120 protein-coding genes, 5 tRNA genes and 1 other RNA gene (1 of these 126 only partly in view) are annotated in these 108,834 nt (G+C 60.3%); 43 read left to right on the top strand and 83 right to left on the bottom strand.

All coding sequences use genetic code 11. The annotated features are described in order from the left end of the window. Positions 1–377, top strand: partial view of a heme-copper oxidase subunit III gene (locus tag NKF25_RS18130; protein ID WP_253228055.1) — the final stretch only. 454 nt of this gene lie to the left of the window's left edge; only the last 377 of its 831 coding nucleotides appear in the window; its start codon lies off the left edge, out of view; it ends in the stop codon at positions 375–377. Positions 378–383: 6 nt separating this feature from the next. Here the strand turns inward: NKF25_RS18130 and NKF25_RS18125 are convergent, their stop codons facing one another. The 3 genes from NKF25_RS18125 to NKF25_RS18115 all read right to left on the bottom strand — a co-directional run bounded on the left by NKF25_RS18125 (position 384) and on the right by NKF25_RS18115 (position 3,720). Then, a complete protein-coding gene (locus NKF25_RS18125) occupies positions 384–806 on the bottom strand; it encodes a VOC family protein (RefSeq protein ID WP_253228054.1) in 423 nt (140 codons plus the stop codon). Positions 807–898: 92 nt separating this feature from the next. Then, a complete protein-coding gene (locus tag NKF25_RS18120; RefSeq protein ID WP_253228053.1) occupies positions 899–1,456 on the bottom strand; it encodes a hypothetical protein in 558 nt (185 codons plus the stop codon). Beyond that, positions 1,453–3,720: a DUF6789 family protein gene (locus NKF25_RS18115; protein WP_253228123.1), complete on the bottom strand. Its 2,268-nt coding sequence runs from the start codon at positions 3,718–3,720 to the stop codon at positions 1,453–1,455. The genes NKF25_RS18120 and NKF25_RS18115 overlap by 4 nt, the downstream gene beginning before the upstream one ends. Positions 3,721–3,888: 168 nt before the next feature. On the opposite strand from NKF25_RS18115, the gene coxB reads away from it, so the two are divergent. Beyond that, positions 3,889–4,743, top strand: coding sequence for a cytochrome c oxidase subunit II (coxB, locus tag NKF25_RS18110; protein ID WP_253228052.1), 855 nt, complete (start codon positions 3,889–3,891; stop codon positions 4,741–4,743). An 84-nt stretch (positions 4,744–4,827) separates the two neighbouring features. Here coxB and NKF25_RS18105 read toward each other — a convergent pair whose 3' ends face one another. From NKF25_RS18105 to NKF25_RS18085, 5 genes are all read right to left on the bottom strand, one after another. Then, on the bottom strand, positions 4,828–5,187 hold the full coding sequence (locus NKF25_RS18105; RefSeq protein ID WP_253228051.1) for a hypothetical protein: 360 nt from the start codon (positions 5,185–5,187) through the stop codon (positions 4,828–4,830). 339 nt (positions 5,188–5,526) lie between these two features. Beyond that, positions 5,527–6,558, bottom strand: a complete 1,032-nt coding sequence (locus tag NKF25_RS18100; RefSeq protein ID WP_253228050.1) for a hypothetical protein — start codon at positions 6,556–6,558, stop codon at positions 5,527–5,529. Between the two features lie 32 nt (positions 6,559–6,590). Then, on the bottom strand, positions 6,591–6,755 hold the full coding sequence (locus tag NKF25_RS18095; RefSeq protein WP_253228049.1) for a hypothetical protein: 165 nt from the start codon (positions 6,753–6,755) through the stop codon (positions 6,591–6,593). Between the two features lie 276 nt (positions 6,756–7,031). Beyond that, positions 7,032–7,106, bottom strand: a tRNA-Thr gene (locus NKF25_RS18090). Between the two features lie 149 nt (positions 7,107–7,255). Next, positions 7,256–8,236: a class I SAM-dependent methyltransferase family protein gene (locus tag NKF25_RS18085; RefSeq protein WP_253228048.1), complete on the bottom strand. Its 981-nt coding sequence runs from the start codon at positions 8,234–8,236 to the stop codon at positions 7,256–7,258. Between the two features lie 81 nt (positions 8,237–8,317). Here NKF25_RS18085 and dph5 point away from each other — a divergent pair, with 81 nt between their 5' ends. Next, complete coding sequence (gene dph5 / locus NKF25_RS18080; protein ID WP_253228047.1) at positions 8,318–9,118, top strand: diphthine synthase; 801 nt, start codon at positions 8,318–8,320, stop codon at positions 9,116–9,118. 133 nt (positions 9,119–9,251) lie between these two features. Here the strand turns inward: dph5 and NKF25_RS18075 are convergent, their stop codons facing one another. Together NKF25_RS18075 and NKF25_RS18070 are read right to left on the bottom strand one after the other, a co-directional pair. Continuing rightward, positions 9,252–11,381, bottom strand: a complete 2,130-nt coding sequence (locus tag NKF25_RS18075; RefSeq protein ID WP_253228046.1) for a BGTF surface domain-containing protein — start codon at positions 11,379–11,381, stop codon at positions 9,252–9,254. A gap of 484 nt (positions 11,382–11,865) precedes the next feature. After that, a complete protein-coding gene (locus NKF25_RS18070; RefSeq protein ID WP_253228045.1) occupies positions 11,866–12,621 on the bottom strand; it encodes a VOC family protein in 756 nt (251 codons plus the stop codon). A 246-nt stretch (positions 12,622–12,867) separates the two neighbouring features. Between NKF25_RS18070 and NKF25_RS18065 the strand changes: the two genes are divergently transcribed. Continuing rightward, positions 12,868–15,132 (top strand): immune inhibitor A domain-containing protein, encoded by a 2,265-nt coding sequence (locus NKF25_RS18065; protein ID WP_253228044.1) that lies wholly within the window; start codon positions 12,868–12,870, stop codon positions 15,130–15,132. Between the two features lie 77 nt (positions 15,133–15,209). On the opposite strand, the gene NKF25_RS18060 is transcribed toward NKF25_RS18065, so the two are convergent. The 9 genes from NKF25_RS18060 to NKF25_RS18020 form a co-directional block, all read right to left on the bottom strand. Further along, positions 15,210–16,280: a methionine synthase gene (locus NKF25_RS18060; protein ID WP_253228043.1), complete on the bottom strand. Its 1,071-nt coding sequence runs from the start codon at positions 16,278–16,280 to the stop codon at positions 15,210–15,212. After that, a complete protein-coding gene (locus NKF25_RS18055; protein WP_253228042.1) occupies positions 16,277–17,272 on the bottom strand; it encodes a 5-methyltetrahydropteroyltriglutamate--homocysteine methyltransferase in 996 nt (331 codons plus the stop codon). Before NKF25_RS18055 ends, NKF25_RS18060 begins: the two co-directional genes overlap by 4 nt. Positions 17,273–17,347: 75 nt before the next feature. Then, positions 17,348–17,923, bottom strand: coding sequence for a HemK2/MTQ2 family protein methyltransferase (locus tag NKF25_RS18050; protein ID WP_253228041.1), 576 nt, complete (start codon positions 17,921–17,923; stop codon positions 17,348–17,350). Further along, positions 17,920–19,119, bottom strand: a complete 1,200-nt coding sequence (locus tag NKF25_RS18045) for a mechanosensitive ion channel family protein (protein WP_253228040.1) — start codon at positions 19,117–19,119, stop codon at positions 17,920–17,922. Before NKF25_RS18045 ends, NKF25_RS18050 begins: the two co-directional genes overlap by 4 nt. Further along, positions 19,119–20,003 carry a 16S ribosomal RNA methyltransferase A gene (locus NKF25_RS18040; RefSeq protein WP_253228039.1) on the bottom strand — a complete coding sequence of 295 codons (885 nt, stop codon included), beginning with the start codon at positions 20,001–20,003 and terminating at the stop codon, positions 19,119–19,121. Before NKF25_RS18040 ends, NKF25_RS18045 begins: the two co-directional genes overlap by 1 nt. A 107-nt stretch (positions 20,004–20,110) precedes the next feature. Next, positions 20,111–20,683, bottom strand: coding sequence for a DUF655 domain-containing protein (locus NKF25_RS18035; protein WP_253228038.1), 573 nt, complete (start codon positions 20,681–20,683; stop codon positions 20,111–20,113). 43 nt (positions 20,684–20,726) lie between these two features. Next, a complete protein-coding gene (locus NKF25_RS18030; RefSeq protein ID WP_066142875.1) occupies positions 20,727–21,083 on the bottom strand; it encodes an RNA polymerase Rpb4 family protein in 357 nt (118 codons plus the stop codon). A 3-nt stretch (positions 21,084–21,086) separates the two neighbouring features. Then, on the bottom strand, positions 21,087–21,377 hold the full coding sequence (locus NKF25_RS18025) for a 50S ribosomal protein L21e (protein ID WP_066142872.1): 291 nt from the start codon (positions 21,375–21,377) through the stop codon (positions 21,087–21,089). A 138-nt stretch (positions 21,378–21,515) separates the two neighbouring features. Continuing rightward, entirely contained in the window at positions 21,516–22,505 is a 990-nt protein-coding gene (locus NKF25_RS18020) for an aldo/keto reductase (protein ID WP_253228037.1), read from the bottom strand. Between the two features lie 88 nt (positions 22,506–22,593). Between NKF25_RS18020 and NKF25_RS18015 the strand changes: the two genes are divergently transcribed. Both NKF25_RS18015 and NKF25_RS18010 read left to right on the top strand, forming a co-directional pair. Further along, positions 22,594–23,760: a cystathionine gamma-synthase gene (locus tag NKF25_RS18015; protein WP_253228036.1), complete on the top strand. Its 1,167-nt coding sequence runs from the start codon at positions 22,594–22,596 to the stop codon at positions 23,758–23,760. 157 nt (positions 23,761–23,917) lie between these two features. Beyond that, entirely contained in the window at positions 23,918–24,580 is a 663-nt protein-coding gene (locus tag NKF25_RS18010) for an MBL fold metallo-hydrolase (protein ID WP_253228035.1), read from the top strand. 27 nt (positions 24,581–24,607) lie between these two features. On the opposite strand, the gene NKF25_RS18005 is transcribed toward NKF25_RS18010, so the two are convergent. The 6 genes from NKF25_RS18005 to NKF25_RS17980 form a co-directional block, all read right to left on the bottom strand. Continuing rightward, entirely contained in the window at positions 24,608–24,874 is a 267-nt protein-coding gene (locus NKF25_RS18005) for an elongation factor 1-beta (protein ID WP_066142863.1), read from the bottom strand. Positions 24,875–24,877: 3 nt separating this feature from the next. Further along, entirely contained in the window at positions 24,878–25,054 is a 177-nt protein-coding gene (locus tag NKF25_RS18000; RefSeq protein WP_082837777.1) for an HVO_2753 family zinc finger protein, read from the bottom strand. A 57-nt stretch (positions 25,055–25,111) separates the two neighbouring features. Beyond that, on the bottom strand, positions 25,112–25,504 hold the full coding sequence (locus NKF25_RS17995; protein ID WP_253228034.1) for an OsmC family protein: 393 nt from the start codon (positions 25,502–25,504) through the stop codon (positions 25,112–25,114). 94 nt (positions 25,505–25,598) lie between these two features. Beyond that, the gene (locus NKF25_RS17990; protein ID WP_253228033.1) at positions 25,599–26,147 is read right to left on the bottom strand and encodes a GrpB family protein; all 549 of its coding nucleotides are present in this window, start codon (positions 26,145–26,147) and stop codon (positions 25,599–25,601) included. Between the two features lie 242 nt (positions 26,148–26,389). Then, a complete protein-coding gene (locus NKF25_RS17985) occupies positions 26,390–27,115 on the bottom strand; it encodes a metal-dependent hydrolase (RefSeq protein WP_253228032.1) in 726 nt (241 codons plus the stop codon). A 150-nt stretch (positions 27,116–27,265) separates the two neighbouring features. After that, entirely contained in the window at positions 27,266–29,659 is a 2,394-nt protein-coding gene (locus tag NKF25_RS17980) for an amino acid permease (protein ID WP_253228031.1), read from the bottom strand. A 321-nt stretch (positions 29,660–29,980) separates the two neighbouring features. On the opposite strand from NKF25_RS17980, the gene NKF25_RS17975 reads away from it, so the two are divergent. Beyond that, positions 29,981–30,712, top strand: coding sequence for a fumarylacetoacetate hydrolase family protein (locus NKF25_RS17975; protein ID WP_253228030.1), 732 nt, complete (start codon positions 29,981–29,983; stop codon positions 30,710–30,712). 26 nt (positions 30,713–30,738) lie between these two features. Here NKF25_RS17975 and NKF25_RS17970 read toward each other — a convergent pair whose 3' ends face one another. Then, entirely contained in the window at positions 30,739–31,902 is a 1,164-nt protein-coding gene (locus tag NKF25_RS17970) for an NAD(P)/FAD-dependent oxidoreductase (protein ID WP_253228029.1), read from the bottom strand. Positions 31,903–32,056: 154 nt separating this feature from the next. Here NKF25_RS17970 and NKF25_RS17965 point away from each other — a divergent pair, with 154 nt between their 5' ends. The 3 genes from NKF25_RS17965 to NKF25_RS17955 all read left to right on the top strand — a co-directional run bounded on the left by NKF25_RS17965 (position 32,057) and on the right by NKF25_RS17955 (position 34,146). After that, the gene (locus NKF25_RS17965; RefSeq protein ID WP_253228028.1) at positions 32,057–32,302 is read left to right on the top strand and encodes a YhbY family RNA-binding protein; all 246 of its coding nucleotides are present in this window, start codon (positions 32,057–32,059) and stop codon (positions 32,300–32,302) included. Beyond that, complete coding sequence (locus NKF25_RS17960; protein ID WP_253228027.1) at positions 32,302–33,183, top strand: mechanosensitive ion channel family protein; 882 nt, start codon at positions 32,302–32,304, stop codon at positions 33,181–33,183. The genes NKF25_RS17965 and NKF25_RS17960 overlap by 1 nt, the downstream gene beginning before the upstream one ends. A 72-nt stretch (positions 33,184–33,255) precedes the next feature. After that, positions 33,256–34,146 carry a succinylglutamate desuccinylase/aspartoacylase family protein gene (locus NKF25_RS17955; protein WP_253228026.1) on the top strand — a complete coding sequence of 297 codons (891 nt, stop codon included), beginning with the start codon at positions 33,256–33,258 and terminating at the stop codon, positions 34,144–34,146. A 37-nt stretch (positions 34,147–34,183) separates the two neighbouring features. Here NKF25_RS17955 and ffs read toward each other — a convergent pair. Continuing rightward, positions 34,184–34,495, bottom strand: an RNA gene (gene ffs / locus NKF25_RS17950) — signal recognition particle sRNA. 84 nt (positions 34,496–34,579) lie between these two features. After that, positions 34,580–34,912: a DUF5658 family protein gene (locus tag NKF25_RS17945; protein ID WP_253228025.1), complete on the bottom strand. Its 333-nt coding sequence runs from the start codon at positions 34,910–34,912 to the stop codon at positions 34,580–34,582. A gap of 325 nt (positions 34,913–35,237) precedes the next feature. Here NKF25_RS17945 and NKF25_RS17940 point away from each other — a divergent pair, with 325 nt between their 5' ends. The 4 genes from NKF25_RS17940 (at position 35,238) to NKF25_RS17925 (ending at position 39,473) form a co-directional block, all read left to right on the top strand. Further along, the gene (locus NKF25_RS17940) at positions 35,238–35,546 is read left to right on the top strand and encodes a DUF5798 family protein (protein ID WP_253228024.1); all 309 of its coding nucleotides are present in this window, start codon (positions 35,238–35,240) and stop codon (positions 35,544–35,546) included. A 54-nt stretch (positions 35,547–35,600) separates the two neighbouring features. Further along, positions 35,601–36,581, top strand: a complete 981-nt coding sequence (locus tag NKF25_RS17935) for a PLP-dependent cysteine synthase family protein (protein ID WP_253228023.1) — start codon at positions 35,601–35,603, stop codon at positions 36,579–36,581. Between the two features lie 132 nt (positions 36,582–36,713). Continuing rightward, a complete protein-coding gene (locus NKF25_RS17930; RefSeq protein WP_253228022.1) occupies positions 36,714–37,130 on the top strand; it encodes a hypothetical protein in 417 nt (138 codons plus the stop codon). A gap of 285 nt (positions 37,131–37,415) precedes the next feature. Then, complete coding sequence (locus tag NKF25_RS17925; protein ID WP_253228021.1) at positions 37,416–39,473, top strand: alkaline phosphatase PhoX; 2,058 nt, start codon at positions 37,416–37,418, stop codon at positions 39,471–39,473. Between the two features lie 43 nt (positions 39,474–39,516). On the opposite strand, the gene NKF25_RS17920 is transcribed toward NKF25_RS17925, so the two are convergent. From NKF25_RS17920 to NKF25_RS17910, 3 genes are all read right to left on the bottom strand, one after another. Then, a complete protein-coding gene (locus tag NKF25_RS17920) occupies positions 39,517–39,927 on the bottom strand; it encodes a CoA-binding protein (protein WP_253228020.1) in 411 nt (136 codons plus the stop codon). 41 nt (positions 39,928–39,968) lie between these two features. Further along, the gene (locus tag NKF25_RS17915; protein WP_253228019.1) at positions 39,969–40,604 is read right to left on the bottom strand and encodes a recombinase RecA; all 636 of its coding nucleotides are present in this window, start codon (positions 40,602–40,604) and stop codon (positions 39,969–39,971) included. Positions 40,605–40,761: 157 nt separating this feature from the next. Next, on the bottom strand, positions 40,762–41,643 hold the full coding sequence (locus NKF25_RS17910; RefSeq protein WP_253228018.1) for a geranylgeranylglycerol-phosphate geranylgeranyltransferase: 882 nt from the start codon (positions 41,641–41,643) through the stop codon (positions 40,762–40,764). 101 nt (positions 41,644–41,744) lie between these two features. Between NKF25_RS17910 and NKF25_RS17905 the strand changes: the two genes are divergently transcribed. After that, a tRNA-Arg gene (locus tag NKF25_RS17905) sits at positions 41,745–41,819 on the top strand. 233 nt (positions 41,820–42,052) lie between these two features. On the opposite strand, the gene NKF25_RS17900 is transcribed toward NKF25_RS17905, so the two are convergent. After that, a complete protein-coding gene (locus tag NKF25_RS17900) occupies positions 42,053–42,346 on the bottom strand; it encodes a HalOD1 output domain-containing protein (protein WP_253228017.1) in 294 nt (97 codons plus the stop codon). A gap of 93 nt (positions 42,347–42,439) precedes the next feature. Further along, positions 42,440–43,087: a helix-turn-helix domain-containing protein gene (locus NKF25_RS17895; RefSeq protein WP_253228016.1), complete on the bottom strand. Its 648-nt coding sequence runs from the start codon at positions 43,085–43,087 to the stop codon at positions 42,440–42,442. A 278-nt stretch (positions 43,088–43,365) separates the two neighbouring features. Between NKF25_RS17895 and NKF25_RS17890 the strand changes: the two genes are divergently transcribed. Further along, positions 43,366–44,001, top strand: coding sequence for a helix-turn-helix domain-containing protein (locus NKF25_RS17890; protein WP_253228015.1), 636 nt, complete (start codon positions 43,366–43,368; stop codon positions 43,999–44,001). A gap of 138 nt (positions 44,002–44,139) precedes the next feature. On the opposite strand, the gene NKF25_RS17885 is transcribed toward NKF25_RS17890, so the two are convergent. Together NKF25_RS17885 and NKF25_RS17880 are read right to left on the bottom strand one after the other, a co-directional pair. Beyond that, entirely contained in the window at positions 44,140–44,778 is a 639-nt protein-coding gene (locus NKF25_RS17885; protein WP_253228014.1) for a helix-turn-helix domain-containing protein, read from the bottom strand. Positions 44,779–44,904: 126 nt separating this feature from the next. Next, the gene (locus NKF25_RS17880) at positions 44,905–45,279 is read right to left on the bottom strand and encodes a helix-turn-helix domain-containing protein (protein ID WP_253228013.1); all 375 of its coding nucleotides are present in this window, start codon (positions 45,277–45,279) and stop codon (positions 44,905–44,907) included. 364 nt (positions 45,280–45,643) lie between these two features. Here NKF25_RS17880 and NKF25_RS17875 point away from each other — a divergent pair, with 364 nt between their 5' ends. Together NKF25_RS17875 and NKF25_RS17870 are read left to right on the top strand one after the other, a co-directional pair. Next, entirely contained in the window at positions 45,644–46,609 is a 966-nt protein-coding gene (locus NKF25_RS17875) for an ROK family protein (RefSeq protein WP_253228012.1), read from the top strand. Between the two features lie 833 nt (positions 46,610–47,442). Then, positions 47,443–47,850, top strand: a complete 408-nt coding sequence (locus NKF25_RS17870; protein WP_253228011.1) for an FxLYD domain-containing protein — start codon at positions 47,443–47,445, stop codon at positions 47,848–47,850. A gap of 179 nt (positions 47,851–48,029) precedes the next feature. Here the strand turns inward: NKF25_RS17870 and NKF25_RS17865 are convergent, their stop codons facing one another. Continuing rightward, positions 48,030–48,623: a peroxidase-related enzyme gene (locus tag NKF25_RS17865; RefSeq protein WP_253228010.1), complete on the bottom strand. Its 594-nt coding sequence runs from the start codon at positions 48,621–48,623 to the stop codon at positions 48,030–48,032. A 90-nt stretch (positions 48,624–48,713) separates the two neighbouring features. Next, positions 48,714–49,418, bottom strand: coding sequence for a lamin tail domain-containing protein (locus NKF25_RS17860; RefSeq protein WP_253228009.1), 705 nt, complete (start codon positions 49,416–49,418; stop codon positions 48,714–48,716). Positions 49,419–49,608: 190 nt separating this feature from the next. On the opposite strand from NKF25_RS17860, the gene NKF25_RS17855 reads away from it, so the two are divergent. Further along, the gene (locus NKF25_RS17855) at positions 49,609–50,025 is read left to right on the top strand and encodes an ester cyclase (protein WP_253228008.1); all 417 of its coding nucleotides are present in this window, start codon (positions 49,609–49,611) and stop codon (positions 50,023–50,025) included. Positions 50,026–50,061: 36 nt separating this feature from the next. Here NKF25_RS17855 and NKF25_RS17850 read toward each other — a convergent pair whose 3' ends face one another. The 8 genes from NKF25_RS17850 to NKF25_RS17820 all read right to left on the bottom strand — a co-directional run bounded on the left by NKF25_RS17850 (position 50,062) and on the right by NKF25_RS17820 (position 57,762). Then, positions 50,062–50,361 (bottom strand): hypothetical protein, encoded by a 300-nt coding sequence (locus NKF25_RS17850; protein ID WP_253228007.1) that lies wholly within the window; start codon positions 50,359–50,361, stop codon positions 50,062–50,064. Positions 50,362–50,487: 126 nt separating this feature from the next. Further along, complete coding sequence (locus NKF25_RS24275; protein WP_256490560.1) at positions 50,488–50,622, bottom strand: hypothetical protein; 135 nt, start codon at positions 50,620–50,622, stop codon at positions 50,488–50,490. 118 nt (positions 50,623–50,740) lie between these two features. Continuing rightward, positions 50,741–51,778, bottom strand: coding sequence for a hypothetical protein (locus NKF25_RS17845; protein WP_253228006.1), 1,038 nt, complete (start codon positions 51,776–51,778; stop codon positions 50,741–50,743). After that, complete coding sequence (locus tag NKF25_RS17840; RefSeq protein WP_253228005.1) at positions 51,775–52,794, bottom strand: GNAT family N-acetyltransferase; 1,020 nt, start codon at positions 52,792–52,794, stop codon at positions 51,775–51,777. The genes NKF25_RS17845 and NKF25_RS17840 overlap by 4 nt, the downstream gene beginning before the upstream one ends. 5 nt (positions 52,795–52,799) lie before the next feature. Continuing rightward, positions 52,800–54,482 carry an alkaline phosphatase family protein gene (locus NKF25_RS17835; RefSeq protein ID WP_253228004.1) on the bottom strand — a complete coding sequence of 561 codons (1,683 nt, stop codon included), beginning with the start codon at positions 54,480–54,482 and terminating at the stop codon, positions 52,800–52,802. Continuing rightward, positions 54,479–56,407, bottom strand: coding sequence for an asparagine synthase-related protein (locus tag NKF25_RS17830; RefSeq protein ID WP_253228003.1), 1,929 nt, complete (start codon positions 56,405–56,407; stop codon positions 54,479–54,481). Before NKF25_RS17830 ends, NKF25_RS17835 begins: the two co-directional genes overlap by 4 nt. Positions 56,408–56,803: 396 nt before the next feature. After that, on the bottom strand, positions 56,804–57,259 hold the full coding sequence (locus NKF25_RS17825) for a thiol-disulfide oxidoreductase DCC family protein (protein ID WP_253228002.1): 456 nt from the start codon (positions 57,257–57,259) through the stop codon (positions 56,804–56,806). A gap of 281 nt (positions 57,260–57,540) precedes the next feature. Next, complete coding sequence (locus NKF25_RS17820) at positions 57,541–57,762, bottom strand: hypothetical protein (protein WP_253228001.1); 222 nt, start codon at positions 57,760–57,762, stop codon at positions 57,541–57,543. A 143-nt stretch (positions 57,763–57,905) separates the two neighbouring features. On the opposite strand from NKF25_RS17820, the gene NKF25_RS17815 reads away from it, so the two are divergent. Further along, complete coding sequence (locus tag NKF25_RS17815; RefSeq protein ID WP_253228000.1) at positions 57,906–58,262, top strand: hypothetical protein; 357 nt, start codon at positions 57,906–57,908, stop codon at positions 58,260–58,262. Here NKF25_RS17815 and NKF25_RS17810 read toward each other — a convergent pair. The 3 genes from NKF25_RS17810 to NKF25_RS17800 form a co-directional block, all read right to left on the bottom strand. Continuing rightward, positions 58,259–59,386: an FAD-dependent oxidoreductase gene (locus NKF25_RS17810; protein WP_253227999.1), complete on the bottom strand. Its 1,128-nt coding sequence runs from the start codon at positions 59,384–59,386 to the stop codon at positions 58,259–58,261. The genes NKF25_RS17815 and NKF25_RS17810 overlap by 4 nt on opposite strands. An 80-nt stretch (positions 59,387–59,466) precedes the next feature. Continuing rightward, positions 59,467–60,441 (bottom strand): phosphomevalonate decarboxylase MvaD, encoded by a 975-nt coding sequence (gene mvaD, locus NKF25_RS17805; protein WP_253227998.1) that lies wholly within the window; start codon positions 60,439–60,441, stop codon positions 59,467–59,469. A gap of 66 nt (positions 60,442–60,507) precedes the next feature. Then, positions 60,508–60,729 carry a hypothetical protein gene (locus NKF25_RS17800; protein ID WP_253227997.1) on the bottom strand — a complete coding sequence of 74 codons (222 nt, stop codon included), beginning with the start codon at positions 60,727–60,729 and terminating at the stop codon, positions 60,508–60,510. 71 nt (positions 60,730–60,800) lie between these two features. Between NKF25_RS17800 and nth the strand changes: the two genes are divergently transcribed. Next, a complete protein-coding gene (gene nth / locus NKF25_RS17795; protein ID WP_253227996.1) occupies positions 60,801–61,487 on the top strand; it encodes an endonuclease III in 687 nt (228 codons plus the stop codon). A gap of 122 nt (positions 61,488–61,609) precedes the next feature. On the opposite strand, the gene NKF25_RS17790 is transcribed toward nth, so the two are convergent. Together NKF25_RS17790 and mvk are read right to left on the bottom strand one after the other, a co-directional pair. Beyond that, positions 61,610–62,362 (bottom strand): isopentenyl phosphate kinase, encoded by a 753-nt coding sequence (locus NKF25_RS17790; RefSeq protein ID WP_253227995.1) that lies wholly within the window; start codon positions 62,360–62,362, stop codon positions 61,610–61,612. Then, a complete protein-coding gene (gene mvk / locus NKF25_RS17785; RefSeq protein WP_253227994.1) occupies positions 62,359–63,342 on the bottom strand; it encodes a mevalonate kinase in 984 nt (327 codons plus the stop codon). The genes NKF25_RS17790 and mvk overlap by 4 nt, the downstream gene beginning before the upstream one ends. Positions 63,343–63,546: 204 nt before the next feature. Here mvk and NKF25_RS17780 point away from each other — a divergent pair, with 204 nt between their 5' ends. Beyond that, positions 63,547–64,866 (top strand): methyl-accepting chemotaxis protein, encoded by a 1,320-nt coding sequence (locus NKF25_RS17780; protein WP_253227993.1) that lies wholly within the window; start codon positions 63,547–63,549, stop codon positions 64,864–64,866. Between the two features lie 117 nt (positions 64,867–64,983). Here the strand turns inward: NKF25_RS17780 and rpsB are convergent, their stop codons facing one another. The 16 genes from rpsB to moaA form a co-directional block, all read right to left on the bottom strand. Beyond that, the gene (gene rpsB, locus NKF25_RS17775; RefSeq protein ID WP_066142747.1) at positions 64,984–65,760 is read right to left on the bottom strand and encodes a 30S ribosomal protein S2; all 777 of its coding nucleotides are present in this window, start codon (positions 65,758–65,760) and stop codon (positions 64,984–64,986) included. Further along, entirely contained in the window at positions 65,757–66,968 is a 1,212-nt protein-coding gene (gene eno, locus NKF25_RS17770; protein ID WP_253227992.1) for a phosphopyruvate hydratase, read from the bottom strand. Before eno ends, rpsB begins: the two co-directional genes overlap by 4 nt. After that, the gene (locus tag NKF25_RS17765; RefSeq protein WP_066142743.1) at positions 66,965–67,147 is read right to left on the bottom strand and encodes a DNA-directed RNA polymerase subunit K; all 183 of its coding nucleotides are present in this window, start codon (positions 67,145–67,147) and stop codon (positions 66,965–66,967) included. The genes eno and NKF25_RS17765 overlap by 4 nt, the downstream gene beginning before the upstream one ends. Beyond that, entirely contained in the window at positions 67,147–67,347 is a 201-nt protein-coding gene (locus NKF25_RS17760) for a DNA-directed RNA polymerase subunit N (RefSeq protein WP_018128667.1), read from the bottom strand. The genes NKF25_RS17765 and NKF25_RS17760 overlap by 1 nt, the downstream gene beginning before the upstream one ends. A gap of 12 nt (positions 67,348–67,359) precedes the next feature. Further along, on the bottom strand, positions 67,360–67,755 hold the full coding sequence (locus tag NKF25_RS17755; protein ID WP_253227991.1) for a 30S ribosomal protein S9: 396 nt from the start codon (positions 67,753–67,755) through the stop codon (positions 67,360–67,362). Beyond that, a complete protein-coding gene (locus NKF25_RS17750; protein WP_253227990.1) occupies positions 67,749–68,186 on the bottom strand; it encodes a 50S ribosomal protein L13 in 438 nt (145 codons plus the stop codon). Before NKF25_RS17750 ends, NKF25_RS17755 begins: the two co-directional genes overlap by 7 nt. After that, a complete protein-coding gene (locus NKF25_RS17745) occupies positions 68,183–68,536 on the bottom strand; it encodes a 50S ribosomal protein L18e (protein ID WP_066142734.1) in 354 nt (117 codons plus the stop codon). Before NKF25_RS17745 ends, NKF25_RS17750 begins: the two co-directional genes overlap by 4 nt. A 27-nt stretch (positions 68,537–68,563) precedes the next feature. Then, a tRNA-Leu gene (locus tag NKF25_RS17740) sits at positions 68,564–68,648 on the bottom strand. A gap of 195 nt (positions 68,649–68,843) precedes the next feature. Next, positions 68,844–69,590, bottom strand: a complete 747-nt coding sequence (locus NKF25_RS17735) for a DNA-directed RNA polymerase subunit D (protein WP_253227989.1) — start codon at positions 69,588–69,590, stop codon at positions 68,844–68,846. Positions 69,591–69,593: 3 nt separating this feature from the next. After that, a complete protein-coding gene (locus NKF25_RS17730) occupies positions 69,594–69,980 on the bottom strand; it encodes a 30S ribosomal protein S11 (RefSeq protein WP_066142728.1) in 387 nt (128 codons plus the stop codon). Beyond that, a complete protein-coding gene (locus tag NKF25_RS17725) occupies positions 69,977–70,498 on the bottom strand; it encodes a 30S ribosomal protein S4 (RefSeq protein ID WP_253227988.1) in 522 nt (173 codons plus the stop codon). Before NKF25_RS17725 ends, NKF25_RS17730 begins: the two co-directional genes overlap by 4 nt. Beyond that, positions 70,498–71,004: a 30S ribosomal protein S13 gene (locus NKF25_RS17720; protein ID WP_253227987.1), complete on the bottom strand. Its 507-nt coding sequence runs from the start codon at positions 71,002–71,004 to the stop codon at positions 70,498–70,500. Before NKF25_RS17720 ends, NKF25_RS17725 begins: the two co-directional genes overlap by 1 nt. A gap of 16 nt (positions 71,005–71,020) precedes the next feature. After that, a tRNA-Ser gene (locus tag NKF25_RS17715) sits at positions 71,021–71,105 on the bottom strand. A gap of 82 nt (positions 71,106–71,187) precedes the next feature. Next, positions 71,188–71,487, bottom strand: a complete 300-nt coding sequence (locus NKF25_RS17710; RefSeq protein WP_253227986.1) for a hypothetical protein — start codon at positions 71,485–71,487, stop codon at positions 71,188–71,190. Beyond that, positions 71,484–72,272 carry a succinylglutamate desuccinylase/aspartoacylase family protein gene (locus tag NKF25_RS17705; RefSeq protein ID WP_253227985.1) on the bottom strand — a complete coding sequence of 263 codons (789 nt, stop codon included), beginning with the start codon at positions 72,270–72,272 and terminating at the stop codon, positions 71,484–71,486. Before NKF25_RS17705 ends, NKF25_RS17710 begins: the two co-directional genes overlap by 4 nt. Positions 72,273–72,357: 85 nt before the next feature. Next, a complete protein-coding gene (gene moaA, locus NKF25_RS17700) occupies positions 72,358–73,332 on the bottom strand; it encodes a GTP 3',8-cyclase MoaA (RefSeq protein ID WP_253227984.1) in 975 nt (324 codons plus the stop codon). Positions 73,333–73,521: 189 nt separating this feature from the next. On the opposite strand from moaA, the gene NKF25_RS17695 reads away from it, so the two are divergent. Together NKF25_RS17695 and NKF25_RS17690 are read left to right on the top strand one after the other, a co-directional pair. Next, complete coding sequence (locus tag NKF25_RS17695; RefSeq protein ID WP_253227983.1) at positions 73,522–74,562, top strand: Mrp/NBP35 family ATP-binding protein; 1,041 nt, start codon at positions 73,522–73,524, stop codon at positions 74,560–74,562. A 3-nt stretch (positions 74,563–74,565) separates the two neighbouring features. After that, positions 74,566–74,790 carry a hypothetical protein gene (locus NKF25_RS17690; RefSeq protein WP_253227982.1) on the top strand — a complete coding sequence of 75 codons (225 nt, stop codon included), beginning with the start codon at positions 74,566–74,568 and terminating at the stop codon, positions 74,788–74,790. 18 nt (positions 74,791–74,808) lie between these two features. Here the strand turns inward: NKF25_RS17690 and NKF25_RS17685 are convergent, their stop codons facing one another. Together NKF25_RS17685 and NKF25_RS17680 are read right to left on the bottom strand one after the other, a co-directional pair. Further along, positions 74,809–75,165 (bottom strand): hypothetical protein, encoded by a 357-nt coding sequence (locus tag NKF25_RS17685; RefSeq protein WP_253227981.1) that lies wholly within the window; start codon positions 75,163–75,165, stop codon positions 74,809–74,811. A 625-nt stretch (positions 75,166–75,790) separates the two neighbouring features. After that, positions 75,791–79,168 carry a PKD domain-containing protein gene (locus NKF25_RS17680; protein ID WP_253227980.1) on the bottom strand — a complete coding sequence of 1,126 codons (3,378 nt, stop codon included), beginning with the start codon at positions 79,166–79,168 and terminating at the stop codon, positions 75,791–75,793. Positions 79,169–79,466: 298 nt separating this feature from the next. Here NKF25_RS17680 and NKF25_RS17675 point away from each other — a divergent pair, with 298 nt between their 5' ends. The 3 genes from NKF25_RS17675 (at position 79,467) to lrpA1 (ending at position 82,827) form a co-directional block, all read left to right on the top strand. After that, the gene (locus NKF25_RS17675; protein ID WP_253227979.1) at positions 79,467–81,356 is read left to right on the top strand and encodes a 2-oxoacid:acceptor oxidoreductase subunit alpha; all 1,890 of its coding nucleotides are present in this window, start codon (positions 79,467–79,469) and stop codon (positions 81,354–81,356) included. Positions 81,357–81,358: 2 nt separating this feature from the next. After that, complete coding sequence (locus NKF25_RS17670; protein ID WP_253227978.1) at positions 81,359–82,294, top strand: thiamine pyrophosphate-dependent enzyme; 936 nt, start codon at positions 81,359–81,361, stop codon at positions 82,292–82,294. 104 nt (positions 82,295–82,398) lie between these two features. After that, positions 82,399–82,827 carry an HTH-type transcriptional regulator LrpA1 gene (gene lrpA1, locus NKF25_RS17665; RefSeq protein ID WP_066142702.1) on the top strand — a complete coding sequence of 143 codons (429 nt, stop codon included), beginning with the start codon at positions 82,399–82,401 and terminating at the stop codon, positions 82,825–82,827. 15 nt (positions 82,828–82,842) lie between these two features. Here lrpA1 and NKF25_RS17660 read toward each other — a convergent pair whose 3' ends face one another. Next, positions 82,843–83,448, bottom strand: coding sequence for an arsinothricin resistance N-acetyltransferase ArsN1 family B (locus NKF25_RS17660; RefSeq protein ID WP_253227977.1), 606 nt, complete (start codon positions 83,446–83,448; stop codon positions 82,843–82,845). 105 nt (positions 83,449–83,553) lie between these two features. Here NKF25_RS17660 and NKF25_RS17655 point away from each other — a divergent pair, with 105 nt between their 5' ends. Then, positions 83,554–84,033: an SRPBCC family protein gene (locus NKF25_RS17655; protein WP_253227976.1), complete on the top strand. Its 480-nt coding sequence runs from the start codon at positions 83,554–83,556 to the stop codon at positions 84,031–84,033. A 34-nt stretch (positions 84,034–84,067) separates the two neighbouring features. After that, positions 84,068–84,625 carry an FAD-dependent oxidoreductase gene (locus NKF25_RS17650; RefSeq protein WP_253227975.1) on the top strand — a complete coding sequence of 186 codons (558 nt, stop codon included), beginning with the start codon at positions 84,068–84,070 and terminating at the stop codon, positions 84,623–84,625. Between the two features lie 30 nt (positions 84,626–84,655). Here NKF25_RS17650 and NKF25_RS17645 read toward each other — a convergent pair whose 3' ends face one another. Next, on the bottom strand, positions 84,656–85,705 hold the full coding sequence (locus tag NKF25_RS17645) for a M42 family metallopeptidase (RefSeq protein WP_253227974.1): 1,050 nt from the start codon (positions 85,703–85,705) through the stop codon (positions 84,656–84,658). 112 nt (positions 85,706–85,817) lie between these two features. On the opposite strand from NKF25_RS17645, the gene NKF25_RS17640 reads away from it, so the two are divergent. After that, the gene (locus NKF25_RS17640; protein ID WP_253227973.1) at positions 85,818–86,075 is read left to right on the top strand and encodes an MTH865 family protein; all 258 of its coding nucleotides are present in this window, start codon (positions 85,818–85,820) and stop codon (positions 86,073–86,075) included. On the opposite strand, the gene NKF25_RS17635 is transcribed toward NKF25_RS17640, so the two are convergent. Further along, entirely contained in the window at positions 86,076–86,306 is a 231-nt protein-coding gene (locus tag NKF25_RS17635) for a hypothetical protein (RefSeq protein ID WP_066142688.1), read from the bottom strand. It lies immediately after the preceding gene. 76 nt (positions 86,307–86,382) lie between these two features. Next, on the bottom strand, positions 86,383–87,444 hold the full coding sequence (gene pdhA, locus NKF25_RS17630) for a pyruvate dehydrogenase (acetyl-transferring) E1 component subunit alpha (protein WP_253227972.1): 1,062 nt from the start codon (positions 87,442–87,444) through the stop codon (positions 86,383–86,385). A gap of 211 nt (positions 87,445–87,655) precedes the next feature. Here pdhA and NKF25_RS17625 point away from each other — a divergent pair, with 211 nt between their 5' ends. Beyond that, positions 87,656–88,966 (top strand): M28 family metallopeptidase, encoded by a 1,311-nt coding sequence (locus tag NKF25_RS17625; RefSeq protein WP_253227971.1) that lies wholly within the window; start codon positions 87,656–87,658, stop codon positions 88,964–88,966. Between the two features lie 130 nt (positions 88,967–89,096). After that, positions 89,097–89,834 carry an ATP-NAD kinase gene (locus NKF25_RS17620; RefSeq protein ID WP_253227970.1) on the top strand — a complete coding sequence of 246 codons (738 nt, stop codon included), beginning with the start codon at positions 89,097–89,099 and terminating at the stop codon, positions 89,832–89,834. Between the two features lie 156 nt (positions 89,835–89,990). Here the strand turns inward: NKF25_RS17620 and NKF25_RS17615 are convergent, their stop codons facing one another. Genes NKF25_RS17615 through hisC form a run of 4 tightly spaced genes read right to left on the bottom strand, consistent with a single transcriptional unit; the run spans position 89,991 to position 92,796 of the window. Next, positions 89,991–90,518, bottom strand: coding sequence for a multiprotein bridging factor aMBF1 (locus tag NKF25_RS17615; RefSeq protein ID WP_253227969.1), 528 nt, complete (start codon positions 90,516–90,518; stop codon positions 89,991–89,993). 42 nt (positions 90,519–90,560) lie between these two features. Continuing rightward, entirely contained in the window at positions 90,561–91,163 is a 603-nt protein-coding gene (locus NKF25_RS17610) for a CDP-alcohol phosphatidyltransferase family protein (RefSeq protein ID WP_253227968.1), read from the bottom strand. Continuing rightward, positions 91,163–91,672 carry an AAA family ATPase gene (locus tag NKF25_RS17605; protein WP_253227967.1) on the bottom strand — a complete coding sequence of 170 codons (510 nt, stop codon included), beginning with the start codon at positions 91,670–91,672 and terminating at the stop codon, positions 91,163–91,165. The genes NKF25_RS17610 and NKF25_RS17605 overlap by 1 nt, the downstream gene beginning before the upstream one ends. Further along, positions 91,669–92,796: a histidinol-phosphate transaminase gene (gene hisC, locus NKF25_RS17600; RefSeq protein WP_253227966.1), complete on the bottom strand. Its 1,128-nt coding sequence runs from the start codon at positions 92,794–92,796 to the stop codon at positions 91,669–91,671. The genes NKF25_RS17605 and hisC overlap by 4 nt, the downstream gene beginning before the upstream one ends. Positions 92,797–92,952: 156 nt before the next feature. Between hisC and NKF25_RS17595 the strand changes: the two genes are divergently transcribed. From NKF25_RS17595 to NKF25_RS17585, 3 genes are all read left to right on the top strand, one after another. Then, complete coding sequence (locus NKF25_RS17595) at positions 92,953–93,180, top strand: hypothetical protein (protein WP_253227965.1); 228 nt, start codon at positions 92,953–92,955, stop codon at positions 93,178–93,180. A 5-nt stretch (positions 93,181–93,185) separates the two neighbouring features. Then, a complete protein-coding gene (locus NKF25_RS17590) occupies positions 93,186–93,431 on the top strand; it encodes a hypothetical protein (protein ID WP_253227964.1) in 246 nt (81 codons plus the stop codon). Positions 93,432–93,527: 96 nt separating this feature from the next. Then, positions 93,528–94,481: a TIGR03557 family F420-dependent LLM class oxidoreductase gene (locus NKF25_RS17585; protein WP_253227963.1), complete on the top strand. Its 954-nt coding sequence runs from the start codon at positions 93,528–93,530 to the stop codon at positions 94,479–94,481. A 245-nt stretch (positions 94,482–94,726) separates the two neighbouring features. On the opposite strand, the gene NKF25_RS17580 is transcribed toward NKF25_RS17585, so the two are convergent. Further along, a complete protein-coding gene (locus NKF25_RS17580; protein ID WP_253227962.1) occupies positions 94,727–95,605 on the bottom strand; it encodes a DUF4349 domain-containing protein in 879 nt (292 codons plus the stop codon). Positions 95,606–95,732: 127 nt separating this feature from the next. Between NKF25_RS17580 and tpiA the strand changes: the two genes are divergently transcribed. Continuing rightward, entirely contained in the window at positions 95,733–96,377 is a 645-nt protein-coding gene (tpiA, locus tag NKF25_RS17575) for a triose-phosphate isomerase (RefSeq protein ID WP_253227961.1), read from the top strand. Between the two features lie 5 nt (positions 96,378–96,382). Here the strand turns inward: tpiA and NKF25_RS17570 are convergent, their stop codons facing one another. Continuing rightward, complete coding sequence (locus tag NKF25_RS17570) at positions 96,383–96,658, bottom strand: hypothetical protein (RefSeq protein ID WP_253227960.1); 276 nt, start codon at positions 96,656–96,658, stop codon at positions 96,383–96,385. 50 nt (positions 96,659–96,708) lie between these two features. Continuing rightward, the gene (locus tag NKF25_RS17565) at positions 96,709–98,220 is read right to left on the bottom strand and encodes a DNA polymerase IV (RefSeq protein ID WP_253227959.1); all 1,512 of its coding nucleotides are present in this window, start codon (positions 98,218–98,220) and stop codon (positions 96,709–96,711) included. 181 nt (positions 98,221–98,401) lie between these two features. Here NKF25_RS17565 and NKF25_RS17560 point away from each other — a divergent pair, with 181 nt between their 5' ends. The 4 genes from NKF25_RS17560 to NKF25_RS17545 all read left to right on the top strand — a co-directional run bounded on the left by NKF25_RS17560 (position 98,402) and on the right by NKF25_RS17545 (position 100,448). Continuing rightward, positions 98,402–98,716, top strand: coding sequence for a HalOD1 output domain-containing protein (locus tag NKF25_RS17560; RefSeq protein WP_253227958.1), 315 nt, complete (start codon positions 98,402–98,404; stop codon positions 98,714–98,716). A gap of 146 nt (positions 98,717–98,862) precedes the next feature. Further along, on the top strand, positions 98,863–99,201 hold the full coding sequence (locus NKF25_RS17555) for a HalOD1 output domain-containing protein (RefSeq protein WP_253227957.1): 339 nt from the start codon (positions 98,863–98,865) through the stop codon (positions 99,199–99,201). Positions 99,202–99,424: 223 nt separating this feature from the next. Next, entirely contained in the window at positions 99,425–99,997 is a 573-nt protein-coding gene (locus NKF25_RS17550; protein WP_066142641.1) for a metal-dependent hydrolase, read from the top strand. A 244-nt stretch (positions 99,998–100,241) separates the two neighbouring features. Next, a complete protein-coding gene (locus NKF25_RS17545; RefSeq protein ID WP_253227956.1) occupies positions 100,242–100,448 on the top strand; it encodes a hypothetical protein in 207 nt (68 codons plus the stop codon). Positions 100,449–101,640: 1,192 nt separating this feature from the next. Here NKF25_RS17545 and NKF25_RS17540 read toward each other — a convergent pair. The 3 genes from NKF25_RS17540 to NKF25_RS17530 form a co-directional block, all read right to left on the bottom strand. Next, positions 101,641–101,815: transfer RNA gene (locus NKF25_RS17540), tRNA-Trp, on the bottom strand. A 42-nt stretch (positions 101,816–101,857) separates the two neighbouring features. Continuing rightward, positions 101,858–102,082: a DUF5795 family protein gene (locus tag NKF25_RS17535; RefSeq protein WP_066142630.1), complete on the bottom strand. Its 225-nt coding sequence runs from the start codon at positions 102,080–102,082 to the stop codon at positions 101,858–101,860. 82 nt (positions 102,083–102,164) lie between these two features. Beyond that, positions 102,165–103,157 carry a DUF5794 domain-containing protein gene (locus tag NKF25_RS17530; RefSeq protein ID WP_253227955.1) on the bottom strand — a complete coding sequence of 331 codons (993 nt, stop codon included), beginning with the start codon at positions 103,155–103,157 and terminating at the stop codon, positions 102,165–102,167. A gap of 464 nt (positions 103,158–103,621) precedes the next feature. On the opposite strand from NKF25_RS17530, the gene guaB reads away from it, so the two are divergent. Next, on the top strand, positions 103,622–105,115 hold the full coding sequence (gene guaB, locus NKF25_RS17525; RefSeq protein ID WP_253227954.1) for an IMP dehydrogenase: 1,494 nt from the start codon (positions 103,622–103,624) through the stop codon (positions 105,113–105,115). Positions 105,116–105,171: 56 nt separating this feature from the next. Then, the gene (locus tag NKF25_RS17520) at positions 105,172–105,840 is read left to right on the top strand and encodes a DNA methyltransferase (protein WP_253227953.1); all 669 of its coding nucleotides are present in this window, start codon (positions 105,172–105,174) and stop codon (positions 105,838–105,840) included. Positions 105,841–105,843: 3 nt separating this feature from the next. On the opposite strand, the gene NKF25_RS17515 is transcribed toward NKF25_RS17520, so the two are convergent. Further along, on the bottom strand, positions 105,844–106,470 hold the full coding sequence (locus NKF25_RS17515) for a LysE family translocator (RefSeq protein WP_253227952.1): 627 nt from the start codon (positions 106,468–106,470) through the stop codon (positions 105,844–105,846). A gap of 389 nt (positions 106,471–106,859) precedes the next feature. On the opposite strand from NKF25_RS17515, the gene NKF25_RS17510 reads away from it, so the two are divergent. Beyond that, positions 106,860–108,834: succinylglutamate desuccinylase/aspartoacylase family protein (locus NKF25_RS17510; protein WP_253227951.1), on the top strand; the 1,975-nt coding region annotated here is incomplete at its 3' end.

The following is a 108,834-nucleotide window of genomic DNA, read 5'->3' as shown; positions in this document are numbered from 1 at the left end:
TCCACTTCTCGCATATCGCGTTGGGGAAGGGGAAACGAAAGCGGTTTCTGACCCTCCTCGGCGTTACCGTCCTCCTCGGTGCGGGCTTCGTCGCCGGACAGGCCTACGAGTATTACGACTTCATCTCCCACGAGGGATTCACGTTGACCTCCGGGATGTTCGGGAGCGCGTTCTTCGGTTTGACCGGCCTGCACGGTCTGCACGTCTCGCTCGGCGTGATTCTGCTGTGCATCGTCTTCGTGAGAGCGATACGTGGCCAGTACGGCCCCGACAGGGACTCCTCGGTCAGCACCGTCTCGATGTACTGGCACTTCGTGGACGCCGTCTGGATTTTGCTCGTCGTCGTGCTGTACTTCGGTTCGAGCATTTCCGGATGAGAGGAGTTACGCCGTCCCCCCCGGTTCGACGAACAGGAGTTCGTTGCCCTCCGGGTCGAGCGCGATGACCTCGACGCCGTACTCCCGTTCCTGGGGTTCGGAGACGAACTCGACGCCTCGCTCACGCAGGTCGTCGTACGTCGCGTGACAGTCGTCCACCGCCAACCCTATCATCGGGTTGTGCCCGACGAGATGCGAGAACCTGTCGGCGTCCTTCCCGCCGAACCACGCCGGGGAACGGAGGATGACGTGCACACCGTCCCGTCCGGCGGGAGCGACGGTGAGCCATCTGTCCTCGCCCATCTCGCTGTCCTCTTTCTTCTCGAAGCCGAGCGTTTCGGTGTAGAAGTCGAGCGCTTCCTCCTGATCCTCGACGATCAGCGCGAAGTGGGTAATCCGCGAGATGTGGCCGGTCGATTGCTGTGGCATGGTTTCCCCCGCAGAGATGACGACGGCGAACACGATATACGCGACCCCACGCTGTACGCATATGCGACCCCACGCGGTACACGAGTCGGCTTCTATCCCGCGTTCTCCCCGCTCTCTTCGCGTTCGAGCAATCTTCGGTAGAGCGGCGGTGTGAGGATGCCGCCGATACCGAGCAGGATGGACACGATGCCGAGCGGGAGGAGCAGCGGGTCCACGCCGAGACACGGGTTGGCTGAGGAGATGGTCACGTAGTGGGTTTCACCTCCCGAGGTGACGAGTACCCCCCTCCGGAACGCGGCGCGATGGACGAACCGGCCACGAACGTCACCGGTACTCCGTGGGTTGTCGAGTGCGTACTCGAACGCCCGGCGTTCGGCGGGAGCGAGTTCATCGACGCTGAACTGCTGGAACGGACCACGTTGGGTCGCCGCCGTCAACTGGTTCGTCTCGTCAGGCGAATAGACGTCGATGGTCGCGTGCCCGCACAGATCGAAATGCGTCTGGACGACGGCATAGCCGCCGAGGACGCCGCCCGCGATTCCGATGGCGATGAGGAGCGTTCCGAGGAACGGTGCGCCATAGGTCAACAGCGCATCTCGCACCGATTGTTCCTCCGTGACGGATTCGGGTTGTCGGTCGTTCGAACTCATTCGGTCACCTGCCAGCGTTCCGTGAGATACTCGAACGTGGCGGACAGGCCGAACCCGTAGAACCAGTGGGCGATGAGGACGAAGACGACGTACGCGAGCAGATGGAGTCCGGTCTGTCCGGTGTAGAACGCCAAGGCGAACCCGATGGCGATCACCGTCGCGAACGCCAACCCGGTGATGATACGGGGCTCACCCGGCAGGTACTCGGCCAGCACGGCGAACAGGAGCGCCCACGTCGTCATGCCACCGATGAGGAAGAGGAGGTAGCCGACGACCACGCTCTGCTGTCCGACGAAGCCGGAGAGGTTGACGAACGACGAGAGGCTGAACACGTTCAAAATCGTCGCCGTGAACAACACGCCGGACATGAGGACCGTCCCGACGAGACCGCCGATCGCGGCCGCTGCGACGACTCGTGGAAACGAGACACCGAGCGATCTGACGCCCTGGAAGACGTTCGGACTCCCCTCGCTCGGGACCTCCGTGGCGGCCGCTCGGGTCGTCTCCGGTTCGGTCGGTTCGATGCCGTACTTCGCTTCGAGTCGTCGTTCGAACCATTGCCACTCGCGGGTGAACTGGTTGGTTCGTTTTAGTCCCCACACGTCGGCGTCCGTGACCGGTGAGCCGTTCCAGTACGACCAGAGCATGTTGTAGAGCCACAAAAGAACCGAGAGACCGATGAGGTACGCCCCGATGGTCGAGATGCGTTGGAACGAGGCGAACTCGGGGGGGTAGATGGCGTAGCGGCGAGGGAGGTTCAACAGTCCCAGGATGATCATCGTCCCGAAGGTCACGACCGAACCGACGACGAACAGCAGGGACTGGAACAGTGCGAGTTGCCGGTCGTACATCCGTTCGGTCAGGATCGGGTACCAGTAGTAGCTCGCGGCGATCATCATGAACGGGATGATCCCCATGAGGATCAGATGGAAGTGGCCGACGACGTAGTAGGTGCCGTGGAGGACGATATCGATGGGAATCGCCGCGAGGAACACGCCCGTGACGCCGCCGACGATGAACGTACCGATGCTGCTGATACAGAGCACCATCGGTGCCGTGAGTCGGATTTCCCCGGACCAGATCGTCGTGATCCAGTTGAACGTCTTGATGGCGCTCGGCACCGCGATGGCGACCGAGACGGCCATGAAACTCGCGCGGAGACGTGGGTCCATTCCGGTCACGAACATGTGGTGGGCCCAGACGCCGAACGAGAGCACACCGATAGCCATCGTGGAGTAGACGATGAAGTTGAACCCGAACAGCTTCCGGCCCGCGAACTTCGGGAGGATGAAACTCATCAATCCGGCCGCCGGGAGGAAGATGATGTACACCTCCGGATGGCCGAAGAACCAGAACAGGTTCTGCCACAGCATCGGTCCCCCACCGCCCGCCGCGTAGAACGTCGTCCCGAACACGCGGTCGAGCAGCATCATGATCGCGGCGCTGCCGAGCAGTGGAAACGCGAAGATGATGAGCGCGCTCGTCACGAGCATGTTCCACCCGAAGATGTCGAGCGACCCCATGCCGAGGCCCTCCTCGCGTTCGTAGAAGATGGTGACGATGAAATTGATGGCACCGAGGGTCGTGGCGATGCCGGAGAGGTGCAGGCCGAGGAGGAGGAAGTTCACCTGCGGGTCCGTGCTCTGTGTCGCGAGCGGCGTGTACAGCGTCCATCCAAGCTCCGGATCGTGAAGCGTCCAGAAGAACTGGTACAGCGGTCCGTGAATCCCGACCAGGTCGAGGAACTGGCCGACCACCTGTGAGGGGAGCCCCCCACGGACGAGGAGCAACGAAGGGGGCAACAGCCAGAACCCGATGGCGTTCAGCCGCGGAAACGCCATGTCGTCCGCGCCGATGAGCAACGGGATGAAGTAGTTGGCGATGCCGAAGAAGACCGGCGTGACGAAGAAGAACAGCATCGTCAACCCGTGGGACGTAAACAGCGCGTTGTACGTTTCGGTCGACCAGATACTCGCATTCGGGGTCAACAGCTCCGTCCGCATCATCATCGCCTCGATACCGCCCCAGAGTGCCGCGAACGTCCCGAAGACGATGTACAGCTTCCCGATGTCACGGTGATTCGTGGTCGTCGTCCAGTAGGTTATCGAGTTCCAGATTGAACCGAGGTCGAAATCGAACTCGCGTGGGGACGGATATCCACCGTCCGGTTTCGCCGACCGTTGACGGGCTAAACGAGTGAGCAACCAACATCCGCCGACGAGAAGACCCAAGACGGTGAGTTCGATTAGCGCTCGGTTCGTCATCGGGGCCCCTCCCGGTGGCACCCGCTCGTTCCCCTCCCCCCGTGCATACTCCTTCGTGTCACTGTCGACCACAATAAAGACGGGGGGAAATTCGGAGATAATGATGGATGAAAGACAATTCAACGAACGCACGATAGCTATATCCGCACGTCAGTTGACTCGGGAACGATGCGACGCCGTCGCACTGGAGGGGTTCGGTGGGGGACGATAGCATGCCTTCTCCTCATCGCCGGAATCACCGCCGTCGAACCAGCGGCCGCACAGTCCGTAAACAAACGACTCATCGACTCGCTGAACTACCAGCTCGCTTACGTAGCGTTGCCACTGACGCTCTTCGTCGAGCTCATTTTGGTGTATGCGGTCTTTCGGTTTCGAAACAACGACGACCCGCAACCGACCGCGGAAGACAAGCCGCTCGAAATCACGTGGACCATCGCTACCGCCATCATCCTGCTGTTCGTCGGTGTCGCCGCGTTCACCGTGTTGACGAACCCGTACATCACGCCGACACAACCGAGAAGCGCTGGGACTGCCGGTGGCGCGGGCGGTTCGAGTCTGGGAGGCGCGAGCGGAAGCGGTGCGGGAATGGGCGTTGCCGACGCCGCGAATACATCGAATGCGGTGACAGTTCACACCCTCGCCTATCAGTGGGGGTGGCAGTTCCAGTATCCGGGGACGAACGTCACAACGCACGACAACCTCGTCCTGCCCGCCCACACGGACATCTACATTCGGATGACCTCCGCGGACGTAATCCATTCGCTGTTCATTCCTCAGTTAGGGGTCAAACAGGACGTGTTCCCCAAGCGAACGACGGTCATCCACACTCGTGTCTACAAAACCGGAACGTATCGCGGCTACTGCACCGAGTTCTGCGGGTCGGGACACGCCCGAATGCGGACGAAAGTCCGCGTGCTTCCGAAAAAGCAGTACCGTCAGTGGTTGCGAAACCAGTCGAAAAAGGCGGCATCGACGAACGGTTCGTCGGCGACGCGGAACGCGTCGGCCAAAACGGCCGGGTGACGACGAACGCGTCACCGCTCCGTGTTAGTTCTCAGCACCGTTTTTGGTGTGCTAGATCGTAGCCGCTGACATTTCTAGCTCGATTTAGCTGCTCGATATTTGGACGTTGTTCAGCGTCACACCGATGTTTTTCAGCGTCACGTCGACGTTGCAGATTTCGTATTGGTGCCCGTTGACGGACACGTGGAGGCCATCGATACTCATCGTGGAATCGTCGAGGGTGTAGGTTCGGTGATCGATGGAGACGTCCGGGAATCCCGGCCCGGAGAGATGGGTGTCCGAGACGGTTATCGTGACGTCGCTAATGGTGATGTCCTGCCCACCAAGCTTCGTGACATCGCTGTTCGAGGCGTGTCCGTCGGCGAGTGCGACACCCGCTCCGCCGCTGACAAGGAGGACGGCAACCAGTAGGCTTGCGAGGACTCTCTGCGAGGTTACTCTCATTGCGGCTTTCCCTTCGTCACCCACGAGAAAAAGTGGCGCAGATCGTTGAAATCGTTCGCATCGATTACGAGCGGTTCATTTTGTATCAACACCTCCTCAGAAATCCCTGGGGTCGCCTTGTCATTGTTTTTCGGGGGTTCTCACGCGGTCTTTCATCGAGTAAAAACAGGTGGTGATCCGCGTTGGTCGTTGCAATTTCTCGACCGATTGCAAGGTCATCCTACCGAAAAATATGGACTGCCTACGACTCGGATAGTGACATCGTCCGGTTCGGATCCCCTGGTCGCCGCCCGTCGCGTCGTGCGGATGATCGCTTCGACCGGACCCGTGTTCGACAGATTATTCCCGACTCCACAGCGTGGCGTGCGGGGAACCATCGTTTGTCCGACTCTCCCCGACGATCTGTTCCCGTTCGTTGATACCGTTCGCACGGCTGTAGTCGCCACCGAGCGTGCCGAGGTCACGCATGCCCTCATCCGGCGACCAGATGAACGCGTGAACGGTTCCATCGTCCGTTTGGCTGTTCCCGACCACCTGCCCACGGTCGTTGACGTCGGTGGCCTCGCTATAGTTTCCACCGAGCGTGCCGAGGTCACGCATGCCCTCGTCCGGCGACCAGACGAACGCGTGAACCGTTCCGTCCGCCGTTTGGCTGTTCCCGACCACCTGTCTGCGGTCGTTGATGGCGGTGGCCTCTCCCTCCTGTCCACCGAGGGTACCGAGCGCACGCTCTCCCTCGTCTTCCGACCACATGAACGCATCTCCAGAGACGGGTTCGACGCCGAAACTCGTCCCGACGATCCGACCGTTCGTATCGATATCAGCAGGGACCAAAAAATCGCCGGACGAGGAGCGGGGGGAGCGCCATAATCGGTCGGAACAATCGTCGTCGGCCCACAGGACGAACCCTTCCAACGTGACCTCACCATAGTAGTGGAGAGTTCCGACGATATCTCCTCGATCGTTGATTGCGGTGGCAACACTGTTCTGCCCGCCGCTACTGTAGATATCTTGCATCTCCTCTCCCCTCGACCAACGAATGGCGTGCTCCGGGTATATTTCCGTCCGAGTCCCGGTGTCCCTCTCCCAGATATCGGTCACTCTGCTCGCACCGACGACGTGGCAGTGGCCGTTGATGTCGGTGGCCCTGCTGGTCCTGTCGGTGAGGGTGCCCAGATCTTGCATCCCATCCCGTTCCGACCAGAGAAACGCGTGTGGAACGAGGTCCGCCCGCTGACTGGTCCCGACGACGTATCCACGACGGGTGATGCTCGTCGCGGTGCTCTCAGCACCACCGAGGGTGCCGAGGTCAGTTGCCGAGTACGCTGCAGGCGGTCTCTCCGTCCTCGCCGAGGGGGTTCGAGAACTCATACCGACCACGCTACGATCGGCCCTCCCGTTTTTCAGCCGAGCGAATCCGGACAAACTACTGAGAACTCCGATCCCACCGACGCCGCCGAGAAAACGACGTCGGTCGAACCGTGATCCAGTCCCGTCCGAGGCGGGGACGATAGTCGTTCGTCCATCGTCATCATCCCCGCCGCGGCTTTCGGACTGTTCCGTGTCATCCTTTTCCGAGAACATGGAATGTATTGAGACCATGCGACCCATTCATTCTAACGGCTGATCGGTTACAGAATATGATCCCGTCGATGACTCGCACTGGCTGAATACCATCGCACAGAGGGGAGAGCTTCAGTCGATTTACACACGTCTCGTGGGAGTGTCCATCGTGTGTTCATGCTGCATACTGGCGACGGTACAATGTCGGCACTACCGGTGCAGAGATGAATGGTGAAACCACGACGAAAAACGTCTTTCGCAACTTTGAGTCGAAAGAGGAGAGCCGGTGGAGGGATTTGAACCCTCGGCCTATTCCTTACGAAGGAATCGCTCTAGCCAGTCTGAGCTACACCGGCACGCTTACTGCGTTCGCGTCCCGAGCCCGACCTCACTTCGCTCGGACGGACACCGCATTGGTGTGCTTCGAACTACATTCAATTATAGACCCCACAGGTGGCATAAGGGTTGCGAATTCAGCGTCGAATACGACGTTACTTGTCACGAACTACCGCGTCAACCGCACGTCCAGACAGACGTTGAGCTCGTGGGGAGCGTAGGACCGGACCTCCCGTCGAGTTTCGACCGTCACGTCGTACTCCGGTTCCGCAGCCGACCGAATCGCCTCCTCTCCCGGTCCGAACGGATCGTCCTCGTGCTGGATGTCGTAGTAGTGGATGACACAGTCGTCGCTCGCCAGCGCGACGGCGGTATCGAGGAATTCGTCGGCGCTGTGGGGGAGGTTCATCACGATGCGGTCGGCCCAGTCCTCGTACTCCGTGGCCGTCCCTCGAACGTCGCCGGGAATCGCCGTCACGCGGTCTTCGACCCCGTTCCGGCGTGCGTTCTCTTGGAGGTAGTCGATGGCAACCTCGTTCACGTCCGCACCGACGACGGTCGCACCGCGATTTGCGAACGGGATCACGAACGGCCCGACACCGGCGAACATATCGAACGCATGTTCGTCCTGCGTGACCTGCTCGGTGACACGGTGTCGCTCCGTCGCGAGACGTGGTGAGAAGTACACGCGTGCGACGTCCAAGAGGAACTCACATCCGTACTCGCGGTGGACGGTTTCGGTGCCGTTTCCGGCCAGTACGTCCCAGTCGCGGACGCGGGTCTCGCCTTTCACTTTCGACGCGCGATTGAGCACCGTCTCGACCGGCAACGCCGACGCGATGATGGCGTCCGCGATTTCCCCCGCCAGTTCCGAGTCGTCCTCGTCGATGAGGACGATGTTCCCGAGTCGTTCGTAACTCGGTTCGAAGCCGAGGATGTCGGCGGGCATCCGCTGTGTCGTGCGGGTCGGGAGATCGTGGGAGACGAGTTCGAACTCGGATGGGACCGCGTCGGGGTTGGTGACGGGAATATAGAGCCAGCCGTCTTCGACCACGATTTCCACCTCGTCCACCACCAAATCCGACTCCGCGAGTTCGCGGCGCGCCGCTTCCCCCTGTTCCCGTTCGACGCGCACGCAAGGTACTTCCATACGTCTCCTTGCCGGAAGCGGGCGTTAACGCTGACGCTTCGGGTCGCATCGCTTAAACGTGCATCTTTCCAAACCCTCCTCATGCTCACTTTCATCGGTCTCGGCCTGTACGACGAGCGCTCGATTACCGTCGAGGGCCGCGAAGCGATCGCCGACGCGGACGACGTTTTCGCCGAATTCTACACCAGCAAACTCATCGGGGCGGACGTCGCCGACCTCGAAGCGTTTCACGGGACGGACATCGAAGTTCGTGACCGCCCGGGCGTCGAACAGGATCCCGGGGATATCCTCGACGCCGCCGAATCCGGACACGCCGCCTTTCTCACCGCTGGCGACACCATGATTTCGACAACCCACGTGGACCTCCGCCTTCGTGCCGAAGACCGCGGTATCGACACCCGCGTCATCCACGCACCGACTGCGGAATCCGCGGCCAGCGGTCTCACCGGTCTCCAGAATTATCGGTTCGGCAAAGCGACCACGCTCCCGTTCGAGTACGCCCACGGCGCGGATGGACTTCCGGCGAGCGTGACCAACGTGCTCGACGATAACCGAGAACGGGGACTCCATACGCTCGTCTACCTCGACATCAAAGTCGGTTGGAATCCGCGAAAGGAATCGAAGATCGAAGACGAGTACATGACGGCGAACCACGCGGCCGAATTGCTCGCCGATGGCTACGACGACGTGCTCGCCGTCGTCGTCGCGCGTGCCGGAAGCCCCGACCCGCTCGTCGAAGCCGATCGACTATCAGTACTCGCGGAGCGCGATTTCGGCGACCCGCTCCACCTGCTCGTCGTCCCCGGTGATCTCCATCACATCGAGGCAGACGCCCTCGCGTCGCTCGCGGACGCGCCGAGCGAACTGCTCGACGTCGTGTGAGTCGGTACGTCGTAAAACGGCGGATGGCTTCTTTTCGATTATTTTGACCCGTTCAGTAACGCCGTCGCTGAGGGGTCGAGTACGCGAAAAATGAATTAGTTTTCGTCAGTCGAAATCAGACGCGGTGTCCGATTTAGTTCTCTCGGCGGAGCGCGAGAAGCGCAGCGGCGAGGAGTGCAACGACGGAGACTGCGACGCCGAAACCAGGCTGACCGTCATCGTTCGACGAGGTCGAGGTCGAGGTCGAGGACGAAGTCGAGGACGTCGTCGTCGTGTCCATCGAGGACGTCGTCGTGTCCGTCGAGGACGTCGTCGTCGTGTCCGTCGAGGACGTCGTCGTGGTCGTCGTGGTCGTCGTGGTCGTGGTCGTCGTGCCGTTGTTCATGTCTGCGTTCACGACACCACCGATCTTGGTGTTGTCTTCGTCACTGCTGACGTAGACGGAGAACTCCGTGCCGTTGTCGACGTCGTCGCGGTCGAAGTTGTACTTCGCCGAGAACGTACCGTCGTCGTTAACGGTCACATCTTGTGGGATGTAGAAGATGTTGCTGTCGGCAACAACGCTGAGTTCCGTACCCGGTGCGAGGTTCGTCTTACCGGAGACGGTGGAGTTACCCTTCGGAGCCTGGAAGTCTTCGCCGCCGTTCAGCGAAGTGTCCTGCTCTTCGTACGTGAAGGTGGTGGAGACGGACTGGTCCTCGCCATCGCCGTTGAGGACGTAGTCCTTGTTGACGGTGAACGTCGCTTTCCAGTCGCCGTAGCCGTCCGCGCCGTCCGCGTCTGCGAGTTCGTCTGCCGAGATAACGGCGTAGAACGTGCCGTTGTCACCGTCTTTGACGATGGTGAAGTCGCTCGCGCTGAGCGTGTCTGCCTCGGTGTTCTTCTCGACGTTGTCGCCGGTCTCTTCGAGCGTCAGCGACATGTCTTCGCTGTTGATCGAGCTACCCTGAAGGGCACCGTAGATACCGGTTGCGTCGACCTTGAGGACGACGTTGTCGCTACCTGCGACGGTGCTACGCTGCGTGACGGTGTCCGTCATGTCTGCAACGTCATCGTGGGTGTCAACGCTCTGCGGCTGGATCCACGTGCTGATCGAGTCGGTCGAGCGGTCGCTGATACGGAGCTGCGTCTTGTCCGAGGGACTCTTCGCAACGTCCATTCCGTTGTTGTCGCTCTGGGTTTCCCAGCCAGTCGTGCTGACGGCGAGGTCGTAGTTACCGGAGGCGAGCGGTTCGGAGCTAAGCACCGACGAGTTGTTCCACGTGATTTTCGTTCCTTCTCCTGCACTCACGTACTTCTTGTTCACGTTCGTGTTGAACGTGTTGAGGTTGAGGATCACTTGACCGTCGTCGTCAGAGTCCGTGACGTTGAGGTTCGACTGGAAGTTGGAATCTGCGAAGCTTCCAATCTGAACGTATGCGGTGTCGGTGTTGTCGAGGTTGATCGTGATTTTGGCGATGTCACCGCGAGGGGTGGACTCTTCGTTCACGAAGGTCGCCGTCTTGTCGCCAGCCTTCTTAACGGTGATGTTGTCCGTCACCGAAAGACCGCTGGAGTCGTTGACCGTGTAAGTGAACTCGTAGTTACCGGCGTCGACACCACTGAAGTGGCCAACGGAGTACTCGTTGGTAGCTGCCTCGATGGTGACCGATTCATCGTCTTGGTTGGGAGTTCCGTCGCTGAAAATCTTCTTGAGCGTGTCGAAGCTGACGTCGTCGGACGTGACGTCCACCTTGACACGGCCACGGTTGCTGTTGAAGCCGATCTCGGCGTTAGTGTCGCCGTTATCGTTCATAATGGAGTCGTCCTTGAATTCCGCGCTGAACGTCTGGTCAAGAACGTGGAATTTCGCGTTGTCGAAGGAAGCGTTGCCCTCGGTCACGCCGCTGCTGTCAAGCGAGAAGAACGTGTCGTTCTCCGTATCCTTCAATGCGTAATATCCCGCGTCAAGACCAGAGGTGTCGAGGACACCAGTATGGTCGGTCGTGTTGAGCGCGATGTTTTGCTGGAATTCCGGACCGTCGCTCGTATCTTTGTACAGAGCAACGGTGTTCTTCGCGTTCGTCGATCCATTAGAGCTGTTACCAGTTGCGTCAAACTCTAGCTGCTGGCCGACCCAAACCTGGTCGCCAGAGGTAAGTTTGTCGTCGCTAGAGGTCGCAGCAGCAGCTGAACCTGCGAACGCCATGGTGCCGGCGAAGACCGACAGCACGAGCATCGCGGTCAGGGCGAGGCTGCGAACCTTTGAGTTATTTCCTGTCATGCTTTCTCGTTGATTGTTTCTTTGTCGGCGACAGTTCTTTTCCCACGACCGTATAGACATTTCGTCCAACCCGAACCGGTTCGGGAGGAAGTGGTACTCCATCTGCCACCATGGGTAGGGGTACAGGAAGAAAGTTATTCCCTTATTATAAATGCTTTGTGGTCTGGTAATCTGCCGTTATGCACTTACACGCCTGAATTCAGGCAATAGAGGCGTCAATGGAGATCTCATATAATGGTAATAGATGAGACCAATCGGATGTTCCGGAGCGATCCCGAAGTAGTACAAGGAGACATTAAGTCGGAGATTCACCATTCCAGTCTTTAAGTAGGTGCCGTCAGATACCTCGAAAAAGACACATGAGCTTGAGGCGATTATAAAATAAATAGATGACTGAGGCAAATTTGATAGTTAAGAATTAATGACACAGTTTTGCCGTCAATATTGCCAGATATCTCGGAAAAAGAACCGCCCGTATTCGCGCTCAGTTCTCGATGAGTTCGATCTCGTGTCCGTCCTGATCCTTGGTGAACGCGTACCTGTCGTCGCACGATTCCGGGTCGCGGTAGTCCTCGGCCTCGCGCTCCATCAGCGTATCCCAGTCGTCGCGCAGGTCGTCCACGCGCACCGCGAAGTGACCCCACGCGTCGCCCAGTTCGTAGGAGCGCCCGTCGTAGTTGTACGTCAGTTCCACCGCCATCGCCTCCTCGGCGGCGTCCTCGGGTTTCATGAAGTAGTTGGCGAACGTGTCCGACTCCCATCGCCCCGTGTGCACGTATTCGAACTTACGCGTCCAGAACCCGAGCGCGTCGTCGGCATCTTCGACACGGATCATGGTATGGTCGATGCTCCAGCGAGCACCGTGGTCGCGCTGAACGATTTCGATCTCGTGTCCATCGGGGTCTTTGACGAACGCGTAGCGACCACCGCAGGAATCGGGGTCGCGGTAGTCCTCCACACCGGCGTCCATCAGTTCCTCGTAGGCATCGTACACGTCCTCGACGCGGACCGCGATGTGGCCCCACGCGTCGCCCATCTCGTAGGAACGGTCGTCGTGGTTGTACGTCAGTTCGAGCGTCGCCCCGTCCTCGTGTACGTCTTCGGGACCGAGGTGGACGTTCGTGAACGTATCCGCCTCCCAGCGGCTCTTCTCCTCGTATCCGAGGTGCGTCTGATACCAGTCGAGCGATTCGTCCAAATCCTCTACACGCATCATTACGTGGTCGAATGTCCCGCTCATACGTTCGAAACCATCCCCTCCGAAGCGAAAAGGGTACCGTTCGCGGAAACGCGAGCGCGAAAACGACCGTGAAGGTCCCCCTATGCACCCGAGTGGTCCCGCAGTCACGGTTTTTCCGAGGCTCCCGGAATCGAAAATCGAGATACGACGACTAGAATAGGCATATGGGTTTAGTATTTGATGTGATTAAATAATTCAATCATTTTTGCAAATAACTATGTTGATAGCGTTAACAGTACACGTCGGATGAAAATAAAAGCGGTGGCGTTGAGTTTATTAGTCGTACTGTCCACGTCGGCTCTCTGGGCCGGCGGTACTGTAGCAACACATCCGAACACGAGTGACGACCTTCGTCCGACCGTCCTCGACCCGAAGCACCCCGTGAACAACTCCTCGGACGGCGTCGAATATCGGAAGGGCGAACCCTCACAGGAGTCGCTCGACAAGCCGATAGATTTCGATACCGCTCCCGATAGGTTCACGACGACGGATAGGGAGCGGGCCGGGACGGCATCCATCCTCGCGGATACGGACTCGTCCATCATCATGGATCCGTCCGACGACGCGACCGACCCGGACGGCATCGGAACGACCAAGCAGTACCTCGGCTCCGACAACGATAGCTACTACTTCAAGAACTTCACCCTCCTCTCCGTCGGTGACAACGTCGAAGTGTGGGTCGCCCGCGACATGACGTGGCCGGAAAACGACTCCCGAACCGACCCGACGGTCTCGGAACAGCAGGCCGAAGCACTTCGCACGGCGTTCGACGAGAACATCTACGACACCGAAGCCGACGTGTTCGGTAAACCCGACGCCCGTAACGGGACCGACAGTCAACTGGAGGAAATCGGTGCGGTCCCCGACGACTACTACCACACCGAGAACGGGTCCGGCAAGACCGTCCTGCTGGTGGACAACATCCGGGACGAGAACTACTACAACTCGTCGTACCCCATCTACACGGCCGGGTTCTACTCGCCCCAGGTTCAGCAGTACACCGACCGCAACGTCGTCACGCTCGATGCAGCGGGATGGCAGGAAGTCAACGAGACCAACGACGAGGTCGGTTCCGAGGGAACGCTCGCACACGAGTACCAGCACCTCATCCACAACGACCTCGACAGTGACGAGACGACGTGGGTGAACGAAGGCATGTCCGATTACGCCGAAACCGTCACCGGCTACGGCATTGCCGAAGAACATGTCCACGCTTACGAGGAACTGCCGTCGAACTCCCTCACCAACTGGGAGGACCAAGGGGCTATCAACGTCCTCTCGGACTACGGCATCGCGCTCAGCTTCCAGATGTACTTGAGCGACAGGTACGGAACCGACTTCATCAGCAACCTCGCACACGACGAGAAGAACGGAATCGCGGGCGTCGAGGAAACCCTGAACGAGACAGGTGCGAACACCGACTTCTACCACCTCTATCAGGACTTCTCGACCGCGGCGGTGCTCGACTCCTCGGACCACCACGTCCGGGACGAGTACGACATCGACGGCCTCGATTTGAACCTCAACACGTCGAACGACGTCGGTACCGCCGGCGCGTGGGGAACCAACTACAAGGAGGTCGACACGTCCGACAAAGGGCCGATAACGGGCGTGGAGCTATCGGGAACGGACTACATCGGTACCCAGTGGCAGACCGCAACTGATCCCGTCGATGGCGAGGGGACGGTACTGTACTCCGGGTCCGGAACCCTGCTCGACCGGTACGCCATCATGGATGCCGACCTCTCGAACGGATCGACGCTGTCGTTCGAGACGAACTACGACATCGAGAAGAACTGGGACTACGGCTTCGTGCAGGTCTCGACGGACGGCGGGGAGACGTGGGAGAGTCTGGAATCCAACCGGACTGACGACTCCCCGAACCCGGATGCCCACCCGACGGTCAAGGAAAACGTGCCGGGATACACCGGTACGACCAACGGAACGTGGGTCAACCAGTCGTTCGACCTCTCGAAATACGAGGGCGAGGGTGACGTTCTCGTCGCCTTCCGTTACGTGACCGACTGGGCGACCACCCATCCCGGCATGTACGTCCGGAACGTCGAAGTCGGCGGCGAGCACGTCGCCACGGACTCAACGGACTCGTTCGAGAGTCTCCGCGAGGCGACGGGTGACAAGGTCGAGTACCAGTTCACCTTCATCGGCATCAAGAAGAACGGCCGCGCGAAGGTGAAGCAACTCGACATGCGGACCTTCGACGACGGCGAGAAGCAGGAACTCGAACACTTCCTCCACAACGGCAACTTCGAGAAGGTCATCGCGGCTTCGACGTGGGCGGCCCATCCGGGTGAGGGCGGCCGCGTTCCGGTCAGCGTCGAGTTCGAATACGCGCGCGATGGACACGGTCACCACGGCGGCCATGGACACGGCGGACACCATGGCGGTCACGGACATCACGGTCATGGTGGTCATCACGGCCACCACGGCGGCTACGGTGGCCATGGCGGTCATGGAGGTAACCACGGCGGCCACGGCCACTACGGCAGGTAACGGAGCGAAGACGCGTCGCTCGAACTTTTTTCGGTCGAAAAATAGATGCATACTCGCCTTCAGGACGCCGTCGAGCGTCAGTCGTCGGCGCTGACCGCTTCGCCGCCGATGTCGATCTCACCGGCATCGAGTTCCGCTTCGACTTCGCGCGCGGCTTGCACCATGTTGGCCATCTTGCCGTACGCCACGTCGCGCGGGAGCAATTTCAGACCGCAGTCGGGACTGACGGTCAGTTGCTCGGGCGGGACGATTTCGAGTCCCTTCCGGATGTTCGCTTTGATCTCCTCGACACTCTCGACTTCGGCGGTGTGGGCGTCGGTGACACCGAGCGCGAGGTTCGCGGTGAATTCGGGGTCGCGGAACACGTCCAACTGCTCGAAGTCGCCGTTGGCGAGTTCGAGGTCGAACTCGTCCACCGGGAACTCCAGTATCTCGGGATAGATACGCGAGTAGTCGCCGTAGCAGACGTGCAGACCGAGGTAGACGTCGTCCGGGATGCCGTCCGCGATGCGCTCCAGACAGCCACCGACGATGGCGTGGTCGTCCGGCGTCGTCGCCAGCGCCGGTTCGTCGATCTGGATGTAGCGTGCGCCCGCTTCGACCAGTTTCTCGATCTCCTCGTTCACCAGGTCCGCGAGGTCGTAGGCCAGCGACTCCTCGTCGTCGTAGGCTTCGTTGAAACTCCAACTCGCCAGCGTGTACGGGCCGGTGATGGGAACTTTGACGGGACGTTCTGCCACCTCGCTGGTGAACTCGTACTCGTCCACGAGCCACGTCTCGTCGTACTCGACGTCCGTGACGACGCTCGGTTTGTCGAAGTAGTTGTGTCCCCACACCTTCACCGGGCCGTTGAACTCGTAGCCCGAAATGCGGTGGGCGAAGTACTCGACCATCTCGTTGCGCCGCATCTCGCCGTCCACTACGACGTCCAGTCCGGCGCGCTCGTGTTCGTCCGTGATGAGGCGGGAGGCGTCGTCTTTCGCCTCCTGCCACGCCTTCCCGTCGAAGTCCGCGTCGGGGTCGTTGTAGAGTTCGCGCGAGCGGTCCACCCACTTCGGCTTGGGATAGCTTCCGACGATGGTCGTCAGGATGAAGTGGTCGTTGTCGTGATCCTCCGGACGGAATTGCTCTCGGCTATCTTCAGTCATATTTCCACCTCCTCCAACCGCGCGGCCTCACCGAGCGCGGCCAGTTTCTCCTCGAACTTGTTGTACGGCAGGTAGAACGGCTCCGTGTTCGTGGTGAGATACACTTTCTCGAACTCGTTGACCGGCGTGTTCTCCTCGAACCAATCGACCCGTTCGGCGACCGTCTCGGGCGATTCGACCAGCGTGTTCTGCCCGTCGACCAGTCCGAGCGACACCGAATCCGTCGTCCCGAACTCGTTGATATTGGACAGACAGCCGTCGTGGTCGGTGACGAGGTCGTAGCCGAGCGCGTCGATGTCGGCGTCGAGGACGTGTGCATGGACCTTCTCGGTGAGCGACCCGAAGTACGGTTGCACCACCACGTCGGCGTCCGTCGCGCTCGCGACGACGTCGATTGCCTCGCTTGCGCGGGCGTCCTCGCCGTCCGCGGGCGGGTTCTCCACGAGCGACGGTTCGAGGAGGAACAGCGTCTCGACGCTCGGGAACGCCTCGACTTCCCCGGCGAGGAACTCCGCGACAGCGGCGAGGAACTCCTCGTCGTCACCGTAGTAGTCGTCGGTGGCGAGGTCAGCGAGCGAGTACGGTCCGGGGAGGACGGCCTGCACGTCGTCAGCGAGTTCGGCGGTCGATTCCAGTTCGTTCGCCACGTCGCCGTCGAACGTGAGTTCGTCCACGACCACGGGGTCGCGGTAGAAGTTGTTGTTATCGTAGTAGCGCACGATTCCGCCGGTTTCGACCGAATCGTGTACCGTCAGCGGATGGGCCAGCATGTCGTCCCAGCGCAGTTGCCCCTCAACGACCCGGTCGAGTCCGGCGTCCTGTTGCACCGCGACGACTTCCTTCCGTGCGTCGTCGTACACCGCGGTCAGTTCCGACCCTTCGTCGCCCGAGATGAGGTCGTGTTTCTGGTGGCCCTTCAGATCGGAGAGATCGTCCTTCGCCCAATCGGGGAGCGGAAACAGCCCCGTGGATGTGGCGATTCGTTCAGTCATGTACTCCGGGGTTAGTTATGCTGGTGTTTAATATTTTCCGTTCCTGAAAATGTTTCGCAGTAATGTCAGCGACGATCAACGGACGAGTTTCAGAATCGTCAGCGTCTCGAACGGGAACGACTCGTCGCGGAGCGCGACGGCACTGAAACCGTTCTCGCCCGCCCGCGAGACGACCTCCTCCACGCCCGAGAGACTGCTGACGAGAAGGTACACCCGGCCGTCGGGCGCGAGCACGCGCCCGACGGCGTCCAGAAACGGGTCGATGACTTCCCGTCCGGATTCGCCGCCGGAGAGCGCCTTCTCCATCCAGTCGTCGCGTTCGTCCTCCGGGTCGGTCGGGAGATACGGCGGGTTGAACAGTACGGCATCGAACGCACCGTCCCGGAACGGCGACACCAAATCCGCCCGCACCGCTTCGATCCCTCTCTCGCGTGCGCGCTCGCACGCGTGAGGATTCACGTCCGCTCCCACGACGCGGGCACCCGTCTCGTCGGCCACGTACTCCGAGACGTATCCCGATCCCGTGCCGACCTCCAGAACCAACTCGTCCGCCGTTATCCCCTCGGCCGCGACCGCCGCGAGCAGATGGGAGTCCTCGGCCGGTTGATACACCTGCGTTTCCTCGCCGCGTCGTTCCGCCAGATCAGTCATCGTTCGTCACCATCCTCGTCCACCGAGTCGTTCCCTCCGTCGTCCGCCGCCGTTCCACCGTCGGTCGCCTCGCCGCCGTCCATCGTCGCCCCGAGTTCGCGTTCCCGGCCGCGAGCGACCCGAAAGCCGTTCGTCTCCGCACGCCCCGACAGTTCGCGCTGCGGGTACGGTATCTTGATGTCCTCCTCGTCGAACGCCGCTTTCACCGTGTTGATGACCGTCGTCTTCGCCCGCCACTTTCTGCGCGCGCTGGGCTTGTCGATCCAGAACCGAAGCCCGAGGACGACGGCGGAGTCGCCGAGCGACTTGGTCACGACCTGCGGGGACGGAACCGCCAGCACGTCCTCCGGTTCGTCCATGGCTTCCTCCGCGATTTCGGTGGCCCGCTCGATGTCGCCGTCGTAGTCGATGCCGACGTCCACCTCCAACCGCAGTCGTCCCTTCCGACTCCGGTTGATGATGGTGTTCCCGCCGACGATATCGTTGGGAATCAGGACGTACTCCCCGTCGAACGTCTGTATTCGCGTGTTGAAGATCGAGATGTCCGTGACGATTCCCTCTCGCTCCTCGATCTCCACCCAGTCCCCGATTTCGAACGGTCGAGCGAACATCAGCATGAACCCGGCCAGCACCGCCCCGAGGGTCTGCCGAGCGGCCATCCCGACGACGATTCCGAGGAACCCCGCACCGACGAGGATTCCCGTCAGGTGCTGACCCCAAATTCCGAGGATGGTCGCACCGGCGGTGACGTACACCGTCACCTGCGTGAGACGATGCAGTATTTGGGCTTGGTGGCGCGAGATGGCATCCCGGTGTCTGGTGAGTCGGTCGACGGCCTCCCGGACGACTCCCACGACGACGTAGGCGACGACGAGGGCGGCTATCGAGAGGAGAAGTCGAGCCGCGGTCTTCGAGTTCAGGTACTTCTCCAAGTCCTCACCCGAGAAGAATAATAACGTCGAGTGGACGTAATCCCACGCGAACATCAGCGTCAGCACCGCCAACGCGGCGAAGACGACGAACGATGCGGTTACGATGACGTTGACCAACGCGTTCGGGAGCGTCTTCTGTAGTTCCCGTCGGCCGCGCCACGCCACGACGATTCCGGCGAGTAGCGCGACGAGGACGAACGCCGTGATGAAGATACGTGCGTCTATCCCCACGAAGCCACTGAACCAGTCGATCATCCCCGCCATCAACCACCACTCCGTCCGTACTCGTCTGCCACGCGCGCCATCGCCGCGAACTGGGCGGGCGTGACCTTTCCGGCGCGTTTTCGAAGGATGTCCTCACCTAACACCTCGTCATCCGCCGATTCGAGCGCGTCCACGACGGCGTCCGGGTCGTCAAGCCCCGAGATGTGGGGCGTGTTCCGGATGCCGTTGCGAATCGTCTTCCGACGCTGGGTGAAGACCGCCTTCACGAAGTCGAGGAAGAATGCCTCGTTGTCCACCTCGTACTCCGGGTCCCTGGGTGTCGTCCGAACGATCGCACTCTCGACTTCGGGTTGCGGCGCGAAGGCCTCGCGCGGGACGGTTTCCACGACCTCCACGTCGGCGTAGTGCTGTGCCGTCACCGATAGCCTGCCGTACTCGTCGCTCCCGGCCTCGGCGGCCATGCGCTCGGCGAACTCCTTCTGGAACATGAGGACCATGGGTTTCCCGAGCGGGAGCAATCGAAACGCGATTTCGCTCGAAATCCCGTACGGGAGGTTGGCGATACACGCCGAAAAGTCGGGGAGTTCGACCGACAGCGCGTCGCCCTCCACGACAGTCAGGCGACCCGCGTCACGTTCGTCTCGAAATTCGCGGCGGAGGAAGTCGGCGAATTTCGGGTCGCGTTCCACGACCGTCACGCGGTCGGCGACCGCGAGCAGGCGGTCGGTGAGGACGCCCGGTCCGCCACCGATTTCGAGCACGTGGTCGAGACGCATCTCCTCGGCGTACGTCGGTATTCTATCGACGACTCGGTCGTCCACGAGGAAGTGCTGGTCGCGGTTCGGGTTCCCCCGCGCGCCTGCGCGTCGAATCAGCGCATCGGGGTCTCTCCGTCCGGGTTCCTCGGGTGGCGAGCGTTCCATCGTTGCCCCCTCCTACCGGTGCGAGTGGCGTAAACCCACCGAGTTGCGACTGGGAGTCGTTCCGGAAATGCGCGCGGAAACGATGCGCGGAAGAAACGCAACTCCCGTCAGTCGTGACGGGCGAACGTTCGGTATTTCAGATCGTCCGAGCGGATCTCTTCGAGGATCCGCTCGACGAGGACGTCCTTCGGGCTGTGAAGCCCCGAAACGCGGTCTTCGAGGTCGTCGAAGCTCTCGAACGGCTTCCGCTTTCGCGTTTCGAGCACGTGGTTTCGCAGTTTCTTCCCGATACCGGGAAGCAGGTTCAACTGGTGGAGTCGGAGGGTGATCGGTTGGGCGTCGTTGTAGAAGTCCACGAACCGCCTCTCGTGGCGGTCGACGATGTCCGCGACCGCATGTTCGAGTTCCGACTGTGCGGCGGAGGTGAGGTCCTCGTAGGGAATCTCGCGCACGTTGGTGACGTTTTCGCGCGCCTCCGGGGGTTCGATCGGAATGCTGTCGCCGATACCGACGCTCGCCTCCTGTTCGAGCGTGAGTTCGAGGAGATGGAAATCAGATTCGGTGAGGACGTAGGCGACTGGCTCTTTCTGGTATTGCGGACGGTCGTCTTCTGCCCGACCGTTCGGCAGGAAGTCGAGTACAACAGCCGACGCTTCGCTGTCAGTCTCGGATTCACTCATTGGGCTGGAATACGGCGACGAGCAACTTAAAGAATCGGTGAAGCTACTCGTACTTCGCCACGACGTTCAGTATCTCGTCCAGCTCGTCGCCCGAGAGGGTAAACCGCTCCTGTGCGTACACCGCGCGCAATTCGTCGCGGTCCTGCGGCAGGAGATCGGCGATTTTGTAGCCCGTCTGCTCGTCCACCTTTTCGAGTTCGAGCAGTTCGGCGACCAGTTCGCGGGATTCCTCGGCATCGAGGGCAGCGAACCGGTTGACGTGCTCGATGGCCCGGGAGAGGTTGTACGGCATCTCGCGGGTTTCATCCAGCGCACGTTCGCGCTCGATGTCCGCGAGGAGCTCCTTCGCCTCGGGCGTGGTGAGATACTCCTCGTCGAGCTTTTCCTTGAAGATAGTCATAGCTTACTTCTGTTCGCGGAGGTGTGCGGGCTGGGTGATGAGCGTCTTTTCCTTGCCACCGTCGTTGATGATGACCTTGTATGCTTTACCCTGCTTTCCGACGACTTCGCCCGTGCGACCGTTGAATCGCGGGTGGAAGCGTCCTTTTCGCACGCTCGGGTCGATCTTGAGGTGGACTTTCTGTCCGTTCTCGTACTGCTGGACTGCACGCTGTGGTGGCGAGGTGCCACGGTCGCGGGGGTTGTTCGACAGTTTTTCTCGGGTGGTGTTGTACGGTCCGTTCGAGCTCGGCATAGTCGTATGACGCTCTTGTTCAGTGACGGTTATAAAAGATACGTTCCTCGTCGGGGAAAACCGCTTCCCCGTGCCGATCGTTCACACTCGTTTTCGGCTCGTCGTTTCGGCGTCACAGTTCGGGGTCTCAGTTCGAAGTCACCAGCGATGATGAACCGCGTCGGCCACGTGTGCTTCGTAAATCTCGTTCGTGCGCTCCCGCTCCTCGGCGGTGAGCGGCGGGAGGGATGCGGCGATGACGTTCTCCCGAATGTGGTTCGGACTGGTCGACCCCGGAATGACGGTCGAAACCGCGTCGTGGTCGAGTATCCAGCGGAGCGAGAACTGTGCCATCGTCGCGTCCTCGGGCACCAACCGTTCGAGTTCGTCCACCGCTTCGAGCCCCCGTTCGTACGGAACACCCGCGAACGTCTCTCCGCGGTCGAACGCCTCTCCCTCGCGGTTGAAGTTTCGGTGGTCGTTCTCCGGGAACTCCGTTTCCTTCGAGAGCTGTCCGGTCAGCAGGCCGGACGCAAGGGGCACGCGGACGATTACGCCGATGTCGCGTCGGCGCGCTTCCTCGAAGAACAGCTCCGCCGGGCGCTGACGGAACGGGTTGAAGATTATCTGGACCGTCTCGACATCCGGGTATTCGATGGCTTTCAGACCCTCCTCGACGCGTTCGACGCTGACGCCGTAATGGTCGAGTTTGCCCTCCGCCTTCAGGTCGTCCAGCGCGTCGAACGTTTCCGGTCGATAGTAGACGTCCGTCGGCGGGCAGTGTAGTTGGAGCAGGTCGAGCGAATCCATATCGAGGTTGTCCCGGCTCCGGTCCACGAACTCGCGGAGATTCGATTCCGTGTATCCGGACGCCTCGTGTGGATCGAGTCGTCGCCCGGCCTTCGTCGCCACGACGGGCCGTTCGTCCGTCTCGTACTCCGCGAGCACGTCCGCGATGACGCGTTCACTCCGGCCGTCGCCGTACACGTCGGCCGTATCGAGGAACGTGATTCCAGCGTCCAGGGCGGCGCGAACCGCCTCGTGAGCGGTCTCCTCCGAGACATCCCCCCAGTCCGACCCGATGTTCCACGTTCCCATGCCGATTTCAGTTATCTCATAGCTCGTCGTTCCGAGCCTGCGTTCGTCCATACGGTTCGACACGGCTTCCCCCTACATTGTCTCTTTGTCCCATGCGTGAGACGAAAGGATAACCCTGCTCCGGTTCGTCCGCTCGCATATGACCGACAGCGACGATTTCAGGTTCGAAACGCGCTCCATCCACGCCGGACAGGAACCGGACGAGGAGACGGGTGCGCTGATGACCCCCATCTACGCTAACTCGACGTACGTGCAGGACGGCCCGGGCGACCACCGCGGCTACGAGTACTCGCGCACGGGCAACCCGACGCGCACCGACCTCGAAGACAACCTCGCCAGCCTCGAAGGCGGCGAGTACGGTCGGGCCTTCTCCAGCGGGATGGGTGCCATCAACACCGTCCTCAACCTTCTCTCCTCGGGTGACCACGTCATCGCCAGCGAGGACGTGTACGGCGGTACCCACCGCATCTTCACGCAGGTGTACGCCGACTACGACGTGGAGTTCTCCTTCGTGGACATGACCGACCCGAGCGAAGTGTCCGACGCGATGCGCGAGAACACCGAACTGTTGTGGGTCGAGACGCCGACGAACCCCCTGCTCAACGTCGTGGACATCGCCGCGATGGCCGACATCGCGGAGGACGCGGATGCGCTCTGTGCCGTGGACAACACGTTCGCCACGCCGTACCTCCAGCGCCCGCTGGAACTCGGCGCGGACGTCGTCTCACACTCCCTGACGAAGTACCTCGGCGGCCACTCCGACGTGGTCGGCGGCGCGCTGGTCACGAACGACGAGGCGCTGGACGAGAAGTTCGGCTTCTACCAGAACAGCGTCGGCGCGACCCCCGGTCCGCACGACTGTTTCCTCGTCCTGCGCGGGACGAAGACCCTCGGCGTCCGGATGGACCGCCACTGCGACAACGCCCGCGCCATCGCGGAGTGGTTGGACGACCACGAGGCGGTGGACACGGTGTACTATCCCGGTCTCGAATCGCACCCGAACCACGACCTCGCGGCCGAACAGATGAGCGACTTCGGCGGCATGGTCAGCTTCGAACTCGACGCCTCGCTCGAAGAGGCGGCCGACGTGGTCAGCGAAACCGAGGTGTTCACCCTCGCCGAGAGCCTTGGCGGCGTCGAATCGCTCATCGAGCAACCCGCGACGATGACTCACGCCGCGATCCCGAAGGAAGAGCGCTTGGCGGCCGGACTCACCGACGGCCTCATCCGCGCCAGCATCGGTATCGAACACGTCGACGACCTGAAGGCCGACCTGCAGTCGGCGTTCGACGCGGCGTTGAACTAGAGCTTTCGTCTTTTTCATCCGGAACCGAGTCGTTGAACTAGAGCTTTCGTCTTTTTCATCCGGAACCGAGTCGTTGAACTAGAGCTTTCGTCTTTTTCATCCGGAACCGAGTGCCGGAGCCCAATGATACACCACGTTGGGACCCGTCCCTTCGTGCATGGAACTCACGGATCACGTGTACGCGTTTCCACTGACGTACGACCTCGGCGACCGGGAGATGACGATATTCCCCTCCGGCGTCGAAACCGAAGACGGACTCATCCTCCTCGACGTCGGGCTACCCGGTAAAATCGACACGCTGGCCGACGCGCTCGCCGAGGATGGCTTTTCGCTGGACGACGTGGACACGCTGTTTTTGACCCATCAGGACGGGGACCACGTCGGCGGCGCGGCTGAGTTGCTCGACCGAACCGACGCCAGCGTCGTGGCATCGGTCGGCGACACACCCGCCATCGAGGGCGACGCGGAACTCGTCAAGTCGGACCGATATCCGCCAATCCACGTCGATATCGAAGTCGTGGACGGCGTCACGTTCCGCACCGAGGCCGGACCGATGCGCGTGGTCGAAACGCCGGGGCACACGCCCGGCCATCTCTCTGTCGTCCTGCCCGACGCCGACCTTCTCATCGCGGCCGACGCCACGGTCGCGGACGAAGACGGGCTTCAGGGACCGAACGAAACGTTCACCCCCGAGATGGAGACCGCCGTCGATTCTCTCGGCAAACTCGCCGCGTTCGACACCAGCGGGACGCTGTGCTATCACGGTGGGTTCGTCGAGGACGCCGATGTCGAAGCGACGTACCTGTCGCTCACGGAATAGAAACGAAAAACGAAACGAGACGCGGAATTATATTCGACCGACGTTCTGCACGTCGATGCTCTCGACGCCTTCGACGGACGAGAACGACTCCTCGACGGCTTCCGTGCCACCGGCATCGTCGGGGACGATGACCGTCGGCAGGAGCGCGATGAGGCCGAACGCGACGTCTTCGCGCTCGAAGCCGTTGATTTTCGCACCCTCAGGGAGCGAGTCTTCGAGTTTCTCTTGGAGGTCGTCCAAGTCGATTTCCGGGCTCTGCGGCATCACTTTGACTTTGGCTGCTACTTTTCCCATGGTTTACGGTCCGAGGAATGCACAGTTGGGGCATTCGTAAAGGTTGCTCTGTTTGCGGCACTTCGCACAGCGGTAGATGGTCTGCCCACAGTCAGGACATTTGAACGAGGCAGCGTTCGTGCCGGAAATGTTGATCCCGCACGAGACGCATTTTCGTGCTTGTTTTTGGGTCTGACTCATACCCCCACGTTCCGCCGCGCGACTTTTAACGCTTCCCTTTCGGGGTTCGAGACGGCGTTAGAACGCGCCCGTCTCGACGGTCGTCTCGGCGTGCAGGCTCTCTTTGACGGCGTCGTGAACCTTGCAGAGTTCGAACGCACGGTCGATGACGTCCTGTGCGGTCTCGTCGTCCGTTTCGGTCTCCCACTTGATGTCGAACGCGACGGCTTCGAGTTTGTCGTCGTCGTTCAGGTCGCCGCTCACGTCGATTTCGATCTTGCCGAGGTCGCCCGCACCGCGCTGTTCGCCACCCACGCGGAGGGCGGGAACGTAGCACGAACCGTACGCCGCGAGGAGCGTTTCGAGCGTGTCCGGCGCGTCCTCACCCGTCGCGTCGATGGTAACGGAGAAATCGCGGATGTCGTTTTCTGCGCTGTAGCCCTCTTCCGACGTGGTAGTGACTTCTGGCATTGCAGTTTCCAGGTTCGACCCAATACTCCTAAGGCTTGTTCTTCCGGCCGAGTGTGTCGGAATATGTACAACCGAGAACGATATTCGTCGCGAGTTATTGGTTCTCTCGTCGTCTGATTTTTGGATCGTACCCTTCGTTTCGCGCGCACTCCAAGATGGACTGGATGACGTCCGATTTCGCACGGGTGTATTCGGTGGTGTCGGTCGAATGGTTTTCCGCCGCTTTCCGCTTGACCTCCCCGTACTCCTCGCGTGCTTCCGGATGGTCACGGAGATACTCCCGAAGGAGGAGATATCTCGTCACGGCGTCGGAGTACCGTGGCCGGATGTGAACGTTGAACTGCTGCCCCTCGTCGTGGTTTCGCCCGAGTGAAATCCAATCGTCCGGTCTGTCCTGCTCTCCCGGAGAGTATCCCGCCTCTTGCAGTAGTTCGGCACACGTTCTTCCCTCGTCCATATCCGAAACGACCGGGCAAATGTCCACGATGGGTTTGGCGGCCAGTCCCGGCACGGAAGTACTCCCGATGTGTTCGATGCTGACGACGTGATCCCCGAGTATCTCCTCCATTCGGGTCGCTTCCCGCTCGAAGTGAACCGGCCATTCCGGATCGTACTCCACGATTTCGATACGAATGTCTTCCATGGAATTTCAGACTGGGTATCCCGAAATATTACGTCTTTGATTGTTTTGTGACTGTAGTCACTGGAGGGTAGTCCTCGAAAGCTTCCGCCACGGTTGTGCGACCGGCGGGGACTTTCTGAACTTTCATCGTAGTAGTTTCGGTTCCAAGGTCTACTGTTCAGTTTGTAGCAACCCTCAACGTACGTGAACACCTGAAAAGTAGAAAACGAAACGTCACATCCAGCGCGTCTTACTTTTCTCCGTCACCAGAGTTGGTCGGAGAGGTCGAACGTCTCGTCGCCGTCCAGAACGTGGACTTCGGCGTCGTTGCCGGTGGCCTCCACTTCGCGGACGAAGTCCTCCGGGTCCTGCTCGATGGGCGGGAACGTGTCGTAGTGCATCGGGAACGCGTAGTCGGCGTCGACCCAGTCCACCGCGACGGCGGCCTGCCACGGCCCCATGGTGAAGTGGTCGCCGATGGGAATCGCGACGGCGTCGGGTTCGAGGAACGGGCCGATGACGTCGCGCATTTCGGTCATCAGGGACGTGTCGCCGGCGTGGTAGAACGTCTCGCTGTCCTCGTCGGAGACCTGGGTCGGCTTCGTGTCGCTGATGACGAATCCGGCGGGCATGCCGCCGGAGGCTCCGTAGCCCGTGTCGAGACCGTTGGTGTGGTCGGCACGAACCATCGTGACGAACGCGTCGTCGGCTTCGAAGGTGCCGCCCATGTTCATCCCGGTGCCGTCCTCGACGCCATACTCGTCGGTGACGTAGCCGATGACCTCCGGCGTGGCGACGAAGTGTGCATCACGGAAGCGGTCGGCGTCCGCGATGTGGTCCGCGTGCCCGTGCGTGAGCAGGACGTAGTCCGGGTCGAGTTCCTCCGGATCGGTGTCCGTCTTCGGGTTGTCGAAGAACGGGTCGATGAGGAGTTCCGTGTCGTCAACGGTAACGTGCCATGTCGAGTGTCCGTACCAAGTGAGTTCCATGGTGTGTGGTAGGATTGTGCCTGAGCAGTCTTAAAAGATGTTGGCGACGAATGGGGTGTTCCGATCGGACGCCGTCCTGTATTCACTGCGGAACGACGGTAGATAGCACGTCGACGGACGACCGAAAAAAGACTCGAATCCGTGCGCCGATTACAACCAGCGCTGAATGAGCGAGGTGATGCCGAGGTTCTTCTTCGCCATGATGACGATGTTCTCCGAGCGCCGAGCGATCTCTTCGGGCACTGCGCCGAAGACGATCTGTTCGAGGAGCCCTTCCCGCGTCGCACCGATCACCGTGAGGTCGAAGTCGGCCGAATGCTCCAAGATCGCATTCGAAACGTCGTCGCTCTCGATGACTGCGGTCTCGACTTCGCCGTCAGCGTCGAACTCCTCCGCGGCCCCATTGACGAGCTCTTGAGCTTCCTGCCGGTCGCTCTCGGAGGCGTCCGGGGAGATGATGTGGAGGATTTCGACGCGAGCGTTCTCCGGTCGTGCGATCGCTTCCGCGATGGTCGTCGCGTACTCGGCGTGCGGGCCGCCCGCCATCGGCACGAGGATGGAGTCGATGTCGGAGGACGCCGATTCACCGATGCGCTCGACGAGGACGTCGGCCTGTGCATCCTGTGCGATTCGGTCGACGGTGCTCCCGAGAACGATATCCCGGCGTCGGGCTTGATCGCCGCCCTGCCAACCGAGGAGGACCGCGGTACTGTCGTGTTGGTCGATGGTGTTGAGGATGGCGTCGGCCACGTCGTGACCGATTCGAATCGTCCCGCTCACGGGGACGTCGGCGTCCTCGCCGATTTGGATGGCTCGACTGAGGACGTTCTCCTTTTCGTCGGTGACGAACTGCCGACCCTGGGAGAGCGGCGTCTGCGGCGAGACGGTGACGACGCTCGTCACCAGTATCTCGCCGTCGTTCTCGCGTGCGAGGTCGATAGCCGTCTGCATGAGTTGGTCCGCGTTCTCCGGATTAGCGATGGGGACCACGAGTTGGTAGTCACGGCGTTCGGTCGCACGATGCGAGACGACCGTCGGCGTCTCCTGTTCGAGTTTCTCCATCTCCTTCTCCTCGGAGTAGGCGTACCAGACGGCGATGCCGATGGCGAACCACGCGGCCATCGTCACCAATGCGGTGAAGCCGTCCTCCCACGGGCGGAGCCCGAGCGAAGTCAACAGGAAGGGGGTGAGCAGCAACTGGAAGACGATTCCGAGGATCGGAATCCACGGCATGAACGGAATTTCGAAGGGCCGTTCCAAGTTCGGCCGATTCCTCCGCATCGCGATAGCGGCGATGTTCACCATGGAGAACAGGAGGATGAACATGACGCTGGAGGAGGCCGCCACGCTCTCGATCGGGAGCGTGAGGGCCATTAGCATGATGATGGCTCCGGAAACCCCGATGGAGAGGTACGGCGAACGCTTCTCCTCGTGGATGTCCGAGAGTTTCGGCGGCAGGAGGTTGTCACGGGCCATCGCGAACCCGATACGGCTCGACGCATACAGCGTGGCGTTCAACGCACTCATCGTCGCGGCCAGACCGGCGACGAGCAGCAACGAGAGACCGTACGGGACGAATTGCCCGGCCGCTTGGATGATACCGAGTTCCCCGAGGTTACCGAGGATTTGCCACGTGTACACCGGTCCGCTCGCTCTGGACATGTTCGCGAGACGGAGGATGTTGTCGGTGATTTCGATACCACCGATGGAGGCGAACGCGACAAGGATGTAAATCGGAATGACGACCGCGATCGAGTAGAAGATGGCTTTCGGGATGTTCGTCCCGGGGTCCATTACCTCCTCACCGCTCTGAACGATGATGTCGTATCCCTCGAACGCGACGTAGGTGAACCCCATCGCCGCCATGATTCCGCCGATTCCGGCGGGGGCGAATCGCGGGCTGGACAGGAACTTGGTCGACCAGTCCGGCTGTTTGAACGTCGCCAGCGCGCCGAAGATGACGAAGACGCCGAGGATGATGATTTTCGCCGTCGTAATGACGATTCCGATGGTACCGGTCTCCTCCGCGCCACGATAGTTGATGTAGGCGAACAGGGCGATGACGAGACCAGCCAAGAGTCGTTCGGTCAGCCCACGGGTCAAAAACCCGAAGAAGACGAATTCGTGGCCGAGACCGGTGTAGACACTGATGAACTCGGTGAGGAACACACCGAAGGTCACTGCGTAGAGCGCACACGCAACTGCTTGCGCGAACCAGTTGGCCCATCCGGTGTAGAACCCGTACGGACTCGGCAGTGCCTCAGTCACCCAGCTGTACGCCCCGCCCGACTGTGGAAACGACGCACCGAGTTCCGCGTACGACATCGCAGTGAACGTCGCAACGACCCCGTTCAATAGGAACGCAAGCATGAGAGCAGGACCGGCGAGACCGGCGGCGAACCCGGTCAGCGCGAAGACACCCGCCCCGATCATCGCCCCGATTCCGATAAAGGTGATGTCCCACAGACTCATGTCCCGCGAGAGCTCTGTACCGACATCCCGCTGAGAGGCATTTTCGTTCGCCTCCGTCGTATTCTCAGCCATTGTTTAGTCTATCTGATGGAGTCCTTAAAAGGTTAAATAACTGGCCTTGTCTCCCGCCTCCCCTTATATAGTGAAACGGTACGAAAGGTGGTCAGCATGGGCGAGTGAAGCGGTTCGTCCTTCGATTTGGCCAACAATCTTTTACCTCGGTTCGATTGGATTTGTCTCACGCGAAGCGTGGGAAAAAGTGAGAGGGACGCTCGGAGTCCAAACGTCACGACCGTTTCGCTTGGCGATCGAACACGGGTCGTGAAACGAGGTCCGTCGCGAGTCGTTTCCGGCAACCGAACCATTTTGCGTTCCCCCTTCGACATCCCGGATATGCATCGAGTCAGATTCCGAGACCCGGCAGGGTCAGTCAGAACTGGCGAATGGCGCGACGGAAAACTCCACTTCGCGGACGACAGCTACGACCCGGAGGACGTCGACATCCTCGCCCCGAGCGAACCGACGAAAATCGTCTGTGTCGGCCTGAACTACGCGGACCACGCGGCCGAACGGGACAAGGACGTTCCCACGCGCCCGCTCCTGTTCCTCAAACCGCCGAACGCGGTCGCCTCTCACGGCGATACGGTAACACTGCTCCCCGGAAAGGGGCGCATCGACCACGAGGCCGAACTCGGCGTCGTCATCGGCGAGCAGTGTCGAAACGTCGCCGAGGAGGAGGCGATGGACGTCGTGGAAGGGTTCACGTGCGTCAACGACATCTCGAACCGCGACGACCAGGATTTGGAACAGAACTGGGTTCGTGGCAAGGCGTTCGACAACTCCTGTCCGCTCGGCCCGGTGCTGGCGACACCCGACGAAGTCCCGGACGACGCGGGCGTCCAACTCAGGGTCAACGGGGAGGTGAAACAGGATTCCTCGCGCGACCAGTTCATCTTCTCCGTGCCGGAACTCATCGCGGAAATCACGACCTACCTCACGCTCGAACCGGGCGACGTCATCATCACCGGCACGCCCGCGGGCGTTGGACCGCTGGAAGACGGTGACACGGTCGAGGTCGAAATCGAGGGAATCGGAACGCTCTCACACGACGTGCGTAGTCCGTAGAAAACGAAGACGTTTTTTCGAGCTAGTTAGAGGACGCTCCACGCCTGGACGGCGCGGTTGAACGACGAGACGTCTGCGATCCAGCGTGCCGCGATCGTCTTCTTCAGCGTCTCCGCAGCGACGGAGTTGAACGTGCTGACGGGGAAGTCGAAACCGGCGACCTTGACGCCGTGTGCGACGGCCTCGTCACCGATGGAGATGACGGTCCCCTTGTCGTCGTACGTCCACGTCTTGAGCGGTTGTCCGTAGATGGAGCGGGAGACGTTCTCGCCGACGACTTCCGCGGCCTGCCACGCGGCCTGTGCGGTCGGCGGTGCCGGGTTCTCGCCCTGGTCGATGATGGCGCAGTCCCCGAGGGCGAACACGCGCTCGTCACTGGTCTGGAAGTCCGATTCCGCGGTGACGCGGTTGTGCTGGTTGTCGAGTTCGGTGTCGTCCATCGCGTCGCGGCCGGTCACGCCGCCGGTCCAGACGAACACGTCGTAGTCGAGCGCCTCGCCCTCGTCGAACTCGATCGCGTCCTCGGTGGCCTCCGTGATCGGGTCGCCGGTCAGGATGTTGATGTCCTTTTCGAGGACGTACTTCTTCACCGTCCCCTGCAGTTCGGGGTCCATACCGGGCATGATCTCGTCCATCGCTTCGACGAGGTAGATGTCGATCGGTGCACGGTGCTTGTCGCGGTACTCGGCGATTTCGCCCGCGCTCTGGATGCCCGACAGTCCGGCCCCGCCGATGACGACCTTCGCGGGGTCGTTTCGGGACGCCGTCTTCGCGGCTTCCTTGACCTGCTCGTGGATTTCGAGCGCGTCGTCCAGGTTCTTGAGCGTGAGCGCGTTCTCGGCCATCCCGGGGATGCCGTAGAATGCGGTCTTGCTCCCGAGCGCGACGACGAGATAGTCGTAGTCGAGGTCAGCGCCCTCTTCGAGTTCGACCGTCCGGTCGTCGGTGTCGATGGCCGTGACGGTGTCCTGCACGAATCGGGTGCTCGGCGATTTTATCTCGTGGATCGGGATCGTGATCTTGTCCATCGCCCGCGGGTCACGGATGACACGGTGGGACTCGTGGAGGACGAGGTGATAGTCCTTCTCCGAGACCCACGTAATGTCAGCGTCGTCGAGTTCTTCTTCGAGTTGCTGTATCGCGCCAGCACCAGCATAGCCAGCACCGAGCACGACGACCTTCTGAGTCATACCCGGACATCTGGATTCATTCGATACAAAGGTGTTGAAACCCGCAAGCGAGTGTGTGATATTGTCTCCCTCGATTGATTTTATCGTCCAGCGACGAAACCCGACGTGTTGGTTGCAAGCTTTAAAGTCGGTCGCGCCAAACTATTCGGCACTTATGAGCAATCAAGAGTTGCGAAAGGAGGCACACGACCTCGACGTGACGGTGTGGGTCGGCAAGAGCGGACTCGATGCGGTCACCGAGGAGTTGAAAGGACAACTGCAGAACGAGAAACTCGTCAAGGTGAAATTCCTTCGGGCGGCCCGCGGCGGGACCTCGACCGACGAACTCGCGGAGAAACTGGCTGACGAGGTGAATGCCAAACTCATCGAAACACGCGGGAACACGGCGGTGTTCCACTGATGGTAAAGCCCCTCCCGTTCCTGAAAGATATGATGGAGGCGGGGTATGCGATGGCGGTGACGCAGGCGATCTACTTCGTCGTCTCGTTCGTCGTCCTCTATCTGCTCGGTCGTATCTTCGTCATTCCGGTGGTCAAACGACTGCTCGACAGACAGGGGTACGACGAGAGCGTCAAAATCCCGCTCACCAAAGTCACCCAGTTCGCGGTGCTGTTCGCTGCTGTCGGCATCGCGTTCGCCCTCGCAGACTACGGGAACATCCTGACCGCACTCGCTACCATCGCCGCCGCAGCGACGTTGGCAGTCGGCTTCGCCCTACAGGACATCATCGCCAACTTCGTCGCTGGCGTGTTCATCTTCACGGACAAACCGTTCAAGATCGGCGACTGGATCGAGTGGGACGGTGACAGTTACTCGGGTATCGTGGAGGACATCGACCTCCGCGTGACGCGCATCCGGACCTTCGACAACGAACTGTTGACCGTGCCGAACTCGGTGCTGACCGACGGTGTCATCAAGAACCCCGTCGCCAAGGACAAGCTTCGCGTCCAGTTCCTGTTCGGTATCGGCTACGACGACGACATCCACCGAGCGACCGAGATCATCCTCGAAGAAGCTCAAAAACACGACGAGATTCTGGACGACCCGGAGCCCTCCGTTCGGCTTACCGAACTCGGGGACTCCTCGGTCGGTCTCAAATCCCGCTTCTGGATTTCGGACCCGAAGCGCAGTGACTTCGTGAAAACCCGCGGGGAGTATGTCACCGCGGTCAAGGAACGCTTCGACGCGGAGGGAATCGACATCCCGTACCCGTACCGCAACCTCGCGGGCGGAATCGAGATCTCGAACCCCTCGGAGTTGGCCGTTCTATCGGAAGACTGAGACCGATTCACTTTTTATAAATTTCAACGGTCATGAAATAGTGTTGAAGTAGCTCTGGGCTTATCTGTCGGTATGAACGATAGGAGACGAGCCTTTCTCTCGACCGTCGGGTCCGTATCCGTCGGCGGTACCCTCGTTCTCGCTGGCTGTGCTGGCGATTCGAAGAACGAGGTCGCGGGAAGGACGACGTCGGACGCGGGAACGACCGAAACGACCGAGGCGAGCACGGCGACGTCCTCGACGGCGGGGGGACGGACCGTGACGACGTCCCTGATTCGGAAGGGAACGAAACAGGAAACGATCATCTACGAGATCAATTCGGGCACGTCCGGTCCGACCGCGTACGTCGAAGGCGGAATGCACGGCAACGAGGAGAGCGGTTACTGGGCCGCGGAGGACATCCGAACGTGGGACATCGACGCCGGGACGCTCATCGTCCTCCCCAAGGCGAACATCCGGGGGGTACGACACGAGCGACGGGAGTGGCCGGGCCAGATGGATTTGAACCGGCAGTTCCCCATCGATGACCCACCGAAAAATGCGCTCGCACGGGAAATTTGGGCGGCCATCGGCGACTACGACCCCGACGTGTTCATCGACCTCCACAGTTCGAAGGGGATCTTCGAACGGGAGGGTGACGACGGCGTGGGACAGAACGTACTCCGGTCGAAGCACCCGAAAATCGTCAACAGCGTCGGCAACGCCGTCAAACGGCTGAACGACGAGTACGTCACCGGCTACTCCGAGGTGTACGATTTCGTCTCCACGCCACTGACCGAGACGAAATACGCCCGCACACCGATGCTCGTCAACAAGATGCGGGCCGACCGCGATGCTCCCTCGTGTCTCTTCGAAGTCACGCAGGACGACGTAAAACCGAAAAAGCGCGCCCGCTGGACGAAGGTGTTCGTGGACAGTATGCTCGATACGTGGGGAATCCGGGCGTCGCGGATGAACGAGTAGGACGGCTTCTCAGCTCTTCGGGAAGAATGCGATATGAATGTGGACGGCCGGAGTTGCCCGGCGTTCCGAACCGGGGAATCCCTGTTGCCTCCTCCACCCCGCGATCCTACGAGCGACAGCTGTTCGATGGTCCGCTGCTCACTTCCGTGCCTGACGGATTGCCACCGACTAACTGCGCCGAGACACTCCTGCGAGTGTTCGCCGCAGACCGCTGGCCCCGCAGGACGAGGCTTCTGCGTTGGCTTCCGGGGCCCGGCTCGGTCTGACCGGACGTGTCCGGAGTTCGGTTCCCGCTCAAGACCATAGCGCGGGCGAAGAGCAGGGCCTAACTGCCCAACCTAGTCCACTTCACAGTAAACCACACCGCCTTAAGGGCCTTTCGGGTTTCGTGTTTCGTGATCCGCGGTTCCCGTTTCCCGTTTCGTGCCGAAACTTACCCGACCGTGACGATGGCCACGAGGTTCGAACAGACGACCAACAACCCGACGACGAGATAGACGAAACTCCCGAGTCGGAACGTCCGACGGGAACGGCGCGTCCATCCCGAAAGGACGATCAGGAGGACGACCGTCGCTCCCTTGAGAAGTAACAATCCGAGGAGACCCATCTCCCCCAACAGGTGTGCGACGAACGGATTCCCCTCGTTCAAACCGAGTTGAAGGCCGACGCCGGTCGTCACCACGTCGCCGAGCATCACTCCCAGCACAGCGGCTAGCAGCGGAGCGGAAACGTGTGACCACGATCGAGCGATGGCGTTCGGCAACACGGAAACACTTCCACCCTCACGTCACTTTGTTATAGGCTGACTGTCAGTCGGTAACGCGCCGCTGTCGACGACAAAGCGACCACTACAGGTTGAGTTGGAGGTTCCAAGCCTTCCTTTTGGGAGGACGAACGAAACCGTCGGCGATAGCCGTCGAGCGATCCAGACGCTTCGCGTTTCCCGATACGAAAATCTCCGTCTCGACACCATACCGAGGTATAACGCCCAGTACCACTCGAATATGGTCGAATACGCTCCCTGTTTGGGTTGGCTGCACTTCCTTGCTTGAGTCGGAAAACCCACATTACCTCGGAACGAACGGCGGTGTATGGGTCTAGGAAGCACAGCCAAGAAGCTTCAGACGGTCGCCGAAACGGCGGAGAAACTGTACACCAAACTCAACGAACTGCGCGAGCAGATACAGGATATGCGCGATACGTTGGAGACGACGAACGAGCGCGTCGAAAAGCTCGAAACCGAAAACGCACACCAGCGTGCGCTCATCGAAGCGTTGGCCCGCGAGGAGGGTATCGACGTGGACGAAGTGCTGACCGACGTCGAGTCGTCCGAATCGGGCGACGGATCGAACGACGAATCGAATGACGGGACGGACGAGACGGTCGAAGCGAGCACGTAAGGCTCGCGGGTGGACATAATAACGACTAACAGCCCTCCCGTCATTTTTTGCCGCATGACCACACATCGGGAGCCACTCGATTCGGTGCTCGACACGGTCGGGCGGACGCCGCTCGTCCGCGTTCACGCCGCTCCGGACGAAGTACCCGTATACGCGAAGTTGGAATCGTTCAACCCTGGCGCGAGCGTCAAGGACCGCATCGGGAAGTACATGATCGAGCGGATGCTCGAACGCGGCGAACTCGAACCGGGCGGAACGGTCATCGAACCGACCGCCGGGAACACCGGAATCGGGTTCGCCGTCGCGGCGGGGCAACTCGACGTGAACGCCGTGTTCGTCGTCCCCGAACGGTTCAGCAAGGAGAAACAACAGCTCATGGCCGCACTCGGTGCGGAAGTCATCAACACGCCGACGTCGGACGGCATGGGCGGTGCTATCGAACGCGCGTATCAACTCGCTGAGGAGACACCGAACGCGGTGGTCCCACAGCAGTTCGGTAACCCGCTGAACGTCGAAGCACACTACGAGACGACGGGACCGGAACTGTACGAGGCGCTGGACGGTAATATCGGTGCTGTCGTCGCCGGGTGTGGAACCGCGGGGACGCTGATGGGGATGGCGAAGTACGCCCTCGACCAGAACCCCGACACCTACGTCGCCGCCGTCGAACCCGAAGGGTCGCTGTACTCCACCACCAAGGGAGCCGACGTCCCGGAGGAGGAGTACAAAATCGAGGGGATCGGAACGCACGACACCTCGACGAACGAACTGTTCGACCCCGACCTCGTGGACGAAGTCATCCAAGTGCCCGACAAAGCCGCACACGACGAGTTGAAACGACTCGGACGAGAGGAAGGGCACCTCGTCGGTTCCTCGGCCGGTGCGGCGAGCGTCGCGGCACAGCAGGTCGCCGAAAAGATCAGGGACGGGAAAATCGACGCGCCCGCCGACACCGTCGTCACCATCTTCCCCGATTCCAGCGAGCGCTACCTCTCCAAGGGAATCTATCGGTCGTTCACGGAGTGGGACGGATAACCGGAACGCGGTTTCGATATCCTGCTCTCCGTACCGGTATATAGTGAAATTACGAAGCTACTAATCCCCGTTTGTTCTCGCATCCGACAGCGAGCAACCGACGGATATCGGTTCTCGCGGGACAATACAGCCATGTCGCAGACCAACGAGAGCGGGATTCCGCAAGTGCACAGGGAGTACCTATTGGGCGTTCGCATCGTCACGGTGGACGGGACGGACGGGAACGGGACGCAGTATCGGTTCGAAGCGCCCGACCATCGAGGAGTCCACTTCGACGATCCGGACTTGGCGGAACTGTACGCCGACGTGTACTTCGACGTGAACGGCTTCCAGGAGGAGGGAACGGGTGACCGCGGCGTTCCGCCGGAGATAATTCAGGCCGGACGCGATACGTTGGCCGCGTACTTTCTCACACAGCCATACACCGACCTGAACTGGGTCGCGTCGTTTTACGGCAAGCGGCCTCCGGAAATCGAGCGCTACATCGAAACGGTTCGAAAGCGCGCGGAGGAGATCCGTACGGGTGCGGAAGGGATGGGAATGGAGTGAGCGCACCGAACTTCCGATTCCGCGACGCTTCGCTATTTACACGCAACTCTTCTCTGATTTGATATCATATCGAACTCAATAGACGGTAATCGGTACGGGTTCCCGTGCCAACCGTTCGAGGAACTCCCCGACGGTCGAAAAATCGTGTTTCGAGCAGGAAACAGACAGTTATCCGATAGGTAAGCGTAATCCGTACATAACGCCCAGTTCGGTCGTGAGAATGCCATATCTCACATACACCTATTATAAATTTACATGTATCTCCTATTGAAAACCACCGCTTGCATGGTCGAGTTCACCCGACGCAAACTGATGGCCACGTCCGCCGCTGCCGCCTTGGGAGCGAGCGTTTCACCACAAGCGATAGCGATCGAGAGCACCGAACCGCCCGAGGACGACGACACGCCGAAAGCACCCTACGTGAAGGGGAGCCTCAAGCGCTTCTCCTCGACCGCGTTCGGCGCGGAAGTGACCGGGCCGTTCGTGTTCGACGACGGAACGCCGATGTTCAGCCTCCAGCACCCGAGCCGCGACAACCCCGCACCGTACAACAGGTCCGGGATGGGATACTTCAAGGGGTTCCAGTTCTCGATGGACGGAACCAACGACGACTTTTCCGAGCTATCCACGCCGCAGACGAACGAAGAACAAGGAACTATTCGCGGTGCGGACGGGGAGTTCACCTTCATCGCACAGGAAGAGGACCGGATCAACGGTGGAAGCGAACGCCTCGGCGTCTCACAGACCCCCGACGGATGGGACATCACCCAGGAGAAATTCGCCGGGACGCAGTACGGAGATACCGCATCGAACCCGGACTGCAACCAGTTCATCCCGACGAACGAGGACGGAACTGAGGGTTACCTGTTCACGAACTGGGAGAACAGCCCCGGAAACGTCTCCCGTATTCCGCTCAGCCGGGGCGAGAACGGGGAATGGGACGCAGACCTCGAAAACGCCATCAACCTCGCGAACACCGAGCAGTTGCGCGAATTGGGTGGAACGCGAATCAACTGTTACGGGGACACCTCCCCATGGAACACGATGATATCCGCGGAGGAAAACTACGCACAGCCCCGTGTTTCCCTGACCGCCACGGTGGGTGACATCGTGGAGAAGGGCACCGGAACAAACCTCATCGGTGGCTGCCAATTCTGGAACCGACCGAACCCGAACGGGATTCAGGAAGCCATCGACGACTACTACGGCGACGAATCGTGGGGCGTCCAAGGATACTGGGCGTTGACCGGACTCGAATTCCTCGCGTACTATCTCGGCGCGGAGCGCGTCGATCAGACCTCGCTCGCGGTGGACGAATCCTCCGACGGGAAGAACACGATGACTCCCATCGGGGACGTCTACCCGAACCCGTACCGCTACGGCTACTTCGTGGATTATCGCGATCCGGCGGACGAAACGCCACAGCCGATCAAATACTACGTGATGGGCCGCGCCTCGTGGGAATGTCCGGACATCCAGAGCGACAAACGGACGGTGTACGGCTGTTCGGACGGCGACAGCAAGGGGATTTACAAGTTCGTCGCCGACGAGGAAATCGACGGCTACTGCGACCCGATGAACGTCGCAGGCACGCTGTACGCGCCGAAAGTGACCAACGCGGACGCCGCGAAGAAGAACCCACCAGCCGACGTGAACCTCGAATTCGAATGGCTGGAACTGGGTCACGCCGCCAACTACGAAGTCGAGAAGTGGATCGCCGAGTACGACGACGTCACGCAGGTCGATTACCTCGAAACCCACGCCGACACCGACTGGGAGGATGACCTCGACACGGCGCTCGAAGAGGCGGACAAAGCGGTCGTCGAGGACGGCAACCGGAACTACATCACGAACGAGGAAATCGTCGAGTGGGCGAAACAGTACGAGAGCGACGGGCCGGACGGTGTGGACGACGACCTTCGAAAGGTTCCGTTCCTCGAAACCCGCGCCGCCGCCAAGGAGATCGGCGCGACCATCGAGTTCAACAAAGCCGAAGGTGTCGACAGCAAGGACGGCGCGAAACCCGGCGACTACGTCTACTTCGCCATCTCCGCGCTCAACGACGCCCTCGCGGACACGCTGGGCGACATCCGACTGGACCGCGTCGACGGCGGCGTCGTCTACCGTGCCGAACTCGAAGACGACTACAACGTCTCGACGCTCGAACCCGTCATCGTCGGCCCGGACGCCAGCGACCCGGCGAACATCGCCGACGACGCCCTCATCAACGTGGACAACGTCAACGTGATGGACGACGGTCGCGTGCTCTGCTGTGAGGACGCGGATAAGTTCGGCCGGTCGTACAGCAACGACTGTCTGTACGTCTACGAACCAGCGGAGTAAGGCGAGGGAGTTCCGAAGAGCAGGGCGAGGGAGTTCCCCCGTTTTATGCCCTCAGCCGACCGTGTTCGACCTTCATACAACGGTCCTGGACGACCCGTTTTCCGGCGTCCTCCGCCCGTTTTGCCGCTTCGTCGTCACGGATTCCGAGTTGCAACCACACGGTGTCCACGTCGTCCCGTTCGAGGACTGCATCGACGATGTCCGGTACCTCTTCGCTCGGTCGGAACACGTCCACGATGTCTATCTCCTCGTCCACGTCGGCGAGCGAGTCGGCCGCTTCACGGCCGAAAATCTCGTCCGCGAACGGGTTGACGGGAATCACGTCGTAACCGTGATTCCGGAGGTATTTCGGTATCTCGTGGGCGTCCTTGCCGGGCGTCGAGGAACAACCGACGACCGCAACGGTGTCGAGTTCGAGGACGTCTCGAAGTTCGTCATCTCGTTCGATAGGCATGGGGGAACCGACGTGACGGGCGCGCAAAAGGATTCGCTCTTCTATAGTCGCTGCCAGTCGGTCGTCGGACCGATGCCTTTTATTCGGACTTCCGATTCGTTGTCGTCCGCTTCACGGATCTCGATCTCGCCGTCGAACAGTTGCCGAAGTGTGCTCATCGTCTTCGCGTCGTGTGCCGACGAGTCGATGACGAACAGTCCGAGCGCTTCCGCACTCTGTACGCGGCCGGTAAAGACGTGCAAAAACCGAAAGACAGTCTGTAGATTCGAGTACATCAGCAGCGTCGAAAGCGAATCGAACGCGATTCGGTTCGACCGGACACCCGAATCGTAAAATCGCTGGAGGAGCTCCGAGAGTTTGATTCCGATGCCCGTCATGTCCACGGGAGAGGATGCGAACTCGATGCCATCTACGCGCCCCGGATTCATTCCTTGCTGCTTCGAAACGCAGTCTACGATACCGATCGGAGCGTCACCATCGGTGCGACGCGATTCGTACTCCGATAGCACCTGCTTGCCGGTGTTCTTCGTCGTCACGATGATCGTGCCACTGTCATCTCCATGTGCAAGTACATCGAACGTGAGACGCCGCTTTCCGGTCATCGGTGGACCAGCAACGAGTAGGTTCGTCCCCGGGTTGACCTCCATTCCCGAGAACGTCTCTCCTAAATTGTACATGATGGTTCCTCAGTGTACAGGGTCACACCCACTGGACTGACAGCGAACGACGGAGGAGGCAAACGGGTGCCGGTTTTCTCCCCCGGTTTCATCTGGAATTAATATATTGGGTTCTACTTATATTCTTTTTGATTGCTATCTGAAACGGTAGGAACGCTCAAAAGAGAACGGCAATTCGACCGACGACGAACGCCACTGCAGCGAGAAACATCCCGTACTTCAAGTGATTTTGCCCGGCTGTCGGATCTCCGAAACTTTCGGCGGCCGCATAGAGCATGACCGCATCGGCCGGGAGGACGACGGCGAGATACGGAAGCCCGAACACCCCCCACAGGTACGGAAGTGGACTGGCGAGCACGGCGACGACGAGCAATATCGTTCCGAAGATCGTCGCGGGTCGCGCGCCGATGGCCAGCGGAAGCGTGTTCAACCCCTCTTCACGGTCGCCGTCCATGTCCTCCACGTCTTTGATGATTTCGCGCGTGAACGTCGAGAGCGCGGCGAGCAGGAAGAGGATGGCCGCGGTCCGGATCCCGTCCACCGGAATCGCGGTGCTCCCGGCGTCGGCCGCGACTGCGGCGCTCCCGAAGAGAAAAGTACTGCCACCGAGATAGGCGACGACCGCGTTTCCGACGCCCGGCAACCCCTTGAACAGTTTCGTGTACGCGACGAGCGCGACGAGGTTCAACGCCGCGATGGCGATGGCGAACACCGGGAGCAAGAGCGCCGCGGCGACGGCCCCGACGAACAGGACGATGCTGAAGAGCAGCGTTCCTTTCGGGGACACCGCCCCCCGTGGAATCGGTCGGTCCGGCGCGTTGATGCGGTCGATATCCCGGTCGAAGTAGTCGTTGATGGCGTTGCCCGCGCCGGTCGCCAACCACGTCGCTACCACGGCCGCGACTACCTGCACCGGCTGTGAATCGGTGAACACGCCGCCCGCCACGAACGCCCCGATGAACGTGAGCATTCCCGCGGCGAACGTGTTGCCCGGACGTGTGAGTTCGAACAGTCCCTTCGCACGTCCGTCTGTACTCATACGGCGACGTACTCGGGCGACGCGGTATAAATGGTCGGAATGTGATTTCCACGAGACGAAACCACGACGTTTAAAAAGTAGGGGGCAGTACGATTGAACACGGGCGCTTAGCTCAGTCTGGACAGAGTGCTTGGCTTCGGACCAAGTTGCCGCGGGTTCAAATCCTGCAGCGCCCATCATTCTGCGAGGAACGAAGTGAGGAGTCGAAACTGGGCCAAAGGATTCGAATCCTGTCAGTCGTAGCCCGGACCGGCGCGAAGCGCCGCATGCCCGAAACGTCTGACTTTGGTTCACAATCCTGCAGCGCCCATTCGGTTCACGGGCGGTTTGCATCCGACGGACGAAGGTGGTTTATTTATCAATCGAGTTTGCCTGTCCGCTTCAACGATATCAACCAAACCGTTACCGGTTACTTCTTGACCGTTATCGTGTCGTTCGATAAGACCACCTGGCATCCAGAATAGACGAACGATATCGCCAGTGAATCGGTCTCCTCGGGTCGGGATCTGGAGTGCCAAAGCGCAGTGAGTGCGTCAGGATCCAACGAATTGTAGAGCGGTGGGAGTTCGTCAGGGTTGGTGTTCTTTGTAGTGGCAACTGAATTGACAATATCTTTGACAACATCATCTCCCTCCATTCGAGTTCGAAAAGGCTCTGAAAGGTCTGCTCTCCCTTCGTCGTCTGGTCGCTCGTCAGATGACATTGGTGACAACCGAACTACGAGCAGGTCTAAAATAATTCTATCCTTCGACAGCAAAGGCAACTGGACCCTCCCTTCTGATATCCGGCCGTACTCTCACTTGGGAGTAGAGGAGAATGCGATGTTTTCGATAACCGTATTCGTGGCCCGGCGTAATCGTTGGGAGACGGCCTGTTCGCTTACGTCGAAATAATCCGCGAGTTCGGTCAGAGTGCATTCACGCGGGACGGCGAAATAGCCTAATTCGTACGCCAAGACCAGTGTTTCCCATTGAGTCGACGTCAGTTGGTCCTGGATGGACGGGACGTGAGGATTGTAGACACTCTTCACATCGACCGTGATTCCCGCTTCGACACAGTGCTGGTTGAACTCCCGCAACTGTTCGTGACTCGGAAATCGCAACCGGAACTCCCACTGCTCACCAACACTCTGGCCTTCCAGAATAACACCGTGGGTGGCCAGTAGCGCATCGATGACGCCGTTGACTTCACTCGTCCAGGTGACTTGATACAGATAGCGGTCCTCCACAGTCGTGAGTAGTTCGACCGACTCGACGATGTGCTGGGCTTCGAGCACTGATTCGATGTGCTCCGCCGATCCGTCGGTTACCCAAAAGAAGGGGAGAATCCGATTATCGAGCGGCACTAACCGTTCCAGCTCGATTTGCATGTCAGGGTGCTCTGTGAGTAGGCGACCTAATGGAAAAGATTCACCCGGTAGCGTGAGATCGACAACAGTTGCCATGAGGGACTTCGTATCTAAAGGATGAGGCCATGTAGTTATATGCCCTGCCTTCGACACCGAAGTGTGCAAATTATTGCCACAGAACAGTATTGATACTATTATACAAATTGGGGAATTTTTGTAGCGTGTCTGTCACTTATCCTCCACGGCATGGTTTAGATATGAAGGATATATCTATACGGAGCAAGAACGTGGGGTCTAACGGGAGACGATGACGCCCGCGATAGCACAAGCAGTCAGCCCAGCCGATCACCCGACTCAACCATTGGTGACGCTAAATGATTCCAATCGTCGATATCACAGTTCCCGCGAATTCGTTCGAACTTGGCCGGTTACTCGAAGAGCTTCCCAGCATCCACATTGAACTGGAACAACTCATTCCACTGCGTGATGCGATTATCCCACTTTTCTGGGTGTCTGACGGCAATCAAGACGAGATAATTCATACACTCGAACAATCACCACTCACTGAAGAGGTCCAGTATCTCACGACCGATGGCAAACGCGAATTGTTCGAAGTCCACTGGAGTTCGGAAGTCGATGGTATCATCCAAATCATGATCGAGACACAAGCCCGGATGCTCGAAGGAGAAAGCATCGGCGAGGGGTGGGACTTCCGGTTGCAGTTCCCGAGCCACGAGGCACTGTCTGACTTTCGCGAGCGCTGTGAGGAACGCGGTATCCCGGTAATGCTGCGGCGTCTCTACAACCCTCACTACCCAGAGAAAGGTACCCCGATGTCCTCGGAACAGCACGAAGCGATCATTACGGCGTATGAACGCGGCTATTTCGAAGTACCCCGCGCGACTTCGCTGGCGAAGCTTTCATCGGAGTTCGGGATCAGTGATAGTGCCTATTCGCAACGATTGCGTCGGGGACTTAGCTCGCTCATCTACGATACCATGGTTGACTGATGAGACTTGCATTTTCGGCTGCTGTAGAATCTCAAGCGGATGATGATCTCTCAACGGCTTTCGACACGTGTTACACGGGACGTTCGGTGCTCAAACAGTTCGCTTGGAATCGTCGGACCCTGTACCCCTAAAAACGAGCTAAGACCCGTCAAACATGAGGTATCCAATAACGACGTTGATCGCTCGTCGAATTCGTTGTGAGACTGCCTGCTCGCTGATATCGAAGTGGTCGGCGAGTTCAGTGAGCGTACTCTCGCGGGGAACGGTAAAGTATCCGAGTTCGTAGGCCATCGCGAGCGTCTGCCGTTGTGTCTGCGTGAGTTGTTCCTCGACGTTGGGAACGTGTGGATTGTAGATACTGTTGAGGGTCACTTGAATATCGTTCTCCTCGCAGATTCTGGAGAACTCCTGCAGGTGGTCGTGATCCGGAAAACGAAGTCGGAGTTCCCACTTCCCTCCGAGTCCTTGGCCTTCGAGAATCGCAGCATTGGTGTCGATCAGGGCGTCGATAACCCCGTTAACGACATCCGACCAAGTTACTTGGTAGAGTTCCCGGCTATCAACGGTACTGAGGTGTTCGACCGATTCGACGATGGGTTGATTTTCGAGCGTCGATCGGATCTCTGGTGACCCATCGTTCACCCAGAAAAAGGGAAGAATACGGTTGCCGAGTGGGACGAGTCGTTCGATTTCGATGTGGACTTTTGGGTTGTCTGCCAATAATTGGCCGAGGGGGAAAGAGTTACCGGGCAGCGTGATGTCAGCAATCGTCGACATGATCTAGGCTCTATTGAAAACATCGTACGAATAAGGCATAACCATGTCCTTCATTTATCAAGCTGCCTTTACTGCCGAAGGGTTTACTTATAAACCGGCTGCTCTGCAATGTATGATTTCACAGACTTATTCGTCGGTATGAAGAGTGCTCTGTAAAATCGGCGCTGAGTCTCGAAGAAGCGATTGAATCAGCTCTCTATTTGCTTCGGAGAATGTGAACTCCAGATCCCACGTCGGGATTCGGTTTTGTTCGCGGTCGTAGGTGAGAAAACCCGCGTCGGCCATTTGAGGAAGATGGACGTGATGCAATTTTATTTGCAGGTCGTTTAGTTGCTCGGTGGCAGTCGTCTGCTTGGGAGAACTGTTCGTTTGGATCTTTTTAGCGAGGTTTGTGATCGTCAGCGGCGGCTCTGAAGCCAACAATACCTGGAGAATTGCTCGACGAGACGGATGAGAGAGCACATCGAAGACTCCGTTAGTCCGTTGCACGGGTTTTTCCATACTCGTTCATCACACCGTGTCTCCAAAGGTACTAGGTTGACATTTAAAGGATATATTGACTCGTAGTGGCTGAGAGTTCCGTTTTCGAAACTCACTCCATAACGAGCCCACACCCTCGTGATCGAAGCGCCTCGCTCGTTCGTTTGACACCGATTCGACAGTAGAAGGGAAGACCTGAAGGATTTGAATCCGACAATCGAGAGCAGTAACCGTCCGAAGTACCGGCCGCCCGGTGTGTGATGGGCGAGTTCACATCTATTGTAAGTGGTCGAATTGTACGAATCCATGGTATGTTTCCAGTCAGGTATTCAAAAAGACAGTTATGGGGGGCATAATAATATGAATACCTAGCGAAGCCCGTGCCGTGAGCGTTACATCCTCCGTCGCAGTCATCGATATCGGGAGCACGCGGATTCGGTACGGACCCGCCACGCGTGAAGGTCCCGTAACGGTCGAGACCGAACCGACGGACCCGATGAGATTGACGGCGCAACTCGTCGATATCGTCGACCGTCTCCGCACGCAATCGCCCGGAACGATCCGGCACGTCTCCGTTTCGACGACCGGACTCGTCGACGCCGAGCGGGGCGTCATCGACGAGTTCGATACGGCGGACGGCGAGACGATTCACGACATTCCGGTCGCCGCCGCGATGACGGACGCCTTCGGTCTTCCGACGGCCGTCGAAAACGACTGCACGGCGGCCGCTATCGGGGAGGACACCTTCGGGTCGGGGTTCCGATCCGATACCGTCGTCCACGTCACGTTCGGAACGGGGATCGGTGCGGGTGTCGTCATCGACGGCACGCCAGTTCGGGGGGAGGAAGGCTACGCTGCGGAAGTCGGGCTCGTTCCCATCGTCGCGGATGGCGACTTGTCGAGCACCGGCGTTCGGGGCGCGTGGGAGGCCTACTGCTCGGGTCGCGGAATTCCGCAGTTCGCTCGTCACCTCCTGGCGACGGACGATCGACCTTCGGTACTTCGCTCGATAGAAGAGGTTTCCGCCCCCGACGTGTTCGCGGCGGCCGACGACGGTGACGAGTTCGCAGGGGACGTTCTCGATCGCGTGGCGCGGTACAACGCCGCCGGTATCGGTGCGATCGCGAACACGTTCAACCCCGGGATCATCACGCTCGGCGGGTCGGTCGCGCTCAAAAACTCCGACCGGATTCTGGAGGGAATCCACCGCCACTTGGACGAGTACGTTCTCGCCGACCCGCCGGTCGTCCAACTCACGAGTTTGGGCGCGGACATCGAACTGTACGGCGGGGCGGCGACGTTCTTCGGTGCGAACGAGAGCGCACCCGTGGCGGAGCAGGTCGGCGACTGAGACCACGAAATCTGCCGCTCGTGAACCCTTCTCTCGTTGCTCTCGATCGGTTTTACTGAACAAGTAGCTGATTCTCCGCTGAACGGGAGGTATAAACACGGATTGCATCGTTGCGGTGTGCTCATATCAGTTATTCTCCAAGAAGGGAGCACATAACAATACTCGATACGGCCATTGGATGAACTGCGAGCGTTGGAACGGTGCTTCCCTGATGCTCTCCCGCCCAACGCTTGAGCACAGCCAATCAATCACACGTCGTGCCGACGTCATACTGCCGTTCGCGTGGTCGTCCCCGCTTTGCCGGTACGACCACATCATCCGCTCTCGTCGTGATTCGAGCCGGGAACGGGTTGCTTGTTGGTAGGAGCACCATCGACGCAATGTCGATGGCGGCCACTTCGTGGCCCCGGTGGTTCGATTCCACCCCCGTTCGTAGCAGTACCGTTTTCGTATGTCCGGTCGGTTCGAGGTTCTCGTTCTCCGTCACGTTGAATATCCCATCCCCTATCCGACAGTATACTTTACTCCACCCAACTATTGTATTTCAAATCCAGAAACTCGCTAAGAATTACAAATTTATATTATGTAGACTACCGTACATGCGTTAGTGATGGAGACGGGGAAGTGGTGTGTCCACCACTTCTGAGTTGACACGAAATCTGGGGCGGTTCGTCCACCAGGGCAATTATCGATAGATATCGTCCCATTCGGCAACTCGTCGCCACATCGCAGCCAAAGATAGATACGTTGAATCGCGGTTTCAGTGCCGTCCATTTCGGTTTCAAGTGGACGATTAATCCAGGAAAAGGATGAGAATGCAACGAAGACAATTCATGAAAGGGGTGGGCGCAAGTACGGTGGGTATCTCCGCTATCGGAACCGCCGTCGCGTGCAAACACGGTCACAAACGGAACAGACGGAAAAACAAGATACGAGGACGGAAGCACAACACGCAGCCGAATACCGCAATTTTCGGGGATTCATGGCATGCGGTTGATTCCTTCTACGGTAAGAAAGACTACGCAGTGACGGGCGAACTGAAATGGACTGGCAACTTCACTGCCGAGGTGTTTGTCACGGCGACGTTCTACGACGGCCGTGGAGGGGTTCTTTCCTCGGATGGCATCGATTCGTTAACCCTTGCACCGAACGAGACTGGTGGGTTCCAAATCGATTATCTGAACGCACATCCGAAACGCGTCGCCGACTACCAACTCGCAACAGAAGTATATAGAAAATAAATGGGGCACGACGAGTGGGTCTAAAAATGGTTGTATGGCGGCTTTCGTAGCCTCTTGACGTTTGCTGGGAAGGGGGAAGTGAACGTTCGATCGGATGTGCACGTCGCGATGATCGGTCCGCCGATGGCAGGCAAACGTAGTATCGATTACCCTCCACGAGGTCGGGACGATACTGGTACTTACTCGCGTCGCTCCCTGCCCATGGTGTGGAACTCGTCGTTCGGTCGCCAGTCGGCGAACAGCGCCATTCGGTTCGAGAGGTTGAAAAAGCTCGTCACGCTCCCGATGTCCCAGACTTCCTCGTCGCTGTAGCCGACGTCGCGCAGTCGTTGCAGGTCCGCCTCGGACACCTCCGTCGGACGTTCGGTGAGTTTCACGGCCACGTCGAGCATGGCCATCCGTTTCTCGCTCACGTCCGCCTGTCGGTAGTTCGCCACCAACTGGTCCGCAAGCGTCGGCTGTTTCGCGTAGATGCGTACGAGCGCACCGTGGGCCACGTTGCAGTAGTAACAGTGGTTGACGCCCGAGACGGCGACGACGATCATCTCGACTTCCTCACGGCCGAGCGACGTGTCGTCCACGAGCGCGTCGTGGAAGGCCATGAACGCACGGAAGTGCGAGGGCTTGTACGCGAGCGCCGCGAACACGTTCGGCGTGAACCCCGCGCGTTCGGTCTCCTCGTCGATACGTTCCCGGAGGTCGTCGGGGATTTCGTCGTACTCGGGAACCGGAAATCGTCTCTGTGCCTCGTCATCGAGCGTTGGCTCTGGCATGATACTCGGTTCTCCGTGCGTCATCTTAACACGGTTGTCCGAAGCGAAAGTAAAAATCACTGCACGAGACGATGAGGCTGTTCCGGCGATTCAGCAATCCCGGTCGGAATCGTCGTCGCCCGACTTTTCAGTCGTGGTCCCGTTCGAGGTGCCGCTGTCGTCGGATTCGTCCTCGGTCGTGTCGTTATTCGACGATTGGTCGGTAGTCGTCTCGTCGCTCGACGCCCCGCCGTTCTCGGATTCAGTATCGGTCGACCCGCTGTCGTCGGTCGTTCCGTCGACCGAATCGTCCGAACCATCCTCGGTTTCGGTGGTGGTCGTCTCGTCGCTACCGTCTCCCCCACCGGACTCGCTTCCGTCAGTGGTTGTCGTGTCGGAAACGGAACTGGTGGTTCCCTTGGCGATGACGGTCGATTCGTCCGGCGTGAGCAGGGCGACGACGTCCTCGTCGTCGTTGTTGAGGACCTCCCCCTCGTAATCGAACTTCACGTCCGCTTCCGGGACCCGTTTCGCACCGGTCGCGACGATGAACGACTGGCCGTTGCCGATGACCGTGTCGTCCGGCAGCGTCCTTCGCTGGTCAGTGTCCGGGTTGCCGTACTCGAACGCAACGACGTAGCCGGAGACGTCCACATCGTCCATGGACGTGTTCTCGAACACGACGAACTCCTCCTCGGACGCGACTTGCGTGAGTTCGATGGGGAGTCCGTTCTTTCCGATAACCTGCGTTGCACCGGCGCCGACGGCGGCGAGCGTTGCGACTGCGCCCAGTACGTTGCGTCGTGTTGTAGTCATGTACAATCTGGCGAATACGTTCAACCAACTAAAAATGCAGCTAAACTATACAGTCATATCTATTGACTTATTGTAACAGTTCGGTTATTAGTTGAATATCCGACCGATATCCACGTTCGGCGGCGGATCTCGGGCACGATCCCGGTCGCCGGAAACGTAACGCATCGGGACGACGATTGATCGGACGAACATGACGAGCGCCAACGAACACGAAGATCGCGTTCACCGCCTTTACGAGGGAGTATGGAACGGGGAGAACCCCGACATCGCAACGGAACTCGTCCATCCCGAGTACGTCATTCACGACCGCGATCTCGCGGAGGAACTGCGTGGTCCGGAGTTGTACACGGCGCTTGCGGATTCGACCCGCGAGATCTTCCCGGACATGTCGTTCACCATCGAGGATTCGTTCGCGGTCGAGGACAAAGTCGCCGTTCGCTGGACGATGGTCGGCACACAGGACGGAGCGATGGTCGGCATCGAACCGACGGGAACGGCGGTGACGCTCCGCGCCATCGAGATTGACCGGTTCGAGGACGGGCGTCTCATCGAAACGTGGACGCAGAGCGACATGCTCTCGCTCATGGAGCAACTCGACGCGGTGTGACCGTCCGGTAATTGACCGACCTCGCCGAGAAATATTTCACAACCCGTCAGTCGATATCCCGTCGTCCTCGTGGAATTTCGCGAAGTCGAACGTATGGACATCCGTGGACCGAATCGTGTAGGCGTTTTCGTAGACGTCGATAACGTCGAACCGCTCGCCCGTAACCCGGACTTCTGCCCTATCGTCCAACTGTACGCGGTTGAAATCCGTTCGGGATGTCCACGTGTTCAGACAGCCAGTGCCCTCTTCGCTGCTGTCGAAATTCTTCCCACAGACGCCGAGGAGATACTTGACGGTGAATCGAGCGGACAACTTGTGGTGGCGGTCTTCACTCACGACGATATCGTCGGGGGAGCGAACGCTCCCCCCGACGAACGCCGGGTCGTTTCTGCCGAAAATCCTTCCGTCGCCGTGGTCAAATCCGATCCAGAGTGGCTGGTCTATGTAGGTTTGATTGCCGTACTACCATTCGAGGGAGATGGCCTTGAGTTGGAGTTCGCCCGTCTTCGCAAGCCCGACCTTGGACAGGCAACTCCCGAGACTTCCGGTCGTGAACGCGACCCCCGAAGCGGCGAGGACCTGTTGTCTGGAAGGCATGGCGGATCGGTTGCGTTCGGATAGCATAAACTTTCAGGAGATCGGGTATCGAACGGTATTCCGAAAACAGAACTTACCGACAGTCGATCGGACGTTACCGGAGGACCCGACTCGCCGTTCACTCCTCGTTTCGACTACGGAACAGGTAGAGACCCGTCCCGAGGATGCCGGAGAGGGCCGTCATCACGCCCAATCCGTCCTGTCCGACGGGCGAACTGGTCTGCGTTCCCGGCCCGCTGGCGACGGTTTGCGTGGCCGTGTCGTTCCCGGCCGATTTCTCGGTGGTTTCCGCCGCCGTGGTCGTCGTGGTCGTACCGGTCGAGGTGTCGGTGGACGTGGTTGTCGTGGACTTCGTCGTCGTTCCCGTCCCGCTCCCTCCCCCGGACCCGCCGCATTGTCCGGCGTGGATGACGACCGGTTTCGTCATGTTCAGCGACGCCCACTGACTCCCCTCCGAATCGGTCGAAAGTGCCCTCCAGTTCTCGACCTTTCCGGCGTAGTCCCGCTCCAAGTGCTGTCCGTACAACCGTGCCTCCTCGTTGAACGCGGGGTGTATCGTCACGCTATCGTCGGGGGTCAGCCCGCGGAACGCACCACCGTCGGCACCGCCGCCGTGTTTCGCATCGCTCGCCCACGTCCAATCGACGTCCCACTCGTCGTCCGTCTTCTGGAACGTATCGTAGTTGGTCGACGCATTGTACTGATCGTCGGCCACCGCCCATTCGCCGTCGTCCGGAAGGCCGGAGATGTGGAACGTCACCGATCCGCCGCCGTCGCTCCCGCGCTTGCCGTGCATGAAGACGAGGCTCGTCCCCTTCGGCCCCCGGTAGAGGTAAAGTTCGCTGGTTTCGGCCCGTTCGAGCGCGCTCGCCGGGCCGTAGGAACTGTACCAACCCTTCGGGTCGGTGTCCGACGAACGGTAGTTATAGAACTTCTCGACGGGCAAATCGGAGGTGATGACGGCGAGGGGAATGCAGGTATCGCCCTGTTGAAGGACGTACTTCGAATCCGTGACGTGTCCCGTCTGAATGAGGTTGTCGCCAGCGCCGTCGGCGCTGGCGGTTGCGACGCCTCCGACGCCGACTCCGACGGCGATTCCCGCGGCCGTGCGGAGGAAGGTCCGGCGGTTCAGGGACGTCCGTCGAGTTCGGCTCATTCCGAGACCACCTTGAGCGCGGAGGGAAGCCGCCGGTACACGCCGGTCACGGCCTGCATCCGGGTCGATTTTCGCTGGACGGTGTGATAGGCGACGGGTTCCGGCCCGAACTTCGATTTGTACCGGCAGAGGCGGGGCAGGTTGGCTCCCACGAGGTCGTATCGGGTCAGGCCGCGCTCCTGTGCCTCCTGAATGATGTGCCAGTCAAGCAGGTCGTTGATGGGGAACTCGACGTCGGATTTCGCGCCACCCTGCCACCGATAGATGGTGTCGTCAGTTTCGAGCGTGACCATGCCGCCCAGGATCTCGCCGTCGCGTTCGCAGACGTACGGCCTGACACAGCCATCGGGAAGTCGCTCGTACAGTTCGGTGACGAACTCGGGGTCGATCCGGTACTCCTTCCCCTGTGCCGCGTGACGGTCCTGAATCTGGGTGATGACCGCTTCGATTCCCGCCACGCCAGCCTCCCGAATCGTACAGCCGTCGTCGCGGTTCCGGACGTTGCTCCGGGCATCCCGACTGAACTGCATGAGTAGGTCCTCGCCCGTCAGATCGAGGATGTAGGTGTAGGAGGGGGACACGTCGAAACCGTTCCACGAGAACGGTCGGAGGTCGGTGTACTCGTCCACGGTTCGGACGTCCACGTACGCCGGGTCGATTTCCGACTCGATCCATTCGATCGCGCCGTCGATGAACTCCCGGTGTCGCCGTTCGGCCTTCCGCTGTTTCAGCTTCGCGAAGTTGAGCAGCGTCGGACCGAGGTAGTACACTTCGAGGTGTGGCGGCGGCGAGTACACCATCCGAAACGGTCCTTTCGTCGTCACGAAAATCGGGAACAGTCCGACCGGCTCCTGCCCTTTGTATCCGACGAGAAATCGAACCTCGGTGTTCGACGTTTCCGCGAGGTGCGTGAGCGCCTCGCGGCGATGAAACGGGGTCGGCCCGTCAGAGCGTTCCACGAGGTTGTTCCATCGTTCGAGCGTGCTATCGTCCGCTTCCTGAATTTCTATCGTCATTTGTCTCACTCCAGATATCCGAGTGCCGCGAGTCGGTTCGCCATCCGGTCGTCGGATGCGGTCTGTTCGTCGGAATCGGTCCGTCCGCTACCCATCGTCCCGCCCGGTTCCCGTCGCGTCGAGTACCCTTCCTCGCCGACCGATTCGACGGGCGAGAGAACGTCGCCGTCCATTTCGGTGCTTTTCGGTATCCCGAACAGCGCGAGCACCGTCGGCGTCACGTCGAAGAGGTGTGCGTCGGAAATCCCTCCGTGGACGCCGTCGCCAGCCATCGCAACGATGCCGTTTCGCTTGTGATTCCACGGTTGGCCGGGTTCGGCGAACTCGTGGCCCGAAAGCTCCGCCGAGAGGAAGTTGTCGAAGTCCGTCGGCACCGTGACGATGTCCACCGCCCGCTCGGCCTCCGGCCCGTCGAAGTAGGCTTCCCGGCGGGCCACGTCTTCGAACACCGGAGTCCCGTCGGGCGCTTCGACGTCGGCGAGCAGGTCGATGAGTTCCGACCGGAGCGACTCGTATCGCTCCGGTGGAACGACACCGTGGGGGTCGCGTCCCGCCAAGTTGATGCGGACGCCACATTCGATCCTGGCCCGCATGTACGCCTGTGAGGCGGGGAAGTCCACTTGCCGACTGCTCGCCCGGACGACCCCCGACGGGACGAGTTCGGACGCGACCCCGCGAAGTCCGACCGTGTCCAACAGCTTTCCCGCCCGATGGGTCGTGAGACCGACTTTCGCCGCGACGGCGGTCAGTCGTTGGAGCGGGTCATTCGTTCGTTGGAGCAGGCCGCGGCGGTTCTCCGAATCGCCGCGACCCGCCTCGTCCCCGCCATTCCTGAGTTTCGACTCCCGGGTCGGAACCCACGACGGCATGCCCTCGCCACCCTGTGAGACGGCCGTGTAGCCGTGATCCGCGAGGAACTCGTTGACGTAGAACCCCATCCCCGTCATCTCCCCCATCCCGTGGTCGCTGACGACGAGGACGGTGTCGGGGTCGGTCGCGTCGAGGATTTCCCCGACCTGCTCGTCGACGGCCTCGTACACCGCCTCGATCGTTTCCCGCTCGCCGGGGAACTCGTGGAACACGGTGTCGGTCTGCTGGAACTGCACGAAGCCGAAATCGGGCTCGAAGCGGTCGGTGAGATACCGGAACGCCGCACCGCGGGTCTTCACGACGTCACGATACTCGGCGGCGGCCTCCTCGGGCGTCGCGTCGGTCGTGTCGGGATAGATCCGGTACTCCCCGATCTCATCGCGGAGTTCGGCGAGCAGGTTCTCGGGGTGACACGCCGGTGATTCCGGAGCCATGTATCCCGGCACGAGCGCGCCCTCGAAGTCGCGTGGCGGATGCGTGACCGGGACGTTGACGACGACGCTTTTGATCCCGTTCCGGGAGAGGTGTCCCCAGAGCGGTTCGGCCCGAACGTCGTCGCCGTCTACCACGTTCCAGTCGTACCCCTCGTAGTCCAGAAAGCTGAACACGCCGTGCTTGCCAGGGTTCACCCCAGTAAACAGCGACGGCCACGCGCTCGGCGTCCACGGCGGGAGTTGGGATTCGAGCGGGCCTGACACTCCGTCGTCGAACAGCGATTCGAGGTTCGGGAGCGCTCCCGTCTCGAACAGAGGTTCGAGAATCGGGCGGCACGCCCCATCGAGACCGATCACCAGCACGTTCAACCCGTCCTCGCTCACTCCCCGTCACCTCCGTCGGCGGTCGGCAGTTGAAGACGTGGTCTCTCGGTGGTCGGTCCGGAGGGGGCGCTCAACGGGGTCCCGCCAGCATCCGCGTCACCACCGATCCGTTTCGTGACCGGCATCTCCAACAGGGTCAACAGCGTGTACAGTTCGACGGCGTTTTCCTCGCCGCCGAGGTGGTCCTCGTAGCATCGGTTCACGCCGTCCCAGTCGAGGAACGAGAGGGAGTCCACGAGGTCCCGGTCGTCCGCGAGCGCGTCCCGAACGAACTCGCTTTGCCGCACGAACTCCTCGTCGTCGGGCCACGGTCCGTGCGTACACCACGGTCGCGGCGGTTCCTCCCTCTCGAAGAGCTTCCACCGAAGCGCGTTCAGGTGTTTACCGGCGTATTCGACCGGGAACGAGCGGTCGATTCGAACGCCGGATTCCGAATGCGGAACGGCGGCGAGACGCGAATCGAACCGCTCGATGGCGCGGTGCATGAGGTTGCGCCGAAGCTGATACCGGATGGGCATCGAGAGATGGAGGTCGATGAGACGATTGTCGAGGAATGGCGTCCGGTACGGTCGAAGCTGTCGGAGGCTGTTCGTGTAGATGAGTTCGGTGTCGTTCGACAGCGGATAGTACTCGCCACAGAGGACGAGTTCCCGCATCGACCGGTATCGGACCCCGTGGTGGTCGATCTCGCCGTCCGCCGTGACGGAGATGTTCTCCCGGAGGACCGATTCGACGTCCACATCGCCGTCGAAATAGCTCGGTGTCTCGACCGCCAGTCCGTCGATGAACTCGTCGATCGTCCGAATCCGATCTTCGACCGGGAGCGTGACGTTCCCGAACGAACCGAGCGACAGTTTCGGCGACGGTATCTGGTGGCCCTTGAACAGGGTATCGGCGTACAGACCCGAGAGGAGCACGTCCACCGTTCCCGTGAGTTCCTCCGCGAACCCCGTCGGATACCCCTGTTTGTACCACCCGTCGAAGTTCGAGAGCGGCGGGTTACGCTCCAAACTTCGCCGTCGGTAGTCGTCGGTGCGGGGTAAGAAGAGGAGTTCGTTCCCGGCGGCCGCCGCGATTCGGTCGGCGATTCGCGCCTCGCGGTTTCGCCAGTCGTTCATGTGGAAGCCGATCACTGGCTGGTCCATCGCGGCCATCACCAAGCGCGAATCGCTCCCGCCGCTCAACAGCAGTCCGTACGTTCGATCCTCCCGTACCCATTCGTCGATGATTCGCCGGAACCGCGAGACGAACTCCTCGACGAAGTTCTCGAACGGTTCGTCTCGCGGGGTGAATTCGGGCCGCCAGTACCGACGCGACTCCGTCGTGTTTCCGTCGAGGTCGACGGTCGTGACCGACGCGGGTGGGAGCTTTTCGACCCCGGAGAGCGGTGTCGTCACGCCGAACGACCGTTTGAGCGCGAGGTATTCCGCGAGATAGTCGCGGTCGAATTTGGGGTCAACGCCGGGATATTCGGCGAGCGTCTGAATGTCGGTCGAACACACCAGGGTGTCGCCCACGCGGGTGTGGAACAGGGGATACGAACCCAGTCGGTCGGTCAGCAGGGAGACGGTTCCTTTCTCGCGGTCGTAGACGATGCCCGCGAACTGTCCGTTCACCCCTTCGACGAAGTCGATACCGTACGATTCGTACAGGTTCGCACAGTACGTGGGGGAGTCGATGGAGTCCGGGCGTGCTTGGTAGGAGCCGTTCCGCTCGAAGCCGTACACGTCGCCGATGATCCAGACCAGCGTGTCGCCGGTGACGGTCCGGACGGGTTGCTCGTCGGCGAGGAGTCGATGGAACCCGCTAGTCACGGCGACCCGTTCGTCGGCGAACGAGTCGGTTCGCTCTCCTCCCCACTGCATGCTCGGAAACTCGTCTAAGCCGACCCTTCGCGGACCGAACGCACCGAACAACCCTACCATGTGCCTTTCCCTCCGGAAACCACCCGTCTTCCCTTCTCGTCCGTAGTTCCAGCGTAGTGGTCGTTAGTCCGACCGTTCGATGGCGGCGGTTGGGCGACCCGTTCTCCGGAACGACATCCTGACTCGATTCGGTGTGGCCTTTCGTTCATCCGTTCTCACTGAAATTCAACTGGCGGTACCGAACCATTGTTATACGCGGCCTGTGGCCGATGTGCGTTGTCCTACCGGTGAATCAGTGGGTGCGAACGGCCGGGAAGAAGATACCTACCCACTGGGTAGGGGAGTTCAAACGTGCTGGTAGGGAAGATCAAACTGGAGAGTAAGGACGGTCAAACGTGAGTAGGAGACACCAAACGTCGCGAATAGCGAATCAGACGGAGTCGAGAATAACGGAATTCAAACGGAGTCGAGCGAGCGCTCCACGAATCGCTCGCGGATTTCGGGGGGCGGTATCGGACACTCGTCCTTTCGGCCGAAGATCCGGTAGCGGTATTTCGCTATCAGGTCGTACACCGGGTCACGAAATGCCTTGGGAAGATAGATAAGCGGGTACAGAAGCGGCCACGGTCCGTCGAGTTCCCGACAGACGCGAAGCGCGGCGGTCGAACGGGTGTAACAGTTCCCGCCGTCCACGAGCACGAACGAGTCGAACTCGTCGGTCGGGAGGTCGTGGCGGGAGAGGAGCGACTGGCCGACTTCGGACTGAAGCGGCGCGAAGCGGAACGTTCCCGCCTCGTCGAACCGCACCGTGAACCGAACGACAGCGTTACAGAGGTTACAGACTCCGTCGAACAGCAACACGGGATAATCGGTCCCGTCGGCGGGTTCTTCGGAGTCGGGTTCGGTTGCCATCTGTTCGTTTCGACGTTCGGCCTCCTGGCCGATAGACTCGTCGGATTAGACCGTGTTGGATACCAATCGTCGGATTCGACCGTCTGGTCCTCTTCGCCCACGCGCTGCTCCCAAACAGGTGATGGCTCGTCGTGGCGTTTCTTCGCCCTCCTCCTCATCGGAGTAGCCGAGCGGGGATTTCGCGGCAGTTTGTGCCGCGTCTAACTTCCCGGCTCGGTTTCGTTTCAAAAGTGAACGTCGTGGCACGCAGTGAGTTCTCAATCCGTTCGAGTAGCGGTTTCTCAGTCCGTTCGAATGTTACTGGTCGCACATGCGCAGGTGACTGTCGGGTCGAGAAGGTCGTCGATGGGCATCTCCTCGCCGCATTCCGTGCAGACGACGGAGGGTCCCGAACGACGAAAACGCTCCCGGTAGTACTCCAGTGCGCGGGTTCCGACTATCGCCGCGGCACCGGCCCCGACTGCGCCAAGCAGTATCGTGTCGAGTGTTGGTTCGCGTGCCATGATGAGCCAAGGAGGAGCCAGTACCTTAAAGTTGATGCTGGATTCGTTCGGTATACATATTTCGGCTCGACCCTTCGGCCCTACCCTTCGGCCGAACCACAAGCGGTTCATATAAAAACAGGTTCGTCGTAAAGGGAATCACGATGCTATCCCTCATCGGTTCAGTCGTCGGCTTCATCGTGAGCCTGCTCATCGGTGCCCTCGGCATTTACATCGGTGCGCGGGTCGTCACGGGGACGGACGACTACGGTTACGCGCTCATCACTGCCATCGTCGGCTCGGTCATCGGTGGAATCGTCGCGGTACTGCTCGGCTGGCTGTTCGGCTGGATCGTCATCCTCGTCGCGTGGATCTGGGTCATCAACTGGCGCTACCCCGGCGGTTGGGGCAACGCCATCGGGATCGGCCTCATCGGCTGGCTCTCGGTCGTCGTCATCACCTACGTGCTGGCCATCCTGGATGTCCTGACGTTCTCCTCGCTCGGGATTCCGGGAGTCTAATCACCCAACTCTTCTCCGATCAAATCGACCGCGTTTCGAACCGCACCCACCGACGAGAGGTATCCAGCGCCGACCGTCGCTTTGAGTGCCTTTGCCGCTGTCCCCGTGACGACCGTCGGGCCGACCTGTGCGACCGCACCGTCGCCGACCGAGACGAGCCATCCCGGCGAGTTGAACGTGAACTGGTCGAGGCGCGGGTCGAACACGTCGTCTCGGTCCTCCTCCTCGACCAGTCGAACGATGTTGTCGGCGACGACGCGCGCTTCCCGCACGGCCGACTGTGCGCTCGCCGGGACCGCCTCGCCGTCGCCGTCCACGACCCGTGCGGCATCGCCCAGGACGAAGGTTCCGTCGCCGAGTCGAAGCGTGCTATCGACGCGGGCACGGTCTCCGTCCATCGCGTCCGACCCGCGGATGCCGCCCGTCCAGACGAACTCGTCGTAGTCCAGCGTCTCGCCGTCCGCCAGCGTGATCGTCCCGTCGTCGGCCCGTTCGACTGCCGTCCCGGTTCGAATCTCGATGTCGCGCGCTTCGAGTTGCTCCCGGACCGCTTCCTGAAAGTTGGCGGGGAACGCGGGTGCGACGTGGTCGAACTGTTCGAGCAGGACGAGTTCGACGTCCATCAGTTCCTCGTCGGCGAGGGCGGCCAGTTCACCCGCGACCTGCACGCCGGACAGCCCCGCTCCACCGACCACGACGCGTCCGCCGTCGGCGTCCAGAAACCCCTCCCGAATCTCGTGGGCGTGTTCGAGTCGCTTCAACGGAATCGCGTGCTCCTCGACGCCGGGGAGGTCGTAGAAGGCGGTTTCGGCACCGAGGCAGACGGCGGCGTAGTCGTAGTCGAGTTCGTCGTCGGCGTCGTCCGCGAGGACGACGCTTCCCTCGTTCGGGTCCACCGACTCGACGCGGGTTTCGTGTACCTCGCAGTCGAGGACCTCGGTCAGCGGAATCGAGATTTGATCGGCGAGCGACGGCCGTCGGATGACCCGATGGAGTTCGTGTTGGACGAGGTGGTGTCCGGTCTCCTCGACGACGACCAGATTCGTCTCGTCGGGAAGTTCTTTTTCGAGTTTCCGAGCGAGGGCCAGACCGGCGTAGCCAGCGCCGAGAACTGCGATCTGCATGCGAACCATAACGAGCGGGAAGGTGAAAGGCGTACTCCCCGTATAAAACGGGCGGTCGAAAATCGGTCGGTCTCTCGGTCTCAGAACAGCGCGTCTTCCTCGGGGAGGATTTGGGCCGGTCCACCGACCTTCCAACTCATGGTCTCGACGCCGCAGTCGGCGATGGCGTCCTCCACCTCGTCCACGTACTCGGCCGTCGTGTTGACGTAAACGCTCGCGCCCGTGTCGGTGGAGTAGTAGACCGGAATCCCCTCCTCGTTGCGGAGTTCCCGAACCGTGTCAAAGATTTCGAGCGTTTCGGGCTTCCAGTACACCCACCCCGCCGGGCCGGTCATCGTCGTCGCGGCGAGCGACAGCGAGTCGTGTTCGGCCGTCTCGAACACGCGGTCGAAGTCCCCCACGCGGAGCGCGTCGCGCATCTCCACGAGTTGGTCGTGAATGTGCGCCAGTCGCGCGTCGAACATGTGGCTGTCGGCGGCCTCGCGGTGGGCCTCCTCGGTTTCCTTGTACGCCGGAACCAGTCCGGCGACGATGCGAACGTCGTCTTCGAGCGGCGACTCAAGTCGCTCGGAACGGCAGTCGTGGTCGTTCAGGCCCATGTGGAGGTCCGAGAACCCGCCCGTCACGGCGCGGGCCGCGGAGGACGACCCGAGACGCGCGATGGTCGAGATGTCCGGACGCGAGAGGTCGAGTCCGGCGGCCTCCACGGCGGCCATCGCGGCGGCGGCGAATCCCGATGAAGAGGAACCGAGGCCGACGTTCGATGGGAAGCTGTTCTCGCTCTCCAGTCGGACGCGGGTGTCGATTTCCGCGAGTTCCCGAACGCGCGAGACGACTTTTCGAACGCGGTCGGCCGCGTGACCCGTCAGTTCCTCGCCGTCGACGACGAAGGTGTCCGATTCGAACGACTCGTCGAACTCGACGGTCGTCGTGGTGTTGCTCGGCGCGGTACAGACGCTGATGCTGTCGTGGTACGGGTATCGCTGTTCCTCGTCGCGCATCCCGTGGTACTTGACCAACCCCTGAATCGGGTGGGCCTTCGCGGTCGCTTTCATACGGAGATGGCTGTGTGACTGGCGTTTAAACTCTCTGGATTTCGAGCATCGGAGTGAGGCGGATTCTCAGAAACGCCGTGCGATTTCGTAGGCGAGCGTCGTCGGGAGGAAGACGACGGCGAGAACGAACGTGATTTCGTCCGTCGTCGGCCCGGACCCCGTCCACGCGCTGTAGAAGTAGAGAGCGCCGACGGCGAGCACGCCGACGACCGCCGCGACGTAGTTCGGGTCCGTCCACGAAACGGGGGCGCTATCGGTGGCCATGCTCACCAGTTGGGAATCCTGCATGATGGTTCTTTTCCCGCTCGGAACGTCGAAACACCGAACCACTCAAACCGACGCCCTCCGAGAATTCCGACATGGGCGTCCCACTCGACACGCGGGAGGAACAACTGGACGAAATCGTGGACAGGCTGTACGACGAATATCCCGATGCGACCATCTCGCTGAACTTCTCCAATCGACTCGAACTGCTCATCGCCGTGATGCTCTCGGCCCAATGTACCGACGAGCGCGTGAACAAGGAGACCGAACATCTCTTCGAGAAGTACACGTCGGCGGAGGACTTCGCGAACGCCGACGTGGACGAACTCGCGGAGGATTTGAACTCCATCACCTACTACAACAACAAGGCGAAGTGGATCAACAGCGCCTGTCAAACCATCATCGAGGAACACGATGGCGAGGTGCCGGACACGATGACCGAACTGACCGACCTCACGGGCGTCGGCCGAAAGACGGCCAACGTCGTGCTCCAGCACGGCCACGACGTGGTCGAAGGCATCGTCGTGGACACCCACGTCCAGCGACTCTCGCGCCGATTGGGGCTGACCGAGGAGAAGACGCCGGAGAAAATCGAGGAGGACTTGATGACGTTCGTCCCCGAGGAGGACTGGCAGTGGCTCACCCACCTTTTCATCAGCCACGGCCGAGCGACCTGTACGGCCCGAAATCCGGACTGTGAGGACTGTATTCTGGAGGACATCTGTCCCTCCTCGAAACTCGACAACGAGGCCGACCTCGCCAGCGGCGAATCGTGGGCGTGAAGGATTAGCGAGTGAGGATACCGGGAAGTACTGTTTTGTACTGAAGCCTATTGCGAGATACTGTTCGGTGACGGTGACTTCGAAACCTCGCTGGCTGAACTCGTCTCGTCGTAGCGACCTTCTTATCCGTCGATTTTCGTCCCGGGGTCTTCCCCGGCCAGAAACGCGCGCACGTCGTCGGGTCCGAAGATTGAGGCCGGTGCGCCGAGTTCGAGCAGCGCGTTCACCTTCCCGGCCATGCCGCCGGTCACGTCGGTGGATTCGCTCTCGCCGATCACGTCCGCGACTTGGTCGTACGACGTAATCTCCGAAATTACGGCGTCGTCCTCGTCCAGCACGCCGGGAACCGTCGAGCAGAACCCGACTCGGTCGGCGTCGAGTTGGCGCGCGACGGACGCGACGAGTTCGTCGCCGCTGACGATGGTGACGCCCTTTCCTTCGTGAACCACGACGTCGCCGTAGAGGACCGGGACGAACCCTTCGCCGAGCATCGTCGCGACTTGTTTGACCGGCAGCGAGAGGTTCGCGTCCGAATCGCGGGATGCGACCGAGAACGGGTGGACCGGGACGGCCGGAACATCGCGTTCGTGGAGGCGGGAGAGGACGAACTGATCGAGGGTTTCCATCGCACCGTGGATGTCGATGACGGCCGCGACGTCGCTGCTGCCGACCGTTTTCGAGACGCCGTGTTGGCTCGCGTGGTGGTGCCCGAAACTCCCGGCACCGTGGACGAGCACGAGGTCGTCCGTCTGGTCACCACTTTTGCTCTCACCCACCGCATCCGCGACGAAGTCCAACATCTCCCCGTCCAACGTGTCGGGGCGGTCCTTGTCCGTGATGACGCTCCCGCCGAGTTTGAGGACGGTGAGGCTCATTCGACGCGCACCCCTTCGGTATCGAGTTCGGCGCGGAAGGCGTCCTCACACCCCGGCGTGAATCGGAGCGCCGTCTTCGTCTCGTCCGTCGGGTCGAGTGCGACGATACAACCGCCGCCACCGGCACCCGTGAGTTTCGCACCGAGCGCACCCGCGTCGCGGGCCGCCCAGACCATGTTGTCGAGCGAGCGCGAGGAGACGCCGAGTGCCTCCAGCAGACCGTGGTTGAAGTTCATGAGCATGCCGAGCTTCTCGATATCGCCGTCGGCGAGCACCTGTTCCCCTTGCCGGACGATGTCGCCGATACTCTCGACGGTCTCCGCCGCGAAGTCGTACTCCTCGCGGAGCGCTCGGACGCCCGCGACGAGTTTCCCGGTGTCGCCAGCACCGCCGTCGAAGCCGACGACGATGGGGAGGTCGGGTGCATCGATCTTCCGGCAGTCGTCGCCCTCGACGCGGACTGCGCCGCCGGTCGCACAGCAGAACGTGTCGGCGCGGGAGGCTTCCCCGTCCTGTACCGCGAGTTCGGCCTGATACGCTCGGTCCGCGAGTTCGTCGCTCGACAGCGCCACGCCAAGTTCGCGGGTCGCGGCGTCTATCGCGGCGACGGTGACCGCGGCCGAGGACCCGAGTCCCGCACCGAGCGGGATGTCGCTCTCGACGGTGATGTCGAAGCCCGCATCCGGCGTGTCGGTCGCGTCGCGGACTTGCTTGACCGACGCGTCGATGTACCCGGTCGCCGCTCGGACGAGCGACTCGGAGACGTTCACGTCCGGTGTCTCGTCGGCACCACGGCCGTACTCGATGGTGAACCCATCGAGACTCAAATCCTCGGCGTTGACGCGCAACCGGTCGTCATCGCGCAGTTCGACGGTCACTGTCGCTCGGCGTTCGATTGCACACGGGACGGCAGGTTCGCCGTAGACGACGGCGTGTTCCCCGAAGAGATACACTTTCCCGGGGGCGCTGGAAACGGTCATGTTCGTGGCTCCGCACCGGGAGATAACAGGGTTTTCGGACTCCGGTCCGCTCACGGCGGACAGGGCTCCGGACGGATTCGAAATTCATCGTACAATCGTCCGAAATGAAGCTGTTCGAACCGGATCTCCCCGCAGTCGGTCGCGTTGCATCAGACCCAAAATATATACTGATTGGTTGTATCCGTTCGAACACATAATCTATCCATGGCAACTGAACAATCGGTACGAAACGAAATCTACCCCGGCGGCGACCTCGATGCTGGTGCGTTTTGGCGTCACGCGTTCGAAGGTCTCGTCACGAGACTGCCCGAGCCAGTGTTCGTCGTGGACGAGCACGGAACCATCACCTACTGGAACTCCGGTGCGGAGGAACTGACGGGCTACTCCGCGAGTCGCGCGATCGGCATGCCCTCCTACGAACTGTTCGGGACGGACGGTCAAGACGAAACGCTCGCCGAAACGGTAGTTCGAACCGGCCAAGTCGTCCGAGAGTCGGATATTCGTACGGCGTCCACGGCGAGTGGCGGGACGATTCACGGACGCGCGCTCGCCGTTCCGATCACCACCCCGGACGGTGAGACGGTCGGTGCCGTCGAAGTCATCACCCGCGTCACCGAACTCATCGAACAGCGTGAAGCCGTCCGAGGGTTGCAACAACAGATGTCCGAAGAGGTCGAAGGAGCGGTTGCCGAACTCCGCGATTCCGCCGCGGACGTCGCGGAGGATTCCCAGTCCATCCGGGAGCTAACTCGTGACCAATCCGATAACCTCGGCGACGTTCAGTCGGAAGTCGCCACCTTCAGCGCGACCATCGAGGAGATAGCCGCCAGTTCCGAGGAGGTCAGTAGTCAAAGCACCGAGACCAAAACGCTTGCCGAAACGTCAGCCGACGCGGCGGCCGACACGCTCGCCACGGTCGACGAGGTTTCCGAGAGCGCGGAGGAAGTCGTCACCGACGCGGGCGAACTCGAAAACCGCATCGACGAGATCGACGAAATCGTCGAAGTCATCGATAACATCGCGAAACAGACCAACCTCCTCGCGCTCAACGCCAACATCGAGGCCGCACGCGCCGGGTCGGAAGGTGACGGTTTCGCCGTCGTCGCAAACGAGATCAAGGACCTCGCCGAGCAGTCCAAAGAGCGCGTCGATCAGATCGAATCCATCGTCGGCGACATCCGCGAAACCGCGCTCGACACGGTCGAAAGCATAGAGGAGACGAACGATGGTATCGTCACCGCGACCGAAGAAATCGAAACTGTCGTCGAAAATCAGCAGTCGATCGTCTCCGCGATTCAGGAGACCGATGTGGGAATCACCGAAATCGCCGACGCGACCGACGAACAGGCCGCCAGCGCCGAGGAAATCGCGAGCATCATCGATAACAGCGTCCATCGAAGCGAGAACGTCTCCGATTCGGTCGAGCGCATCGCCACGGCAAACGAACAGCAGACCGAGATGGTCGCCGACTTGGAACAGCGGATTCACTCCCTCGAAGCCGAAATCGAGCAGTCGCTGAACTGAATCCTGGACTTCTTTTCCACCGTCATCAGAATACTACCCCGAAATCACTGACTCTCGAACACCGTCGCTATCGACCATCGAGTTCGGAAAAGGCACAAATCGTGTCGAAAACGGCGTTTAAATCTCGCTCTCGAAGTCGTCGAGCGAGTAGGCTGGTTCGGCACCGCGGCGGTCGAGCGTCTCGTTGGCGAGCAGCCAGTAGACGACCGACAGCGCCTTGCGACCTTTGTTGTTCGTCGGGACGACGAGGTCCACGTTGCTCGTGGAGTTGTTGGAGTCACACATCGCGATGACGGGGATGCCAACCGTGATGGCCTCCTTGACCGCCTGTGCGTCTCCGATGGGGTCCGTGACGACCACGACGTCCGGCTCGATGTAGCCGTCGTATTTCGGGTTCGTCAGCGTACCCGGGATGAATCGACCCGTGCGGGCACGTGCGCCGACGGCGTCGGCGAACTTCTCGGCCGGGAAGCGACCGTACTGGCGCGAGGACGTGACCAGAATCTGCTCCGGGTTGTAGTCGGCGAGGAAGTTCGCCGCCGTACGGATTCGCTGGTCGGTCTTGCTCACGTCGAGGACGTACAGGCCGTCCGTGCGAACGCGGTGGATGAACCGCTCCATGTCCTCGGTCTTCTGCTGGGTACCGATGTGGACACCTGCGCCGAGGTAGTCCTCGACGGGAATGAGGAGGTCCGCCTCCTCGTCTCCGAGGACGTCCTCGTCGAACTGCGGTTCTTCTTCTTCGGTCTCGTCCGCCTGTGCGGCGACGTCGTCGTCAGGGTCGACGTCCGGTTCCGCACCGGACTCGCCGGTCGGTTCCGCGTCGATCTCCTCTTCCGCGGCGTCGAGACCGTCCGTTTCTTCTTCTACCTGTTCGGATTCGTTATCGCTCATAATCGTGATACGTTCTGCTCGATTCGGATGAGTTCGTTGAGCTTTGCGGTTCGCTCGCCGCTGACTGCGCCCGTCTTGATGAACGGTGCGTCGGTCGCCACGGCGAGGTGTGCAATCGTCGTGTCCTCGGTTTCGCCACTACGGTGCGAGATGACCGGGTCGTACCCGTTCTCGACTGCCAGTTCGACGGCGTCGAACGCGTCCGAAAGCGTGCCGATCTGGTTCGGCTTGATGAGGATGCTGTTTCCGGAACCCTTCTCGATGCCCTCGGAGAGTCGCTCGACGTTGGTGACGAACAGGTCGTCACCACAAATCAGCGTCTTGTCGCCGACTTTCTCGGTGAGTTTGGCGAAGCCGTCGTAATCGTTCTCGTCCAACGGGTCCTCGACGTATGCGAGGTCGTACTCGTTCACGAGGTCCGCGAGGTACTCGATCTGTTCGTCGGTCGAGCGCGTTTGATCGCGGTACTGATACTCGTCCGCGTCGGCATCGTACATCTCGGCTGCGGCCACGTCGATGCCGAATCGAATCTCGAATCCGAACTCGTCGGAAACGGTCGAAACGGCTTCCTCCATGACTTCGAACGCGTCGTCGTCGTCGATCGACGGTGCCCACGCGCCTTCGTCACCCTTCGCGACGGGAATACCGCGTTCGTCGAGGATGTCCGCGACCGCCTGGTGGACGGCCGCGTTGGCGAACACCGCGTCTTGGACGCTCGGCGCACCGACTGGTGCGGAGAGGAACTCCTGAATCGCCGTGGCGTCGGCGGCGTGTTCGCCACCCCCGATGACGTTCCCGAATGGGATCGGGTAATTGTCGCCACGGAACGCACCGCCGAGGTGCTGATACAGGGGTGCACCGAGCACGTCCGCCGCAGCCTTCGCGGCGGCCATGCTGATGGCGACGGCGCTGTTCGCGCCGATCTCGGAGAAGTTGTCCGTCCCGTCCGCAGCGCGAAGGGTACGGTCCACGTCACGCTGGTCGCCGACGAAGACGTTCCCTTCGAGCCGTGGGACCGCATGCTCGCGAGCGGAGGCGATCGCCTCACTCGTATCGAGTTCGATCGCTTCGTACTCGCCCGTGCTCGCGCCGCTGGGTGCGGCTGCACGACCGAATCCGCCGCTCTCGGTCAACACGTCAGCTTCGACCGTCGTGTTGCCACGCGAATCGAGTATCTGACGGAGCCGAACGTTCTCGATGCGCGTCATTCTGCCCCCTCACGTCGAACCGAGAACGGTAGGACGCCAGCGTCGTACTCCTCTGCCGCGATGAGTATCGGCTGGGACTCCTCCGTTTCGACGAGAACGGGTGCGCCGTACGACACCTGCAGTGCACGTGCACCGAGGATTCGGGCTTTTTCGTATCGGGAGTATTGTTGTTGGGGCATTACTGATAGGGTGCGACGATGTCCACGAGGTCTTTGTGTGCGACGAGCATCCGTCGGCAGCAGTGGCGTTCGACACCGAGGTCGTCGAGGACCTTACCGGGGTCTTCGTTACCCATCTGCGTCTCGGCGCGCGCCTTGTACTCCTGCCAGTGTTCGCTCACTACGTTACCACACGTGAAACACCGGACTGGAATCATCATGGGTTGATCACCTTAACGGTAGGACTTCTGGTAGCGGGCGCGGGCACCGGGTCCACCCCACTTCTTCGGTTCGGACTGGCGGACGTCGTTGACCAGCAGGGAACGGTCGAACTCCATGAACGCGTCACGAAGTTCGGCGTCACCCATATACTGGACGAGGCCGCGAGCGATGGCGGTGCGGACGGCGTCTGCCTGTCCGGTGATGCCGCCACCCGAAACGCTCACTTCCACGTCGACTCCCTCACGCTCGTCGTCCGCGATGCGGAACGGTTCGAGCATCTTGAGGCGAGCCATTTCCGGTTCCACCAGTTCGACTGGCTTCGAGTTGATTCGTACACGACCTTCGCCGTCCGTAACCGTGGCGCGAGCGATGGCCGTCTTCTTCTTTCCGCTCGTGTTCGTTACCATGTGACGTTAGCACCTAGGTAGTCGCTGACTTCGCCCAGCTGGACGAAGCGGATGTTCGAGAGTCGGTCCAACGACGTCCCGTCGAGGACTTCGCCGTCCTCGTCGTACGGGTTGCCGACGTAGACACGCACGTTCTCGAAGGCTTCTCGCCCTCGCGGCTTCTTGTATGGAACCATTCCCCGAATCGCTCGCTTTGCGAGCATGTCCGGACGCTTCGGGTAGTACGGCCCCTGATCGGAGCCGAGGTTGACGCGCGTCTCGAATTTGTCCAGTACGTCCTGTTTGCCGCCGGTGATGATAGCTTGCTCGGCGTTGACGACGGCGACCGTCTCGCCGTCCAACGCACGCTGTGCGACCTTGCTTGCGACGCGACCGAGAATACAGTCGCGTGCGTCGACGACGACATCTGCGTCGAATTCTGCGATACTCATCGAATCACCCGGACGTTGGAACCGCTGGGATTTTGTTCGATTGCCTGTTCGAGTTGGATCGGTTCGCCGTTTGCCTGCTGAATCTTCGTCTCCGCAGTCGACGAGAAGTCGACCGCAGCAACAGTGACGTTCTTCTGCAGGACGCCGCTACCGAGAACCTTACCGGGTACGATGACGGTCTCCTCTTCCTCCGCGTACCGCTCGATGCGGCCGAGGTTGACCTCTGCGTGCGTACTCCGTGGTTTCTCGAGGCGTGCTGCAACGTCGGTCCACACGTCGGCTCCCGAATCACGGGACACCGACTTGAGTTCGGCGATGAGACTACTGAGCCTCGGATTAGTTTTACTCATGCTACTTCCTCCAGTACAGAGAACGGATGCAGGGAGCAGGATTTGAACCTGCGGACTCCTACGAGACAGCGCCCTGAACGCTGCGCCGTTGGCCAGACTTGGCTATCCCTGCACGCTAAGAACACGTGCGTACCCTCGCGGGCAACACAGTGTTGTCCGTGGCCCTTAAAACCACTTTCGATTGTCGAGGCATTTCGTGCCTCGATTTCCGCGGACGGGAAGCGTCCGCGAGTCCGTCGAACTCGGGAGTTGACACTCCCGGTCGAATCGGCGGACACGTCAGGGAGGTTGTAAGGGCCGGTCATGGTTATAGTTGAATTGCCTGTTCGAGTTCGTCCGCACGTTCCGTGAGCGAATCGACGGCCTGTGTCACCAGTTCCTCGACGGTGAACGAGCCGTCGCTTTCGACGTGGAACACGAACGCGTTCGGTACGTCGATGACCTCGACTTCCTTACCGGGGAACCGCTGTGTGAGGTCGTGATCGAACGCCTCCGTCGGAACGAGTTCGCCATCGTCTTCGATGACGCCGCGAAGGATTCGCGGCTCTTCCTCCTCGAACTCGTCCCGGTCGCCGACGACTTCGACGCGCTGCAGGTGACGATAGCCGACCGCGACGCCACCTTGGTGTTTGGTGTGTTCCTTACCCGAACCGATCACCGCGTCGGCTTCCAGTTCGAGTCGTTGACCCTCTTTCAGGTCGATGATCGGGATGTTTTCGTCGGCGGGCTGGACCATCTCGTCGGAACTGATGAGGTCGCCCGAGAACGCGGTTCCCGGTCCCGAAACGTCGAGACTGAGCGTTACCGTGTCGCCCTCCTCGAACTCCCCGGGTGGCGTCGTCAGCGGAACGAGTCCGAGTCGCAGTCCGATCTGCTCGTCGAACATCACCGAGGAGTTCTCGATGACTCGGAGCGTATCGATGGACAGCGTCGGAACGTCCGCTATCATCGCTCGGCGAATCCCGTTCGCGAACGCCGGAGTGACGTTACGGACGAGGAATCGCGATTTCCGTTCACCGCGGTCGATGAACTCTACGTCGAAGTCTTCGGTCATGGTTTAGAATCCACTACCTTTCGGTGCGCGGGTACCGTCGTGCGGAATCGGTGTTACGTCTTCGATACGTCCGATTTCGATACCGGCTCGTGCGAGTGCGCGAATCGTCGCCTGCGCACCCGGACCGGGGTTCTGCTGCAGGTTGCCACCGGGGCCACGCACGCGAATGTGCAGGCCGTCGATGCCAGCCGCTTTGACCTCTTCGGCAACCGTTTCGGCCATCTGCATGGCCGCGTACGGCGAGGACTCATCACGGTTCTGCTTGACGACCGTCCCACCGGACGACTTCGCGATCGTCTCGGCACCGGTCTGGTCCGTGATGGTGATGATGGTGTTGTTGAACGATGCGTGTACGTGGGCGATGCCCCATTTGTCGTCGTTGTCGCTCATTCGTTACCCTCCGAACGTTCGGGGTGAAGGTCGTCCGCAAGCGGGCTGTGCTCGTCGAAGGCGATGTCGCCTTCCTCGTTGATTTCGACTTTGGCCGAGGGAACCGACACGCGCTGACCGTTCACCGTGACGTGACCGTGCGTGATGAACTGGCGTGCCTGTTTCGGCGTGTGAGCGAGACCCTTTCTGTACGCGACGGTCTGGAGACGGCGCTCCAGCACGTCGGTGATGTCGAGCAGCAGCACGTCGCCGAGTTCGTCGCCATCTCCGAGGATGCCGAGTCGCTTCAAGCGCGACAGGAACTCGCTGCTCTCGTTGACTTCGTCGCCCGAGATGTCGCCGAGAAGAGAACGAGCCTCGCGTCGGTAGTTACGAAGCTCACTCTGTGCTCGCCAGAGCTCTTCTTTGTTCTTCAGACCGTAACGGTCCATCAGACCACGTTCCTCGGCGATACGCTCGCCCTGGAACGGGTGGTTCGGCGTCTCGTAGAACTTGGTGTTCTCACCGGGGAGCGACATTATTCGTCACCCTCCGCTTCTTCGGCCGCTGCTTCCTTGATCTCCTCGACGTTCACGCCGATCGTACCCTCGGTACGACCCGTGGACTTCGTTCGCTGACCGCGAACTTTCTGTCCACGCTTGTGGCGGACGCCTTTGTAGGAGTCGATCATCTGCATCCTGTTCAGGTCCCGACGGCGGGCCATCGACAGGTCGTTACCAGTTTCGTGGGTCGTCTCGCCGGAGAAGTATTCCTTGCGGTGGTTCGTGAGCCACTCAGGAACCTCGTCGGCGTAGTTTTCCACGGCTTCGACGACACTCTCGATGTCGTCCTCGTCGAGGCGGCCGAACGTCGCTGTTCGGTCGACGCCCGCCTCCTCGGCGATAATTCGAGCCGTGCGACGACCGATCCCGTTCATTCCGGCGAGGGATCGCTCTACGGACTTCGTCCCATCGAGGTCTGTTTGCCCGATGCGGACGAAGTACCGAAGGTCGTCGTCATCGTCCTGTGGTTGTTCGGTACTCATAGTTGATTGATTGGAGCGTCGAGGGAGGGATTCGAACCCTCGAGGCTTGACGCCACAGAGTTAGCAACCCTGCGCCGTGGGCCAGACTAGGCTACCTCGACACACTCGTTTGTGTATGTTCGCCCTTCCGGACTCGGGACGCACGTCCCTACAGATGTCTGCACTCTATTCTATCGGGGGTTACTATTTAAACGCAACGAATGACTTTCGAACAGTACGGTAAACCGCCGCAAGGGGCACCGAGACTAGATACGCGCCGATGAAAAACGGTATCCAGAACACCCACAGTTCGAGCGTCGGAAACAGGTGACTTCCGTACGCACTCCCCAACGTCAACGCGAAGTAACCCGGCAACGCGAGCGGTGTCATCAGTCTGGCATCAACCGCACCGAGAACCAGCGGGACGACTAACAGGAGATACCATCCCCAAACCGCCCGCCCGGCGAGTATTCGTCGAACGGCCGGATTTCGGCTCTGCTTCATGTTGATCGCCCTCCTCGCCGCTTGATTCCGTGACGGGAGAGCAAGTCGGTCGCTGCTGCGTTCTCCCATCGCGCTCTCGTATCCGTGTCGAGCAGAAACTTCGTCGTCTCGACGATGTACCCCGGTCTGCCGAGGTCACCCGCGACTTTGTGCACGAGCATCGGCCTCGATCCGTCAAGTTCGCCACCCCGACGATACTCGTGAAACGGCATGTACCACGGGACGACGCTCCCGTTCAACTGCTCCGCCGTCCGTTTTGCATATTCGGGTGCCGGATCCGAATCGGTCGGCCAGATCACCTGTCCCACCGACGACTCGTGATAGCCGTAAATGCCGAGCGAACGGTGTAGGTCGAGCACCATCTCCGGGTCGTGTCGTTCGACCACTCCCCAAATGGCTCGCGCCAACTTCGTCTTCGGCTCTTCACCGCTCGGGAACTGTCGGTTCAAGTCCCCGTGTGCACCTTCGCGCCGGTTCTTTCGAATCGCCACTCGGTTCGCCTTCGGAAGGACGACCAGTTTTCCACGTTCGATTTTCCAGCGGGCGATCTCGCTCGCGGCCCGATACCCACACCGTTCGTCGCCGTGGATCCCCCCAACGACCAACACCGTCGGGCCATCGCGTACTCCTTCCCGCACGAACACGCCCGTCTCGTACTTCGTTCCCGGGAGAAGACGATACGTCGGGTCGAGCGTTGCCTGCCCACCCCCACTAGCGGCTACCGACAGCAGCGTACTTCCAGCGAGAAGCGTACCCGTCCTCGCGAGTAGTGTCCGGCGTCGCATACGAGAAGCGCCGCAGGCAACTATCATCAACCTTGTCGCCCCTCGCGTGCGCGAAGAAGAAAAAGAAGCGATAAATAAAACAGGATCAGGCGTCGATGTACTGGTCGTCGATGTAGCGGTCGTTTATCTCCCACTCACCGTCGTCGTTCTGGATCATGTACTCACCGTAGTAGGGAACCCGATTTGCGACGGTCTCACGGAACGCCGTTCGAATCTCCGGTTTCGTCATCTCTCCCATCGGTCGGAGGTCGTCGTTACGGTTCAGACACCCTTTAAGGAATCCTTCGTGCGTGACGCGCACGCGATGACAGTTTGCACAGAAGCTTGGATTCTCGACAGGGTCCACGATTTCCACCATCCCCTCCCCGACCCAGTACCGTCTTCGACCGTGCATCTCACGGATTTCGACCTCGTCAGCCTGCTCTTCGAGCCAATCGTGCACTCGCTGGATATCGATTGCCCATTCGGGATTGCCCGTCAACTCGGGCATGTACTCGATGAGCTGCAACTGCAGCCCATCGTTTTCCGCGACGTGCTCGACCATCTTGGGAACGTAGCCCGCCGTCGCCTCGAATACGACCATATTGAGTTTTACCGGTTCGAGTCCCGCGTCGAGTGCCGCTTCGACACCTTCGAGCACTTTGTCGTACGCGCCGCTGTTGGTCACCTCGGCGAACGCTTTCGGGTCGAGGGCATCCTGTGACACGTTCACCCGGGATAAGCCCGCCTCACGGAGTGCCTCCGCCCGTCCCGGGAGAAACGTCCCGTTCGTCGTGAGCGAGGTTTCCATCTCGTCTGGAGTCCGTCGAATGATCTCCTCTAAATCCTCCCGGAGCATCGGCTCGCCACCGGTGAACTTCACTTTCCCGACGCCGAACTCGCGGGCGACTTCCAGAAATCGAATCACGTCGTCGGTACTCATCTCGTCGTCGCCCGGTTCCATCGGGCCACGCGTGTCACCCAGGCCTTCGTTGTGACAGTAAACGCAATCGAAATTACACCGGTCGGTCAGTGAAACACGTACCCCCGTGACTTCACGCCCGAACGAATCTTCGAGCATCACTCACTTTTTGGTCCGAGTATTCTTAAAGTCGTGGGCGGGTGTATCCGAAACGTAACTGAATGTGGTTACCAGCTACTGAAGGGCTAGCGAAAATCAGCCACGAAGCGTTCGGTTCACTGTCATCATCCACGAGGACACCATCGGGTTCACAAGCCTTATCGACATATCGTACCCTATCATCATCACATGGATGAAACAGACGTTCGAGAGATTCTCCGAACGGTTCAGGACCCGGACCTCGGCGAGGATATCGTCTCCCTCGGCCTCGTCAACGATATCACCGTCGAGGACGGTATCGCACAGATCTCGCTCGCACTCGGCGCACCCTACGCCCCCCATGAATCCGAAATCGCAAATCGCGTCCGCGAGGCGCTCGCCGATGAGGGGCTAGAGGCCGAACTCTCCGCTCGTGTCGATACCGAACTCTCCCCCGAGGAGCAGGTCCTTCCCGGCGTCAAAAACATCATCGCAGTCGCTTCCGGAAAGGGTGGCGTCGGCAAGAGCACCGTCGCAGTTAACCTCGCCGCAGGACTGGCGAAACTCGGCGCACGCGTCGGCCTCTTCGACGCCGACGTGTACGGCCCGAACGTCCCTCGAATGGTCGATGCCACCGAGCGACCACGAGCGACCGAGGAACAGAAACTCGTTCCGCCGGTGAAGTTCGGCGTGAAACTGATGAGCATGGCCTTCCTCACCGGCAAGGACGACCCCGTCATTTGGCGCGGCCCGATGGTCCACAAAGTGCTCACACAACTCTGGGAGGACGTCGAATGGGGAGAACTCGACTACATGGTCGTCGACCTGCCGCCCGGAACAGGGGACACACAGCTCACCCTTCTCCAGAGCGTCCCCGTCACCGGTGCTGTCATCGTCACGACACCCCAGCAAGTCGCACTCGACGACGCGAACAAAGGACTCCAGATGTTCGGCAAGCACGACACGGCCGTCCTCGGCATCGCCGAGAACATGAGCACGTTCAAATGTCCGGACTGCGGCAGCGAACACGACATCTTCGGCCACGGCGGCGGTGCCGCGTTCGCCGAAGAACACGACATGCCCTTCCTCGGGTCGATTCCGCTCGACCCCTCCGTCCGCAGCGGCGGCGACGAAGGAACCCCCATCGTCCTCGACGACGAGACCGAAACCGGTGACTCCTTCCGAACCCTCACCGAGAACGTCGCCAACAACGTCGGCATCATCAACCGCCGCCGACAGCAGCAGGAATAAGCGATGGCAGGCGAAACAGAATTCGAACCGGACGAAGAGCGAATGAAAACGCTCCGCGACATCGCCGACGACATCCGCGGCGAGTCGAGCGAGAGCAGGTTGGTCGCCGCGATGCTCTACCGCGTGAGCGACCTGTTCGACCCGAACGAGGAGACGACGCCGCGCGACATCTTCCTCAACATGCGGACGATCATCCGGACGAAAGACGCCGGTGGCAAGGGAAAGTAGGCGGGACTCATTCGGCACTCAGCGCCACCGCCAGACGAACAGTAATCCGATGAACAGGGCCGGGGTGAAGTAGATGATCGGGATACCTCCCACTTCTTGATTTCCACTGAGTTTCTCGGCGGGACCCTGGGAGTACGTGTCGTTCGTGTAATGGTAGTGGTTGCTCATCCACGTCGGGCGAACGGGTTGGAACGATTCGTTCCACTGCTCGGTTTCCTCGCCAGCTTTCCCGGCGAATCCGACTTGATCTATCCCGCCGCTCTTCTTCGTCAGGTTGCCCGTGTAGAGGCGTGCCTCCCCCGCTATTTTCGTATCTTCTTTGTCGAGGAGTTCGACTTTGATCCGAGTGGAGTTGTGCGGTTGTGGGGATGGCACATAGAAACTACCGTCCGTACCGAGCGTGTGAACGAACAATTTCGTTGAATATCGACGCATGGATGGGTTGACTATGGTGACGTACGCGACAGATGATGGCTTTCCGTCGATGGTTCCATCAGCCACCGTGACGTTCGCGATATAAGGAGTTGGAATTTTAGTTGTAGCAGAGGCATTTATTTTCTCGGTAATGTTGTAATTTGTTAGGTTACCATATGTTGAAATGGTTATTGAGTGGTTGTCCTTAATAACGTCTAACGCCTTTGTGAATTCCATATTTCGTTCGACATGCTCTCCAGGTTTGAGATCAAAGAATTCCCTTTGAAATCGAGTATCATCCACGAGAACGATATAACCAGAGTCGATCAGGTATTCTGATGTGGGATTATATATGTCCATGTGAAGATGGTTCTTAGAACGATTTATTTTGATACATGCACCCCGTGATGAGTGAATAACTCGATTATTTCCCTCTGTAGAAACAGGACAATTGGAGGAAGGAGTTGAGCTAGCGCTCCCACTCGAAACAACAGTCGCTGCCAAAACTAAAACTATAATACAAATCAGACGTTTTTTCCGTCTCATACCTCCGAGTTGATGTTTTATAATATATAAAATTAATGTGTTACTTCGTGTAGTGCAATCCTTTGTCGCCTGTATCACCCTCTTTTTTGTGTCGTGAGTTGAGTAGTTTCCTAATCTTATATTTTGTTACAAACTTGTGATACGACTCGTGGACGATCTTGCTACCGACTGACTCATTCTTGATCTTGCCGTTCTGTGTGACGTACTGCTGAACGACATCGACTTTCGCAGTAACGTACGTCTTGAGGACGGTATCGCCCTCTAGATGAACATCTGAAGTCGTCGTTTTCGATCCAGTCTGTTTCTTCAGGTCCCACCGTACGTTTGGCTGTGCCTTTCCAACTTGCCAGCCATCTAGTTGGGAGTACGACATTGCAAGGTCCAATTTCGTCGTCGTCAGTTTATCTTGCCACTCGTACTGCGCATCCCGAACTTTCTTTCTCGTTTGGACGTCGTAGGTGTAGTCGACATCCGTGTGCTGCTCCTTGTATTTGTAATAGTACTGCGTCTCGTATTGCGCATCCTCGACCTTCCGTCGTTTCTGCTTCCCAGTCGCCCAATCGTCGTAGTGGAACTTCTGGTACGACCAATAATAATCCGTCTCGGTGACGGTATACGTGTAGTACTCGGTCGTCGTGTAGGTTCTGGTGACCGTATCCGTGTAGGTGTACTGCTTCGGCACCTCCATGCAGATACCATACCGGCTACACTGCATGACGTATTTTGTCCCCGTTTTGGTCACGGTGACAGTTTTCCGCTTTCTCACCGTTTTCGTCCCTGTTTTCTGCACGTCGTGTCTGTGTGCGTACTGGTTCAGCATCCGATATTGTGCCGGGGACGTCTGCACCCGCCGGGTGTCACCCGTGAACGTCCCTTTTCCGGATTTCGAGTCACGCCACTCGTGTTCCGTCGTCGTGTACGTCCGTTTTTTCGCCGTCCGACCGTTGGACCACCAGTCCGGGTGTACCTGGAGAAATGCGGACTGTTGTAGCTTGGTCGAGAAGCTTCGATCGACGTCTTTGTATTTCGCATCCGCAACCTTCGTCCGCTTTTGAATCGCATACTCGAATCCGTCCCGCGTTTTCTCGTCCACCGAATAGCCGTTCGAGAGATACTGGTCACGTTTCGTCGGTGATTTAGTTGTCTTCCAGTCGTAAATTGGTTGATTCACCAAGTAGCTCGTATCCTTGATTTTGGGGTTCGTCCATCGTTTCCCGTAGTTTCTGTACACTGTGACGTCGGGGATATCCACCTCTTTGTACGTCTCTGGCTTGTTTTCGTTGTATACTCGGATTTTCGCTTTCCCGTTCGTCTGGAACAACTCCGAGGCAGGGATTTCCACGATTCCGGTATACATTCGAACCTCCCCACTCTTCTCGTTGACAGATTTGTTTTTGTCCATTACATCTTGTTTTTTCCATTCTGCAACGGAACCAGATGCGCCCTTAACATCGATGCCCAAATGGTAATTATATTGATATCTGTTCTTACTGAATTGGAATCCATTTGTTGTCACTCGAAGTCTGACGGTATCGTTCGGTTTGTAAGGACCGTTTGAGACTTCCTTAACCGATTGAACATTTGGCACATAATCATTGAGGTAATTGAACCTCTTTTTCGCCGTTAGGCCATATCGATCCTTAATCTTCAATTCCGCAAATCTGATTGATGAAAATTTTGCTGTTTTATTGTCTGCAGTGATTGGTTGAGCACCTTTCATCCAGACATATCTCAATTTTGTATGATCTGGGTCAAACGAACCGCTCGCGTCTACAACAATACCCCAGTTATATGGTCTGTATCCGCTTGTGCCATCATTGGTGACGTCCAACCGGATTTCTGGAGGAGAGGGAGTTACGTGAAGCGTAGATTTGCTATACAGCTTTTCACTCATCTGCTCCCTTTTACCATTCAAAACAAAATATCTGGAGTTAATATTGTATTTGCCAGGATGATTGCCTGCAATATCTTCCTTAACAACCAATACCCCTTCGTCTGTGCTTCTGCTCTTAGATAGATCATGGATATCTGGATTCACATTTGAGTCTGCTATTTGTACGCTACTAGGATCCACTCCGTTCAATTTGATCTTCGTCACGTGATGTGCAGTATATCGTTTCGGATCGATTCGCGTATTATACGAATCCACGTCGTTGTTGATGAATCCGGATTGAACGATCTCCGGCATTTTCGAGGGGGTTATCGTCCGCGTGAGCGTCGTTGTCTGCCCGCGTGTGTCAACTGCGGAGACGGTGAGCGTATACTTCTTACCGGGCTTGAAATCCTTCGAGTCGAACGACACTGTTCGATGGCGCTGCATCCCACCGGGTGTGGTGGCGTCCATTTTCGTGCGTCCGATTTCCTTGCCGCCGAGTTTGACGTGAACTGACTTCAAGTTCGCATACGCGTCAGTCGCATACGCACGGCCAGAGACGGAACCGAAGCTATCGAAAGAGGGTAACTTGACGGTCGGTTTTGGATCGGCTGTGACAGTCGTCGTTCCATCCGAAAAGCGTGCGATGGTACGGGAACCATCCGAATAGGTGACAAGAGCATACAACGAATGGTCTCCGGGTTTCCACTTCGTCGTCAGTGTCCGACCGGTACCGAGTCGCGCACTGTCACCGAACCACGTGATCGAGCGTACCTGCGACGATGTAACCGTGGATTGGATGCTGTAGGTTCCTCGGAGCGGTGTAGTACCGGTGATCAATTCGTCCCCGGAAATAGTGGGTGAGAACCGATCCGCGAGTGTATCCCGTGGTACTGATGGTGGGGAACGATTCGCTTGGACGGAGATACGCAGCGTGTCAGTGTCGGTCTGACCGTCCGTATCGTACGCCGTCGCCGTGACGGTCCGCGTTCCTGTGTTCGAAAACGTTCGTGTGAGGGTTTCAGCATCGTTCCCGCCGGAAAGGGAGTCCGTGGCGGCCGTTTTTCCGTCGAGCGACCACACCACGTGGTCGAGGGGTGCCGCACCGGCATCGACGGTTACGGAGTACACCGACTGTTCGCCGACGTGTGGGTTTTGTGGACCGGACACGTCGACAGATGGGCCGTCTCCCGGGGTGACGGTTACGTACAACGTGTCGTGACTGCTCGTCCCGTCCTCGTCGGTAACCGTCAGGGAAACCGCGTATCGTCCGACTTCGTTCGGGTGAAACCGGGTCTGCGGACACGTTCGACAGTTCGGCGTGATTGTTCGTCCGTCCGGGGTTCGTATCGACCATTCGTATCGCTCGATGCGGCCGTCCGGGTCGTGTGATCCGGAGGCATCGAGGAGGACCGTGCTTCCGCGCGCGACGTGCTGGTCGAGTCCAGCGTCGGCGAGTGGTGGTTCGTTTGCCGCCGCTATCGTTGGGAAAATCACCGTTGTGAGGAGGAGTACTACCAGGACACTCGAAACGACTCGATGCATGTTATTCGGCCGGTTTTGTGTCCTTTTACTTTAAAAAGTTATTTGATTTATACTCCATCATATATTAAACCATTAACAGATCTGGTGGCTTTGCAACGAGACGGAGATCGCCTTCGCGTTCATTTATTGCTATTTAAATAACCATTACTAAATGGGAAGTTTATTTTAGGAGAAACGGTGAAATCAGCCGGTAGGCGCCATCTATCACAATAGTTCCTTGCCAATCTATGGCAAAGGCTTTACCAGCATGCGATACAATTCTTATCCACCAGGCCCGGGAGGCCATGGAGTTTCAATTATGACGGATGACGAACTCATCTGGCGAATCGCAGGCGGTTCCGGTGACGGGATCGACTCGACGAGTCAGAACTTCGCAAAAGCCCTCATGCGAGCAGGGTTACACGTATTCACGCATCGACACTATCCGTCGCGCATTCGCGGCGGCCACACCTACGTGGAGATTCGCGCGGCGGACCACGAAGTCAAATCGCGCGGGGACAACTACAACTTCCTCCTCGCGCTCGGAGACAGCTTCGCGCGGAACCCACAGGAAGAAGCATACTACGGTAACGAGGAAATCAAGCCCCTGACGGAGAACTTGGACGAACTCCGCGAGGGTGGAGTCATCATTTACGACTCCGGCTTGCTCGACACCGATGATATTCCGGACTTCGATGCACGTGTCGAGGAGAACAACTGGCACGTCTTCGATCTGGACCTCCGCGGACTCGCCAAGGAGTACGGCCGTGAGATCATGCGGAACACGGCCGGCGTCGGCGCGACCTGCGCCATCATCGGGATGGAGCTCGACATCATCGAAGACCTGATGGCCGAGGCCATGCCGGAGAAAATCCTCGAACCGAACCTCGAAGTCCTCCGTGCGGCCTACGAGGACCTCAACGAGAACTACGACACGGACGTCGGCGTCACGCTCCCCGAAAGCGACTACGACGACGACAAGGTGCTCATCTCGGGCAGCCACGGTATCGCCTACGGTGCCATCGACGAGGGATGCCGGTTCATCTCCGGATACCCGATGACGCCGTGGACGGACGTGTTCACCATCATGACCCAACATCTCCCCGACCTCGGCGGAATTTCCGAGCAGGTCGAGGACGAGATCGCCGCCGCCGCGCTCGCGATCGGTGCGAGCCACGCGGGCGCAAAGGCGATGAGCGGGTCGTCCGGCGGTGGGTTCGCACTGATGTCCGAACCGCTGGGTCTCGCCGAAATCAACGAGACACCCCTCGTGTTGGTCGAATCGATGCGTGCCGGTCCCTCGACCGGAATGCCGACGAAACCCGAACAGGGCGACCTCGAACACGTCCTGTACACGAGTCAGGGTGACTCGAACCGCGTCGTGTTCGCGCCGGGTGACGCACGCGAATCGTACATCCAGACGCGAAAGGCGTTCGAACTCGCGTACAACTACCAGCTTCCGAGCATCATCCTCTACGACCAGAAGCTCTCCGGCGGTCACGAGACCGTTCCGGAATCCACGTTCGACCGTGACCCGAACCCGGACATCGGGGAAGTCGTCACGGAAGAGGAGATAGAACAGGGAGAACGCCTCGCCGGTCGGTTCAAGCGCTACCGCTACGACGGCGAGAACGGCGTCAGCCCGCGGTCCCTGCCGGGACAGAAGGGCGGCAACTTCCTCGCCTCCGGTAACGAGCACAACGAGGCAGGTCACATCAGTGAGGACCCGGACAACCGCGTCACGCAGATGGACCGTCGTATGGAGAAACTCGCGGCCATCCGCGAGGAACTCAACGACATGGACGAGTCCCACCAGACCGTCTACGGCGACGAGGACGCCGACTACGCCATCCTCAGCTTCGGTAGCATGAAGGGTGCCGTCGAAGAGGGTGTCGAGATGCTGAACGAGGACGGTCACTCGGTCAAGACGATGAACGTCAGCGACATGGTGCCGTTCCCGAAGAAGGAGGTCAATGCCTTCCTCGAAGACGTCGACGAGGTGCTCGTCGTCGAGATGAACGCCACGGCACAGTTCCGCCGACACATCCAGGCGGCGACCGGCAAGCACGGCGACAAGCTGTTCAGCCTGCTGAAATACGATGGCAACCCGTTCGAGCCTTCGGAAGTCGTTGACGGCTTCGAAGCACAAATCGACGGCGACGCCAACCCAGCGCACAACACGCGCATCGAATCCGCAACGGGTGACTGAAAATGAGTGTATTCAACGCAATCGACGAAGAACGAGACATCGACGTGAACGAGTTCACGCCCAGCCTTGAACCACAGGCGACGTGGTGCCCGGGCTGTGGTGACTTCGGCGTCCTCAAGGCGCTGAAACAGGCGATGCCCGAGGTCGGCCGCACGCCGGACGAGACGCTCCTCGTCACCGGTATCGGCTGTTCCGGGAAGCTGTCGAGCTACTTCCAGAGCTACGGCTTCCACTCCATCCACGGGCGGTCCCTACCGGTCGCACGCGCGGCCAAACTCGCCAACCCCGACCTCGAAGTCGTCGCCGCTGGCGGTGACGGCGACGGGTACGGAATCGGTGGGAACCACTTCATGCACACGGCTCGTGAGAACCACGACATGACCTACATCGTCTTCGACAACGAGATCTTCGGACTGACGAAGGGGCAGACCTCGCCCACGTCGCCGAAGGGACACAAGTCGAAGACCCAGCCGAAAGGGAGCGCGAAGAGTCCGATTCGACCGCTCTCGCTCTCGATCACCTCGGGTGCGACGTACGTCGCCCGAACGGCGGCGGTCAACCCGAACCAGGCGAAGGAAATCCTCACCGAGGCGATGGAACACGACGGGTTCGCACACGTGGACTTCCTCACGCAGTGCCCGACGTGGAACAAGGACGCAAAGCAGTACGTCCCGTACATCGACGTGCAGGACAGCGACGATTACGACTTCGACGTCCACGACCGTCGTGAAGCGATGCAGATGGCGCACGACACCGAGGACGCCCTCTACGAGGGCAAAGTCCTCACCGGGCGCTTCTACGTGAACGACGAGCGACCCTCCTACCAGCAGGAGAAACAGTCGACCGGCGACATGCCGGAATCGCCGCTCGCAGAGCGGTACTTCGACGACGATTACGAGTGGGAACGGAGCTACGACCTGCTCGACCGCCACAAGTAATCTCGTTTCGCCGTTCTCGTCGGTTCGAACAACCTTTTCGTGGCCGTCAATGTGTTTTTCACTTCGCAAGGTATTTTTTCCTGTGCGGGAAACATCCTGGTATCATGAGTACGGAATCGACCGAAGACCGTATCCTCCACGTCTTAGAGGACGATGCACAGGCGTCGTACTCGGAAATCGCGAATCGCGCTGGCGTTTCGAAGCCAACGGTTCGAAAGTACATCGAAAAGCTCGAAGAGGAAGGCGTTATCGTCGGCTATTCCGCCGAAATCGACCCGAAGAAGCTGTCCAGTCAGAGTATCGCGCTCGTCGGCATCGATGTCGAAAGCGAACGGTACGTCGAAGCGACGCGGGCGCTCCAGAATCTGGACGATATCGACACCCTCTACACGTGTAGCGGTGATCACATGCTGATGGCCGAAGTTCGCGCACCGAACGGTGGCGCGGTCGGCACCGTCATCAGTGACGACATCCTCACCATCGACGGCGTCACCGCGGCCCATCCGTCGTTTCTTCAAGAACGTCTCAAGTAGTAATCCGAGTGCATCTCACGAGAGCCGTATCGATCCGCGGCCGAGTCCTACTGCATCGTCCCTGACGCTCCCGTCGAGTGCGGACAGCGAGCGCGGCGGTGTCGGTTCAGCCTCGTCTCCGTCGGTTTTCTCGGAGATTCGTAAGTGCCACCAGCCGACGCTCCGCCACGCACCGTCCTTGTAGCCGACGTCCCGATACGTCCCGATTTGCTCGAATCCCAGCGACTCGTGCAGGCCGACGCTGCCCGGATTCGGGAGCGCGATTCCGGCGTAGGCGTTGTAATATCCCTGTTCCCGGAGGAGTGCGAACAGCGATTCGTAGAGTCCCCGTCCGATACCCGACCGATGGTGATCGGAACGAACGTACACCGAAACGTCCACCGACCACTGGTAGGACTCCCGAGACCGATGGGGACTCGCGTAGGCGTATCCGAGGAGTTCGTCGTCGAGGACACAGACCAACCACGGGTACGTCGGAAGGGTGGCTTCGATCCGATTTTCGATCTCCGCTTCGTCGGGTGGCGTCCGTTCGAAGGAGATGACCGTTTCCCGAACGATGGGTGCGTAAATGTCGGTGATCGCCTCGGCGTCGGCCGGTTCGACGAGTCGAATATCGACCATGCTCAGTTGCCGTCGCTCACGATTAAAAAGATCCCTGTGACGGCGATAACGCCCTCTTACTGGTTACGCACAAGCATTTTTACCGGAGAGCAGGAACTATCGGCAATGGCTATCTATCAGCGGGAAGTGTGGGTCGATGCGCCGTTCGAGGACGTATGGCGGTTTTACTCGACCACGGACGGTTTGGAGGCGCTCACGCCGGAGTGGATGAACCTTCGAGTGGAGAGGGTTCGTGGTCCGGACGGCGAGGCAAACCCGGACGTCCTGGAGGCGGGAACCCAAATCCGCATGTCGCTTCGTCCCTTCGGCGTCGGTCCGCGTCAGCGCTGGACTTCGACCATCGTCGAGCGCGAGGAGGAGAATTACGCGGCGATGTTTCGGGACGAGATGTCGGACGGACCGTTCCCCGAGTGGGAACACACACACCAGTTCTATGCGGGTGACCTGCAGCAGACGCTCGTCCGTGACAAGGTGGAGTATCGGTTTCCAGCGCTCGGCGAGGCGGGAAGCCCGCTCGCAAAGGTCGGCTTCGAACCCATGTTCCTGTATCGGCACGCGAAGACGAAGCACTTGCTGGAGCGATGAAGTTTATGCACGTCAGCGTGGTACGTGACATCTCATGTCAGACGTAGCTGTCATCGGCGGCGGTCCTGCCGGACTGAGCGCGGCGCTGTTCACCGCGAAGAACGGACTCGATACGGTCGTGTTCGACACGGACGGCACCGCGATGCACGCGGCGCACCTGTTCAACTACCTCGGAATCAAGAGCATCGATGGGGACGAGTTTCTGGAGGTCGCTCGGGAACAGGTGGACGAACAGGGTGCCGAACGAAAGCAGGGCGAGGAGGTAACGAACGTCGAGGAGTCGGACGACGGGTTCACCGTGACAACGGAGAACGGCGAGTACGATGCGACCTACGTCGTCTTCACGACCGGACAATCGCGTGACATGGCCGAGGCGCTCGGCTGTGAGTTGAACGACAACGGTACGGTGAAAACCGATTCGGATAGCGCAACGACGGTCGAAAACACCTATGCCGCCGGGTGGACCGCCCGTTCGGACAAAATTCAGGCGGCGATATCGGTCGGCGGCGGTGCGGCCGCAGGATTGGACATCTTGAGCATCGAAAAGGGTCGTGCGTTCCACGACTTCGATACGCCGGACGACGCGGAGTGACGGCGTTCGGGGCGGCCGGTAGTTGGGAGACTACAACGAGTAGTCGTGCTCGCCGTCCTCGGTTTCGAGGAAGGCCGTGAGCAGGTCGATGGTCGCCGACACGTCGTCGCCGTTGGCGCTCTCGGTGACGGTGTGGAGATATCGGGTCGGAATCGAGATCGCGCCGACGGGCTTCGCGCCGTAGGTGTTCTGGAACCCGGCGGTGTCCGTCCCGCCCGAGGGGAGTACTTCGAGTTGGTACGGGATGTCCTCCGCTTCCGCCACCGAGCGCATTCGCTTGTGGACTTTCGGCGTCGTGACGACGCTGCCGTCCTTGAGCTTTATCGCGGTGCCGTCCCCGAGACGAGTCACGTAATCCCGCTTCTTACTTACCGCCGGGAAGTCGTTCGCGACGGTCACGTCGAGGGCAACCGCGAGGTCGGGGTCGACGTCGACACCGAGCGCGGTCGCACCACGAAGGCCGACCTCCTCCTGAACGGTCGCACAGAAGTGGATGGTCGCGTCCGGGTTCTCGATGCGTTTCGCCGCCTCCAGCATGGAGAACAGACAGATGCGGTCGTCCAGTGCCTTTCCGGAGACGTTGTTACCGACTTTCGTCGTCGTTTGTTCCATCGTGACGATGTCGCCCACGGAGACGCGTTCGTCCGCCTCGTCGGCCGGGAGGCCGAGGTCGACGTAGATATCCTCGACGTCCTCCTCGCCTTCGTCGCCGTCCAGGAGATGCGGCGGTACCGACCCGATAACGCCCGTCAGGTCCTCGTCATCCGTGTGGACGGTGACGCGCTGTGCCCGCAGAACACGGGGGTCCCACCCGCCGAGCGCGTCCAGGGAGACGAACCCGTCGTCGTCCACGTAGCGAACCATGAACCCGATTTCGTCCATGTGTGCCGCGACGGCGACTTCGTAGTCCCCCGTCCCCTCGATGGTTCCGATGACGTTCCCCATCGCATCGGTGTGAAGTTCGTCCACTTCGGGTTCCATCTCCCGTCGAACGATTTCGCGAATCCGGTCCTCGTATCCCGCTGCCCCGTTCGTCTCCGTCAGTTCGCATAACAAGTCGAAATCAAAATCGAATTCCATATCGAATCTTTCGCGTATCGGAGTATAAACCTCCCTGAAGCGGTGAATAAACTCACAACTTGTGTATTGTGGTTCCGGAACGTTTTTGCCGATTACCCACACAAGGAGTGACATGGCCGACAAAGAAGCGGAATTCCGACAGCAGTTTCACGACGCATTCGAAGGCGCGGATTACCCGGTCAGCAACCCGATGGAACTCGTTCCGGCGCTCCCGAACGGACCCGGTACGCGTTTCGAAGCGGGTGATACCAGTCTGACCGCGATGGAACTGGCGACGAAGATGAACGACACGCAGGATTTCCCCTACGATACTGTCGACGAACTCGTCGATGACCTCATCGAGGGGATGAAACAGAAGGATATGCTGTAACTACTCCTCGTTTTCATCGGGAAGTGCGATCAGTAACACTTCCCAGACGTCCTGTTGCTCGTTGAACCGGCTGTCGATGACCCGGTCGTTTTGCCCGAGCGGAATCGGTTGTTGTGGATGTGAAACTTCGAGCCACGTCAGCGTCGGCTCGGTGATTTTCATCTCGGCGATATCGGCCAGTTTCTCAGTCTCGGCACCGTACTCTCCCGGTCCGCGTTCGTGACGTTCCATCGGAAATCCCCGTCTCGGCTACCACAGCACGACACATAACGCTGCTGGCGAGTGAGATCGAAAATCGGCAAGGAGGTTATCGGTCCACGTCGGGATTCTCGGGAACGGCGTCACGCTGACGCGGATGCCGTGGGTGTTCGCTCGCGTAGACGTGGTCGAAGATGGCGTCCACGTCGTAGCCGTCGTGTGATTCGGCCGCTTCGACGGCCTCCGCGACCTGTGCCTTCGCCTCCGCCCGAAGCGACTCCTCGTCCTCGTCCGTCCAACCGTGTTCGGTTTCGAGATACTCGCGGGTACGAACGAGCGGGTCCTTCTCTGCCCACTCGTCGACCTCGGCCTCGTCGCGGTACTTCGTCGGATCGTCCGTCGTCGTGTGGGCACCCTGTCGATACGTGACGGCCTCGACGAGTATCGGTTCGCCCTCCTTCGCGCGTTCGAGCGCGTCGGAGACGGTTCGATAGACCGCGAGCACGTCGTTGCCGTCCACGCGAACGCCGTCGAAGCCGTAGGCCCCTGCCTTCTGGGCGATGGTCGCGCTCGCGGTCTGGCGTTCGCGCGGCACCGAAATCGCCCACTGGTTGTTCTGGCAGAAGAAGACGGTGGGCGTCTCGAACACACCTGCGAAGTTCAGCGCCTCGTGGAAGTCACCTTCGCTCGTCGCTCCGTCCCCGAAACTCGCCAGGATGGCACAGTCGTCGTGCTTGTAGCTCGCGCCCATACCGACGCCGACGGCGTGGGGCAGTTGGGTGGCGATGGGAATCGTCGGCGGGAACGTCCGCAGTCCCTCGGCATCCTCGCGGTCCACGTAGTTCCCCGCCCCCGAAAGGTGCAGGAGGATGTCCCGCATCGCGTGGCCACGGGTGATGTAGATGCCGTGGTCGCGGTAGGTCGGGAAGCAGTAATCGTCCGGTGACAGCGCGTATGCCGCACCGACTTGGGCCGCTTCCTGTCCCTGCAAGGGCGCGTAGGTTCCGATCCGCCCCTGCCGGTGGAGCGAGACGGCTTTCTGGTCGAACGTCCGGGCGAGTACCTGTAATCGGTACATCTTCTCCACATCCGTCGAGGAGAGATTCACGTCCCCATCGACGTTGCCGTCGAGTCCAACCACGCGCGCCATATCCGGAACTTGTGAAGCCATATCGTAGAATCACCGACTGTCTATCGGTCAATCGGCATCATTCGTTATAAAACATCGCCATAGAAGGAATATCAAAGAAGATATTCAGCCGCCTTAAGTACCATGATTATAAATCACCGAAAATATTGCCGGTTCTACGCGGATAACTAACGATTCGTTGGGATATTACGTTTCGAAACATTTAGGCTACCACTACGATATGTGGAAGCGTATGTCACAGTGGATCGGACGGACGTTCACTAGCGATGCAGGATGGAATTTTCTCGAAACGATAGTCGATATCGGAGACCGCATGACCGGCAGCGACGGCGAACGGGAAGCCGCCGAAGTGACTCGCGATACGCTCACCGACGTCGGCGCACGGAACGCCCGGTTGGCCGAGTTCGACGTGCAGGGGTGGACACGGGGGACGAGTTCGATTACGGCGGGCGACACGACACAGGAGAGCATCGCCCTCCCGCGCAGTCCCGCCGGATCCGCGAGCGGTGAACTGATCGATCTGGGATACGGGCTCCCGTCCGACTTCGAGAAACACGACATCGAGGGGAAGGTCGTCATGGTCGCCTCGAACGTACCGAGTTATTTCGACCGGTTCATCCACCGCCGGGAGAAGTACTACTACGCCGTCGACGGCGGGGCGGCCGCCTTCGTCTTCCGAAATCACGTCGAGGGCTGTCTCCCGCCGACCGGCAGCGTCGGCACCGAGGAAGACCCCATCGGAGACATCCCCGCCGTCGGTGTCTCGAAAGAGGTCGGGACGCGACTCGCTCGGCGTTGGGACGGTGACGAGGTGACGGTCGATGTCGATGCCGAGATTTACGACGCGACCAGCCAGAACGTCCACGCCGAGTTGGGCCCGGACACCGAACAGGAAGTGCTCGTCACCAGCCACATCGACGCTCACGACATCGCGGAGGGAGCGATGGACAACGGCGCGGGAACCGCGATGGTCGTCGAGATAGCCCGCGCGCTCGCCGAGCGCGAGGACGAACTCGACACGAAGGTCCACTTCGTCGCCTTCGGTGCCGAGGAAGTCGGTCTCGACGGGTCGGCCCACATGGCGAGCCAAACTGATTTCGACGGCATCAAAGCCATCCTGAACAACGACGGCGTCGGTCGCGGTCGGACGCTCACGTTCACCACCCACGGGTTCGACGCGCTGGACGACGCCGCCCACGAAGTCGCGGACGAGTACGGTCACCCCATCAGCACGATTCCCCACCAGGGACCGCACAGCGACCACTGGCCGTTCGTCCAGTGGGGCGTGCCGGGCTATCACGTCGGCAGCGAAACGGGCGACGAGGGCCGTGGCTGGGGTCACACCTTCGCGGACACGCTGGACAAACTCGAAGTCCGCGACCTCCGCGAGCAAGCCATCCTGCTCACGGACCTCGCGGTACACCTCGCCAGCGACGACTACGAAGTCGAGCACAAGGACCCCGAGGAAATCGCCGACGCACTCGAAGCCGAAGATCAGGCCGCAGGGATGAAGATCATCGGCGACTGGCCGTACGACGACTGATCGTACGACGACTGACCCGTCGTTCGTTTTTGCCCCTTTCTCGGGGGACGAGCGCGGTATCCTTTTCAGGTCGGAGTGAGACTCTTTAGGTAATGAATCTCCGACGCGACCACGGCCGAGGGAGGCCGAAATGCACGTAGGAATCGTCACCGGTCGAGACTCGTTCGCGGACCGCATCGACGACGCGCTCGGTAACGAGCCGGAACGAACCGCGAACGGTGATGCCCGATCCGTCCTCGACGCGGAGCCGACGGTCGTCGTCGCGGACGGCGAGCACGCCGTCACCGATCTCGTCCGTGCGGGCGTGTCGGCCCCCGTTCTGCCCGTCGATGCCGGTGCGGGTGTGGAGAGCGTCGACCCGTCAGATACCGAGGGTGCAATCGACGACCTTCTCGCGGAGCAGTGGACGACGGTGGACCGACCCTTGCTCTCGATTGCGGTCGATGGCGAGCACGTCGCACGGGCACTGTTCGATACGACGCTCGTGACGAGCGAGCCCGTTCGAATCTCCGAATACGGCGTCCGAATCGAGGACGAACAGGTGTCCCAGTTCAGGGCCGATGCCGTGGTCGTCGCGACCCCCGTCGGCAGTCAGGGCTACGCACACGACGCGGGCGGGCCGGTCGTCCAACAGGGATCGGACGTCCTCTCCGTCGTTCCGGTCGCGCCGTTCGCCATCCACGTCGATAACTGGGTGCTCCGCGGTCCGGTCACGCTGACCGTCGAACGCGACGAGGACGGCGTGGAACTCCTCGCCGACGACCACACCGTCGGTCCGATCGAACCTCACCAATCGGTCGAAATCACGTTCGACGGTGTGCTCGACCTCGTCAGCGTCGAATCGAGTCGGCGGTTTTTCCAAGGGTAGCGATACGGGTTTCGGGTCGACATCGACGTCACGGGGTTTCCACGGCAGGGCTTCGACGGTCAAAATGGCTCACCTGTCGTCAGGGACTCACCGACTCACAACTGTACCTATCGCTCACGAGCGGTGGAAAACGAAAATAGCGATAGAACTCGGAGTTCAGTCCTTGCGCTTGACGACGTCGCCGAGGGTGTAGCTGCCGGTGGAACTGCCGCCGCTCCACTCCTCGTCGTCCGCGCCGGAACTGCCAGCCGTGAGGCTGATGTCGAGTTTCTTCTCCAGTTTCTTCTGCACGCTGTCGCTGGGGAGTATGTCACCGTGTTCGAGCTTACTGATGAGGCTCGCCTTCTCGTTGAGTTCCTTGGCGAGTTCTTCCTGACTCAGACCGGTGGATTCACGCGCGTTGCGGATTCTGTCGTCGTAATCCTGTGCGATCTCCTCCATGTCGTCGAACATGTCGTGACGGCGCGAGCGTCCGCCGGACGACCCTGTACTACCGGTGCCGGTGCTCGAATCACCCGAGGACGACGAGGACGTCGAATACTTGGTCGAGGTGGTGGACGTCTGCTGTGTCTTGACCTCCGTTCCGAAGTCGGAACAGTTGTCGCACACGTCCAGTTCCGCACCTTCGACTTTGATAGTCTTGGGAGACGCCGTTTCGGCACCGCACATCTCACACTGAACCATACGTTGACCTTTACCGCCTCGACTCATAAATGGCACGCCACGTCAGGACAAGGCACGCCAGGAGTAGTAAAAGCGCTGGAGCGCCGTCAAGTGCCCCACGACGGCGAACAAGCCGAGCAACAGGGCGACCAACGAGTAGCCGCCGACGGACTGGACGAACGCGGCGACAGCACCGACGACGCCGATGAGCGCCAACCGATCCGCACGGCCGAGCAGTCCACCGTACACGCGATCCAATCCGACCGCTTGGGCTTGCGTGCCGAGGTACGACGTCATCAGCACGCCCGTCACGGCGGCGAGTCCGAGCGCGAACTGCCCGATTCCAGCCGCGAATCCGACGATGAGGATGATGTCGGCGTAGCGGTCGAGAACGTGGTCGAGCAGGTCGCCCGCGGGCGAGTCGGTACCGAGTTCGCGGGCGAGCGCACCGTCGAGGATGTCAAGCCAGCCGTTCAGGAAGACGAGGATGGCACCGACGAGGTACCAGATTGGCACGTCCGGGCCGAAGTAGAACGCCACCCCGGCACCACCGGCGAGGACGAACGCGATGATGCTCACCGCGTTGGGCGTCAATCCGAGACTCGTCGAGGCCGAGACGAACGGTCGAAGCGCGCGGTTTGCGACGGGGCGAAGTTGGTCGAGCATTAGAGATACTCCAGATAATCAACGGTTCCAGCCGAAGGCGCACGCTCCCCTCGGACGACGGCTTCGATGTCCGACGCGACGGCCTCGGGCGTCCGGTCGGTCGTGTCGATTTCGTAAGTCGAATCGGGACCGTGTTCCGCGACCGTTTCGGAGAGGATCACGTCCAGTGCTTCGCTCTCGGCGTTCTCCTCCGCTTTCGCGTCCGACTCGCCTCGCTCACGCAGCCGCTTCGACAGCTCCTCGGGATGACAGCGCAGCACGACGACTCGGTCCGCATCGAAATGGTGGGCCAAATGCGAATCGACGATCAGGTCGTCGCCCCGGGACGCCAACCATTCACGAACCGCGTCGAGGTTCGCGTACAGGCTTCCGCGCTCCTCGTCCTCGCCGTCGTGAAGCCCCTCCTCACGGATCGCGTCGTTCAGGTGGACGACGTCGAGATCGGATTCGACCAGTTCCGTCGCGGTCGTCTTCCCGGTTCCGGGCGTCCCGGTGACGGCGACCCTCACGAGGAGAGCACCTCGTTGAGTTCGCGGACGGCGCGGCGCGTTTCCTCCTTCGTTCCGCAGGTGATGCGCACGCAGTTCGGGAGTCCGAAACTCGTGCAGTCGCGGAGGATGACGCCGCGTTCCTGTACCGCGTCGGCCACCGCGCTCGCCTCCCCGTCGCCGACGTCCGCGAGGACGAAGTTGCCGTGGGCCTCCCACGTCGGCGCGTCGAGGTTCTCGTAGATGTACTCGCGCGCCCAGCGGGCCGTCTCGACGGATTTCTCGACGTGTTCGTCGTCGGTGAGCGCCGCGAGGCCGCCCCGACAGGCGAGTTCGCTGGCGGCGAAGGGCGTGTTCACCCGTGCGTACGCATCGGCCCACTCCTCGGGAACGACGGCGTATCCGAGCCGGACGCCCGCCAGCCCGTAGGCTTTCGAGAAGGTGCGGAGGACTGCAATATCATCGCGCTCCGCGCGATTGCCAGACACATCGGGAGATGTGTCGCTGTCATCGCGCTCGCCCAGCAGGGAAATCGCGCTCGGTGCATCGGCGTACTCGCCGTAGGCCTCGTCCACGAGGACGAGCGTGTCGTCGCCTGTTTCCTCTGCGATTTCCGTCACCGCGTCCAACGAGAACCGCCCGCCGGACGGGTTGTGTGGACTGGTCAGGTAGACGATTCGCTCGCCGTCGTAGTCCGAAAGGACGGTCTCGGCGGTCAGCGCGAAGCCGTCGTCCGACGAGAGGTGGTATTCGTTCACCTCGCCGTGGTGGTAGCGGGCGCTCATCCCGTAGTAGGCGAAGCCGGGTTTGGGGACGAGGACGGCATCGCCGGGGTCGAGCATGGCGCGCGAGAGGTAATCGAGCGCGCCGTCGCCGCCGTTGGCGAGCCACACCTGTTCGGGCGTGACGTTCCATCGCTCGGCGAGGCGAGCGGTGAGGTCGGTGTGTGACGCTTTCGGGTAGCTACTGGCGTTCCCGGCCGCGTTTCGAATGGCCTCGACCGCCGCCGGACTCGGGCCGAACGGGTTCTCGTTCGATGCGAGTTTCACGAGGTCGTCGGGGTCCATGTCGAGTTCCCGTGCGACTTCCTCGATGCCCCGTCCGGCCTGATACGCGATATGCGCGGAGAGGTCTCGTGGTTCCATATCGAGAGGTGTCACCGACCGGCCTTAAGGATGGCCACCCGCGGCCAGTACGACTAAGCGAGTTCCCGGCGTTCCCTGTTTGGGCAAAAATGACACATCATCAGCACCGGGAGAGCCAAAGCCGTCGTGGACAGGAGTCGAGGATGAAACGATACGGTGGCCCGCGAACGGAGCAGGGACACCGAGGGGCCCAATCGCAGGGAAAATCACACGAACGACGACACGGTGGACAGCATCACCAACGACGGCAAGAACATCGCCGTCAACAAGGGGGAAGACACCAGCAAGGGCACCACCCTCACCAGCAAGGGCGTCACCAACAAGGACGACGATACGGTCATAGTCGGCGAGGACGGCAGGAGGGTGTCTCCGGGGAACAACTGAGCGACGTGGAACGGACGATAGTTCGCGGGGGACGACAGCAGCGAAAACTGCGCCAGGAGCGACTGCAACGCGAACGACGGTATGGGAAACGACGGCAACGCAGCGACCAGCAGCAACAGCAACGACAACAGCACGAATACCAGCAAGAGCGGCGATGGCAGCAACAGCACCGTCAACAGGGACAACGACGCGAACAGCAACAACGCTCACACGAACCCAGTCCGAGGCGGTTCGAGCGTCTCCAACGCTAACAACCGTCCTTGCGTTTTCAGCCACAGACCTCATGCGGAGGAGCGATGTAGCGCCTGTGGCATGACATTCAATTCGTCCGTCGACGGGGGAACGGTATGACGGAAATCGGCTACACGGTTTCGAGCGAGGAACACGGACCGAACGAGTTGGTCGAGCACGCCGTCCGGGCCGAGGAGGTCGGTTTCGAGTTCGCCTCCATCTCCGACCACTTCCACCCGTGGGTCGGCCAACAGGGGAACGCGCCGTTCGTCTGGTCTACGCTGGGCGGCATCGCACAGGCGACCGACGACCTGCCGGTCGGCGTCGGGGTGAACTGTCCCATCATGCGAATCCATCCGGTCAACGTCGCGCACGCCGCTGCGACCGCCGCGACGATGTTCGAGGGCGACTTCTTCCTCGGCGTCGGGACGGGCGAACGCCTGAACGAGCACGTCACGGGCGAGCACTGGCCCGAACATTCGGTCCGATTGGAGATGCTCGAAGAGGCCATCGAGATCATCCGAAAACTGTGGCAGGGCGGACAACAGAGCTACTACGGCGACCACTTCACCGTCGAGAACGCGCGCCTCTTCACGTTGCCCGAGGAGTCGCCGGACATCGTGATTTCGGCGTTCGGCGACACGGCGGCACGGGCCGCCGCCGAACTGGGGGACGGGTTCTGGAGCGTCGGCCCGCAGGACGTGATCGAAACGTGGGAGGACGCGGGTGGCGAGGGGCCACGATATAGCCAGATGACGGTCTGCTATGCCGAGGACGAGGAGGACGCCATCGACACGGCTCACGAGTGGTGGCCCAACAGCGCCCTCACGGGCGAACTCAACTCGCAACTGCCGACGCCGACCCACTTCGAGCAGGCCTGCGAGATGGTCACCCGCGAGGACATCGCGGAGGGGAGCATCGTCACCGACCCGGACCCCGAAACGCACATCGAGAACCTGGAGGGGTTCGCGGACGCGGGGTACGATCACGTGTACGTCCACCAGATCGGTCCCGATCAGGAATCGTTCTTCCAGTTTTACGAGGAGGAAGTTCTGCCCGAGGTCGCGTGAGCGGAGCGAACGCGACCAGGCAAGACCCGGTTTGTCTTGCCGTGGTCTCACGAACGAAGTGAGTGAGAACCAGTCAGAACGTGTTCTGACGCGGTTCGCGTGAGCCGGGCGGGACCGAAGGTCCCGCTGGAAGCCGGCGCGAATCGTCGGTGACGAAGTTCCCGTGAGCGTGCGAACGGGAGCACGGAAGAGCTTGCTCTTCCGGAGCAAACGAGAGCCGGAGAGAACGAAGATCACTGCTTCCGTTACTGCCGTCGCCAGAAGACGACCATCGCGCCGACCGGGACTCCGAGGACGGCGAGGTACGGGAGGGCGTACGCCGCGCCGACGACGAGAGCGCGGAGCACGACGGCGACGCCGTCGATCGAGTCGAGGAACGCCGCCACGACGCCCGTGTCGTACCACGACTTCTCGCGGGAGACCTTCGTGTCGGAAGCGGGTACCGACTCGCGCATCGTCACCGTCACCGTCGAGTAGGCGACTCGATTCTTCAGCGATTTTTGCTTCGCCTCCAGTCGCTCGATTTCGGACTGCACGTCCGAGAGGCGTTTCTGGACGGAGAGCACGGCGTCGGTATCGCTCGCGTTCTCGTAGAGCGATCTGAGTTTGTCGCGCTGTGATCGGAGGTTCGTCAGTCGCGCTTTCAAGTCCACCAGTTGATCGGTGACATCCACCGTACCGGTGTTCGATTCCCCGACCTCGCCTTGTCGTTTAACGCGATCGAAAAACGCCGAGAAGTTCGACTTCGGGACGCGGAAGACGACTTCGCCGGATTTCCACGTCCGGTTACCCCGCCGGTGGACGCGCTGGCTCGAATCGCTGACGAACCCACCACGTTTTCCGGCGAGTCGGGCCAGCGTCGTCCGCGTCTCCTCGAAGTCTTCGACCGACAGGGAGACGTTTCCGTTCCGGATGAGCATCCGCTGTTGGACCGACAGCGCGGACTGCTGAGCCGAGTCGCTCCGTCCGTTCGAACTCCCGCGGTTGGCGTGGTTCGACCCGCCACCGTTTCCGTGCGCGGCGTTGTCCTTCGCCGCGTCGTTGCCGCCCATTCCGGCGCATCCGGCGAGGACGACGAGGACGACCAACGAGAGCGCGACCAGCCGCCTGTGACTGTCTGCCATACTCGTGAATTGTAGATGATAAGTAAAGTGGTTGTGAAGAGTGAAAGAACCGTTTCACCCTCCGGCGTGCCGCGCGAGCTTTCGGGATGACGGAACCTATTTGGGTGCGCCGACAGTCGCTCCGGATATGTTCGTACTCGTCAATCTCAAGGCGTATCCGTGCGACCCAATCGAAATCGCGGAAGCCGCTCGCGACGTCGCCGAGGACTACGGCGTCGATATCGCCGTGGCGCCGCAGGCGGCCCACCTCTCCCGCGTGGCCGACACCGGCGTCGAAACGTGGGGACAACACGTCAGCCCGGTCGAACACGGCAGCCACACCGGGAGCACCCTCGCGGAGGCAGTCGCCGACGCGGGTGCGACAGGCACGATGCTCAACCACTCCGAATGCAGGCTCAAACTCGCGGACATCGACGCCGGACTCGACGCCGCCGAGCGCGTCGGTCTCGACACGACGGTCTGTGCGAACAACCCCGAGCAGGTCGGCGCGGCCGCCGCCCTTGGACCGGACGCCGTGGCCGTCGAACCGCCGGAACTCATCGGTACCGGCACGCCCGTCAGCAAGGCCGACCCGGACATCGTCACCGACGCCGTGGCCGCCGCGGAAGCCATCTCGGACGACGTGAGCGTCTACTGTGGCGCGGGAATCAGCACCGGCGAGGACCTCGTCGCGGCGCGGGAACTCGGCGCTGAAGGCGTTCTCCTGGCAAGCGGTGTCGCAAAGGCCGACGACCCGAAAGCCGCGCTTGAAAATCTCGTGGAACCGCTCTAAGCGGGTCAGTCAGAAACGATAACGAAGTGGTCGTCGTCCTGTTTTTCGAGCACCGATTTCTCCCGCATACTCACGACGTAGCCCGTGACCGTCCGTTCGAGTTCGTGCTCCGCTCGAACTCGGACGAGGTTGCCGATGACCTGCGCCGACGGCGGCTTCTGTGCCGCACCGCAGTCGTAGATGGTGAGCAGTTCATCACCCTGCTCGGACTCGTAGACGATGATGTGGGCGTGTTGGGGGAGATGCCATTGCTCCTCGCCCACCGCCGCCAACTTGTTCATACCCGAACTAGCGGGGCATGGGTAATCAGCGGTCCGGAAGCGAGTGAAAATCAGAAATCCGAGAGCGACACCTGCCCGTCGCGGTCACCCGACCGCGAGCGGTCGGAGTTGTCGTTGGACTCGGTTGACTCGTCCGGGTCAGACGACCCGGACGAGTCGGTTGTGTCTGGCGAATTCTCCGTGTTCTTCCATTTGTCCCACCTGTCCGACGAATCGGACGAGTCGGCGTCAGCCGACGAGTTCGGTTCGGAAGCCGAATCCGGATCGTTCCCTGTCGATTCCGGTGTCTCGAACCCGTCGAGGCTGGTCTGGTCGCTCTCGGTGAACTGGAGGTTCGACACGCGCACGCCGACCTTTCGAACCCGGTCGTCGTCGAACTCGGTCAGCAAATCGAGCGCGACTTCCTCGACGAGTTCGGGTTCGTCCACCGGTCCCGGAAGCGAGCGTGCGCGGGTGTGCACGTCGAACGGCGGCGTCACGACCTTCACTCCGATGGTGCGGTACATCGCGTCCCTGTCGCGGGCGCGCTCCGCGACTGCCGCCGCGAGGTTGGCGACGCGAGTTCGTTTCTCCTCGGTATCGGTCGTCGGGTCGGTGAACGCCGACTCGCGCGAGAGGCTCTTCGGTCGGCCCGTCGGGGTCACCGTCCGGTCGTCGTCGCCGCGCGCTCGGTGGTACAGTTCCCGGCCGCGTTCGCCGAACCGATCGGCGAGAACCCGCGGGTCGGCGTCGGCGAGGTCGGCAGCGGTTTCGATACCCATCTCACGGAGCGTGCGGGCCGTCACCGGGCCGATTCCGTGTAACTCGGCAACGTCGAGCGGCGCGAGGAACTCCCGGACGGTGCCCGGTTCGACCACGGTCAACCCGTCGGGCTTGTCGAAGTCGCTCGCGATTTTCGCCGCGCTCATGTTCGGCGCGACGCCGACGCTCGCGGTGACGCCGACCTCGCGCTGGATCCGGTTCTTGACGTGTCGGGCAAACCCTTCCGCGACCCTCCAGGCGGTTCGGTCGGTGACGTCGAGGTAGGCCTCGTCGATGCTCACCTCGCGCACCGTGTCCGCACAGTCGTGGAGGATAGCGCGCACGTCCGAACTGACCGATTTGTAGAACTCGATATCGACGGGGCGGTAGTATCCCCGCACTTCGTCGCCCGTATCGTCATCTCCGTCGTCCGTATTGCTCTCCCCGCCCGTATCGCCCTCTTCGTCGTCCGTGTCGTCATGTCCGTCGTCCGTATCGCCGTCCCCGTCGTCGGTTGTCTCCTCATCACCGCTCGCTTCGTCGTTCTTCTCCGATTTTTTCGGTAGTCGTTCGAGCGCCTTTCCGATGGCTTGGGCGCTCTCGACGCCGTGCTCGCGGGCTTCGTAGCTCGCCGTGGCGACGGCACCGTGAGATTCACCCTCCTCGTAGCCCATCCCGACGACGACCGGTTCGCCGCGTAGCGACGGGTCACGGAGCCGTTCGCAGGAGGCATAAAAGCAGTCCATGTCGACGTGGAGGACGATACGCTCCTCGTGTTCGTCCTCCACACCGGGTAAGCGTGAACTGCCACGGTTCGACATTCGTGGATGTGTTGGTTCGCGACCGGAATTAACCTGTGCAAACCGGATCGGAAGTGAAACGAGCCACTTGATCAAGAATATTTGACACCCAGTCCGGCCACAAGCGGTAAATACAGATCTCTGGTCTTCTACGCGCTCTTTCGCTATGTTTATGCGCGGATATGTAGTACCGATGAATACAATGGTCGCTCCCGACGAAGAAATCCCAAACGAGGATGAAAGACTCAGCATCCGAGTCATCAACGCGATTGCCGAGCACGAAGGCACGACGCCGACCGAAATCAGGCCGGTACTGTACGATACCATCGACCCCGACGCGCTCGATTCCCTCTTTTCTGCGACCCATCAGGGAGACTCCCGAGCGGACGGCAACGTCGAGTTTCGCTACGGTCCCCATCGAGTAACGGTCCACAGCGATGGTCGAATAGAAATCGAGCGCGTCCGGGATTCCGGGTCGCTCTCTTCCACCTCCGAAACGGCGTCGGGAGACAACTAAACGACGACTATTCGAGTGAGCGACCTCCACCCACCCCCTCTCTATACTCACCGTATCCTCCCCGACGACTGCCGATGGTCGTGTCAACTATCGAAATCGCCGATAGCTATATCACTGGTTCGTCTCTGATGGATAGTCGTATACCTGTGGTCGATTCACCAAGTGATGAACGGATGGGAATAGAGATAGAGGATGTCAGTGACGACAACCCAGCGGAAACGTCCTCGACGTACGTCTTCGACATCGAGAAAGAGATGGCGAACGGACACACTTGCGCCGGTATCGTCCGAGCCATCGCTACCGTCATGGACGAGGAGCCGAGCCGAATGCAACCGCTCCACACCGCCGTCAACTGCGACGCCCTCGACGCGCTGTTCCGAACCCGCCGCTACGGGGACGCCCGCGATAACGTGTCGATCACCTTCCACTACGACGTCTACGAAGTGACCGTCGACGCGAAGGGCAAAGTCGCCGTGAAGGAGTAACCGTTCCCATCCCGGCTTCGTTTCGAGCGATTACAGCCATCCACGGAGCGACCGGTTCGACGGATTATCGAACACTTCGGGCAACGTGTAGCTAGTTCTCCGCATTTTTTAACCCTCGACTTACTACCGACTGAGTGATGAGATATTCACACAGGGACACGATACGAACGACCCGATTCCTCCCGCTCGGTCGCAACCGTCCCCGTTCGGTGGTGAGCGTCCCATGATGCCGTGGGGGCACGCCGCGTTCGGGTACGCCCTGTACTCACTCGGGCACCGTGCGTGGACGCGCGCACCGCCATCCGGAAAAGCGGTGCTCGCCGCCCTCTTCGGAACGCAACTACCGGACCTCGTGGACAAACCCCTCTCGTGGGGACTCCACCTCTTCCCACAGGGGTACTCCGTCGCCCACTCGGTGTTCGTCGCCATCCCCATCGGCCTGCTCGTCATCGCCCTCGGGGTGTACTACGACAAGGCCGACATCGGTGCCGCGTTCGCTGTCGGCTACTGGTCGCACCTCGTCGGGGACATCATCGTCGCGTTCATGGAACACCACGCGTCGCCGTTCGACCGCGTGTTGTGGCCCGTGGTGACTCTTCCGCCGTATCACCACTCGGTGTCGCTGTTCGACCGCGCCTTCCACATCATCGGCGCGTTCTTTCAATCGCTCACGGCGAAACAGCAGTTGATGGTGCTCGGCATCTACCTCGCACCGTACTTCTGCGTGTTCATCCTCTGGCTCGTGGACGGCGCGCCGGTCGTTTCGGAGCTAAAACAGGCAGTCGTCGGGCGATAGAAGGAACTCGCTTGGACGACCCCACGCCCGTCTTTTACTGATTTTTGCCGATACGATCCCGAGTCGCTCCGGTTCGCTGCCCCAGCGTGTCGAACTTGACGAGGACGGCGTGGAAAAATCGACTGACGATCTGTTGCGTCTCGGTGGTGTCGATGTCGGAGTACTCCGTGCCGAGGCCGATACCGTGAGCGTGATCGCCGATACTCGCGGAAAGCTCATATGAAATGGAGATAATAGCTACATAATGACCGACGATACGCTTGTCCAGTGGAAAACTCTCGTCAATATGCTTGGGACCGGAATAATCACTGCGTTGGTCGCGCTCCTCCTCGTGATGTTTTTCCCACTTCCGGGTCTGCCGTCGTGGGCACCGATTCTACTGGGAGTCGCTGTGTCATTCTTGTACTATTCTTACGAAGAATATGGACGAGAGGAAGTGACGACATCGTAATCCAGTCACTGTACCCACACCATCCCCACAAAGCTCGTCGGCCATCTCGACGTCCCAAAGTAACCACGACGCGTTCTACTTCCTCGGCTTCGTCCTCTGGAACCTCGTTACGATCATCGTCGTCATCCGAGCTACTGCCAGGGTTTCCCGTTGTGGTTCCTTCATCACGTTTGCTTCTGTACCGTATTGAGGGCCTTGATGAGTTGATATCCGACGATGAAGATGACGAAGCACACGAGGCCAGCAAACCAGGATAGTAACTTGTCTGGGTTGATCGCGACAACCATGATTGCGAAACCGGTTCCGAGAACACCTACAAACACAAAAACGTGACCGACAAGCCGCATAATCGCTCGGTTCATCTGAATCGTATCAACTCATCTGTTTCTCCTGTAACGTATATGCGTGAGGGTTCTCCTACGTGGTAATTTCGAGCTACCTTGGAGAATTGTATTCCCGGATTATTTCACACCACGTCCACCACTAGCCGTTCTCTCATCTTCTTCGCACTCCCTGGTTTTCCGTTCCCCATGAAAACACGTATGCAATTTTGCGGATTCGTTTGTCGCGTTCTACAACCCCAATGGAATCGAGAAGCTGCTCGATGGGTGAAAATTATTTGTTCGTGAAAAACTACTGTGGATATATGCTGGCCGAGGCGTTCTTCTATCTTGGGCAACTCCTTACGCCACTCGCTGGTTTGCTCTGTCTTCGATTGTTACTCATGACTGGTTGGGTAACCGAGGGAACAGAAGAGCGTGACGTGTGGTTTTCCGAGACGCCTCAAGAAGTGCACTCGTATAAATCACCGTTTCACAAGGGGGCTACTTGGATTGTCGGAGTCTTCGGCGTCTGGTTTCTCACTCTCATCCTGTACGTCTTCATCGTTGATTCGCTCTTGGCGTCACTATAATCAGAAGCGGATTACCCAGCCCACCGCCCTCAAGGAAGCAAATTTCGGCCACTCACTAACTCGGTACTTTCCAAGCCCGGTTTGCTTCGGTACCGTAGGTTCGGCGGAAGTCAGCGGTTACGTGGGCGTCACAGTAATCGCAGGTAGTCCGCTCGGAGGGGATTGCGGACGGTAAACGGACTACCATCCGGTCGTCACCTCCGAATAACGAGACCCAACGCTAACGGGTTTACCTGTAGTTAGTGGTTCTAAAAAGCTTAGTAAGGCTTTTTTACAGCATGGGGTCGGAGGGATTTGAACCCCCGATCGACTGATATCTCCGGTGCGCCTCGGAACTCCAGAGGGTCGTCAACGCGAGCGATGATCAGTCACCCGCTCGGTATATCAGCTGGAGTTTCGTCCCGGGCGCGTAGCCTCTGGAGTCAGTCGCCATCCCTGGCTTGGCCACGACCCCGCGAATTTTGATTGGTCGAAAAGGCCTAAAGGGGTTTCGATTCTATTCCTCCCGCGTCCCCCAATCGCAGTCCTGGCATTTATATCCCGTCACGAACGCCGTGACACTCGGCATGTACCCGACCTTGAGCACGTCGCCGCCGCAGTCGGGGCACTGCCGCTCGGCGTCCTCGATGCGGTCGGCTTCCATCACGGAATCGTCCTCTACCAGTTCGGCCAGTCGCTTCGGCGTCACCATCCGTCCCTGCACGACGCGATTATCCGGCATGTGAAAACCACTGCGGCGGAGCGGGAAAAACGTTACAGCTACGGGTCGATACTACCACCGAAAAGGGAACGGTCGAGCGAGGTTACAGCCACGGACGGCGTTGGCCGCCGTCCTCCTCGCCGGGGTAGCCGTAGGCCGAGGACGATCCGTCCGCATCTCCCTCGGGACTCCCTTCAGCGAGGTTCTCTTCGCTGAAGTCCTCTCCGGCGAGTTCGCCGTCGTCGAATTCGTCGGCGTTCTCGCCGCCGTCCGTCACGGCCGCCTGCGACTCGTCAACGGCCGGTTGCGGTTCGGCGGCGACCGGTTCCGGCTTTCCGGCGGCCTCCTCGGCCGCTTCGACGGCAGACTCGACGTGTTCGCCGGGGTCGAGCGCCAACAGGCTGGTGACCACGAGGACGAACAGCGGGGCCCGACCCGGTGCGAAGCCGAGTATCGACAGGGGCAGGACGCCCAGCGCGACCGCGCTGCCGAAGCGGAAGCGATCGATGTCCACGACGCCGCGCAGCCACGGCGAGGTGAGTGCGATGGCGAGCGCGAACGCGACACCCGTCCCGGCCGCCGCGACGGCGGGGACGATTTGGGTCGCTTCGATGGCCTTGACTTGGAAGCCGGCGGGTTGCAGGCTGGCGAGCAGTCCGAAGCCGACGATGACTCCGGGGCTCGGCAAATATTCGCCGATGCGTGCACTCGCGGTCTTCGCGGCGATGGCGGCGATGACCAGCGCGGCGAAGCGCTCGAAGGTTTCCATCTTCAACGCGCTCGCGATGGTCGGCGCGAATGCGGCCTCGATGCCAGCGACAGCGATGAGGACGACACCGACCGCGAGGACGGTCATCGCCTGTTCACGCGGGGTGCCATCCATCTCGGCGAGGATGACCGCGACGGTCGCGCTGCCGCCGAAGACGAGCAGGCCGACCTGAATGATGCCGACCGGGGAACTCAACGCGCCGGCGAGCACCATCGCCGGGAAGATGCCGTCCACGAGGGGGAGCCCCATGACCGTCGCGAGCAACTTCGTCGCGCCGCCTACTTGTCGCTCTAAGCGATAGGCGACCGGGTGTTGTGAGCTACTCATCGACTAGTGACTATGACCCTGACCCGTGGGCGAAGGGTGATGGTATCTGCGGTGCGACCGGTCGTGCGAATTCGGTCGAAGATTCCCCGCAAATCCTTTCGCTACCAGTGTTGTGCACAGTTTAGCAAAAATTGCAATCGGAGCAAAAGAGTCGCTGCTCGTCCGACCTGCAATGCGCTGTGCCATGAGACTGGTAGAGTCCATATTTACAATTATTGTCGATTATTGCTTAAGTGTTGCGTGACAAATGACCCCACGCAACGCGAAATGGACGCAAAAATGCCCGTCTCGCTTGCGCTTTTTTGTCAAACAACCCCGATCACCAACTGTTCTTCAGTGGCAATATATGACACGTTCGGCCGCCGCCCCCCGAATACTCACATGCATGTATAACATTCAACGTTTAGGACGACAGGAACGCACAATCTCGCAACGTTTTTCAGTAACCGCTCCGTTCGCATTACATGGCGAACGATTCTACCAACGACGGGCCGTATTCCGAGAAACTCCGCGTACCGGAGGCGCTCACCTTCGACGACGTGCTCCTGCGCCCGAAGGAGAGCCGCGTCGAACCGGACGACGCCGACGTGAAATCCCGTGTCTCGAAGAACGTCGAACTCAACGTTCCAGTCCTGTCCGCGGCGATGGACACCGTCACGGAGAGCGATATGGCGATCGAGATGGCACGACAGGGCGGACTGGGCGTCCTCCATCGAAACATGGACGTCGATCATATGGTCGCCGAGATCGAGCGCGTCAAGCACGCCGACGAACTCATCATCCGTGACGTCGTGACGGCGAGTCCGAAACAGACGGTTCGCGAAGTGGACCGAATGATGGCACACGAGGGCGTCAGCGGCGCACCCGTGATCGATGACGACGACGAAGTGCTCGGCATCATCTCCGGCACCGACATCCGCCCGTACCTCGAAGTCGGCGAGAAGGACGAAGTGCAGGAAGCGATGACCGACGAGGTCATCACTGCCATGGAGGATGTGACCGCGCGCGAGGCACTCGAACTCATGTACGAACACAAGATCGAGCGCGTTCCCATCGTGGACGACGAGGACCACCTTACCGGACTCGTCACCATGCAGGGCGTCCTCCAGCGCCGGGAGTACGGTGAGGCGATCCGCGACGACGATGGCCATCTCCGCGTCGGTGCCGCCGTCGGGCCGTTCGAAACCGACCGCGCCGTCGCCGCCGACGAGGCGGGTGCAGACGTGCTCTTCATTGATTGTGCGCACGCGCACAACCTGAACGTCATCGACGGGGCACGGGAGATCAAGGAATCGGTCGATGCCGACGTCGTCGTCGGAAACATCGGCACGCGCGAAGCCGCGGAGGACATCGTGGACTTCGCCGACGGCCTGAAGGTCGGTATCGGACCGGGAAGCATCTGTACCACCCGCGTCGTCAGCGGGTCGGGTATGCCACAGATAACCGCCATCTCGCAGGTGGCCGACGTCGCGACTCAACACGACGTTCCCGTCATCGCCGACGGTGGGATTCGGTACTCCGGCGACGCCATCAAGTCCATCGCGGCGGGTGCCGACGCCGTCATGCTTGGGTCGTACTTCGCGGGGACCGACGAGGCACCGGGCCGTGTCATCACCATCGAGGGCAAGAAGTACAAGCAGTACCGCGGCATGGGCAGCGTCGGCGCGATGAAGAGCGGCGACGGCAGCCGCTATCTCAAGGACGAACCGCAGGACGAGGACGAGTACGTCCCCGAAGGTGTCGAGGCGGCCAAACCGTACAAGGGGACCCTCGAAAGTGAACTCCACCAACTCGTCGGCGGCATGCAGTCCGGCATGGGCTACGTCGGCGCGGAGACGATTCCGTCGTTCAAGGAGCGCTCGGAGTTCGTCCGCATCTCGCCCGCCGGCCAGCAGGAGAGCCACGCACACGACGTGATGATCACCGACGAAGCGCCGAACTACAGCCCCGGCGAGTAATCGAGACATTCACACGCCGTCACCATCTTTATCCCATCCGTTCGAAATTTGTAGTCTTGCAGACGTTTCTTCGATTACAGTACGAGAAATCCGACGAATTCCCGTCCGAATTCGGGCACGACATTCGAACGCCCGAATCGTTCGTCGAGGAGTTCATCACGGAGTTTTCCGACGAGGGGGACACCGTTCTCGACCCCTTCGCCGGGTTCGGAACGACGATGAAAGTCGCCGAGGAGTTGGGTCGGGTTCCTTACGGAATCGAATACGAGGAAGACAGGGTGACGTTTATCCGCGATCGCATTGAACACGAGGACAACGTCGTCAACGGCACCGTCTTCGACCTCCCCGATTACGGGTTGCCGACGTTCGATCTGTGTCTCACCTCGCCGCCATACATGGCCGAAGAGGGAGAAACCAATCCGTTTCAGAACTACACTGGAGAGAGCAGTTACGAGGAGTACCTGGCGGATTTTCGGCGCGCATTCGCAACCGTCAAGCAGTACCTGGTTGACGACGCCCCTGTTCTCGTGGATATCTCGAACCTGAAAAACGACGGGAACGTGACGACCCTGGTGTGGGACGCTGGCGGAATTCTCTCGGAACAGTTCCACTTCGAGGGAGAAATCGTGGTGGGGTGGGAAACGGACGACAGTGAGGAACGGGACGGTAACTACGACTACGGTTACGATCACAACTACTGTCTCGTGTTTCGAAACGACGACTGATCGTCATCCGACGTGCTCGGGCAGTGCCAATCGAATTCCGAGGCCGACGAAGACGCTCCCCGCGAGCCATTGGAGGCCGCGGTTCACGCGGTCGTTCTCACGGACGACCCGTCCCACGCGTTGTGCGGCGACTGCCACAGTCGAGAGGTATACGAGCGTCAACACGGCGTAGGTCAGGCCGAGCAACGCCATCCGAACATCGGTGTTCGACCCGGTTCCGGCGAACTGTGGAAGGAACGCGAGGAAGAACAGCGCGACTTTGGGGTTGAGGACGTTCACGGCGACGCCCTGCCGAAAGCTGTTTTCGGTGCGTTCGATATCCGTTTCGCTCTCCAACGTCAGTCCGTCGTCCGACCGGAGCGTCTGAATCCCGAGATAGACGAGGTAGACGGCACCGACGAGTTTGACGGCGGAGTAGGCGACCGCGGAGGTTCGGAGGAGGACGGAGAGACCCAACACTGCCGCAGTCGTGTGAACCAAAACTCCGGTGCTGACGCCCGACGCCGCCCGAACGCCTGCCCGCCGTCCGTATTCGATACCGCGGGTGAGAACGCAGATCGTGTCCGGGCCCGGCATGGCGATGAGCGCGAGCGAAGCGCCGAGAAAGACCAGCAGGGGTGAAAGAGCCATCGTTCAGCTAACGCGGACGAGCGGTCGCCAGTAATACCTTTGCACGAAAGGGACGACGGAACCGCGTTACCGTGACAAAGGGGCGATGGGACCGCGTTACCGTGACAACAGTGAACACGAACTGTGAGCGAGACGACTTATAATAGATTTGTATGTAAAGCCAAGGAGGTATCTCAATAAAGAAGACATGATATGATAAGAATCATTTCAGATTCGATCAAACCATGCCACGAAATAGCCCTTCATCAGATCTGACGGATTTCGAGGTCGATCGACGCACATATCTCAAATCGGGTATCTTTGCACTCGGTTCGGTAGGGGGATTGGCCGCCAGTTCGCGGGATGTCTCCGCGGGTTCGAGCGGCAACTCTCGTTCGAGCTATTCGATTATGGAAGGAACGGCGGAAGAGACGACGGTGTACGAAATCGACAGCGGGAACCCCGGCCCGACGGTGATGCTCACCGGCGGAATACACGGTAGCGAGGCGAACGGGTACAAATCGGCCGAGGTGATCATGAATTGGGACATCGACGCCGGACGGATGGTCGTGATTCCCAGATGCAACCAGTGGGGAATCGAACGGGACTCGCGGACGTACGACAACCACGACAAGCGCAACATCGACCTCAATCGACAGTTCCCGCCGGGAAAGACGCCGACGACGCCACTCGCCCGAGCGATTTGGAACGTGGCAGTGTCGGAGGACATCGACTTCCTCATCGACATGCACAGTTCCCACGGCATCTACAAGAACGGCGACGGTGTCGGACAGGGAATCTTCTCCACGGCGGCGGGGAACGCGACTGCCTACCGCAAGCGCCTCGTCTCGTACATGAACGAGAACGTCATCACCGATTCGACGTTCGCGTACAGCGGAGCGACGAGTCCTGACGGTTCACGGCCGATGCTCAAACACAAGGTCGGTGCGGATCTGAACACGCCCGCGATGATCATCGAATCGACGTACGAGTACGATCGATCGATCGCCACACAGGTCCAGAACACCACCGCCGTGGTCCGTGAATTCTTCCGGGAGTACGGCCTCATCACGCAGTCGCACAACGCGGCCGCGGACAACGCGCTCCTGTACCACGACGACGCCGCCGCCGTCGATGCGTCAGTGGACGACAACGGGAAACGGTCCGGACTCTCGTTCACGGTCACGAACGACGCCGACTCGTCCATGTGGATTCAGGACGTGCAAATCGAACCGGCGAACGACGACATCGACGGACTCAGCGACCACTCCTACGACGAGGGCAAATGGGTCAGCGAACTGTTCATCGACGCGGACGTGCAGAACGGCGTCACCGACCTCAACGGTGGGACGTCGCTACCGACGACCATCGACCTCGATACCGATGGTTTCAGCGACAGCGCCTCGACCGAGGCGGTCCTCTCGTCCGGTTCCTCCGCGACCGTCCATCTCTATCAGTTCGAATCGGACGGCTCCCCGGTCGATATGACGGGCGAATCGGTCGACTTCACCGTGAGCTACGGACTCGACAGCGGAGCGATGGGGTCGTCCTCGTTCACGGGGAGTAGCGCCTCGTCCGGTTCGAGCGCCCCTTCGCAGGATTCGAGCATTCCGTCGCACGGTTCGAACACGTCCTCACGGGATTCGAGTGCTTCTTCGCAGAATGGCTATCTCGCCTACAACAAGGACGCCGGAGCGGTCGATACCCCTGCTGACGACAACGAGGAACGGTCGGGAATCACGTTTAGCCTCACGAACAAATCCGGGTCGAACACGACGATTCGGAGCATCGGTATCGAACCGGAGAACGACGACATCGACGAACTGCGCGACCACTCCTACAGCGAGGGCAAGTGGGTCAGCGAACTCGCCATCGACGCCGACGTGCGGAACGGCGTCACCGACATCAACGGTGGCACGTCACTACCGACGACCATCGACCTCGGTTCGGACGGGTTCAGCGACAGTGCCTCGACCGAGGCGGTCCTCTCGTCCGGATCCACCGCAACCGCCCACTGCTACCAGTTCGAATCGAACGGCACCCCCGTCGATATGGCGGGTGAAGCGGTCGAATTCACGGTGGACTACGAACTCGGCGACGGGACGAGCAAAACCCTCTCGTTCACGGCCGAAAACGACTCGTCCGGTTCGCTGGCCCCGTCACACCCCCTCGGCTACGACGGAACCGTCGCCGCAGTCGATACCCCCGAAGACAGCAACGGCGAGCGCTCGGGACTCTCGTTCGAGGTCACGAACGACGCGTCGTCGAACCTGATAATCGAACGCCTGCGCATCACGCCGTCCGACGGCGACATCGACGAACTGCGCGACCACTCCTACAGCGAGGGCAAGTGGGTCAGCGAACTCGCCATCGACGCCGACGTGC

The sequence above is a fragment of the Haladaptatus sp. AB643 genome (assembly GCF_024136975.1).
Lineage (GTDB): Archaea > Halobacteriota > Halobacteria > Halobacteriales > Haladaptataceae > Haladaptatus.
Note: the sequence above shows the minus strand (reverse complement) of the source record. Positions and strands in the feature narration are given on the sequence as shown.

What these genes read in the sequence shown, in the direction of transcription:
- NKF25_RS18125 (WP_253228054.1), bottom strand. Translation starts at nt 806, where the DNA reads ATGCCACAGCAATCGACCGGCCACATCTCGCGGATTACCCACTTCGCG.
- NKF25_RS18120 (WP_253228053.1), bottom strand. Translation starts at nt 1,456, where the DNA reads ATGAGTTCGAACGACCGACAACCCGAATCCGTCACGGAGGAACAATCG.
- NKF25_RS18115 (WP_253228123.1), bottom strand. Translation starts at nt 3,720, where the DNA reads ATGACGAACCGAGCGCTAATCGAACTCACCGTCTTGGGTCTTCTCGTC.
- coxB (WP_253228052.1), top strand. Translation starts at nt 3,889, where the DNA reads ATGCGACGCCGTCGCACTGGAGGGGTTCGGTGGGGGACGATAGCATGC.
- NKF25_RS18105 (WP_253228051.1), bottom strand. Translation starts at nt 5,187, where the DNA reads ATGAGAGTAACCTCGCAGAGAGTCCTCGCAAGCCTACTGGTTGCCGTC.
- NKF25_RS18100 (WP_253228050.1), bottom strand. Translation starts at nt 6,558, where the DNA reads ATGAGTTCTCGAACCCCCTCGGCGAGGACGGAGAGACCGCCTGCAGCG.
- NKF25_RS18095 (WP_253228049.1), bottom strand. Translation starts at nt 6,755, where the DNA reads ATGACACGGAACAGTCCGAAAGCCGCGGCGGGGATGATGACGATGGAC.
- NKF25_RS18085 (WP_253228048.1), bottom strand. Translation starts at nt 8,236, where the DNA reads ATGGAAGTACCTTGCGTGCGCGTCGAACGGGAACAGGGGGAAGCGGCG.
- dph5 (WP_253228047.1), top strand. Translation starts at nt 8,318, where the DNA reads ATGCTCACTTTCATCGGTCTCGGCCTGTACGACGAGCGCTCGATTACC.
- NKF25_RS18075 (WP_253228046.1), bottom strand. Translation starts at nt 11,381, where the DNA reads ATGACAGGAAATAACTCAAAGGTTCGCAGCCTCGCCCTGACCGCGATG.
- NKF25_RS18070 (WP_253228045.1), bottom strand. Translation starts at nt 12,621, where the DNA reads ATGAGCGGGACATTCGACCACGTAATGATGCGTGTAGAGGATTTGGAC.
- NKF25_RS18065 (WP_253228044.1), top strand. Translation starts at nt 12,868, where the DNA reads ATGAAAATAAAAGCGGTGGCGTTGAGTTTATTAGTCGTACTGTCCACG.
- NKF25_RS18060 (WP_253228043.1), bottom strand. Translation starts at nt 16,280, where the DNA reads ATGACTGAAGATAGCCGAGAGCAATTCCGTCCGGAGGATCACGACAAC.
- NKF25_RS18055 (WP_253228042.1), bottom strand. Translation starts at nt 17,272, where the DNA reads ATGACTGAACGAATCGCCACATCCACGGGGCTGTTTCCGCTCCCCGAT.
- NKF25_RS18050 (WP_253228041.1), bottom strand. Translation starts at nt 17,923, where the DNA reads ATGACTGATCTGGCGGAACGACGCGGCGAGGAAACGCAGGTGTATCAA.
- NKF25_RS18045 (WP_253228040.1), bottom strand. Translation starts at nt 19,119, where the DNA reads ATGGCGGGGATGATCGACTGGTTCAGTGGCTTCGTGGGGATAGACGCA.
- NKF25_RS18040 (WP_253228039.1), bottom strand. Translation starts at nt 20,003, where the DNA reads ATGGAACGCTCGCCACCCGAGGAACCCGGACGGAGAGACCCCGATGCG.
- NKF25_RS18035 (WP_253228038.1), bottom strand. Translation starts at nt 20,683, where the DNA reads ATGAGTGAATCCGAGACTGACAGCGAAGCGTCGGCTGTTGTACTCGAC.
- NKF25_RS18030 (WP_066142875.1), bottom strand. Translation starts at nt 21,083, where the DNA reads ATGACTATCTTCAAGGAAAAGCTCGACGAGGAGTATCTCACCACGCCC.
- NKF25_RS18025 (WP_066142872.1), bottom strand. Translation starts at nt 21,377, where the DNA reads ATGCCGAGCTCGAACGGACCGTACAACACCACCCGAGAAAAACTGTCG.
- NKF25_RS18020 (WP_253228037.1), bottom strand. Translation starts at nt 22,505, where the DNA reads ATGGACGAACGCAGGCTCGGAACGACGAGCTATGAGATAACTGAAATC.
- NKF25_RS18015 (WP_253228036.1), top strand. Translation starts at nt 22,594, where the DNA reads ATGACCGACAGCGACGATTTCAGGTTCGAAACGCGCTCCATCCACGCC.
- NKF25_RS18010 (WP_253228035.1), top strand. Translation starts at nt 23,918, where the DNA reads ATGGAACTCACGGATCACGTGTACGCGTTTCCACTGACGTACGACCTC.
- NKF25_RS18005 (WP_066142863.1), bottom strand. Translation starts at nt 24,874, where the DNA reads ATGGGAAAAGTAGCAGCCAAAGTCAAAGTGATGCCGCAGAGCCCGGAA.
- NKF25_RS18000 (WP_082837777.1), bottom strand. Translation starts at nt 25,054, where the DNA reads ATGAGTCAGACCCAAAAACAAGCACGAAAATGCGTCTCGTGCGGGATC.
- NKF25_RS17995 (WP_253228034.1), bottom strand. Translation starts at nt 25,504, where the DNA reads ATGCCAGAAGTCACTACCACGTCGGAAGAGGGCTACAGCGCAGAAAAC.
- NKF25_RS17990 (WP_253228033.1), bottom strand. Translation starts at nt 26,147, where the DNA reads ATGGAAGACATTCGTATCGAAATCGTGGAGTACGATCCGGAATGGCCG.
- NKF25_RS17985 (WP_253228032.1), bottom strand. Translation starts at nt 27,115, where the DNA reads ATGGAACTCACTTGGTACGGACACTCGACATGGCACGTTACCGTTGAC.
- NKF25_RS17980 (WP_253228031.1), bottom strand. Translation starts at nt 29,659, where the DNA reads ATGGCTGAGAATACGACGGAGGCGAACGAAAATGCCTCTCAGCGGGAT.
- NKF25_RS17975 (WP_253228030.1), top strand. Translation starts at nt 29,981, where the DNA reads ATGCATCGAGTCAGATTCCGAGACCCGGCAGGGTCAGTCAGAACTGGC.
- NKF25_RS17970 (WP_253228029.1), bottom strand. Translation starts at nt 31,902, where the DNA reads ATGACTCAGAAGGTCGTCGTGCTCGGTGCTGGCTATGCTGGTGCTGGC.
- NKF25_RS17965 (WP_253228028.1), top strand. Translation starts at nt 32,057, where the DNA reads ATGAGCAATCAAGAGTTGCGAAAGGAGGCACACGACCTCGACGTGACG.
- NKF25_RS17960 (WP_253228027.1), top strand. Translation starts at nt 32,302, where the DNA reads ATGGTAAAGCCCCTCCCGTTCCTGAAAGATATGATGGAGGCGGGGTAT.
- NKF25_RS17955 (WP_253228026.1), top strand. Translation starts at nt 33,256, where the DNA reads ATGAACGATAGGAGACGAGCCTTTCTCTCGACCGTCGGGTCCGTATCC.
- NKF25_RS17940 (WP_253228024.1), top strand. Translation starts at nt 35,238, where the DNA reads ATGGGTCTAGGAAGCACAGCCAAGAAGCTTCAGACGGTCGCCGAAACG.
- NKF25_RS17935 (WP_253228023.1), top strand. Translation starts at nt 35,601, where the DNA reads ATGACCACACATCGGGAGCCACTCGATTCGGTGCTCGACACGGTCGGG.
- NKF25_RS17930 (WP_253228022.1), top strand. Translation starts at nt 36,714, where the DNA reads ATGTCGCAGACCAACGAGAGCGGGATTCCGCAAGTGCACAGGGAGTAC.
- NKF25_RS17925 (WP_253228021.1), top strand. Translation starts at nt 37,416, where the DNA reads ATGGTCGAGTTCACCCGACGCAAACTGATGGCCACGTCCGCCGCTGCC.
- NKF25_RS17920 (WP_253228020.1), bottom strand. Translation starts at nt 39,927, where the DNA reads ATGCCTATCGAACGAGATGACGAACTTCGAGACGTCCTCGAACTCGAC.
- NKF25_RS17915 (WP_253228019.1), bottom strand. Translation starts at nt 40,604, where the DNA reads ATGTACAATTTAGGAGAGACGTTCTCGGGAATGGAGGTCAACCCGGGG.
- NKF25_RS17910 (WP_253228018.1), bottom strand. Translation starts at nt 41,643, where the DNA reads ATGAGTACAGACGGACGTGCGAAGGGACTGTTCGAACTCACACGTCCG.
- NKF25_RS17900 (WP_253228017.1), bottom strand. Translation starts at nt 42,346, where the DNA reads ATGTCATCTGACGAGCGACCAGACGACGAAGGGAGAGCAGACCTTTCA.
- NKF25_RS17895 (WP_253228016.1), bottom strand. Translation starts at nt 43,087, where the DNA reads ATGGCAACTGTTGTCGATCTCACGCTACCGGGTGAATCTTTTCCATTA.
- NKF25_RS17890 (WP_253228015.1), top strand. Translation starts at nt 43,366, where the DNA reads ATGATTCCAATCGTCGATATCACAGTTCCCGCGAATTCGTTCGAACTT.
- NKF25_RS17885 (WP_253228014.1), bottom strand. Translation starts at nt 44,778, where the DNA reads ATGTCGACGATTGCTGACATCACGCTGCCCGGTAACTCTTTCCCCCTC.
- NKF25_RS17880 (WP_253228013.1), bottom strand. Translation starts at nt 45,279, where the DNA reads ATGGAAAAACCCGTGCAACGGACTAACGGAGTCTTCGATGTGCTCTCT.
- NKF25_RS17870 (WP_253228011.1), top strand. Translation starts at nt 47,443, where the DNA reads ATGAAAGGGGTGGGCGCAAGTACGGTGGGTATCTCCGCTATCGGAACC.
- NKF25_RS17865 (WP_253228010.1), bottom strand. Translation starts at nt 48,623, where the DNA reads ATGCCAGAGCCAACGCTCGATGACGAGGCACAGAGACGATTTCCGGTT.
- NKF25_RS17860 (WP_253228009.1), bottom strand. Translation starts at nt 49,418, where the DNA reads ATGACTACAACACGACGCAACGTACTGGGCGCAGTCGCAACGCTCGCC.
- NKF25_RS17855 (WP_253228008.1), top strand. Translation starts at nt 49,609, where the DNA reads ATGACGAGCGCCAACGAACACGAAGATCGCGTTCACCGCCTTTACGAG.
- NKF25_RS24275 (WP_256490560.1), bottom strand. Translation starts at nt 50,622, where the DNA reads ATGCCTTCCAGACAACAGGTCCTCGCCGCTTCGGGGGTCGCGTTCACG.
- NKF25_RS17845 (WP_253228006.1), bottom strand. Translation starts at nt 51,778, where the DNA reads ATGAGCCGAACTCGACGGACGTCCCTGAACCGCCGGACCTTCCTCCGC.
- NKF25_RS17840 (WP_253228005.1), bottom strand. Translation starts at nt 52,794, where the DNA reads ATGACGATAGAAATTCAGGAAGCGGACGATAGCACGCTCGAACGATGG.
- NKF25_RS17830 (WP_253228003.1), bottom strand. Translation starts at nt 56,407, where the DNA reads ATGGTAGGGTTGTTCGGTGCGTTCGGTCCGCGAAGGGTCGGCTTAGAC.
- NKF25_RS17825 (WP_253228002.1), bottom strand. Translation starts at nt 57,259, where the DNA reads ATGGCAACCGAACCCGACTCCGAAGAACCCGCCGACGGGACCGATTAT.
- NKF25_RS17820 (WP_253228001.1), bottom strand. Translation starts at nt 57,762, where the DNA reads ATGGCACGCGAACCAACACTCGACACGATACTGCTTGGCGCAGTCGGG.
- NKF25_RS17815 (WP_253228000.1), top strand. Translation starts at nt 57,906, where the DNA reads ATGCTATCCCTCATCGGTTCAGTCGTCGGCTTCATCGTGAGCCTGCTC.
- NKF25_RS17810 (WP_253227999.1), bottom strand. Translation starts at nt 59,386, where the DNA reads ATGCAGATCGCAGTTCTCGGCGCTGGCTACGCCGGTCTGGCCCTCGCT.
- mvaD (WP_253227998.1), bottom strand. Translation starts at nt 60,441, where the DNA reads ATGAAAGCGACCGCGAAGGCCCACCCGATTCAGGGGTTGGTCAAGTAC.
- NKF25_RS17800 (WP_253227997.1), bottom strand. Translation starts at nt 60,729, where the DNA reads ATGCAGGATTCCCAACTGGTGAGCATGGCCACCGATAGCGCCCCCGTT.
- nth (WP_253227996.1), top strand. Translation starts at nt 60,801, where the DNA reads ATGGGCGTCCCACTCGACACGCGGGAGGAACAACTGGACGAAATCGTG.
- NKF25_RS17790 (WP_253227995.1), bottom strand. Translation starts at nt 62,362, where the DNA reads ATGAGCCTCACCGTCCTCAAACTCGGCGGGAGCGTCATCACGGACAAG.
- mvk (WP_253227994.1), bottom strand. Translation starts at nt 63,342, where the DNA reads ATGACCGTTTCCAGCGCCCCCGGGAAAGTGTATCTCTTCGGGGAACAC.
- NKF25_RS17780 (WP_253227993.1), top strand. Translation starts at nt 63,547, where the DNA reads ATGGCAACTGAACAATCGGTACGAAACGAAATCTACCCCGGCGGCGAC.
- rpsB (WP_066142747.1), bottom strand. Translation starts at nt 65,760, where the DNA reads ATGAGCGATAACGAATCCGAACAGGTAGAAGAAGAAACGGACGGTCTC.
- eno (WP_253227992.1), bottom strand. Translation starts at nt 66,968, where the DNA reads ATGACGCGCATCGAGAACGTTCGGCTCCGTCAGATACTCGATTCGCGT.
- NKF25_RS17765 (WP_066142743.1), bottom strand. Translation starts at nt 67,147, where the DNA reads ATGCCCCAACAACAATACTCCCGATACGAAAAAGCCCGAATCCTCGGT.
- NKF25_RS17760 (WP_018128667.1), bottom strand. Translation starts at nt 67,347, where the DNA reads ATGATGATTCCAGTCCGGTGTTTCACGTGTGGTAACGTAGTGAGCGAA.
- NKF25_RS17755 (WP_253227991.1), bottom strand. Translation starts at nt 67,755, where the DNA reads ATGGTAACGAACACGAGCGGAAAGAAGAAGACGGCCATCGCTCGCGCC.
- NKF25_RS17750 (WP_253227990.1), bottom strand. Translation starts at nt 68,186, where the DNA reads ATGAGTATCGCAGAATTCGACGCAGATGTCGTCGTCGACGCACGCGAC.
- NKF25_RS17745 (WP_066142734.1), bottom strand. Translation starts at nt 68,536, where the DNA reads ATGAGTAAAACTAATCCGAGGCTCAGTAGTCTCATCGCCGAACTCAAG.
- NKF25_RS17735 (WP_253227989.1), bottom strand. Translation starts at nt 69,590, where the DNA reads ATGACCGAAGACTTCGACGTAGAGTTCATCGACCGCGGTGAACGGAAA.
- NKF25_RS17730 (WP_066142728.1), bottom strand. Translation starts at nt 69,980, where the DNA reads ATGAGCGACAACGACGACAAATGGGGCATCGCCCACGTACACGCATCG.
- NKF25_RS17725 (WP_253227988.1), bottom strand. Translation starts at nt 70,498, where the DNA reads ATGTCGCTCCCCGGTGAGAACACCAAGTTCTACGAGACGCCGAACCAC.
- NKF25_RS17720 (WP_253227987.1), bottom strand. Translation starts at nt 71,004, where the DNA reads ATGAGTACCGAACAACCACAGGACGATGACGACGACCTTCGGTACTTC.
- NKF25_RS17710 (WP_253227986.1), bottom strand. Translation starts at nt 71,487, where the DNA reads ATGAAGCAGAGCCGAAATCCGGCCGTTCGACGAATACTCGCCGGGCGG.
- NKF25_RS17705 (WP_253227985.1), bottom strand. Translation starts at nt 72,272, where the DNA reads ATGCGACGCCGGACACTACTCGCGAGGACGGGTACGCTTCTCGCTGGA.
- moaA (WP_253227984.1), bottom strand. Translation starts at nt 73,332, where the DNA reads ATGCTCGAAGATTCGTTCGGGCGTGAAGTCACGGGGGTACGTGTTTCA.
- NKF25_RS17695 (WP_253227983.1), top strand. Translation starts at nt 73,522, where the DNA reads ATGGATGAAACAGACGTTCGAGAGATTCTCCGAACGGTTCAGGACCCG.
- NKF25_RS17690 (WP_253227982.1), top strand. Translation starts at nt 74,566, where the DNA reads ATGGCAGGCGAAACAGAATTCGAACCGGACGAAGAGCGAATGAAAACG.
- NKF25_RS17680 (WP_253227980.1), bottom strand. Translation starts at nt 79,168, where the DNA reads ATGCATCGAGTCGTTTCGAGTGTCCTGGTAGTACTCCTCCTCACAACG.
- NKF25_RS17675 (WP_253227979.1), top strand. Translation starts at nt 79,467, where the DNA reads ATGACGGATGACGAACTCATCTGGCGAATCGCAGGCGGTTCCGGTGAC.
- NKF25_RS17670 (WP_253227978.1), top strand. Translation starts at nt 81,359, where the DNA reads ATGAGTGTATTCAACGCAATCGACGAAGAACGAGACATCGACGTGAAC.
- lrpA1 (WP_066142702.1), top strand. Translation starts at nt 82,399, where the DNA reads ATGAGTACGGAATCGACCGAAGACCGTATCCTCCACGTCTTAGAGGAC.
- NKF25_RS17660 (WP_253227977.1), bottom strand. Translation starts at nt 83,448, where the DNA reads ATGGTCGATATTCGACTCGTCGAACCGGCCGACGCCGAGGCGATCACC.
- NKF25_RS17655 (WP_253227976.1), top strand. Translation starts at nt 83,554, where the DNA reads ATGGCTATCTATCAGCGGGAAGTGTGGGTCGATGCGCCGTTCGAGGAC.
- NKF25_RS17650 (WP_253227975.1), top strand. Translation starts at nt 84,068, where the DNA reads ATGTCAGACGTAGCTGTCATCGGCGGCGGTCCTGCCGGACTGAGCGCG.
- NKF25_RS17645 (WP_253227974.1), bottom strand. Translation starts at nt 85,705, where the DNA reads ATGGAATTCGATTTTGATTTCGACTTGTTATGCGAACTGACGGAGACG.
- NKF25_RS17640 (WP_253227973.1), top strand. Translation starts at nt 85,818, where the DNA reads ATGGCCGACAAAGAAGCGGAATTCCGACAGCAGTTTCACGACGCATTC.
- NKF25_RS17635 (WP_066142688.1), bottom strand. Translation starts at nt 86,306, where the DNA reads ATGGAACGTCACGAACGCGGACCGGGAGAGTACGGTGCCGAGACTGAG.
- pdhA (WP_253227972.1), bottom strand. Translation starts at nt 87,444, where the DNA reads ATGGCTTCACAAGTTCCGGATATGGCGCGCGTGGTTGGACTCGACGGC.
- NKF25_RS17625 (WP_253227971.1), top strand. Translation starts at nt 87,656, where the DNA reads ATGTCACAGTGGATCGGACGGACGTTCACTAGCGATGCAGGATGGAAT.
- NKF25_RS17620 (WP_253227970.1), top strand. Translation starts at nt 89,097, where the DNA reads ATGCACGTAGGAATCGTCACCGGTCGAGACTCGTTCGCGGACCGCATC.
- NKF25_RS17615 (WP_253227969.1), bottom strand. Translation starts at nt 90,518, where the DNA reads ATGGTTCAGTGTGAGATGTGCGGTGCCGAAACGGCGTCTCCCAAGACT.
- NKF25_RS17610 (WP_253227968.1), bottom strand. Translation starts at nt 91,163, where the DNA reads ATGCTCGACCAACTTCGCCCCGTCGCAAACCGCGCGCTTCGACCGTTC.
- hisC (WP_253227966.1), bottom strand. Translation starts at nt 92,796, where the DNA reads ATGGAACCACGAGACCTCTCCGCGCATATCGCGTATCAGGCCGGACGG.
- NKF25_RS17585 (WP_253227963.1), top strand. Translation starts at nt 93,528, where the DNA reads ATGACGGAAATCGGCTACACGGTTTCGAGCGAGGAACACGGACCGAAC.
- NKF25_RS17580 (WP_253227962.1), bottom strand. Translation starts at nt 95,605, where the DNA reads ATGGCAGACAGTCACAGGCGGCTGGTCGCGCTCTCGTTGGTCGTCCTC.
- tpiA (WP_253227961.1), top strand. Translation starts at nt 95,733, where the DNA reads ATGTTCGTACTCGTCAATCTCAAGGCGTATCCGTGCGACCCAATCGAA.
- NKF25_RS17570 (WP_253227960.1), bottom strand. Translation starts at nt 96,658, where the DNA reads ATGAACAAGTTGGCGGCGGTGGGCGAGGAGCAATGGCATCTCCCCCAA.
- NKF25_RS17565 (WP_253227959.1), bottom strand. Translation starts at nt 98,220, where the DNA reads ATGTCGAACCGTGGCAGTTCACGCTTACCCGGTGTGGAGGACGAACAC.
- NKF25_RS17560 (WP_253227958.1), top strand. Translation starts at nt 98,402, where the DNA reads ATGGTCGCTCCCGACGAAGAAATCCCAAACGAGGATGAAAGACTCAGC.
- NKF25_RS17550 (WP_066142641.1), top strand. Translation starts at nt 99,425, where the DNA reads ATGATGCCGTGGGGGCACGCCGCGTTCGGGTACGCCCTGTACTCACTC.
- NKF25_RS17545 (WP_253227956.1), top strand. Translation starts at nt 100,242, where the DNA reads ATGACCGACGATACGCTTGTCCAGTGGAAAACTCTCGTCAATATGCTT.
- NKF25_RS17535 (WP_066142630.1), bottom strand. Translation starts at nt 102,082, where the DNA reads ATGCCGGATAATCGCGTCGTGCAGGGACGGATGGTGACGCCGAAGCGA.
- NKF25_RS17530 (WP_253227955.1), bottom strand. Translation starts at nt 103,157, where the DNA reads ATGAGTAGCTCACAACACCCGGTCGCCTATCGCTTAGAGCGACAAGTA.
- guaB (WP_253227954.1), top strand. Translation starts at nt 103,622, where the DNA reads ATGGCGAACGATTCTACCAACGACGGGCCGTATTCCGAGAAACTCCGC.
- NKF25_RS17515 (WP_253227952.1), bottom strand. Translation starts at nt 106,470, where the DNA reads ATGGCTCTTTCACCCCTGCTGGTCTTTCTCGGCGCTTCGCTCGCGCTC.